The sequence below is a fragment of the Vibrio sp. 811 genome (assembly GCF_033339195.1).
Genome location: NZ_JAWOUB010000005.1, coordinates 57,672 through 173,014, shown reverse-complemented (window position 1 = coordinate 173,014; position 115,343 = coordinate 57,672). Strand labels below are relative to the sequence as shown.

At 44.6% G+C, this 115,343-nt stretch carries 99 protein-coding genes and 1 pseudogene (1 of these 100 only partly in view); 39 read left to right on the top strand and 61 right to left on the bottom strand.

The window, feature by feature from the left end; translation table 11 throughout:
- Both R7Q46_RS10785 and R7Q46_RS10780 read left to right on the top strand, forming a co-directional pair.
- Positions 1–1,823 carry the 3' portion of a T6SS effector BTH_I2691 family protein gene (locus R7Q46_RS10785; protein WP_318077497.1) on the top strand. It extends 1,687 nt beyond the left edge of the window, so 1,823 of the gene's 3,510 nt are visible here — the last part of the coding sequence; its start codon lies beyond the left edge, outside the window; the stop codon is at positions 1,821–1,823.
- A gap of 3 nt (positions 1,824–1,826) precedes the next feature.
- On the top strand, positions 1,827–2,771 hold the full coding sequence (locus R7Q46_RS10780; RefSeq protein ID WP_149192442.1) for a hypothetical protein: 945 nt from the start codon (positions 1,827–1,829) through the stop codon (positions 2,769–2,771).
- 133 nt (positions 2,772–2,904) lie between these two features.
- Here the strand turns inward: R7Q46_RS10780 and R7Q46_RS10775 are convergent, their stop codons facing one another.
- The 3 genes from R7Q46_RS10775 to R7Q46_RS10765 are packed head-to-tail and all read right to left on the bottom strand — an operon-like array spanning position 2,905 to position 5,775.
- The gene (locus tag R7Q46_RS10775; protein ID WP_017820493.1) at positions 2,905–3,321 is read right to left on the bottom strand and encodes a GtrA family protein; all 417 of its coding nucleotides are present in this window, start codon (positions 3,319–3,321) and stop codon (positions 2,905–2,907) included.
- A 4-nt stretch (positions 3,322–3,325) separates the two neighbouring features.
- Complete coding sequence (locus R7Q46_RS10770) at positions 3,326–4,732, bottom strand: ArnT family glycosyltransferase (protein ID WP_045412049.1); 1,407 nt, start codon at positions 4,730–4,732, stop codon at positions 3,326–3,328.
- Between the two features lie 2 nt (positions 4,733–4,734).
- Positions 4,735–5,775 carry a glycosyltransferase family 2 protein gene (locus R7Q46_RS10765; protein WP_167415328.1) on the bottom strand — a complete coding sequence of 347 codons (1,041 nt, stop codon included), beginning with the start codon at positions 5,773–5,775 and terminating at the stop codon, positions 4,735–4,737.
- A gap of 152 nt (positions 5,776–5,927) precedes the next feature.
- On the opposite strand from R7Q46_RS10765, the gene R7Q46_RS10760 reads away from it, so the two are divergent.
- From R7Q46_RS10760 to R7Q46_RS10750, 3 genes are all read left to right on the top strand, one after another.
- Positions 5,928–6,605 (top strand): response regulator transcription factor, encoded by a 678-nt coding sequence (locus R7Q46_RS10760; RefSeq protein WP_005389368.1) that lies wholly within the window; start codon positions 5,928–5,930, stop codon positions 6,603–6,605.
- Complete coding sequence (locus tag R7Q46_RS10755) at positions 6,602–7,888, top strand: sensor histidine kinase (protein ID WP_182016756.1); 1,287 nt, start codon at positions 6,602–6,604, stop codon at positions 7,886–7,888. The genes R7Q46_RS10760 and R7Q46_RS10755 overlap by 4 nt, the downstream gene beginning before the upstream one ends.
- A gap of 107 nt (positions 7,889–7,995) precedes the next feature.
- Entirely contained in the window at positions 7,996–8,892 is an 897-nt protein-coding gene (locus tag R7Q46_RS10750; RefSeq protein ID WP_318077496.1) for a 1-aminocyclopropane-1-carboxylate deaminase/D-cysteine desulfhydrase, read from the top strand.
- A gap of 39 nt (positions 8,893–8,931) precedes the next feature.
- On the opposite strand, the gene R7Q46_RS10745 is transcribed toward R7Q46_RS10750, so the two are convergent.
- Both R7Q46_RS10745 and R7Q46_RS10740 read right to left on the bottom strand, forming a co-directional pair.
- Positions 8,932–9,474, bottom strand: coding sequence for a hydrolase (locus R7Q46_RS10745; protein ID WP_005457944.1), 543 nt, complete (start codon positions 9,472–9,474; stop codon positions 8,932–8,934).
- Between the two features lie 150 nt (positions 9,475–9,624).
- Positions 9,625–10,485 carry a LysR family transcriptional regulator gene (locus R7Q46_RS10740; protein ID WP_017634710.1) on the bottom strand — a complete coding sequence of 287 codons (861 nt, stop codon included), beginning with the start codon at positions 10,483–10,485 and terminating at the stop codon, positions 9,625–9,627.
- Positions 10,486–10,584: 99 nt separating this feature from the next.
- Between R7Q46_RS10740 and R7Q46_RS10735 the strand changes: the two genes are divergently transcribed.
- Together R7Q46_RS10735 and R7Q46_RS10730 are read left to right on the top strand one after the other, a co-directional pair.
- Positions 10,585–11,649, top strand: coding sequence for an HlyD family secretion protein (locus tag R7Q46_RS10735; RefSeq protein ID WP_025625303.1), 1,065 nt, complete (start codon positions 10,585–10,587; stop codon positions 11,647–11,649).
- A 9-nt stretch (positions 11,650–11,658) separates the two neighbouring features.
- On the top strand, positions 11,659–12,678 hold the full coding sequence (locus R7Q46_RS10730; RefSeq protein ID WP_318077495.1) for a DUF2955 domain-containing protein: 1,020 nt from the start codon (positions 11,659–11,661) through the stop codon (positions 12,676–12,678).
- A gap of 90 nt (positions 12,679–12,768) precedes the next feature.
- Here the strand turns inward: R7Q46_RS10730 and R7Q46_RS10725 are convergent, their stop codons facing one another.
- Together R7Q46_RS10725 and R7Q46_RS10720 are read right to left on the bottom strand one after the other, a co-directional pair.
- Positions 12,769–13,797 (bottom strand): methionine synthase, encoded by a 1,029-nt coding sequence (locus tag R7Q46_RS10725; protein ID WP_258473913.1) that lies wholly within the window; start codon positions 13,795–13,797, stop codon positions 12,769–12,771.
- 30 nt (positions 13,798–13,827) lie between these two features.
- Complete coding sequence (locus tag R7Q46_RS10720; RefSeq protein ID WP_042523046.1) at positions 13,828–14,802, bottom strand: DUF1852 domain-containing protein; 975 nt, start codon at positions 14,800–14,802, stop codon at positions 13,828–13,830.
- A 1,102-nt stretch (positions 14,803–15,904) separates the two neighbouring features.
- On the opposite strand from R7Q46_RS10720, the gene R7Q46_RS10715 reads away from it, so the two are divergent.
- Both R7Q46_RS10715 and R7Q46_RS10710 read left to right on the top strand, forming a co-directional pair.
- Positions 15,905–16,822 (top strand): leukocidin family pore-forming toxin, encoded by a 918-nt coding sequence (locus R7Q46_RS10715; RefSeq protein ID WP_005376731.1) that lies wholly within the window; start codon positions 15,905–15,907, stop codon positions 16,820–16,822.
- Positions 16,823–16,897: 75 nt separating this feature from the next.
- Positions 16,898–17,581: a topoisomerase I gene (locus R7Q46_RS10710; protein ID WP_130545126.1), complete on the top strand. Its 684-nt coding sequence runs from the start codon at positions 16,898–16,900 to the stop codon at positions 17,579–17,581.
- A gap of 66 nt (positions 17,582–17,647) precedes the next feature.
- On the opposite strand, the gene R7Q46_RS10705 is transcribed toward R7Q46_RS10710, so the two are convergent.
- The 7 genes and pseudogenes from R7Q46_RS10705 to R7Q46_RS10675 all read right to left on the bottom strand — a co-directional run bounded on the left by R7Q46_RS10705 (position 17,648) and on the right by R7Q46_RS10675 (position 24,748).
- Positions 17,648–18,352: an ABC transporter ATP-binding protein gene (locus R7Q46_RS10705; protein ID WP_262597326.1), complete on the bottom strand. Its 705-nt coding sequence runs from the start codon at positions 18,350–18,352 to the stop codon at positions 17,648–17,650.
- Positions 18,353–18,374: 22 nt separating this feature from the next.
- Positions 18,375–19,658, bottom strand: a complete 1,284-nt coding sequence (locus tag R7Q46_RS10700) for an ABC transporter permease (RefSeq protein ID WP_262597324.1) — start codon at positions 19,656–19,658, stop codon at positions 18,375–18,377.
- 2 nt (positions 19,659–19,660) lie between these two features.
- On the bottom strand, positions 19,661–20,875 hold the full coding sequence (locus tag R7Q46_RS10695) for an ABC transporter permease (RefSeq protein ID WP_021822522.1): 1,215 nt from the start codon (positions 20,873–20,875) through the stop codon (positions 19,661–19,663).
- A complete protein-coding gene (locus R7Q46_RS10690; protein ID WP_151514994.1) occupies positions 20,872–22,143 on the bottom strand; it encodes a TolC family protein in 1,272 nt (423 codons plus the stop codon). The genes R7Q46_RS10695 and R7Q46_RS10690 overlap by 4 nt, the downstream gene beginning before the upstream one ends.
- Positions 22,136–23,270: pseudogene (locus R7Q46_RS10685) on the bottom strand (efflux RND transporter periplasmic adaptor subunit). Before R7Q46_RS10685 ends, R7Q46_RS10690 begins: the two are co-directional and overlap by 8 nt.
- A 228-nt stretch (positions 23,271–23,498) precedes the next feature.
- On the bottom strand, positions 23,499–23,933 hold the full coding sequence (locus tag R7Q46_RS10680) for a hypothetical protein (RefSeq protein ID WP_024703003.1): 435 nt from the start codon (positions 23,931–23,933) through the stop codon (positions 23,499–23,501).
- Positions 23,934–23,935: 2 nt separating this feature from the next.
- Positions 23,936–24,748: a TIGR02594 family protein gene (locus R7Q46_RS10675; RefSeq protein ID WP_213871721.1), complete on the bottom strand. Its 813-nt coding sequence runs from the start codon at positions 24,746–24,748 to the stop codon at positions 23,936–23,938.
- 424 nt (positions 24,749–25,172) lie between these two features.
- On the opposite strand from R7Q46_RS10675, the gene R7Q46_RS10670 reads away from it, so the two are divergent.
- Positions 25,173–25,394, top strand: a complete 222-nt coding sequence (locus R7Q46_RS10670) for a hypothetical protein (RefSeq protein ID WP_213871722.1) — start codon at positions 25,173–25,175, stop codon at positions 25,392–25,394.
- 49 nt (positions 25,395–25,443) lie between these two features.
- Here the strand turns inward: R7Q46_RS10670 and R7Q46_RS10665 are convergent, their stop codons facing one another.
- The 5 genes from R7Q46_RS10665 to R7Q46_RS10645 all read right to left on the bottom strand — a co-directional run bounded on the left by R7Q46_RS10665 (position 25,444) and on the right by R7Q46_RS10645 (position 31,093).
- Positions 25,444–25,959, bottom strand: a complete 516-nt coding sequence (locus R7Q46_RS10665; protein ID WP_213871723.1) for a protein disulfide oxidoreductase — start codon at positions 25,957–25,959, stop codon at positions 25,444–25,446.
- Entirely contained in the window at positions 25,956–28,067 is a 2,112-nt protein-coding gene (locus tag R7Q46_RS10660; RefSeq protein ID WP_318077494.1) for a protein-disulfide reductase DsbD family protein, read from the bottom strand. Before R7Q46_RS10660 ends, R7Q46_RS10665 begins: the two co-directional genes overlap by 4 nt.
- A 64-nt stretch (positions 28,068–28,131) precedes the next feature.
- Positions 28,132–28,530 (bottom strand): hypothetical protein, encoded by a 399-nt coding sequence (locus R7Q46_RS10655; RefSeq protein ID WP_318077493.1) that lies wholly within the window; start codon positions 28,528–28,530, stop codon positions 28,132–28,134.
- 102 nt (positions 28,531–28,632) lie between these two features.
- Positions 28,633–29,235: a response regulator transcription factor gene (locus tag R7Q46_RS10650; protein WP_025767241.1), complete on the bottom strand. Its 603-nt coding sequence runs from the start codon at positions 29,233–29,235 to the stop codon at positions 28,633–28,635.
- 25 nt (positions 29,236–29,260) lie between these two features.
- Positions 29,261–31,093 carry a sensor histidine kinase gene (locus R7Q46_RS10645; RefSeq protein WP_213973246.1) on the bottom strand — a complete coding sequence of 611 codons (1,833 nt, stop codon included), beginning with the start codon at positions 31,091–31,093 and terminating at the stop codon, positions 29,261–29,263.
- Between the two features lie 178 nt (positions 31,094–31,271).
- Here R7Q46_RS10645 and dsrO point away from each other — a divergent pair, with 178 nt between their 5' ends.
- From dsrO to R7Q46_RS10595, 10 genes are all read left to right on the top strand, one after another.
- Positions 31,272–32,039, top strand: coding sequence for a sulfate reduction electron transfer complex DsrMKJOP subunit DsrO (gene dsrO, locus R7Q46_RS10640; protein WP_318077492.1), 768 nt, complete (start codon positions 31,272–31,274; stop codon positions 32,037–32,039).
- On the top strand, positions 32,036–33,166 hold the full coding sequence (gene nrfD / locus R7Q46_RS10635; protein ID WP_222712520.1) for an NrfD/PsrC family molybdoenzyme membrane anchor subunit: 1,131 nt from the start codon (positions 32,036–32,038) through the stop codon (positions 33,164–33,166). The genes dsrO and nrfD overlap by 4 nt, the downstream gene beginning before the upstream one ends.
- A 17-nt stretch (positions 33,167–33,183) precedes the next feature.
- Complete coding sequence (locus R7Q46_RS10630) at positions 33,184–36,276, top strand: tetrathionate reductase subunit A (protein ID WP_262630364.1); 3,093 nt, start codon at positions 33,184–33,186, stop codon at positions 36,274–36,276.
- A gap of 277 nt (positions 36,277–36,553) precedes the next feature.
- The gene (locus R7Q46_RS10625) at positions 36,554–37,117 is read left to right on the top strand and encodes a c-type cytochrome (RefSeq protein ID WP_370687796.1); all 564 of its coding nucleotides are present in this window, start codon (positions 36,554–36,556) and stop codon (positions 37,115–37,117) included.
- 8 nt (positions 37,118–37,125) lie between these two features.
- Positions 37,126–38,178: a c-type cytochrome gene (locus tag R7Q46_RS10620; RefSeq protein WP_318077491.1), complete on the top strand. Its 1,053-nt coding sequence runs from the start codon at positions 37,126–37,128 to the stop codon at positions 38,176–38,178.
- Positions 38,179–38,478: 300 nt separating this feature from the next.
- Positions 38,479–39,810, top strand: a complete 1,332-nt coding sequence (locus tag R7Q46_RS10615; protein ID WP_054729239.1) for a paraquat-inducible protein A — start codon at positions 38,479–38,481, stop codon at positions 39,808–39,810.
- The gene (pqiB, locus tag R7Q46_RS10610) at positions 39,803–41,449 is read left to right on the top strand and encodes an intermembrane transport protein PqiB (RefSeq protein ID WP_005376682.1); all 1,647 of its coding nucleotides are present in this window, start codon (positions 39,803–39,805) and stop codon (positions 41,447–41,449) included. The genes R7Q46_RS10615 and pqiB overlap by 8 nt, the downstream gene beginning before the upstream one ends.
- A complete protein-coding gene (locus R7Q46_RS10605) occupies positions 41,449–42,027 on the top strand; it encodes a membrane integrity-associated transporter subunit PqiC (protein ID WP_318077490.1) in 579 nt (192 codons plus the stop codon). Before pqiB ends, R7Q46_RS10605 begins: the two co-directional genes overlap by 1 nt.
- A gap of 102 nt (positions 42,028–42,129) precedes the next feature.
- Complete coding sequence (locus tag R7Q46_RS10600) at positions 42,130–42,903, top strand: hypothetical protein (protein ID WP_130545143.1); 774 nt, start codon at positions 42,130–42,132, stop codon at positions 42,901–42,903.
- A gap of 206 nt (positions 42,904–43,109) precedes the next feature.
- On the top strand, positions 43,110–43,349 hold the full coding sequence (locus R7Q46_RS10595; RefSeq protein WP_158156713.1) for a hypothetical protein: 240 nt from the start codon (positions 43,110–43,112) through the stop codon (positions 43,347–43,349).
- Between the two features lie 61 nt (positions 43,350–43,410).
- On the opposite strand, the gene R7Q46_RS10590 is transcribed toward R7Q46_RS10595, so the two are convergent.
- From R7Q46_RS10590 to sohB, 8 genes are all read right to left on the bottom strand, one after another.
- A complete protein-coding gene (locus tag R7Q46_RS10590) occupies positions 43,411–45,249 on the bottom strand; it encodes an extracellular solute-binding protein (protein WP_158174060.1) in 1,839 nt (612 codons plus the stop codon).
- Between the two features lie 499 nt (positions 45,250–45,748).
- The gene (gene pyrF / locus R7Q46_RS10585) at positions 45,749–46,450 is read right to left on the bottom strand and encodes an orotidine-5'-phosphate decarboxylase (RefSeq protein WP_005376667.1); all 702 of its coding nucleotides are present in this window, start codon (positions 46,448–46,450) and stop codon (positions 45,749–45,751) included.
- An 84-nt stretch (positions 46,451–46,534) separates the two neighbouring features.
- Positions 46,535–47,710, bottom strand: a complete 1,176-nt coding sequence (lapB, locus tag R7Q46_RS10580) for a lipopolysaccharide assembly protein LapB (RefSeq protein ID WP_005376665.1) — start codon at positions 47,708–47,710, stop codon at positions 46,535–46,537.
- Between the two features lie 18 nt (positions 47,711–47,728).
- Entirely contained in the window at positions 47,729–48,025 is a 297-nt protein-coding gene (locus R7Q46_RS10575; RefSeq protein ID WP_206957918.1) for a LapA family protein, read from the bottom strand.
- 281 nt (positions 48,026–48,306) lie between these two features.
- A complete protein-coding gene (gene ihfB / locus R7Q46_RS10570; protein ID WP_005385816.1) occupies positions 48,307–48,588 on the bottom strand; it encodes an integration host factor subunit beta in 282 nt (93 codons plus the stop codon).
- Between the two features lie 213 nt (positions 48,589–48,801).
- Positions 48,802–50,472 (bottom strand): 30S ribosomal protein S1, encoded by a 1,671-nt coding sequence (gene rpsA / locus R7Q46_RS10565; protein ID WP_005385817.1) that lies wholly within the window; start codon positions 50,470–50,472, stop codon positions 48,802–48,804.
- 110 nt (positions 50,473–50,582) lie between these two features.
- Positions 50,583–51,263: a (d)CMP kinase gene (gene cmk, locus R7Q46_RS10560; RefSeq protein ID WP_021033981.1), complete on the bottom strand. Its 681-nt coding sequence runs from the start codon at positions 51,261–51,263 to the stop codon at positions 50,583–50,585.
- A gap of 208 nt (positions 51,264–51,471) precedes the next feature.
- Positions 51,472–52,533, bottom strand: a complete 1,062-nt coding sequence (gene sohB / locus R7Q46_RS10555; protein WP_318077489.1) for a protease SohB — start codon at positions 52,531–52,533, stop codon at positions 51,472–51,474.
- A 254-nt stretch (positions 52,534–52,787) separates the two neighbouring features.
- Here sohB and R7Q46_RS10550 point away from each other — a divergent pair, with 254 nt between their 5' ends.
- From R7Q46_RS10550 to R7Q46_RS10535, 4 genes are all read left to right on the top strand, one after another.
- A complete protein-coding gene (locus tag R7Q46_RS10550) occupies positions 52,788–53,534 on the top strand; it encodes a YciK family oxidoreductase (protein ID WP_005372980.1) in 747 nt (248 codons plus the stop codon).
- A gap of 129 nt (positions 53,535–53,663) precedes the next feature.
- Positions 53,664–54,356, top strand: a complete 693-nt coding sequence (gene imuA / locus R7Q46_RS10545; RefSeq protein WP_054577653.1) for a translesion DNA synthesis-associated protein ImuA — start codon at positions 53,664–53,666, stop codon at positions 54,354–54,356.
- Positions 54,357–54,360: 4 nt separating this feature from the next.
- Positions 54,361–55,764, top strand: coding sequence for a Y-family DNA polymerase (locus tag R7Q46_RS10540; RefSeq protein WP_206970736.1), 1,404 nt, complete (start codon positions 54,361–54,363; stop codon positions 55,762–55,764).
- 27 nt (positions 55,765–55,791) lie between these two features.
- Positions 55,792–58,866: an error-prone DNA polymerase gene (locus R7Q46_RS10535; protein WP_318077488.1), complete on the top strand. Its 3,075-nt coding sequence runs from the start codon at positions 55,792–55,794 to the stop codon at positions 58,864–58,866.
- A 72-nt stretch (positions 58,867–58,938) separates the two neighbouring features.
- On the opposite strand, the gene R7Q46_RS10530 is transcribed toward R7Q46_RS10535, so the two are convergent.
- Both R7Q46_RS10530 and R7Q46_RS10525 read right to left on the bottom strand, forming a co-directional pair.
- Complete coding sequence (locus tag R7Q46_RS10530; RefSeq protein ID WP_005372976.1) at positions 58,939–59,892, bottom strand: chemotaxis protein CheV; 954 nt, start codon at positions 59,890–59,892, stop codon at positions 58,939–58,941.
- A gap of 363 nt (positions 59,893–60,255) precedes the next feature.
- Positions 60,256–61,473, bottom strand: a complete 1,218-nt coding sequence (locus R7Q46_RS10525) for an ROK family protein (RefSeq protein ID WP_005372973.1) — start codon at positions 61,471–61,473, stop codon at positions 60,256–60,258.
- 410 nt (positions 61,474–61,883) lie between these two features.
- Between R7Q46_RS10525 and pyk the strand changes: the two genes are divergently transcribed.
- Positions 61,884–63,326, top strand: coding sequence for a pyruvate kinase (gene pyk / locus R7Q46_RS10520; protein WP_025767228.1), 1,443 nt, complete (start codon positions 61,884–61,886; stop codon positions 63,324–63,326).
- A 108-nt stretch (positions 63,327–63,434) separates the two neighbouring features.
- On the opposite strand, the gene R7Q46_RS10515 is transcribed toward pyk, so the two are convergent.
- Both R7Q46_RS10515 and R7Q46_RS10510 read right to left on the bottom strand, forming a co-directional pair.
- Positions 63,435–64,586, bottom strand: coding sequence for a patatin family protein (locus tag R7Q46_RS10515; protein WP_005372971.1), 1,152 nt, complete (start codon positions 64,584–64,586; stop codon positions 63,435–63,437).
- Between the two features lie 44 nt (positions 64,587–64,630).
- Entirely contained in the window at positions 64,631–64,723 is a 93-nt protein-coding gene (locus tag R7Q46_RS10510; protein WP_005372970.1) for a YnhF family membrane protein, read from the bottom strand.
- 127 nt (positions 64,724–64,850) lie between these two features.
- Between R7Q46_RS10510 and R7Q46_RS10505 the strand changes: the two genes are divergently transcribed.
- From R7Q46_RS10505 to R7Q46_RS10495, 3 genes are all read left to right on the top strand, one after another.
- The gene (locus tag R7Q46_RS10505) at positions 64,851–65,441 is read left to right on the top strand and encodes an outer membrane protein (RefSeq protein ID WP_053349626.1); all 591 of its coding nucleotides are present in this window, start codon (positions 64,851–64,853) and stop codon (positions 65,439–65,441) included.
- A 569-nt stretch (positions 65,442–66,010) separates the two neighbouring features.
- Positions 66,011–67,477, top strand: coding sequence for a sodium-dependent transporter (locus R7Q46_RS10500; protein ID WP_005372966.1), 1,467 nt, complete (start codon positions 66,011–66,013; stop codon positions 67,475–67,477).
- Positions 67,474–67,569 carry a MetS family NSS transporter small subunit gene (locus R7Q46_RS10495; protein WP_005372963.1) on the top strand — a complete coding sequence of 32 codons (96 nt, stop codon included), beginning with the start codon at positions 67,474–67,476 and terminating at the stop codon, positions 67,567–67,569. Before R7Q46_RS10500 ends, R7Q46_RS10495 begins: the two co-directional genes overlap by 4 nt.
- Before the next feature lie 63 nt (positions 67,570–67,632).
- Here the strand turns inward: R7Q46_RS10495 and R7Q46_RS10490 are convergent, their stop codons facing one another.
- From R7Q46_RS10490 to yceD, 15 genes are all read right to left on the bottom strand, one after another.
- Positions 67,633–68,034, bottom strand: coding sequence for a hypothetical protein (locus R7Q46_RS10490; RefSeq protein WP_053349624.1), 402 nt, complete (start codon positions 68,032–68,034; stop codon positions 67,633–67,635).
- A 213-nt stretch (positions 68,035–68,247) separates the two neighbouring features.
- Complete coding sequence (gene ptsG / locus R7Q46_RS10485; RefSeq protein ID WP_005372959.1) at positions 68,248–69,678, bottom strand: PTS glucose transporter subunit IIBC; 1,431 nt, start codon at positions 69,676–69,678, stop codon at positions 68,248–68,250.
- Between the two features lie 447 nt (positions 69,679–70,125).
- Positions 70,126–70,890: a TatD family hydrolase gene (locus R7Q46_RS10480; RefSeq protein WP_054577648.1), complete on the bottom strand. Its 765-nt coding sequence runs from the start codon at positions 70,888–70,890 to the stop codon at positions 70,126–70,128.
- Complete coding sequence (locus tag R7Q46_RS10475) at positions 70,881–71,843, bottom strand: DNA polymerase III subunit delta' (RefSeq protein ID WP_054729226.1); 963 nt, start codon at positions 71,841–71,843, stop codon at positions 70,881–70,883. The genes R7Q46_RS10480 and R7Q46_RS10475 overlap by 10 nt, the downstream gene beginning before the upstream one ends.
- A 24-nt stretch (positions 71,844–71,867) precedes the next feature.
- Entirely contained in the window at positions 71,868–72,500 is a 633-nt protein-coding gene (tmk, locus tag R7Q46_RS10470) for a dTMP kinase (protein WP_005387350.1), read from the bottom strand.
- Positions 72,497–73,513 (bottom strand): endolytic transglycosylase MltG, encoded by a 1,017-nt coding sequence (gene mltG, locus R7Q46_RS10465; RefSeq protein ID WP_005372950.1) that lies wholly within the window; start codon positions 73,511–73,513, stop codon positions 72,497–72,499. Before mltG ends, tmk begins: the two co-directional genes overlap by 4 nt.
- Positions 73,510–74,325, bottom strand: coding sequence for an aminodeoxychorismate lyase (pabC, locus tag R7Q46_RS10460; protein ID WP_213871737.1), 816 nt, complete (start codon positions 74,323–74,325; stop codon positions 73,510–73,512). The genes mltG and pabC overlap by 4 nt, the downstream gene beginning before the upstream one ends.
- A 107-nt stretch (positions 74,326–74,432) precedes the next feature.
- Positions 74,433–75,683 carry a beta-ketoacyl-ACP synthase II gene (gene fabF / locus R7Q46_RS10455; protein WP_005372948.1) on the bottom strand — a complete coding sequence of 417 codons (1,251 nt, stop codon included), beginning with the start codon at positions 75,681–75,683 and terminating at the stop codon, positions 74,433–74,435.
- A gap of 93 nt (positions 75,684–75,776) precedes the next feature.
- On the bottom strand, positions 75,777–76,010 hold the full coding sequence (gene acpP, locus R7Q46_RS10450; RefSeq protein WP_004406112.1) for an acyl carrier protein: 234 nt from the start codon (positions 76,008–76,010) through the stop codon (positions 75,777–75,779).
- Positions 76,011–76,256: 246 nt separating this feature from the next.
- Positions 76,257–76,991, bottom strand: coding sequence for a 3-oxoacyl-ACP reductase FabG (fabG, locus tag R7Q46_RS10445; RefSeq protein WP_031781117.1), 735 nt, complete (start codon positions 76,989–76,991; stop codon positions 76,257–76,259).
- 45 nt (positions 76,992–77,036) lie between these two features.
- Complete coding sequence (fabD, locus tag R7Q46_RS10440; protein ID WP_005387313.1) at positions 77,037–77,960, bottom strand: ACP S-malonyltransferase; 924 nt, start codon at positions 77,958–77,960, stop codon at positions 77,037–77,039.
- 75 nt (positions 77,961–78,035) lie between these two features.
- Complete coding sequence (locus R7Q46_RS10435; RefSeq protein WP_017821385.1) at positions 78,036–78,986, bottom strand: beta-ketoacyl-ACP synthase III; 951 nt, start codon at positions 78,984–78,986, stop codon at positions 78,036–78,038.
- 5 nt (positions 78,987–78,991) lie between these two features.
- A complete protein-coding gene (gene plsX / locus R7Q46_RS10430) occupies positions 78,992–80,017 on the bottom strand; it encodes a phosphate acyltransferase PlsX (RefSeq protein WP_017633846.1) in 1,026 nt (341 codons plus the stop codon).
- Positions 80,018–80,027: 10 nt separating this feature from the next.
- A complete protein-coding gene (gene rpmF / locus R7Q46_RS10425) occupies positions 80,028–80,198 on the bottom strand; it encodes a 50S ribosomal protein L32 (RefSeq protein ID WP_005396978.1) in 171 nt (56 codons plus the stop codon).
- Between the two features lie 59 nt (positions 80,199–80,257).
- Entirely contained in the window at positions 80,258–80,782 is a 525-nt protein-coding gene (gene yceD, locus R7Q46_RS10420; RefSeq protein WP_213901622.1) for a 23S rRNA accumulation protein YceD, read from the bottom strand.
- Between the two features lie 149 nt (positions 80,783–80,931).
- Between yceD and R7Q46_RS10415 the strand changes: the two genes are divergently transcribed.
- Entirely contained in the window at positions 80,932–81,513 is a 582-nt protein-coding gene (locus R7Q46_RS10415) for a Maf family protein (RefSeq protein ID WP_213889477.1), read from the top strand.
- A 58-nt stretch (positions 81,514–81,571) separates the two neighbouring features.
- On the opposite strand, the gene rluC is transcribed toward R7Q46_RS10415, so the two are convergent.
- Positions 81,572–82,516: a 23S rRNA pseudouridine(955/2504/2580) synthase RluC gene (rluC, locus tag R7Q46_RS10410; RefSeq protein ID WP_021033985.1), complete on the bottom strand. Its 945-nt coding sequence runs from the start codon at positions 82,514–82,516 to the stop codon at positions 81,572–81,574.
- 639 nt (positions 82,517–83,155) lie between these two features.
- Between rluC and rne the strand changes: the two genes are divergently transcribed.
- Together rne and R7Q46_RS10400 are read left to right on the top strand one after the other, a co-directional pair.
- Positions 83,156–86,230, top strand: coding sequence for a ribonuclease E (gene rne, locus R7Q46_RS10405; RefSeq protein ID WP_213871740.1), 3,075 nt, complete (start codon positions 83,156–83,158; stop codon positions 86,228–86,230).
- Positions 86,231–86,562: 332 nt separating this feature from the next.
- Positions 86,563–88,122, top strand: coding sequence for a SulP family inorganic anion transporter (locus R7Q46_RS10400; RefSeq protein WP_005380840.1), 1,560 nt, complete (start codon positions 86,563–86,565; stop codon positions 88,120–88,122).
- Between the two features lie 60 nt (positions 88,123–88,182).
- Here R7Q46_RS10400 and R7Q46_RS10395 read toward each other — a convergent pair whose 3' ends face one another.
- The gene (locus R7Q46_RS10395; RefSeq protein WP_064368645.1) at positions 88,183–88,632 is read right to left on the bottom strand and encodes a low molecular weight protein-tyrosine-phosphatase; all 450 of its coding nucleotides are present in this window, start codon (positions 88,630–88,632) and stop codon (positions 88,183–88,185) included.
- Positions 88,633–88,749: 117 nt separating this feature from the next.
- On the opposite strand from R7Q46_RS10395, the gene cobO reads away from it, so the two are divergent.
- Positions 88,750–89,355 carry a cob(I)yrinic acid a,c-diamide adenosyltransferase gene (gene cobO / locus R7Q46_RS10390; protein ID WP_213871741.1) on the top strand — a complete coding sequence of 202 codons (606 nt, stop codon included), beginning with the start codon at positions 88,750–88,752 and terminating at the stop codon, positions 89,353–89,355.
- Positions 89,356–89,417: 62 nt separating this feature from the next.
- Here the strand turns inward: cobO and R7Q46_RS10385 are convergent, their stop codons facing one another.
- From R7Q46_RS10385 to apbC, 3 genes are all read right to left on the bottom strand, one after another.
- On the bottom strand, positions 89,418–91,505 hold the full coding sequence (locus R7Q46_RS10385) for an AsmA family protein (protein WP_318077487.1): 2,088 nt from the start codon (positions 91,503–91,505) through the stop codon (positions 89,418–89,420).
- A gap of 188 nt (positions 91,506–91,693) precedes the next feature.
- Positions 91,694–92,335 (bottom strand): uridine kinase, encoded by a 642-nt coding sequence (gene udk, locus R7Q46_RS10380; protein ID WP_005380833.1) that lies wholly within the window; start codon positions 92,333–92,335, stop codon positions 91,694–91,696.
- A gap of 180 nt (positions 92,336–92,515) precedes the next feature.
- Complete coding sequence (gene apbC, locus R7Q46_RS10375; protein WP_005380830.1) at positions 92,516–93,592, bottom strand: iron-sulfur cluster carrier protein ApbC; 1,077 nt, start codon at positions 93,590–93,592, stop codon at positions 92,516–92,518.
- Between the two features lie 162 nt (positions 93,593–93,754).
- Here apbC and metG point away from each other — a divergent pair, with 162 nt between their 5' ends.
- Positions 93,755–95,830 carry a methionine--tRNA ligase gene (gene metG / locus R7Q46_RS10370; RefSeq protein WP_033905755.1) on the top strand — a complete coding sequence of 692 codons (2,076 nt, stop codon included), beginning with the start codon at positions 93,755–93,757 and terminating at the stop codon, positions 95,828–95,830.
- A 78-nt stretch (positions 95,831–95,908) separates the two neighbouring features.
- On the opposite strand, the gene R7Q46_RS10365 is transcribed toward metG, so the two are convergent.
- Together R7Q46_RS10365 and R7Q46_RS10360 are read right to left on the bottom strand one after the other, a co-directional pair.
- Entirely contained in the window at positions 95,909–96,154 is a 246-nt protein-coding gene (locus R7Q46_RS10365) for a hypothetical protein (protein WP_226975267.1), read from the bottom strand.
- Positions 96,155–96,263: 109 nt separating this feature from the next.
- Positions 96,264–97,337 (bottom strand): hypothetical protein, encoded by a 1,074-nt coding sequence (locus tag R7Q46_RS10360; protein ID WP_171344334.1) that lies wholly within the window; start codon positions 97,335–97,337, stop codon positions 96,264–96,266.
- Between the two features lie 310 nt (positions 97,338–97,647).
- On the opposite strand from R7Q46_RS10360, the gene R7Q46_RS10355 reads away from it, so the two are divergent.
- Positions 97,648–98,457 carry a hypothetical protein gene (locus R7Q46_RS10355; RefSeq protein ID WP_017821380.1) on the top strand — a complete coding sequence of 270 codons (810 nt, stop codon included), beginning with the start codon at positions 97,648–97,650 and terminating at the stop codon, positions 98,455–98,457.
- Positions 98,458–98,567: 110 nt separating this feature from the next.
- Here R7Q46_RS10355 and fadR read toward each other — a convergent pair whose 3' ends face one another.
- Positions 98,568–99,407 carry a fatty acid metabolism transcriptional regulator FadR gene (gene fadR, locus R7Q46_RS10350; protein ID WP_005380824.1) on the bottom strand — a complete coding sequence of 280 codons (840 nt, stop codon included), beginning with the start codon at positions 99,405–99,407 and terminating at the stop codon, positions 98,568–98,570.
- Positions 99,408–100,046: 639 nt separating this feature from the next.
- Between fadR and nhaB the strand changes: the two genes are divergently transcribed.
- A complete protein-coding gene (nhaB, locus tag R7Q46_RS10345) occupies positions 100,047–101,633 on the top strand; it encodes a Na(+)/H(+) antiporter NhaB (RefSeq protein WP_005380822.1) in 1,587 nt (528 codons plus the stop codon).
- Between the two features lie 83 nt (positions 101,634–101,716).
- Positions 101,717–102,253, top strand: a complete 537-nt coding sequence (dsbB, locus tag R7Q46_RS10340) for a disulfide bond formation protein DsbB (protein ID WP_031779052.1) — start codon at positions 101,717–101,719, stop codon at positions 102,251–102,253.
- A 79-nt stretch (positions 102,254–102,332) separates the two neighbouring features.
- Here dsbB and R7Q46_RS10335 read toward each other — a convergent pair whose 3' ends face one another.
- A complete protein-coding gene (locus tag R7Q46_RS10335) occupies positions 102,333–102,950 on the bottom strand; it encodes a YecA family protein (RefSeq protein ID WP_318077486.1) in 618 nt (205 codons plus the stop codon).
- Positions 102,951–103,120: 170 nt separating this feature from the next.
- Between R7Q46_RS10335 and dusC the strand changes: the two genes are divergently transcribed.
- The gene (gene dusC / locus R7Q46_RS10330; protein ID WP_017633856.1) at positions 103,121–104,080 is read left to right on the top strand and encodes a tRNA dihydrouridine(16) synthase DusC; all 960 of its coding nucleotides are present in this window, start codon (positions 103,121–103,123) and stop codon (positions 104,078–104,080) included.
- Between the two features lie 51 nt (positions 104,081–104,131).
- Here dusC and R7Q46_RS10325 read toward each other — a convergent pair whose 3' ends face one another.
- From R7Q46_RS10325 to yfbV, 6 genes are all read right to left on the bottom strand, one after another.
- Complete coding sequence (locus tag R7Q46_RS10325; protein WP_005380815.1) at positions 104,132–105,592, bottom strand: sensor domain-containing diguanylate cyclase; 1,461 nt, start codon at positions 105,590–105,592, stop codon at positions 104,132–104,134.
- Between the two features lie 174 nt (positions 105,593–105,766).
- Positions 105,767–107,593 carry a maltodextrin glucosidase gene (gene malZ, locus R7Q46_RS10320; RefSeq protein WP_262647542.1) on the bottom strand — a complete coding sequence of 609 codons (1,827 nt, stop codon included), beginning with the start codon at positions 107,591–107,593 and terminating at the stop codon, positions 105,767–105,769.
- 141 nt (positions 107,594–107,734) lie between these two features.
- Positions 107,735–108,529, bottom strand: a complete 795-nt coding sequence (locus R7Q46_RS10315) for an ABC transporter ATP-binding protein (protein ID WP_005387275.1) — start codon at positions 108,527–108,529, stop codon at positions 107,735–107,737.
- A complete protein-coding gene (locus R7Q46_RS10310) occupies positions 108,526–109,461 on the bottom strand; it encodes an ABC transporter permease (protein WP_213874807.1) in 936 nt (311 codons plus the stop codon). The genes R7Q46_RS10315 and R7Q46_RS10310 overlap by 4 nt, the downstream gene beginning before the upstream one ends.
- Before the next feature lie 175 nt (positions 109,462–109,636).
- Positions 109,637–110,602 (bottom strand): ABC transporter substrate-binding protein, encoded by a 966-nt coding sequence (locus R7Q46_RS10305; RefSeq protein ID WP_017633858.1) that lies wholly within the window; start codon positions 110,600–110,602, stop codon positions 109,637–109,639.
- 330 nt (positions 110,603–110,932) lie between these two features.
- A complete protein-coding gene (gene yfbV, locus R7Q46_RS10300) occupies positions 110,933–111,385 on the bottom strand; it encodes a terminus macrodomain insulation protein YfbV (protein WP_005380809.1) in 453 nt (150 codons plus the stop codon).
- Between the two features lie 346 nt (positions 111,386–111,731).
- Here yfbV and R7Q46_RS10295 point away from each other — a divergent pair, with 346 nt between their 5' ends.
- Both R7Q46_RS10295 and pta read left to right on the top strand, forming a co-directional pair.
- The gene (locus tag R7Q46_RS10295; protein WP_005380807.1) at positions 111,732–112,928 is read left to right on the top strand and encodes an acetate kinase; all 1,197 of its coding nucleotides are present in this window, start codon (positions 111,732–111,734) and stop codon (positions 112,926–112,928) included.
- Positions 112,929–113,064: 136 nt separating this feature from the next.
- Positions 113,065–115,209: a phosphate acetyltransferase gene (gene pta, locus R7Q46_RS10290; protein ID WP_005380805.1), complete on the top strand. Its 2,145-nt coding sequence runs from the start codon at positions 113,065–113,067 to the stop codon at positions 115,207–115,209.
- Positions 115,210–115,343 lie beyond the last annotated feature (134 nt).

Here is a 115,343-nt window from a genome sequence, read left to right as displayed (position 1 = left end):
ATCCTGATCCTGATAATCAGTTGATGGACCAGATATCTGATACCAGCAACCGCGTGAATATGTACTCTAAGATCATGGACTTTGTTTCCAACCCAAACACTGCGGAAACAGCCTTTCTCAAAGATATCGCCAAAGGTTTCCAAGAGCTGGATATTATTTTTAAATCTGCAATAGGTGCGCTTGCAAAAGGCGTTGTAGAGTTTGGTGTTAGCATGACCTCACAAGTATCAATTTCGCTGATGCCTGTTTTCGCTAAACCTCTGAACCGTCATAGCTATTATTTATTTGCCGTTATTGCAGAACATATGGCACACAACATGCCCGTAACAATAAAAGAAGGTTACGCTCGCGATTTTAAAAAATGGAAAACACGCGTAAATGATTATCTGATTAAGCTCGAAAAAAACGATGCAATCATTGCTGACTTCCAGAAAAATAACCGCAAAGCTGACTCTAAATACACAACAGCTTTAAAAAATAAAAAGACTATTAAGAAGGCTCTCGCTGTAGCTACATTGGAGTACCCGCAGTACATTGAGTTACCTGATGATCTACCTCAAAGAACCATCGAGCTTAGAACGCGGATCGTGATGAATAAGCTCAATGATTTGAATAAACTGTTCGAGAATGCCGGTGGTCTAGGCTTTCTGGCATTAATATTTAACTGCATCGCGCTTGGTGATGCCATGAGCAGTATTCAAGACACGGGGTTAATGTCCTCAGATGAATTTTTGGATATCCAGCAAAAGTTATTTTACACAGTCAACGCTTGGACGGGGATTCGCACGGGTAAATTATGGGATAGTGTGAAGGGTGATCCTCGGTTAAGGTCACATTCATATAAAGCATTAAAAGAGTTAGTAAATAATAATGCCCGTGGTTTTGATAACTTGATCCTTGATGACTTAAAGGTATTCAATAAATGGCTAGCTGTGACCGGAGTTATTGGAGCTCTTGCTTCGGGTATAGAGGCCTATCGTTCATGGAAGAACATAGACGGTTTACATGGGAGCGCAAGAGTTGTCGAATACTTCAACTTTGCATCTTTAGTTGGATTGACACTTGTAGGTGGGTTTCAAGCTATCGGTGGATTAACTGGGATTTGGTCTGCAAATATTCTGTTTGGAGGTCCGATCATGTTTGTCATTATGGGCCTTACTGCAGTTTACCTTCTTAGTAATCATATAATGAGTAAACTTAAACAAGATGATTATCAAAAGTGGTTAGATAAACTTCCTTGGGGCTATCACCCAGATAAAGCCCTGTGGAGTCAATCCTCAAGCTTGGTAGAGAGAGAAAAGCATAATTCCTCTTTAGTGCAAGAGGCTCTTTTTGAGTTAAAAACCATAATGGATAAACCTTTGATCTGCCAAATACCATTGATGCGTACCGTTCCGAATTCAACAACACAGTATCCGGCAGCAAAACAAGAATTGTTTGGTATTGAGCTACATATCCAAGTTCCCACCAATACAGCAAGAGATGGAATAAAACTTCGGACAAATACTTCTGTAACAGAGGGAGGACTGGGGTCGGGAGCTTGGCACACTGGAGTAGATCTAGAAACGTTGGATAGTTCAACAGATTCCTCAGATTCTCAAAGTGTCTATAAATTGACTTTACCAATGAAAGACTCGGCTAAATATTTAGCATTTGAGATAGAATACATTCTTGATGAGAAGAGCGAATTTAACCGTAAGTACTGGTTCCAAAATAATGCAAAACAGCGTGCAACTTATACAGCAATTTCAGACAATACCAAACAAGCAACGATCAGAAGTTCATTATCTTCGATTAATAGTGAACTTAGCTTACAGGAGTAACCTTTGGCTTATTTACCTTTCTATATTACCCCAGAAGAATTTTCAGCATACCAAGAAGAGCAGGAGCAAAAAATTCTTAACGGGATGAATCTGACAGTCTGGCATAAGCACGATATTGAAGAGCCTTTTCGATACTTATACCTATCAATTGCTATAGCTGCTGTCAGTCCATTATTTTTCCTTACCTATTTCCTACATGATAGTAGTGAAATGATCTTAACTTACATTTTATCGGGGCTGACGATAATCATGTCTGGTGTGTCTTATCTGACATTTGGTTTGGACAATCGGTATGATTACACCTTCTCCGATCGCGGGTTAGTCATAAAAAAACGACGTAATTTACCGAATTGGGTAAACTCCGCGGCTCAAGTCATGGGCTGGATTGGAGCAATAGTTTGTGTCGTGATGGTTGGAGTTGCTGGACCGATGGTTCTTGTCGGAGCCGGTGGCTTTATATTGGTTTCATTTGGTATGCTTAAACGCAAGCCTGATGAACCAACAGAAGTAAGAATCGGAGAACGTGAAGACTGGCTCTTTGCTGATTACAATAAGAAAAGAAAAGTAATTAAGTTCTTTTTTAAGCATGACACATGCGAATATATTAATATAGAACATACTAAGATTTCACGCTTACACAACCGATTCCACTATTACGTATTTTTCAAAACCGTGTCTGACTTAGAGTCTATGGTCAATCAGCTAGCCACGGAATATAAGCTTGACTGTACAGAAGTCGCCGACCACAAAAAGCTATTTGAAGCTAAGCCAGAGGCTAGACTGTTTGGTACGCCAGTTTGTTATAAAGAATATCAAACCGATGAGGTATTTGATTTAAGGGCGTCAAATGCCCCGCTCCCAGAGCGAGAGTACCTATATAACGGCAAGTGGCAAACCGAGTCTGAAATCGAACAATCAAAATCTGAACTAACGGCAGCCAAGGTATAAACCTTGGCTTATTTACCTTTTTACATACCCCATGAAAAGCTTTAGGTTTACTCTGATGTACAAAAAGAAAAATTGGTTCAAATAACGAATTTTTAACTCGAGGATAGGATAGTAAGCCCGAACCTTTCTATCCTCAACTAAACACCCATTTTGCACTGAGCAAATAATTACTCACCATGCCTGCCAATATGCCTAAGATCAAAGCCAAATAGACCATCACTCCTTGCGTTCCTAGCGCGAGCGTTACGCCTTTGAACACAATAAAGTTCGGCAAAGCACTGATGCAGGCACTCGCCATAAATTTTTGCCATTGAGCGAAAGGGTTGGTTTTTTCTGCTTGAGAGAAAGTCAGCCAGCGATTGCCAAGCCAAGTCGTGGTTGCTGCAAACAAAAATGCTATCCCACGAGCCAGCATCAACTCCAGACCAAACCAATGGAACAACACAGAAAAGATAAGGGTGTCGACCATAAAGCCGACACCACCTACTAGAGCAAACCTTGTTAACGAAGCAAACCTTTCCAGCGAAGCAAATTTTGGTAATTTGCGCATTCCGTTATCCAACCACACAGGTGTAGAGTGAGCGTTTCGATTTTGCTGTGAACTCGTTGGTACAACTCAACGCATTTTCATGAATCATGCTATCCACTTGCTGCGATTTACCAATCAGGTGGAATTTCTTCAGATTGTTTAAGTCATTCTTATCTTCAAGCTTTTTCGCCTGACCATGACTATAGAACTGGCCTGAGAACGGGCGCTTACCAATATAAAAGACCGGAGCGTTGTCATTAATTTGCGCGAAGATTATGCGGTCGCTGCGGCTATCTGCTTTGCCCATATTCAAAACCAACATCGCAATCATAAGCAGGGCTGGCAACACCGCTGCCGTTCCGGTCAACCATTTGAAATCGTGTTTATCCACCAGCATTGCAATCAAAATACCCAACGCAGGCACACCCGGTAATACGTAAGCAGGCAGAATATTCCCAGCCATGGTGAACAAGATCATTGGAGAAATCAGCCAACACATCAGGAAGCTAAATAAACCTTGATGATCGGTTTCAATAGCTTTGAGTACCTTACGACGTTTCCAAGCCAAGATAGGCAATACAATTGACCAAGGCGCAGCCGATTGCAGCCAGAATACCCAGATCATCCCACGTGGTTGATCATGAGCAGAGCCATACAGGTCCCCTTCCCAACCGCTGACAACAAAACGCTTGAAGTGCTCGCCAACAATGAAGTAATCAATAAATCCAGGCGTCGCCATTTCTGCCATGATGTACCAAGGCAGAGCAATCGCCAGCATAAGCGCCAAACCCGATACAATTGGAAAACGCTGCCACAAGGCTTTGAAGGCACCGAAGAAACCATGCTGAATCACAAGCCAAGGAAACACTGCGATGCCCATGATCACGATCGCCACTGGACCTTTTGCTAATAATCCACAAGCCAAACCAAAGAAACCGAGGTAACCCCACAATCGGCTGTGTTTGTCTTTGCCAAGCCAGCAGTAGTAAAAGCCGACCATCGCCATCGTCATTGCCAACGTCAGCGCCATGTCTGTCATCACCGCACCCGCAGCAATTGAAAAGATGCCACACGTCGCCAGTACCAACGCTGCGATGACTGCATTAAAGCCAGCGCGATGCGCCATGAAAGCAACAAAAACAATCGTCGCAACACCCGCTAACCAATGAGGCGCGCGCACTGCAAATTCATTCAATCCAAACAGCTCAATGCCGTAAGCACTCATCCACGTGAACAGGGGGGGCTTCCCCCAAAAAGGCACGCCGTAATCAAACTGTGGGGTAAGCCAATTGCCGGTTTCCACCATTAAGCGCGCCATTTCGCCGTAGCGGGCTTCTGTGGTGTCCATCAAAGGGTAAGCAGCAAGTGAAATAAGACGGAGTAAAAGAGCAAACGCCAACAACAACCACAAATGGGTTTTATTAATACTCATGATTACGCGGTTTCTCCAAGTTTAAACTTCATGGTTTGGATGGATTGATGTTTTGCAGGCTGCTCGTAAACGGACTGAACAAGATAAAGAGGACGTTGCTTGGTCTCGACAAAAATGCGGCCAATGTACTCGCCCAAAAGGCCAATCGACAGCAGTTGCACACCGCCCAAGGCAAGTTGGACGACCATCATGGATGGGTAACCAGTGACGGGTTCACCAAACACAACGGTTTTCATCACTATGAATACGCCATAGATAAAGGCACTGAACGCCACTAACGCACCAGCAAGTGTCGCTAAGCGCAAAGGGCGAATGGAAAACGAGGTAATGCCATCCATTGCAAGGCCAATCAGCTTGAGATAGTTCCATTTGGTCTCACCACAGAAACGAGCGTCACGCTCAAACTGAACCGTCACTTGCTTGAAACCCGGCCAAGAAAAAATGCCCTTCATGTATCGGTTACGTTCTGGCAGCGCATTGATGTGCTTAACCACTTTTGCGCTCAGTAGACGGAAATCGCCCACGTTCTCAGGCACATCCAATTTCGCCATGCTGTTAAGCACTTTGTAAAAGCAAGCGGCCGAGAAGCGTTTGAACCAAGTTTCACCGTGGCGCTCGCTGCGCTGCATGTTCACCACGTCATACCCTTCACGCCATTTTGATACCATTTGCGGGATCAACTCAGGCGGGTCTTGCAAGTCGGCATCAATCACGATCACCGCTTCACCTTGACAGTGTTCCAGACCCGCACTCATGGCGGACTCTTTGCCGAAGTTACGGCTTAGTGCAATACAACGAACGTCGCTAGAAGATTGAGAAAAGTTTTGCGCGATCATTAGGCTCTCGTCTTTGCTGCCGTCGTCCACATAAACGATTTCACAGCGTTCTGGCATTTCATCCAAAACGGCGGCTAAACGACGATGAAATTCAGGTAAGACTTCTTGCTCGTTAAAGAATGGCACCACAACAGACAAAACTGTTTTAGGCTCAGTGTGTTGGCTCACCTTTGAAAAGGTTGCAGCGTGAATGTTGAAGGTTGACATGCTACTCTTCCACTAAATCCGATGAATGAATCCAGTCTACAAACATCAACGTGAAAGAGATGTTATTGACATCTTTTTCACGTCCTTAGTGAATAATGTTCGGTTAAGACGAAGTCTTATTTTCGAACACCTGCCCACTTGGAGAGAAATACATGAAACGCGTACTTTTAGTCGAAGATAATCGAGAAATTGCAGGCATGCTGTTCGATTATTTTGAGTGTGCAGGTATGGAACTCGATTATGCAGACAACGGCGAACTCGGCCTGAAACTAGCGATGGAAAACACCTTCGACATCATCTTGCTCGATCTCATGCTGCCACGCATGGATGGCCTGACCATGTGTAATAAACTTCGCGACGCGGGCAACAACACACCGGTACTTATGCTGACGGCGCTCGATAGCCGTGACGATATGCTCAAAGGCTTCCAACACGGTGCGGATGACTATCTGACCAAACCTTTCGATCTGGATATTCTTGAAGCGCGCATGATGGCACTGATCCGCCGTTACCGTGGCACTGTCGCATCGAGCAAGTTGGAATACGGTGAAGTGTCTATCGACCAAAAAACGCGTAAAGCTTATCGCCAAGATAAACTGTTGGCGCTAAACCCTACCACTTACACCATTCTGGAAATGCTTGTGAAAAGCGCGCCAGACGTAGTGACACGCGAAGAAATTGCCTTCCAACTTTGGCAAGAGAACGAGCCGAACAACGACGTTCTGCGCAGCCACATTTACCAACTTCGCAACCAACTTGATAAGCCATTTGAACAACATGTGCTTATCACCGTGCCGAAAGTTGGCTTCCGCTTGGAGACAGGTGCATGATCAATCGCTTACTTGCTAGCACGCAAAGCACACAAAGTATGACAGGGCGACTCGCTCTGTTTTTCTCTTTTGTGTCGGTCGTGATTGGCATCTTCTGCTTTTTGTTGATTACCGGCTCCCTGCTTTGGTCTGAAGACCGCGTGGGCGAGCGTCGTATTATGGTCGACAAAAAAGAAGCAATTGAACATTTCCAGTCCCACCCAGAGCAAGGCAGTATTCAGCTTGACCTGCTCACCACTGCATACAACGACATCTCATTGGTTGCCGAGCGCTATCAAAAATACCTGATTGGTCAAAAGCACTTTCTTGATGAAGTAGAAGACGGTGAATACTCGCGCATGGTTTACATGAGCACTTACACCTACAAAGGCGTTGAACATCCCGTTATTCTGGTTTCCTTGATTGATGAAATCGAGATCACCTCAGAGGAATTCATTCTCGTCGTCGCTATGGTGCTGTCCATTGTCGCCGTGCTGGTGTTTCTGTTTGGTAGTCTGCTGCTGCGCTTATCACAGCGCTTAATTGAACCCGTCAATGCGCTTAAAACTCAACTCGATCACCACCAAGGCGATGCCACGCAGACCTTTAGTGTGCCTGAGGGCTCGGCCAAAGAGTTCCAAACCCTCGCGGATGAGTTGAATGAATATCGCCACAAAATCAACCAAGTCATCAAGCGAGAGCAAGCCTTTGCACGATACGCAAGCCATGAACTGCGTACACCGTTAACCGTAATGAAAGGCTCAAGCAGCCTACTGGCGAGAAGTGCAAACACGGATTTCCAGACTCGCCAAGTGAACCGAATTCAAGATGCAACGCAGCAGATGTCGACCATGGTAGATGCCCTACTCGGCTTAGTGCGTTACGAGCGTAATGCAGATGATTCACCAGTGCGCAGCATCACCGAAGAAGAACTCAACCAAATCATCTTCCAAAGCCAAGCTCAGGCGGATGAGAAAGCACTCAGCTTTGATGTACAGATCGACGGCAACCCTAGAACGCGCGCGACCAATGCCGTGTTGACCATTATTCTTGGCAACCTGATTCGCAACGGCATCGCTGCGACACCTTCGGGATCAATTCATATCAATATGGATGAAAACACCATCTCGGTGCGCGATGAAGGTGAAGGCTTTTCGACCATTCCACATTCTGATGGGCACGGATTAGGTTTGATGATTGTGGACGATTTGTGCCAACGCTATGGCTGGCAATTTAAGATTGGTACACATCCAGAAGGTGGTTGTGAGGCAGTAATTGATCTTGCGTCAGAGCATCAGGAATAACCGAAATGGTTGTACTGAAACACAGACTTTTTATCTGGGTTTAATGGCGTTACACTACGCGCCCTTTTTAACGGCAAGGTCGCGTGGTTGGACACGTCAGCAGTCACATGAAACTCTCTGAAAGCCCGATAACTCAACACAACTTCAACGGTCATACGTTTTTTCTTAAGCGTGATGACATGCTGCATTCTCACTTTTCTGGGAACAAAGCACGTAAGTTTATGGCGTTGATGGAAACGCAAAACAGCGACATCAAAACCCTCATCAGTTACGGCTCTGCTCAATCCAACGCGATGTATTCGCTAGCAGCTCTCGCCCAGATTAAAGGTTGGGCATTTGAGTTTTATGTTCATCACATTCCATCTTGGCTAAAAAGCTCCCCCATCGGAAACTATCGCGGCGCTCTCGATTTGGGTATGAAAATCACCGCCATGCGAGACATCGGTAGCGAACTCCACCCTAGTGAATACATCCACCAGGTACGAAGATTAGATGAATCGACATTGCTTATTCCAGAAGGTGGACGTTCCCACCTCGCTGAAGCTGGCATCAAACAGTTAGCACGAGAAATTCTTGATTGGACGCGATTGAGAGGTAAAGAGCAGTTTACGGTCGCCCTGCCATCAGGTACTGGCACGACGGCTTTATATCTTCATAAACATTTAAGCCCACACGGCATAGAAGTGCTAACTTGCCCTTGCGTAGGCGATGCAGATTACTTAACTGAGCAGTTCAACCAGCTCGGTGAAAACAGCCACCCAACCATTTTAACCGTGCGCAACAAACACCATTTTGGTCGCTTGTACGAAGAAGATTACATCACATGGAAAGCACTCTTTGAGCAAACCGACCTCGAATTTGACCTGTTATACGACCCGTATATGTGGCAATGCCTCACCCCTTGGTTGGAAGAGAACACAGATAAAACGGTGATTTATATTCACCAAGGAGGGTTACTTGGCAACGAGTCGATGTTGCCAAGATATCAACGAGAATTTGAATAGCGTGTTCAAATAAAGTTGTTGCTGATTACAGTGATTCCACTATTTGATGAGCGCCAGAATTTCTTTGAATTCAGGTGCTCGGCAATCTTCGACCATTTCATACAAACACATTTCTAACCCAGTGAGCACCACACCGTTAGCGGTTAACTTCGCAAGAGCGAGCGCTTTATTGGCAGCGGTTCGGGAAGAGACACAATCCGTGACTAATTCAACGCGATAACCGGACTGGCGCAGAGAAACCGCGGTTTGATAGACGCAAATGTGGGATTCAATACCGCAAACCAACCAGGTATCAACTTTCGCGTTCTCCACCGCGACCTTAAACGTCGCCTCTTTGCAACCATCAAACGTGTACTTGGTAATAGGTAAATGCGTGCTTTCAAGCACTTCACGAATCGGCTCCGCGGTTGGGCCCAACCTTTCTGGATTCTGTTCTAGCCACAGAATAGGCAAATCTAGTGCTTTGGCGCCCTTTACCAGTTTCGTGATATTTTCAATCAGTGCGTCGCTTTCATGCATTAATGTAGCGAGTTTGCCCTGAACATCCACCACAATCAGGCCCGTGTTTCCTTTCGATAACATTTCCATCTCCTATCTTGTGCGACCACAAACCATACTCAACAAGTTGAGCAACAGTTAATGTATCAGAACCCTTTCATGTTAGAGCAATAAAACCTAGAAAGATGACCTTCGCTCACACATTTGCCCTTAGGTAAGAGTGGTTTGAACTGACTATTTAAATTTCTCTCGAATTAGTTCAATCAAGGCTTTGACTTTATTGGGCAGAAATAAGGCCGAGGGATAAATCAGAGTAAGATGCTGCTTCGGATGCGCGAATTGAGGCAGCACCTCGACCAACAAACCGTCTCTCAGTGCAGGCTTGGAATGAATTTGAGGAATAAACGCGATGCCGTTTCCTGCTATCGCCATCGAGCGCAGCAAGTTGAGGTCATCCGAACGCAACGCCACATGCAGATCTGAATCGAGCAAATCGGCATTGTAACGATTAGTTAAAAGGCGATGCTGCTTAAGATCTTCCACCGTTTTTACTGGCGGATGCGATTCTAGATAGGCTTTTGACGCAACAAAGTGACTACGATAAGGCAAAAGACTGAACTGCACATAGCTGTCATCGGTGACTTTGACCACGCTCGGAAGAAGCTGTAAATCAAACGATTGACGCTTGAGATCGACACTCTCTTGATGGTTTTCAATCTCGACCGAAATCTCCGGATACCGCGTTGTGTACTCGGTGATGATCGCGTTAAACGCGGCAGAGCTCATCAATGCGGAAGGAATGGCTAAACGCACCTTGCCCGTCAGCTCTTGTTGATATTCGTGCATGGCATTTAAACCTTGCTGAATATGGTCAATAGGCTGCCCCACCAACTCAAACAAGCGTTTCCCGTGCTCCGTCAACTCAATGCTGCGTGTTGTGCGAATCAAAAGCTGTACCCCGAGCGATTTCTCTAATTCTTGCAGACGACGACTCACTTTTGAGCGTTGTAGTTGATTCGCCTCTGCCGCTGCACTTATACCGCCGTGAACCACCGTCTGAGTGAATAGGTAAATATCATCAAAATTAACGTTCATTGTCCTATTTTTAGGTCATTTATGTTCGTATTATCATTCTACTGAATTGTGAGTGACTTCTCTATAATCCGCTATCCAATATGTTTAACGGAGCTTGTAATGACGGCTGACCAAAAATTCAAACACTGGATGCGAACTTTGATTGTCCTGTTCATCGTACTATTTTTGTACATTATCATTGCTGACCGCCACGCCCCCTTAACGACCGAAGGACGAGTGCAAGGATACGTTGTCCAAGTCGCACCCGAGGTATCTGGTAAAGTGACCGACGTTCTCATCGAGAATAACCAGTCCGTTCAAAAAGGCGATGTGTTGTTTACGATTGATGATCGTAAATACAAGATAGCGCTTGAACAGGCGGAGCTGTCTCTGCAATCCGCCTATGAAAAAGAAGCAACACTGTATTCTCAACGCGAAGCCGCTCTTGCCAATATTGCCCGCGCACGAGCGACATTTGATAATGCACACCGCGAGTACAACCGCTTACTGACACTATCGAAGCAGAAAGTCATCTCTCAATCGACACTCGATAATGCCTTTGCCCAAAATCAGGTATCACGTGCAGCGCTTAAAGCGGAACGACAAAACTTAAAAGTCATTGAGGCGCAATTAGGCGACCAAAAAGGTCAAAGCACCGCCGTTCGAATTGCCAAAAACGGCATCGAAAAGGCGCAACTTGATTTGGCAAATACCGCGGTACTCGCTCCCAGTGATGGTGTCGTGACCAACCTGCAACTAGAAGTTGGCACGATGGCAAACACCAACATGCCATTGCTGACGTTTGTACCAACAGGATCACTCTGGGTAGCCGCTGATTTTCGTGAAAAGTCCGTCGCGAACGTAGACAAGACTTTCCACGCCTTGGTCACATTTGATGCCAACCCAGGTTCGGTGTACGACTTTGATTTAGCTAGCCGCGATTACGGTGTAGCAGCCGCACAACAAACGCCTAATGGCGCACTGACCAAAGTGGAAGTGAACAACCGCTGGGTACGTGATGCGCAGCGTACACGAGTGAACCTAACCAGCAGCGAAGAGTTACCACCAGCACTGTTTGTCGGCTCTCGCGCTACCATTGTTTTGTACCCAGACAACAGCATTTTCTGGCAGTTGATGGCGCAAGCACAGATTCACCTCGCAAGCTGGTTCCACTTCATTTACTAGGCGGCGACAATGAAAACCTTACGAATTTGGTTCGGCTGCTCTTTAGGACTCGCGCTAAGCATGATCTTCGGTTGGTCTTACGGATTTTTTGCCATCATGATGCCGCTGTTTATATTGGGCAGAATGGACAACTTTAATCTAGCGGCTTTATTGACCGTGTTTTTCTCTGCGGTGTGGACAACCATACAAGCCACATTTTTGCTGGAATACTTGCAGTTTCATCCAACATTAATGACCATTGCCGTCGGAATCATGATGCTGTTCAAGTGCATTGCAATGATGAACCAGAAAACCTATTTGTTTGGTTACATGGGGCTGTTGGTGGGTTCAATTGTGTTGAATTTTGCCAGCTATAACTTCATGGATATTGAAGAGTTCAATGTCAACATGTGGGTGATGGCGTTCAGCAATATTTTTGTTTGCGCATTCGCGTATTGGTTGTTCCCTGAGCCAAAACCCTCCGCCGAACACATTGAGATATCGACCCCCGTAAAAAGCGATATTGACTACATCAGCCAAGTTGCCATGGGTTGGGTAGTGGCGATGGCGGCATTTATCGTATTCCAAGTAGCAGACTTATATGACTCGCTATCCGCACAAGCTTCCATTTTGATCATCCTAACCCCAATGACTTTAGCGGGCTCGCTCGCCATGGCAAAAATTCGCATCATCGGCACCGCACTAGGCTGCATCGCAGGGATGGCTGTTCAGCTCATATTGGGCAGTTGGTATGGGCATGGGCTACTCTTTTGGCTCGCCTTTACCATTGCGATGGGGCCATTCTGCTTGTGGCTCACCAAGGGGCAAATTAAAGCGGCTATCGCGTTTTCTGCCATGTCTGCCCTATCGGTTCCGCTGACGACCTCATTGGTGCCAGAACAAAAAGACGCGTTCTTTTCGATCTTGTACCGTTTCAGCTCGATTTTCGTTGCGGTTCTGCTCACCGCGATGGTGATGTGGGTGGTGCATCACTGGATTCGTGTGATGTTGCTAAAACATCCTGAAGTTCGACAGCTAGAAATGAACTAGCGCGAAGTTACAACGTCTGTTTTAAGAAAAAAACCAAGAACCGAGCTCTTGGTTTTTTTGTTTATCTAAGGGGAAAATATTTTGAATAACTTAAGCAGACAGCTCTCTACGAACAATCTCCGCTCCCGCACTTAGCGCATTGAGCTTAGCGGTTGATACTTCACGAGACAAAGGCGCCATACCACAGTTGGTACATGGGTAAAGCTTGTCGGCATCAACGTATTTCAATGCCTCTCGCAGTGTATTCGCCACTTCTTCTGGCGTTTCAATCTCGCTGGTTGCTACATCAATTGCACCAACCATCACTTTCTTACCGCGAATCAACTCAAGCAACTCAATAGGCACTCGCGAGTTATGACACTCAAGCGAGATAATATCGATATTCGACTGCTGCAATTTAGGGAATACTTCTTCGTATTGTCGCCATTCAGTGCCTAGCGTTTGCTTCCAATCCGTGTTCGCTTTGATGCCGTAGCCATAGCAGATATGCACCGCCGTTTCACATTTCAGCCCTTCAATCGCACGCTCTAAACATGCAATGCCCCACTCGTTCACATCATCGAAAAACACATTGAACGCAGGTTCATCAAACTGAATGATGTCGACACCTGCAGCTTCAAGCTCTTTCGCTTCTTGATTGAGAATCTTCGCAAATTCCCAAGCCAGCTTTTCACGGCTACCGTAATGATCATCATAAAGTGTGTCGATCATCGTCATAGGGCCTGGCAGCGCCCACTTTATAGGTTGCTTAGTTTGCTGACGTAAGAACTTGGCATCTTCAACAAACACGGGCTTTGTGCGGCTTACTGGGCCAACCACCGTCGGAACACTTGCTTCATAACGGTTGCGAATGGTCACCGTTTTACGGTTTTCAAAATCTACGCCGCTTAAATGCTCAATAAAGGTCGTCACAAAATGTTGGCGAGTTTGCTCGCCATCACTGACGATATCAACGCCTGCCAGTTCTTGCTCTTGCAAAGCGACACGTAGCGCATCGCGTTTGCCATCAATCAGTTCTTCACCTTGGAGTTTCCACGGTGACCAAAGTTTTTCTGGTTCGGCCAACCAAGAAGGTTTCGGTAAACTGCCAGCCGTTGAAGTCGGTAATAGTGTTTTCATCGTCATTCCTTTCTAGATTCTCGTTGTCGATTACGCGTAGTTTGCAGACCATTGTTCAAGCACAGATTGATAAGGTTTGATGAAATGCTCCTCGGCAAATTTCCCTTGTTCAATCGCCAGTTGGCTGCGCTCTTCTCGGTCGTAAACGATTTGAGTTAGCGAGTGGTCTAGGTTTTTTAGGTTTGGCTGGTAGCAATTACCGGCAACCGCGTTGGCATTGTAAATCTCAGGTCGGTAAATCTTCTGGAATGTCTCCATCGTGCTAATCGTGCTGATAAGCTCTAGGTTTGAATAATCGTTCAACAAGTCACCGAAGAAGTAGAATGCCAATGGTGCAACAGTGTTTGGTGGCATGAAGTAGCGCACCTGTAAGCCCATCTTCTTGAAGTACTGCTCCGTCAACGAAGATTCGTTCGGCTGATATTCAAAGCCCAAAACAGGATGTTGATTTTCGGTGCGTCGGTATACCTTGTTGTCCGATACGCTCAGACAAATCACTGGCAGCTTTTTGAAATGCTGTTTATAAGACTCAGAATTAACGAAAGCTTTGAACAGTTTGCCATGCAAATCACCGAAGTTCGCTGGGATGCTGAACTGTGGCTGGTTTTTGTTGTGGTCCAACAGCAAAACGCTAAAGTCGTAATCACGCACGTATGAAGAGAAGTTGTTGCCCACAATGCCTTCGATGCGCTCGTTAGTGTTGTGATCAACAATGTTAGTTTTGAGCACTTCAATCGATGGGAATGCTTCTCCACTACCTTGGATATCCATATCAACAGAGATGATTTCAAGTTCAACTGAGTAGCGGTCACCTTGCGCGTTATCCCAATATGCCAACGCATTAAAACGATTGTCGATCATTCGGAGTGCATTGCGCAGATTCTCTCGGCGGTAGTTTCCGCGAGCCAGATTAGCAAAATTGGTAGTGATTCGCGTGTTGTCTGATGGTTGGTAATTCTCATCAAAGCGAATGCTTTTGATAGCAAATGTGAAATCGTTATTCATCGTGAGTTGGTATCCTATTTCCTTAGATAAAGCAGACTTTTCCTAACTCTGTGCATGGGGACATTTTTTGTTTTTTGGTTTTCCCAATCGTTAGGTTGCACAGCACTTACGACGAACGGTTCGTACAAAAAACGACCGTCGCAGTGCCTAACACCAGAGCAGTCCTTTTTTTATACTTGCTTCACGAGTTGAGTAATATTGGTATTGTTTCACATTGAACATGAAGGAAATTCATAGTGGCAGTTCCAACCCTGAGAGAGCTATCGTAGATACTGTTTTTCATTGACACCAATACACGTAACTTGGCGAGCATATTGCCAATATGTGTAATTAAGAAACGGATAAGAGATTAGCAGTACGTAAACCAGTTTTAAGCCGAGAAAACGCATTGTATAAACAATACGCCAACTGGAATATAGGACAGCGTAACTTAAATAGCACTTTTCACACTCCATCGTTTATTCAAGCATTCGTTTAATTAGAAGTACGTTACATTTTATATTCTCGAAACATGATTATTTAATAATCTTATTTATTTCTTTTTCTATCTTTACCATCTTAAACGTAAAGTTTAATTTCCTGCTGTAAAAGCACATATAACTTCATACACGAACATGGCAACTTCATTGACGGACTTTATCACTAAACTATTACATTAAGCTCTAAAAAAATAATAACAAAAAAAACATAAACCACTGTTTTAATTTGAATTAAGCCCATAAACCCGAGATGACCACATAACGATACTTTACTTAGTTTGGTATAACAAAAGCCCTAAAAATAACATGGCTAACATTTATAAAATTCACTTTTATCAATAAAAAAGCTCAATATAACATTAGAAAATTAAAATTAAGCAATAACTTAAAAAGGCAAGACTTAATAACCAGATTATTATTTATTATAGTTGAGAGGTGAATTTAAAAACTATGAGACATTAATCCCACGAATCTATCCTTTTTCTTTTTTTAATAAAAAACAAGATGCACTATTTCACCGCTCATTTATTGAGCTTGAATTTATAACCTGTCCATAATTATAAAGTGCCCATCAAGATAGTTTAAAACAAAAGTCTTTATGGGCTGACTAATAGGAAACAATAATGGAAAAACAGCATCTTTCCGCGAGTATTATCGCACTCGCTTTACTTGGTTCTTTAGCACCAGCACATGCTGAAGATACATTAAAATCTTACACTTCGACGTTGCTTCAGCTTGATGATGGTGATGCACGCTCGAAAAAAATCCGCTTAATTTATTCTTTAGAAAATGTCTGGAACCAATCTTTACTACCAAATGGCGCTAAAGAAGCTAAGTTGATCCTAAATGGCGGCTCTGGCTTCGACATGACTAATGTTCCAAACAAAGAACAAATCTATGGTTTTGCCACTGGGGGAGATTACCGTTACACCGTTCCAACGGCTTTTAAGCTGGCACTGAGCTATTTAAATGGCGCCCCTTTACGCCACATGAGCCATGCTCCAGAAAACACCATTGCAACGGCATCTGTCAGTGAGTCGCTAGATTTTAACCTTGGATTCAGTGCTTCTACTTCTCCAAATATTAGTGGGGGAATCTCCTGGAGCAACCGTGTAACGTACGACCAGCCAGAGTTTCAAACGGTTGCCGATTTTAACCAAGCTAACGAAAGCATTAATTGGTTAATTGAAAACAAGACTATCCGCCATAATACGCCAGCTAAAGACTGGTTATTGTATCGTTGGACCAGTTGTGACATGGGTAATTTGATTGATTACAATGAGTTACCTGTCGTTATGCGTTCAGATTTTAAACCACAAGTCGGCGTCGTATATAGAAAAAATGACATTCAAGATGGCCTAGATACATCAGAGGTCAAGCTGGTTGCTGGTTGGCGAAAAACCAATTACTACTTTGGTCGCGACTGGTGTAGCTGGTATACCACACCAGAAAATACCTGGAAGAAAAATCGTGATAGCAGTCAATGGACAGAGACTAGCCGAGCCGTAACTATCTCTTGGAATGACGATCTCTACCACTAACTTATTAGCCTGCGGCCACGGAATAAATAAGTGGCCGCCGTATTTACTAATGAAATAAACGGTAAGACATGACACATGACAAGTAACAAAAAACTCTTGACTGGATCGGCGCTAGCACTTGGTGCAGTACTCGCCATATTTCTGATTAATTCAAATAACAAGAATGCCCAGACCGAACCTGTTGCAAGCCTTGACGAGCAAATCAAGACAGAAGACGCTGCGACAATAAGTGTAACGCCTCCTGAGAGCAATGCTGCTCAAAAGGTGGTTACCACTCCAACACCACAAAGTGGCAATGATGATACTTCCGACGTCATTCCAGCTACACCTTGGATATCTGCCCCATTAAATGAACTGAGCAATGAACTGTACGATTTTATTGAAGCTGAACAGGTAAGTTACATCAGTACGACCGACTATCCATTCGACGAGCAAAAGCAAAAACAATTGCGAACATTAGCTAAGCAAGGGGTTCCTATCTTGTTTGACAATACGGAGTCATCCTATTTGGATAGCTACGGTGTCAGCGAAACCAAAGTCGTATCAGAGTATTTTGGTACGGCGTCTGAAGGTGATGTCATCATCGCTACCGGAGTACAGAATGCAGATGGCAGCATTCATTATCTAGTTTTGCCTTTGAAGAGCAAAGATCTCAACGATAACAGTAAATTGATTGAGGACACTAAGCTCGCAATCACTCTACTTAAAGAACAAAAGCATGACTTGATAAAAGAGAGACAAAACGAACATCGCGAATAAAAAGTAAAGGGAGATAGCCTCTGTATCGCTATTTCCCTTAAAACTCAGTTCTCAATTAAGAAAAGCTCATTTCTCCCTACTTACTGGCACCCTATCCGAAATTACCTTGCCGTCTTTGATGGTGATGATGCGTTTAGTGCGCTCTGCCAGAGCGTTATCGTGCGTCACGATGATCAATGTTCTACCTTCGGCGTGGAGTTGGTTGAACAAAGCTTCAATCTCTGCGCCGGATTTTGAATCCAATGCACCCGTTGGTTCATCCGCTAAGATGATTTGTGGATCGTTGACCAAGGCTCTTGCAATCGCAACTCTCTGCTTTTGACCACCAGAAAGCTGGTTTGGTTTATGGTCTAAACGATCCCCTAGCCCGACTTGCTCTAGTAATTTAGCTGCGCGCTGGCGACGTTCTTTGGCTTTGATGCCAGAGTAAACCAACGGCAGCGCCACGTTATCAAGCGCCGTCGCGTATTCCAATAAGTTAAAGCTTTGGAAGACAAACCCGATCTTTTGGTTACGAATGCTAGCCAGCTCATTCGCACTTAAACTTGCGACGCTTTGGCCGCCAAGTTGGTACTCGCCATCGGTGGGCTTATCTAAACAGCCGAGCATGTTCATCAACGTTGATTTACCCGAACCGGACGGGCCAAGAATCGAAAGAAACTCGCCTTGATTAATGGTTAAGTCAACGCCGTCTAGCGCGCGAACTTCCGCCTCCCCGCTTGAGTAGTATTTACAGATGTTGGTCAGCTCAACAAGCGGCTGGTTCGACATGTTCTCTCCAGAGTTATTGTTGTTATTCACTTTGTAGCGCCTCCAATGGGCTGACTTTTGCGGCTCGGTTTGCAGGTAACCATGCAGATGCCACACCAATGATCACTAAGGTGAGGATGACAATCACGACAACGACCCACGACAACTCAGGGACAGGTTTACCCAGTTGTTCATAAAAGGCATTGCCCTCTAAAGGAATGGAACTAATGGCAGACACCAGCGCGTATGTCACGGCTAACCCAAACGCCCCCCCCATCATCATTGTCAATAAAGACTGTACTAAATAGTGCATGCGAATAGCCGTTGGGGTTGCACCGACTGCCATGCGCACACCGATATCACGCGTAGATCGCTTTACGGTGGCATACATCACATTGGCGATGCCAACGCCAGCAACAGCTAACGTCACGAAGCCGATAATGCCAAGGAAACTCTGCAAACCTATCAGAAACTGCTGCATACTCTTTTGCTTAAGGAACATATCATCGACTTGGATGACCTGTTCATCACTGACACTTGCCCCGTGTTTACGGGCAATCACTTGCCTGATCGTCTTTGCTAAGGCTTCTCGGTCTACATCCGCTTGTGGCTGCACATTGATGCCACCAATTTCACCGTTGACATGAAATCGCTTCCACGTCGCTAACGGCACAAAGCTGGAATAGTTGATAAGATCCCCCTGTTCTATTTGGGCGCTGTTTTTCTCCAATACGCCCACAACGGTGAACTCCTCATTGCCGATTTTTACCTTTTTCCCCACAGGGTTGACTTGCAATGTGACTGTCGCAAACCAACTAAAGTCCTCATTCGGGTTGAATAAGTCGGCTGCCAGTTCATAACCCAGTACAACGACTTTGCGCGTCTCTTTTTGATCGAGTGGATTTAACCATCGTCCCCCCGCCATCGGCACCAAATTGGTCATGGATTGAAACTCGCTCGTGACCGCTAAGGGCTCTTGCCACGAGCTTCTGTCACCAACGGTGATGCGCTCTTTCCACTTCGCAGTTGGCGCAACACTTTTTACATCGGGTAACGCTCGAACGACCTCTGAATCGTCCATTTTTAATGTCAGAAATTTACCTTGGTGAAAAGCACCATGGTCGACGGTGGCCATCCCTCCGGTCAAATAAATCAAGTTGCCGTTACCATTTTGTGCGGTTTTCAATACGCCCTGACGAATACCCTCACCTACCGCCAACATAGCAGCGATACAGAGGGTCGCCCACGCTACAGCCAGAATAGTCAAACCCAATCTCAGCTTTTCTGCGGCCATTTCTTGGAAAATTTGTCTCATCGGTAACAACATGACTAGGCCCTCGCACTCAAAGCAATGACTGGCGTGAGACGCGATGCTCGCCTTGCTGGGAAATACGATGCCATCAATGCCAAGATAAGTGTCACAAGTAAAGACCAAGCAATGGAATCTGGCGTGATCACAGGCAAACCAATCCATTCCGGTAATGCCATGCTGCTTAGGACAGACACCACTGCATACGAAAACATCAGACCTAATGCCGTGCCCACAGCTACCAAAATAAGCCCTTCAAGAATAAACTGACTGAGTATGGATTTTTGAGTCGCCCCGATCGCCAAACGCACACCGATTTCACGCGTGCGCTCCGTGACAGATAAAAACATGATGTTGGCAACGCCAAGCGCACCGACCGCCATGGTCATCGCGCCGCTCGCTCCGAGAAAAATCTGAATGCCACGCAAAATTCCACTGATGACCGCCGCACCTTCACTAAAATCGGGTAATTCGACCGCATCTTTATCACTTGGGTCAAAATGAAGCTGCTTGGCGAAAAAGTTCACGATATTTTGTCGAAACGACGGTGCATCCATCCCATCTCTCGGCTTCATCAATACCATCCAAGGTTTCGCATCCCACAAATCGCGGTACGTTGTTTGAGGAATGAAAACCGTGCGGCTATCGCCGAATGAAATGCCAGTGTCCTCACCAACGGTTATCCCAATCACCAAAAACGGAATGCCGTTGACTTTGAGCCTATCCCCGATTTGGATTCCGCCCATTTGCGCAATTTGATCGCCTAACACTGCCACGCGAGTGTGGTTGTCCATATCACTTGGTGACAGGTTTCTCGAACCGGATTGCAGCTTGCGTTGCATTAAAGGAAAGTAAGACGTATCAATACCGCTGACCGTACTCGATAAATTCTGTCCTTTGAGATTGGTGATATTCGCATCCCATTTGGCGTAAACGCTCGACGCCTGTTGCACGAAGCCCGACTGTTTGATCATGTCGACTTTTTCTTGTGGAATATCAATTTGTCGTCGTGAAGGTAACCCTTGCCACGGTTTACTGGTACTCGACGGAAACACCACTTGCACATTGTTGATCATAAAGGAAAACGACTGGGTCTGATGGCGATAAAAGCCTTCGCCAAGTGCGATTAACACCACCACAGAGATCACGCCCCAAGCAATCGCGATAATGGCCAGCACGCTCTTCATGCGGTGCGCCATCAACGTTTGCCAAGTTTGTTGCAATAGACTGCTCATGAATGAAAAGCTCGAGAGATCAACGCCATGGTATCGTCATCGAGTTTCCCTGCGGTTTGCAGTAAGCCGATTCTCTTACGCCAGTAGCTGTACAAGTTGGTTTGCAGACTGTTTTTCGCCTCAAACAAGCTGTTGTGTGCACTGATAACTTCCGACACTTCAAGCAGGCCAGCGTCGTAAAGTTTCTCTTTGCTTTGCAACACTCTGGCGCGCGACTCAACCAGCTCGTTCGCTATCAAAACTTGATTCCAGTTGATATCGACCTGAGTAAACTGCTGAATAACTCGTTTATGAATATCAATTTCCACTCTACGCATATCTTGTTTGGCGCTTAAAATGTTCAACGATGCTTCGTCCACTTTCGCTCGCACTGCACCATTGAGGTCAATCGGCAAACTCAAACTAATCCCAGCGTTAAACTCGCCGTTTGAACGATTGTCACCATCGCTGTAGCCCACACTGCCTTTGACGGTCGGGTAGTATCCACCTTTAGCTGAATCTTTCGCGAACTCGCTCGCTTTCACCATCTGCGCCGCCACCAACAGCTCTGGACTGCTGTCTTTCGCCAGTTTTAGCCATTGCTCCTGAGAGTCCACCAGCATCGGCGGCTGAATCAAAGAATCCGTTCGAATTTGGTCGACACTCTCCGGCATTTGATTGATTAACGCCGCAAGCTCTGCTTTTTTCACTTCGAGATCGGCTTTTGCATTGAGGATACTTGCTTGCTCAGAGACTTGATTCGCTCGCATCTCTTCAACATCAACCGACTTCACTTTGCCTGCTCGATAGCGTTTCTCAATGATGTTGAGAAGTTCCTTCCCCTCCTCCAGCTTGGACTGCGCCAATTTGAGGTCGCCCTGTGCGCTTGCCACATCTAGGTAAGCGGTGAGCAACTTCTGCGCAAGCTCGTTATGCGATTGAGATAGCTCTAACTGTGCTTTGAGATAATTGGCATTCGCTTGATCCAGTTCCGACCACAAACTGCTATCCCAAATAGTTTGAGATAAGGTCGCGCCGTAACTGTTGGAATGGCTTGAGGACTCATTCCAATCCGCTGACGCACTGGCACTTAAACCCGGCAATAACGCACTGCGGCTACTCTGTACGCCAACCTCGCCAAGCTGGACACCGATTTTCGCTTTTTCGTAATTAGGATCGTTCTGCTTTGCTTGTTGCCAAGCTTGTTCAATAGAAATTGCGTAGGTCGGCAAACTGAGCGTGGCAGCCAACAATGCAAAGGCGATTGTTGATCGTTGCAGCTTAACCATGCGCCGCTCCCATCATGCTGTTGTCGATAACCTCTTCATCAAGCTCCACGCCGTCAAGCACTTCGACATTGATGCCATCTGACAGACCGAGTTTCACAGGTTGTTTATGAAACCCTTGTTCTGAGCTGTCGGGGATCAGAACATTCGGTGCGTCACCATCAAATTGCAGAGCGCGCTCCGGTAGAGTGAGCACGTTTTCAGACTTCTTCAGAATGATTTGAGCCGTCGATGAAAAACCAGAACGAAGCAACACATCTTGTGGGATCTTGAGTTCTCCCACTTCAACCTCAAAACCGTTATCAAAACTTTTTGCCGAAGCATTGCCCTCTGGTGAGTTAAGGTTCTCAGATTGAATCGCCACTTTGGTTAGCACACCAGAAATCGCCACATCAGGATAAGGCGCAACCGTCAACATAACGGGCATTCCCGGAGACAACTGCGCAGCATCATGCTCACTGACGCTACCTTTAAAAATCAGACTGTTCATGTCGGCCAATGACATCATTTCAGTCGCGGCTTGGCTTGATTGAGTCGAGATGATCGGCTCTCCGACCTCAACTTTCTGGTTGAGTACCGTGCCATCAATTGGCGCGTAGATCGTCGACGTTAAACGTGCATCGCCGATAGACGCCTCACCACTGCGGATGAGTTCGAGATTCTGGCGCTTTTGCAATACGTCCGCTTGCGCAGATTTGACTGCCGAGCGCGCACTTACGTATTCGTCGTAGTTACTTGGAATAATGTCCTGCTTGACCAAGCTTTCTAAGTTGGACAGTTTTTGTTTGGCGGATTCCAGATCGGCTTCGCTACGCATGAGTTCTGCCGATGCATCCGTTAATGCTTGGGGGGGTTGGGTTTGGACGCACTTTGATCAGCGGCTGGCCTTGCTTCACCTTTTCACCAACTTTCGCGTAAATTTCACCGACGATACCGTCGATTTGTGACTTTATAGACACGGAGTGTGCAGGGACAATTTTACCAACAGCCACCGCTTGTTTTTCAATCGTGCCTTTTTCCACAATCAATGTAGGCAGCAATTCTGGTTGAGCAGCAGATTGGAGATAGAAATACGTACCACCGCCGAGCAGCGCGATGCTCACAGCGGAGACAAGCCAACGTTTCGTCATTATTTATTCCAACAATTATTGGGTAGTCTAATGACTACTCCTAAAACACAAAGTTGAAGGAATAATATCCTGCTTTAATAGCGGTTTGGTTGTCACAGTTGGTATGGTTTTGTCAGTCACCTCTGACAATCAAAGACTAAAAAAATCTCGAGGAATCATTCAGCAAAGACGCTGTCTACGATGGCGACTAACATGCTCTGTAACCGCTCGTTTCAACCGCTATCAATTTCATTCTGAACAATGTGCAAAATGGTGCTGTTCTATATCTAAGTGAGCAGCTGTTTCTTGAGCGTATAATATATTCTCTTGATTAGCCTCAAACTCAGCCCCCGTCCCAGGCCAATAATATGTATCTTTATCATGACATAGAGTGAGAATGACAGGATCATGGTGTATATTGGGCTCATCTCCTAGCTCGCCATACATACTGAAAGTAATCTCAGACCCAACGTCTCCACGAAGTTTCTGAATCACTTCTGCTTGAACTTTAAAGAGCACATCTTCCTCATGTTCAGAAAATTTTTCAAAACCTGTAACTTTCACCACTGCAGAATAGGGCGTTTGGAATATCGCATCTTTGAGTGCCTCATTCTGAGAGTACACTCCCTCTGAAGCACAAGCTGATAAGCTCACACAACCTAACAAACTTATAAATTTCTTCATATTTAACTTTCCGTTCCTGCTAAAGCAGAGCCTTTTGTATATACAGGTAAAGTGCCTTTTGTTTCATCGTAGTTACTCGGCACTACGAATTTGTCCCAAACATCAATAGAGTACTTTGCTATATTGACTTGGTTGTTTTGGTTTCCTCCTAACATGTACAAATGCCTCCCATCTGGGCTCTTTCCCACTACAAAAGCAACATGCCCACCACCTTTTCTCGATTTAATCCCTAGAGCTCCATGTATAGGTTCTGAGATGTTTTTACCAAAACCCTTCCACTCCTTTGCTCGATAAGCTTCTTTTACTGGAGTGATTCCGTGTTGTTTAAAAACCCAAGCGGCAAACGAACCACACCAAGCATTTTGACCTCCAGAGTCATCAGTGCCCCAGAACTTAGATGCTGTAAAATACTCTAAAATCCTTGGACTGGCCTTAGTGCCTGAAACTTCTTTTTGTCCAATTTCTCCCAACGCTGTTTTCATCCAAGGTACTTTGGTTACTAGTTTTTGAGCATCATGAGGATCATTTTTCACTGAGCTATAGGATGGTAATCCATTGAGCTTACGATGAGTTCTACCATTTACATCGATCCGACCATCTGGCTTTACCATATAAAGTAGCTTACGCTGACACACTTTTATTGCCTCTACTGTTTTCGACAAATGAGGACTCCGCCCTAACGAGCCATCAACAACCAACAGTCGGGTAAAACCTATTCTCTTTTGGTTATCATTTAAAAATTGTTGAACTGCTTTAACATCATTTTTCGAATTAGTGCCATTTATACCAACAGAGCCACGGATTTTTAATCCCATTCTCGTTACCTTTATAACTAATCATATAATTAAGAAAGTACGCTTTAGCGTGACAACAATAAAGATAAAATGTTGTTTTATACGATTAGCCATACGAGGGAAATTAGGTGTTGAAAATATAGATTACAAATAAACTCAGCTCATATCACTAAAAACACCTATTTATCATCTTTTGGTCACGCTTCAAAGCAGGACTGCCAGATGTTTTAAACCATGCGTATTAATAGACGAAAAAATGTTTATAAATGAACACTTAAATTAACATAGTAAAACTATCAATTACTATTTTAAATTTAAATAACACTTCCTTTTTAAGGTCACTCTATAATTAAATTTATCAAACTTTAATTTTTATTAAATTGAGCTTTAATTTATTAATCTGACTATTTAACTAATTTCATTTCAGTTAATTGTGCTTTTTGGCATGTTAGCGGGTGATGGCGGCGCCAATAACACCGACCCATTTTCAGAAGGAATAACGGACGATAACCAATGGATTGTGGAAGAACCACACATGATGATTATTACCCTAGACCAAGTGTTGCTCGACTCTCTACCAACCGGTTCAAGTTATGATGGCCCATACGTGATGTGGTATGGTATGCCATACGCACACATTATTATTCCCGTTAGAGCGAGAAAATAAAAAGAAAAAATCCGATATTCAATATTTTGAATATCGGATTTTTATTACGTTATCGAGCTAACCAAATTCTCGCTAGTATTCCTATCGGAGTGGTAACGCCAGTTGTGACAGAGGAAATTTCACCATTTCTTAAAACATAAATGGTTGGGGTCACGCTAATTTTCCATTCGCGCATAATATCGCTTGAAGAATCGTTTATGTTTTCGAAACGATATTCTTTTGCCCTCATAAACTGCGCCACACGCTCATTCGGTCCCGACGATCCAGAAACGCCAACTACGGTGTAGTCATCACTCAGCCAACTCACGCTTGGGCTTACAAATTTACAAGCGGGACACCAAGTCGCCCAAAAATAAACAACGACAGGTTGTTCATAACTTTGCGCGATTGCATCGAAGTATTCACCATCGCTCAATACGGAGCTCAATGGTGGTGACTCCTGTTTAGGAATATCTTTAGTGCGATACCAATCCATCGCGATAGAAATCGCGGTGACAATGAGCACCATCTGTACGATTTGAATGAGCCAATATCGGAATGTTCTACGCTGCTTTGTCGAACTCATTGAATAGCTCCCCCACTCGCTTGCTTCACCGCACTTAAAACAACATCATCAGTCAGAATCACAGGTAACGGGATACCTTGTGGCGCTGCCGGGCCATAGACGATGTTAAACGGCACACCGTAACGCCCATGAGCTCGTAAAAAGTCAGTTACCGAGCCGTCCGGATGTGTCCAATCCCCTTTTAACGTCGCTACATTAGGGCTTTGCAGCAATGAGTAGACAGGATCTTGCCAGATCACACCGATCTTGTTCGCTTTACACGTGACACACCAATCCGCAGTGACATCAACAAACACCACTCGCCCATTATTGACGTGATCTTCAATCGCCGAGTTAGAAAGCTTCTGCCACGCTAAGTCCTCAGGAAGCGGTGTCGCCCATTGGTCGGCAGTGACACTACCAAGTAACAGGCCACCAGCTATCAACACTAATGACGCAGTTCCGGATACAGCAAGCGCTTTCTCACCATACACTTTCTTAACTCTTGCCATCATTACAACAAAAGCAACCACAGCGATAAGTGCAATCCATAACATCGGTACATGATTTGCCATTAATGAAAGTAGCCAAATGCTAGTCGCCAGCATCATTATGCCAAACACGATTTTAACGACATTCATCCACGAGCCAGGCTTTGGTAGTTTCAGCGCGATATTTGGAAACACAGCGACTAAGAGCCAAGGCAGTGTCATACCCAATGCTAATGCTGTAAAGGTTGCAAATAACGTTAATACGTCGGCACCCAAGGCAAACGCCACGGCCGTTCCTAGAAAAGGCGCGGAGCAAGGCGTCGCAAGCAATGTAGCAAACATACCTTGAACATAGTGACCAACTAGGGAGTTATCACCTTTCGAGGCCAGCCATGTATTGGTACCCGATGATAGACGGACTTCAAACAGCCCCAGCATATTGGCCCCAAACAAAGTGGTGACCAACACCATCAAACCTAAGAACCAAGGGCTTTGAAATTGCACGCCCCAGCCAATGGCATTACCTGTTAGCTTAAGCACCAAAATAAAACCAGCGAGAATCCAGAACGACGTTAATATACCAAGTGACGAGGCAACAAACTGAGCGCGAATTTGACGACGCTCGATACCTTGAGCGGCAACAATACTACTTAGCTTCATCCCCAAAACCGGAAGAACGCAAGGCATAATGTTAAGAATTAAACCGCCGAGCAACGCGAATAGAAAAACACTCGTTAGAGACGTGCTCGGCAACGGTTCAACTATTGCCTCAGCAGTTGCTTGAGTGGTTTCTTCTGCTAGTAAATTGGTGTCTTTGATGGTCACAAACAGCGACTGACCATCTAACTCCACATCGCCCAGCCAAGTATCAACGATATAGCTCGCGGTGACGATGTTTCCTTCTTGATACATTCCTTCAAGCTTGAAGCTATAGTCTCGCGTTGCTTCATCGACACCATCCACCAGCACTTGTGGTTGTTGCCAACCCTGACTGTTCTGTAGCTTGATTTGTAGTTTCGATTGGTTCGCATCCCAACTCGCCTGAGTAACATCAATAAACGGCGATGGCTGCGGCACGTTACTCACTGCTTGAGCGTAACTGAACATCACGCCTTCATCGACTGTTAGATCAGAAGGCAAGAACGTCAATTGAATTTGATAGTCGGTCAGCACACAAATCGTCGTACAAGAAGAAAGTGTCAGTACCGCATCAATCGTGACAGGTCTGGACATGTCTTCGACGTGCAGCGTCATGGGGAACAAAGTATCGCCTTTATACCCAAGAGTCTCGATACCTAACAGTTCGAATTTTTGTGGGTGCGGCCATTGCCAATCCACTTTGGATAAATTTTGTGAATTTTGCCAATCAATAGATGGTGCTACGCCGCCCTCACCAGGTGAACGCCAGTAAGTTTTCCAGTCTCCGGTTAACTTGACATCCAAATAACCTGTAAGTGTTTTGGCTTGCGGATCTTGTTGACCAGTGAGCACAAAGCGCGTTTGCACTGGAGGATGTTGTGGGTTGGTTAGCCAACCTGTATCAGTAGTTTGAGCTGAAATACTCAGAGAGAGCAAACTCAAAGCAAGCGTCATAAAAAACATGAACGCAAACTGAGTCAGTTTAGTAATTTGATTCATAGTGATTCCTAGTTAAAAGACAAAGGTGCTAAATAACTGACGCTAGTGGTCAGAAAGCACGCTTTTATTCTCGGAACACACAGAAAGTCAGATGGACTCGAAACTTACGGCCTATCGGTTCCGTCCAATGTTGCGCACCAATATAGGCACTGCACAACCAAATTGCCGAAGCAAAAAGACCGACAAACAGAACAACAATAAATACATCGAGTTGATGTTGAGAAAACTGAATTAACTTTTCAGACAATTCGCACTTGCTAGTTTCTTTAGTATCAATCGACTTGACGCTCGAACGCTCATCAGCAAGTGAAACCGCGGGCGATTCCGCCTCATATTTCATAGAGCATGACGATGCAAAGCCTGAATTTTGCATCAGACACACAACGACCACCCAGCCAATAATCGCCAGTAGCCATTTTGCCCGCTTATGTGGCGTGTGATGTCGTTTAGTCAACAAACTCATAAGAATTCAGATAAAGTAAGAACGAAGAAGATAATACGCGAGTCGTCATAAAGCTCAAGTTGTATCCTCTAAATAGCCTTAAGAGGCTTCACTCGGTAAGCTTTAATCTAGCTTGCCATAAATATATGCCAACTCTGCGACGGTTTTTGCCGAGAACTTCTTCAATAGATTAGCTCGGTGTACTTCAACCGTTCGCATTGCTATGCAAAGTTCGTCAGCAATACGAATGTTGCGCTTTCCTTCAATAATCAAACGTAAAATGTCTTTTTCTCTAGGTGTGAGCGATTCATAAGCCGATTTAGCTGCTGCCATATCGAGGTTTGTGGCAGACTGCGCCTGTCCCTGCAAAATGGCTCGTGCCAGTTCATCGCCTTTGACTGGTTTTTGGAAGAAATTGACCGCCCCAGCTTGCAATGCATCGACCGCCATCGGAACATCACCATGCCCTGTCAGATAAATAACGGCTAGCGGGCTGTTGGCTTGATTTAAAATTTGGTGCACTTGCTGGCCACGAAGGTTGGGCATTCGGCTATCAAGGATCACGCATCCGGCCTGATGAATGTTCACTTTATCGAGAAAAGATTGCCCATCAGCAAAAGTCGTCACGTTGAAGTCATGCTCTTCCAACATAAAAGCGAGCGAGTCACGCACCGATTCATCATCATCGACTACAAAAACAGGTAGCTGCTTTTCACCGCTGCTCATTGAGTGCTCCTATGCCTAGTTCAGATTAGTTTTGATATGGAAACACAAGCTCAACCAAACAACCATGTGGTGCTATCGAGCTGATGACAAACTCGCCACCATGCATTTCCATCACATCGCGACAAATGGCTAACCCCAGCCCAAGCCCTTCTTCTTTGCTACTCACAAACGCTTGAGTCGGATTCTCTTGCTGCAACCCTGTACCATTGTCTAACACTCGAATAGAGAGTTGACTGATTTGGTAATCGCAATGCAGGGCAATTTTACCTTGATAACCTGATGAGTGATATTTCTCTTGGAACAAAGTACACGCATCAATCGCGTTGCTGATCACATTAACTAAAACCTGTTGTACGCCAACTGCATCGACAAGTAATGGACGAATGTTCCCTTCTGTACTGGCCACAATAGAAATGTTTTGCTTCTGCATTCGAAAATGGAGTAACTCAATCGTGTCATCAATGAGTACTTGAAGATCGCACGACGTTTTGTCGACACTGCGCTTACGAATCAACGTTCTTAATCGCTGAATAATTGCATCGGCTCTTTCAACTTGGCCCTGTATTTTCTCAAGTACAGGGACAATATCTTCATGAGGGCGCTTTTTGGCCAAGCGAAGTAAACCGCCTTCACTATAGTTGCGAATGGCTGCCAGTGGCTGATTGAGTTCATGAGCAAGACTAGTGCCGATTTCTCCGACAATCGCGACCCTTTGTGAATGTTCTAACTGTTCACTTTTCTCTTTTAATCGTAACGATGTCTGCTCCAACGCTTGCTTACTCTTGCTAAATCGATACTCAAGCCAAAAGTGGTACGCGTTCAACACAATCACAAACATGAACAGCGCCCATGCCCACTCTTGATGACTACGCAGCCAGCGTAGAGCCTCACTCCACCAAGGTTGTTGCAACGGATGGAGATCCAACGCCTGATAAAGTTTGTCGATGCTCAGCAAGCTGACGGGGGACGTCCAACCTGACGCGCCTGCCGCAATAACCGCAGGGTGTTCAGGTGGCATCGCTAACAATACTTGCGCAATCTGTTTGGCAATCTGAGCTGAGCCGCGCTCTGTTTTGGCAAATGACCAGTTAGGATAAAGCGGTGTGGAAACAGCGCATAACGAGCGCTCGTTCGGCTGTTGATTTAAAACTCGATAATTACTCGGTTGTAAAAGCCCTTCACTTAGCATCTGTTCCAATAAACAAGCAGGGACAACGGCCGCTTCCACATTGCCATCACGTAATTGATACAGGTTGGCATCAATAGGAAAACCAAGATAGCGGACATCAGAAAAGAAATCGTTTGGATTAAGCCCCATTTTGACTATTTGATAGCGCATCGTTAGATAACCACCAAACGCTTTTTCTGATACCGCCGCAACGGGACGTCCTGAGACATCTTGCACCGTTTGATAACTTGAATTGGCTCGAACCACCAGCGCCGAACCAATGCCGTAATTCGAGTTTTGTGGTGCTCTGCTGGTTAGCGTTGCCATCCACGACAGCGCGTATTGCCTGCCCAACCGCACTGCCTGACCTGGGTTGGTTAAGATGAAATCCATGGTCTGAAACTTCACCGCTTCGCCCATTTCATCCAAGTTAAGGGGATGAAGGACAAAATGCACATCGGAAATTTGCTGATTGAGCCAATCAATGGTCGGTTGCCATCTCTGCTCAGCATAAAGATGGCCGCGTATCGCTAACACGCCCACTTCGACTTTTTGCTTGACCTGTGGCTGCTCTGCTTTTTGCTCTTGCATTCCTTGCAGATCTGCTTGTTCAGAAACTGAGCCCTGAACCAAAGATGCAAAGGCAACTAAGCAAAGAATCCAAAGCTGAAGCCACAGTGCTTTTTTCATGATGAGTCGAATCGTTCCGTCAAGAGAGTGCGACAAGAATAACAGCTACCTTCCCTAAACCACATTTGTTTTAGATCAAGTTTGATCTGGGTATGTGGAAATCCACAATATAAGCCTCGCAGTGCATTTCTCACAATGGAATCAGTCAATTCAAATACAACAAAAAAGCAGGTGAGTTATGGATTCCACCAAACGTCGCTTTCTCAGCGCGGTCACAGCCGGAGCCGCGTTAATTCCAGTCGCAGGCATTGGCACGGCAACTGCGGGAAACATTATTCGAAATAACCAGTCCGCTGACCGAAAAGGACAAGTCGGGAAGCGTTATGCCATGGTGATAGATTTGCGTAAATGTGTCGGATGCCAGGCTTGCACTGTGGGTTGCAGCATCGAGAACCAAGCGCCAATCGGTCAGTTCCGAACCACCGTAAAGCAATACGAAGTTACGTTAGATGATGGCTCTACAGCCACGCAAGAAGCAAAAGCCTTTATGCTACCGCGCCTTTGTAACCACTGTGACAACCCACCTTGCGTGGCAGTGTGCCCGGTTCAAGCAACCTTTCAGCGCGAAGATGGTATTGTCATGGTGGATAACAGTCGCTGCGTCGCCTGCGCGTACTGTGTACAAGCTTGCCCTTACGATGCTCGTTTTATCAATGAGGACACCCTCACCGCAGATAAATGTACCTTCTGTGCTCACCGTCTAGAAAAAGGTCTATTGCCTGCCTGCGTGGAAACCTGTGTTGGCGGAGCACGTGTAATTGGTGATTTGAATGATCCATCAAGTGAAGTCCGCCGCTTAATTGCGAAGCACCAAGACGATATCAAAGTGCTAAAACCCAATGAAGGCACCAAGCCTCACGTGTTTTACATCGGCATGGATGAACGCTTCACCAGCCACATCGACGGACAACCTGCTATTTACGACCCACAAGGAGAGCGCGCATGAACATCACCGAAGTGTTAGTCCAACCTCAAGCGATGGCTTGGCTCCCGTGGGCGGTGCAGTATTTCTTCTACATCGGTTCGGCTTATGCGGCTGCTGTTTTATTCCTAATCGCCCTATTATTTGAAAAACACACCAGTCACAGACTGCGCGCTGCGCTTGTTCTGACGCTGGCCATCGGCGCCATCGTGGGGCCATTAGCGTTAACTGGCGACCTTCACCAGCCGGGACGCGCATGGCATTTTTACGTACACATCACTCCGTGGTCATGGATGTCTTTGGGGTCGCTTTTCTTGCCTGTTTTCTCAGGTTTAGCGGTAGTGACTGCATGGCTATATCTCCGCGAGGATCTTATCGCACTGCGAAATCAACCGGGAAAAGTACTACCTCTGTTATCTAAGTTGTCGCTTGGTGAATGGGCTATTTCTCACAAAGTGATGCTCACAATATCTGCAATCACCGTGTTATCAGGCTTAACCATCGCCCTTTATACTGGAGCTGAAATTGCAGTCGTTCAATCGCGCCCTTTATGGCACCAACCCGCGTCACCAATTCTTTGGTTTGTCACTGCATTTATGGGCGCGGTCGGATTTTCTCTGTTGATTTGGCTCTTGCTGCCTAGTCAGTCAAAGACGCTGACATCTGGCGATACTAATTTACTTAAAAAATCAGTGGTTACCAGCGGTGTATTAACGCTGATACTGCTACCGATTTGGGCATCCAACAATTCCGCATTTTCGCTCTATTCTAGCGAACAATGGATGCACAACATTGCCCTGCTCACTTTTGTCGTTTTAGGTTGTGTTTTGCTCGCTTTCATCTTCTTTCGCGATACCAAAAAGTCCACATCAGCCAGATTTCGTCACGTCATAGGGCTCGGTTTTGTGTCTGCTGCCGCACTGGCAAGTGCATGGCTGATTCGCTGGTTTACCATCATGGAAGTGCAAACCATCGCCAAGTTCGATGCAGGGCTGTATCCATACCAACTCACTATGGATGGAAATGGCTGGATAGGCATTATCGGCATGCTCGGATTATGGCTTGCACTGGCACTGCTCAGTTCGGAGCTGGTTCAGCCAAAACAAAAGATCGAAGTAAAAGCCTCATCACTCACCTTAACTGAACGCTAATCAAAGAGGATTTCATCATGGATAACAAACGCCGTCAGTTTTTGAAATCAGGCATTGCAGTGGGTGGGCTTGGCGCATTCGCTGCGGGTTACGCCACCACCACCAAACACATGGTCGAAGGTGCGCTCGAAGGCACTGCGGGAGAAAAAACGCGTGATATTCACCACGGTAACTCGCTTGAACCAGAGTACACGGTCAACAGCAAAGGCAACCTAATCCCTAATCCAAATCAGCGCGTTGCGCCATCGATGTGCTTTGGTTGTTGGTCACTGTGCGGATTGCGTGTACGCATTGATAACCGCAGCGACGATATTTTGCGTATTACTGGCAACCCATATCACCCACTCTCTCATCAGCAACACATTCCGTTCGAAACGCCAGTCAAAGATGCTTACTTAAGTTTGGCAGGAGAAGCGGGCCTTGACGGTCGTTCAACAGCATGCGCACGTGGCAATGGGATGTTAGAAATTCGCAACAGCCCGTACCGCATTACTCAGCCACTGAAACGAGTTGGAAAACGCGGCGAAGGAAAATGGATTCCGATCAGTTACGAACAACTGATAGAAGAAGTCGTCGAGGGCGGTGATTTATTTGGTGAAGGTCATGTTGATGGCTTACGCGACATTCGCGATTTAACAACGCCCGTTGATCCTGAAAACCCAGAATATGGACCGAAAGCCAACCAACTGTTAATGACCAACGCCGGTAACGAAGGCCGAGACGACATATTCAAACGCTTCGCGTTCAACAGCTATGGTACGCGTAACTTTGGGCATCATGGCTCTTACTGCGGCTACGCATTTCGTGCTGGCAGCGGCGCATTTATGAACGATTTAGATAAGAACGCGCACTTGAAGCCAGACTTTGATAACGCGGAATACATCATCTTCATCGGTATGTCACCAGCTCAAGCGGGTAACCCTTTTAAGCGTCAGGCGCGCCAACTCGCCAATGCGCGAACAGAAGGTAGCTTGGAATACACCATCATCACACCAAGTTTGCCTGCTGGTTCATCGAGCTTGGCTGCCGGTGACAACAACCGCTGGGTACCAATCAAACCAGGCACCGACTCTGCCCTCGTGCTTGGCATGATCCAGTGGATCATCGAAAACCAACGCTACAACAAAACCTTCTTAACCCAACCGGGGGTGAACGCAATGAAACGAGCTAGCACCGCGCACTGGTGTAATGCTACGCATCTCGTGATAAGCGATAATCAGCACCCGAGAAACGGCACGTTTTTACGCGCGTCGGACTTGAATCTGCCATTCGAGGGCGAAGCGTTGTCTGACTCCGATCCGTACGTCATCGTGGATGATCAAAGCGGCGAATTTGGTGTTCATACCCAGACAGGAGAAGCGGCACTGTTTGTCGATAAAACGGTTTCGCTTGCATCAGGCGAAGTGCGAGTAAAATCTTCCCTGCAAAGACTCAAAGAAGAGGCGTTCAAATACAGTCTTGAGTTCTACAGCCAACAATGTGAGATTCCTGTCGAACAAATTGTTGAACTAGCAAAACGCTTCACCAGTCACGGAACAAAAGCGGTGGTCGATACCCACGGTGGCAACATGCACACCAACGGGTTCTATAACTCGTTTACCATCATGATGCTCAATGCGTTGATTGGTAATATCAATATGAAAGGCGGCGCGATGGCCAAAGCGGGTGGCTACCCAACTTCCGCTGCGGGTCCTCGTTACGACTTCACCAAATTTGCTGGCAAAGTCGGCCCGAAAGGCGTCTTTTTGTCGCGCAGTAAATTCCCCTACCACAAAACCAGCGAATACAAACGTCGCGTTGAGGCAGGTGAATCACCTTACCCAACTCGCGCCCCTTGGTATCCGTTTGCCGCGCCACTGCTGACAGAGCACCTATCTGCGGCTATTGATGGGTATCCATACCGCGTTAAAGCGTGGATCAACCACATGGCGAACCCAATGTATGGTGTACCCGGTTTGAAAACGCTGCTGGAAGACAAGCTTAAAGATCCAAAACAACTCGGTTTGATTGTGTCTGTTGATGCGTTCATTAACGAAACCACCGCGTTGTCGGACTATATTGTGCCGGACACGGTCACCTACGAAAGCTGGGGTATGGCAACGCCTTGGCACGACGTTCCGGTGAAAACCGTCACCGCTCGTTGGCCGATTGTGGGAGCGCGAACAGAGAAAACCGCCGATGGTCGTTCAATTTGCTTAGAAAACTTTTTGATTGATGTCGCCAAGAAAATGCAACTGGGCGGCTTTGGTGACAACGCGATTCAAGATGCGCAAGGGAATTGGCACGCTCTCCACAGCGCTGAAGATTTCTACTTACGTTCCGCGGCAAACTTGGCTTATGTGAAAGGCGGGGTGCCTGAAGTTTCGGCAGAAGACATTGCGTGGTCCGGCCTAGAGCGTTTAATGCCAGCCATGCAGAAGACGCTGACAGCGGATGAGATGAAACGTGTGGCGTTTATTTTTGCTCGCGGTGGACGTTTTGAAAATGCAACCGAAGCGTATCAAGGTGAGCAAATGAAGCACAAATGGACACGACCTGTCGCGATATGGAATGAACGTGTCGGCAGCGCAAGAAACACCATGACCGGTGATTTCTACACGGGTTGCCCAACATGGCATCCACAAAAACTGGCCGATGGCACATCAATGGAAGACCAGTTCCCAAGCTCAGAATGGCCTTTCAGCCTGACGAACTTTAAATCCAACATTCACAGTGCGGTATCCAATCTATCGCCAAGGTTGAACTCGATTAAAGGCGTAAACCCAGTGTACATCCATCCAATCGATGCCGAGTGCGCAGGCATTAAAACGGGTGATGAGTTTGTTATCGAGACACCATCTGCAAGCACCAAAGCACTTGCGATGATAGTCAGCGGGATTCGCCCTGGCACACTCGGATTTGAACATGGGTTTGGCCATACCGAGCTAGGACAACGCTCGCACTGGATCGGCGATAAGCAACAACCCGTAAAAACGCGCAGCCAAGATGGCGTCAATATTAACGACATTGGCTTAATTGACCCTACTCGAGAAGGCAAAGGCGTGTTGTTGGATTGGGTCGTGGGCGCGGCGGCACGTCAGTCCCTGCCGGCCAAAATCCGCAAAGCGTAACGCCGCACGTTAAGACGTCTCTACCGCTTAGAGCTGCCGATTTGTGCAGCTCTTCACCACTTTGTTTTTATCGCTTATAGAACAACCAATAAAAACAAATACGGCCATTTACACTTATTAAATATGTGGAAATCCACAATACCTTTCATTATTGACAAGGCCGACAATATTGTCCAAGTGACTACCAAGTAGCACTTAGACATATTAATAAAAATTAAAGTGAGTCAGCATGTCAAAAATTCTTCCAGTGGTGGTGGCCTGTTTGTTAGCAACCACTATGGGCGCAAGCGCCTCGTCTATTCCGGAAAAAGCCAGCGTATGTAGCGGTTGTCACGGCCAAGATGGCATGGGACAGCCAAATATCGCGCCGATGATCGCTGGTTTAAACGCGAATTATCTCAACACTCAAATCGAACTATTCCTTAGTGGCGAACGCCAAAATGTGGTCATGCAAGGCATGGCGAAGGAACTCAGCGACCCCGCAGACCGTAAGGAAGTTATGGAGTACTTTGCTAACCTCCCGAGCTATGAGTTCACGAATCCAGAACAACGCGGCGACCAAGCTGATATTCGTAACCCGTATCGTAAATTAATTTTCCAAGGCGATTGGGATAGAAATATTCCAGCTTGCGCAACTTGTCATGGAGCCAGCGGTATGGGCGTCGACAAGTTCCCTCGCCTCGCAAGCCAACATGCTGATTACTTAAAAACGCAATTGATGGCATGGAAAAACGGCACTCGCAGTGGCGACCCGCTCAATATGATGGGGACCATCGCAAAAAATCTCACTGACAAAGAGATCGAAAATCTTGCTTACTACTTTGCCTCATTACGTTACTAGGAGCAGTCATGAAACGTTTCTATTCTTTGTTCGCACTGCCTTTCATTTCTACGCTCGTACTAGCTAACGATCCATTACCGGACCGCCAGAAAGAGCTACCTGCGATAGAAAAAGATAAGCACGGTGAATACTTAAAACCGCGTGATCTCAGCACAATCCCAAACACCGCATTTGGTGAGCAAGTAAAACGCGGTTACTCGCTCTTTGTTAACTCACAACAAATGCGCGGAAAATACGTTGGCAACGAACAAAACTGTGTGAACTGCCATATGGAGGCAGGACGAAAAGCAAACGCTGCGCCACTGTGGGCAGCTTACATGGCATACCCTGCATATCGTAAGAAAAACGATCGCGTAAACAGCTATGCTGACCGTATCCAAGGTTGTTTCGAGTATTCCATGAACGGTAAAGCGCCCGCTTACGATTCGACAGAAATTGTTGCCCTTAGTGCTTACGCCTACTGGTTAGCGATGGGCGGCTTGCTTGACAAACATGGTATGGCGGATAAACCCATTCCAGAACTAGACGCAAAAACGTTGCAAATTGGTGGAAAAGCAAAAGACTTCCCGTTGCCCGAAGCCATCGCACAAGCATTACCAATTGAAAAGCGGGGTAATCTCTCTGGGCGTGGCTACCCAAAAATCGCCGCCCCTGAGCAAGAACCATCAATAGAGCGAGGCGCATTGGTCTACGAAAAGAACTGTGAAACTTGCCATCGCGCCGACGGTTCAGGCATCAAAGACACCAACGACCATTCATACATTCCACCACTTTGGGGCGAATATGCGTATAACTGGGGCGCAGGTATGCACCGGATTAACACTGCAGCCTATTTTATTTACGAAAACATGCCGCTTGGGAAAAGTGTGCAGCTGACAGAGCAAGAAGCTTGGGATGTCGCAGCATACGTCAACAGCCATGAGCGTCCACAAGATCCTCGATTCAAAGGCAATGTCACCGCAAAAGCGGAGAAATATCACCAGCACCAAGGCTATTACGGCAAAACGCTCAACGGTACGCAAGTCGGGGCCAATGCCTTTAATAGCGGAACGGTCAAATAAAGTACAACTAACCACTTTAAATAAAATACTCTTTTCCCTGCTCAGATTATCTGGGCAGGATTACTTACCCTTAAAAACAAGTAATTACCCCTCCACAGACAAGCAATATCACATTATTTTCGACTTCCAACATACTCATCTTCGCCGTAAAATCTTGTACCAAACGCGACTTCGTTTATGTCTTAGATCTCCCATATGCTCTAATGCCAAAAGTAAGAAACTCGTAAACTCCTGAATCAAAACAAGCGTGCCTAGTGAAAAAAGAGTATTCTTAAAGCAAATGAATCTAAAACCTACCCGATGAGTATTCAACCTAATTCCCGTCAGTTAATTTCATGCGAAGAGTGCGGCCTTGTTGTTCGCATTCCCGATATCGAACAGGGGCAAAAAGCACAATGTCCTCGATGTTCGCATTCGCTGACTAAAGTGAATGCCAAGCCTTACCAAAGCGTGATCGCCATATCATCGGCATGTTTGATCATGTTAGTGCTAAGCATTTCTTTCCCTTTTATGTCGTTCAGCGTGCAAGGGTTGTCGCAAGAAATCACCTTGTTGCACGCTGCAAAAATGCTGGCTGAGTTTCAAAATGTGCTTTTGGGTGTGCTGTTACTCGCAACAGTTATCGTTTTACCTGCAATCTATGTTGGCCTCATTCTCTTTCTTCACCTTGAAGCATTAAAAGCACGTAAACATACCCCCTCTAAAAAGCAGCAACGAATGGCAAAAGTTTTATGCCGTCTTCTGTTTCGAGTCGAACCCTGGTTAATGGTGGATGTCTTTTTGATTGGCGTGTTGGTCAGCTTAATTAAAATCGCTTCTCTGGCAGACATTGGAATGGGGACTTCATTCTGGGCGTTCTGCGTTTATACCGTACTGGTAGTCAAATGCATATCAATGGTCGACAAAAGCTGGCTCTGGGGGCACTTTATTCCAGCTATCGAGCTATCTAATGTAAAAGAGGGTGATACGCACCATAACCACAACCATATTGGTTGTCATACGTGTCACCAGCTCAACCCTATTGAAGCTAAAAAACACCAACACTGCATTCGTTGTAAAAGCCCTATTCACAAATACAACCCCGCAGACAACTTACAAAAAGCTTGGGCGCTTTTGTTTGCTTCAGTCATTTTCTATATCCCTGCGAACCTCTACCCTATGATGTACACCGTAAGTCTTGGACATGCAGAAGGTTCAACTATCATGGAGGGGGTAATATTGCTTTGGCATTTAGGTTCTTACCCTATTGCGATGGTAATTTTCTTTGCTAGCGTATTTATTCCAATGGCGAAAATGCTGGCACTCGCGTGGCTGTATTACAATGCGCAAAAAGCGCGATATCTTCCGCACGAAGAGAGTATTTCACGCTTAAAGATCTACCGTATAACTGAGTTTATTGGCCGTTGGTCCATGATCGATATCTTCGTCGTCGCGATCTTAGTTGCACTGGTTCAACTGCAAAACTTAATGGCGATTTATCCAGGTCCTGCTGCGCTCTCTTTCGCGGCAGTGGTCATTTTTACTATGCTTTCTGCAATGATATTTGACTCACGTTTGTTGTGGCAATTGCCACAAAACGAAGTGCAGGAGCCGATTTCTGACAACTTAAACGAGAAAGCCAAATATGAGTGATGAGAACAACGTAACCGCTCAAATAAAACCGCAAAAGCAGATTTCTGCGATATGGATTGTCCCGATCCTTGCGCTAGCCATGGGAGCGTGGATGCTGTTCCAATATATCAACAGTACAGGCCCACAAATTACTCTCCAACTGCCAACCGCAGATGGGATTGAGGTTGGCAAAACCGAAATCCGAGCATTGAATGTAAAAGTCGGACTGATTACTGAAGTCACTCTCAGTGAAAATTACGATCACATCATCGCTAAGGCACAAATGAACAAGGATGCAGAGCGCATGCTGCGAGATGACACCATGTTTTGGGTGGTGAAGCCTCGTATTGGCCGTGATGGCGTTTCTGGTTTAGAGACCTTGCTCTCTGGCGCTTATATCCAACTTCAACCGGGTAAATCTAAGATAGAGAAAGAGCGCTTTACGGTCTTAGATGTTCCCCCAGTGGCCTCTCCTGATGCAGAGGGGTTACGCCTTGTGTTAACACACCGCGAGGCTGGTAAGCTAGGCGTTGGTGACCCCGTCATTTATAAAGGCTTTACGGTTGGTCGTGTAGAGAAAACCAGCTTTGATGTTGACACTCGCAAAGCGTTATACCAACTCTTTATTTTCAAGCCTTATGACAGCTTAGTGCGCACTCGTACCAAGTTCTGGCTGAATTCTGGCGTAGATTTACAGCTCAACGCTGAAGGGTTCGAAGTCAAGTTTGGCTCATTAGAGAGCATGCTAACGGGTGGTGTTACCTTCGATACCGTTCCAGGTCTTGAATCCGGTGAACAGCTCACTGAAAATATGGTCAACTTCCGCTTGTACGATGATATTAAACAACTTCGAGAAGGTATGTACGATGATTATATTGAATTCGTTATGCTTTTTGATGAATCGGTACGAGGACTTAAACGTAAGGCACCTGTCGAATATCGAGGCTTGAGAATTGGTACTGTGATGCGTGTACCAATGCGACTTCCAACCCCAGAAGAGAACTTTTCTGCGAAAAAAATCCCTGTATTGGTACGTATCGAGCTCGGCCGTGTTTATGGCGATTTCCAATCCCAATCTTTACCAATGTTAAAAGATAAATTGAAGAGTGAGTTTGCTAAAGGCCTACGTGGTACTTTAAAAACAGGTAACTTATTAACAGGCGCACTGTATGTTGACGCCGACTTCTATCCAAATGACGAGCCTTACGTACCGAGTAAGTTTGCTGATTTAGATGTTTTCCCAACCATGCGTGGTGGTTTTGCGCAGGTTCAGCGCCAAGTGAACGACTTCCTAAATAAGATTAATAACTTACCGATGGAAGAAACGCTAGATTCTCTCAATTCAACGTTAAAAACGTCTGAAAAAACGTTAGCTTCAGCAGAACGCGTGGCGGACAGTATTGATAAACTTTTGAATCAAAAAGAGACGCAAGAGATCCCAACAGATATTCGCCAAAGCTTACAGCAATTACAAAAAACACTCGATGGTTATGGACCCAACTCAACCATGTACAGCGAAATGGAAGCCACGCTAAAAGAATTAGAAAGCGTGATGACAGAGTTTAAACCCGTACTTAAACAGCTAAACGAAAAGCCAAACTCTCTCGTGTTTGGAGAAGATGAAATCAGTGACCCAATACCAGTTAAAGGCCAAAACTAATGAAACGAGTATTCTTTCTGTCTATCGCGCTATTTGTCGGTCTAACGGGTTGCAGTAGCGCTCCGCAAACTAAAGGAGCTATGTACCTTCTACCTAAGGCGGAACCAGTGACGCTGAGCTCTTCTGATATCGCTCAGCGCCCAACTTTAGTTGTTCGTCCAGTGACATTGGCGAGTTATTTGAATGATAATGGCATTGTTTATCGAACCTCTGAGACCCAAGTTATTCAGGCAAAACACAATCAATGGGCGCACAGTATTTCTGAGCAAATCACTCAGAGAGTTGTCGCGGAACTACGTCAAAAGCAAAGTCATTACTGGCCGACTGAAATGAATAATCTGTTGGATCAAAGCGGTGAAGCCAAACTCCAGCTTACGTTAAATAAATTTAATGGCAGCTACAAAGGTCATATCGAAATTGAGGGGGAATGGTTACTCATTAATTCCGAAGGTAAGGTAGAAAACAGCGCGCCAATACAAATCTCTCAGCCGCTTCAAGATGAGGGCTATGAAGCGCTCGTCAACGCTTTATCCATAGGCTTAGAAAGCCTAACCTCAGACATTGCCAAACAACTCTAAGTCAATGTTAATTACAGGGAAGCAAGTTGCTTCCCTTTTTTATGCAGAGTGTAGCGACTTCTACTAAGCTGAAAGCTGACGAAAAGCCGAAAAGGAAATTGGATGAAACCATGTAACCTGCTATCACTCTCCTCACTCATTCTTGTATTACCTACATCAGTAGCGCTCTCAGCCGAGACACAAGAATCTCGTTGGCGAAATAGCATAGAAGTGTACATGCTAGGACTGAATATCCACGGGGATACCAGTATTGGTCGCTTTTCATCAGAGGTGGATGTCGATCCTAAGTTCATCGTAGACCACCTCGATATTGGGGCGATGTTGCGATTCGAGAGTATTTACCAAAGTAAGTGGGGCTACTACATAGATTATAGTTTCATGAACTTAAGTGGTGATGTTAATAATATCAAGGGCGCTCTGCCTAACGCTCGTTATCGTGCGGACATCGAAATACGGCAAGGTGTTCTAGAAGCAAAGGCATTCCAACGCGAACAATATTCATTTGGTAAACTGGATTATATGTTTGGATTACGTTGGTGGGACAATGACATCACCGGCAAGCTGTATCGTAATGATAACCGGGTACTAGAAGATAGACTGTCATTACAAGAAGATTGGGTCGATTTTTTAGTTGGCTTGCGACTCATTGATGAATTGAGCGAAAACTGGCGACTTCATGCCAGCATCGACGCCGGACTTGGCAACGATACTCACTTCACTTATGCCATTCAAACTGGTGTTCGTTATCGCTTTAACGAATGGTCTGATCTCAACTTAGCTTACAAGTCGACCTGGGTCGATTACAAAAATGAAGAGGTATTTGAATATGATACGGCTTCTCAAGGGCTTTTAGTCGGACTTGGCTTTTACTTTTGATCAGGTGAAACCCTAGCCTATATTCAAGCGTTGTAACGTGTACTAGCTCTAGGTACACGTCTAGTGCCGCGTTACAGATGCTTAAATAAGGCAAATTGATCTTCATCAGACTATAAATTGCTCTTCGGTGTTACTCTCTGTCGCAAAATATAAAACCCCACTCTATGACCTCATATAGGTCTTGTTGATAAGGTTCCCGAGTAGCAATGTCGATTAACATTTCCGATTTAACCACCGCCCTAAATAAGGTGGAGCATATTCATAAAGTGCAGCTTGAAAACATACATCAGTTCTTCAAAGCAAACGAAGCTTTCTCGTTGCAAACATTCAGCCAGCTGATATCCAGCGACTCGCTTGATGATCGATTTAAAACCATCGATAAAGCGTTCTCTTTGCTTGGTGATGCAAAAACCTACCTTTTAGAAGTGTCTTACCTTATTAAGTAAAAAAAGAAAGCCCCGATAAAATTCATTACCGGGGCTATCATTTTCTATCTAAACTAATGACTTACAATTTGTAACGATCATCAATTACCGTTAATTCTGGGAAGGTTTTACCCTCGGCCATCGCTTCTTCTGTCTCTTCTTTTACTTGGTTATCAATCCAGAAATTACCGATATCCATTGGATGAAGCACCCATTCTGTCGCTTTTGTCATGCCGTTTTTAGGAATTTTAACCCAGCGCCAATGAGCAACTCGAGAATAAGGCACCATGTAGCCAGGAACGATGATATTCGCTTTGCTGACATAGTTTTGGATTTGATGCGACAAGTCATAACGCTTCTCCTGATCAAACTCAGAATCATACGCTTCAATTAACTTGTCTAGCTCAGGGCTGCTGTAGTTGGTGTGAGCATTCGTTTGTGGTCGATTTGCATTATCCGAGTGTAGGTATTCCCAATAGGCAGGGATCTCACCAGAGCCCATATTCAAAAACGCTAACTGATGCTTTTTCTCAAGAATGTATTTAAACGCAGATGAGCCATCCACCAAGTTTAACGTGAACTCAAGACCAGCAAGTTTCGCTTGCTCTTTCAGGTATGCAATACGCGGTGTCCAAGAGTTGTATCCGTAGGTGATAGCAAAGCTCAAGCGTTGGCCCTTGTCGTTAACACGAATACCATCTGCGCCCACTTTGTCAAAGCCCGCTTTTTCGAAGTGTTTAACCGCCGCATCAGCATCAAACTTTGGCGGTGTATTGTTAGGATCATCGTATTCGCCATGACCAAAGCCGAGTCCATGCGGTTTACGTGAATAATCTCCACGCATGATGTTTTCAATCATGCCGTCATAGTCAGTGGCTGCCATAACACCTTTACGCACTTCTAGGTTATCCAACATCGGCATCGCTGTGTTCATCCAAAGACCACCAGCTCCTTGCGGTGCTTCGTTAAAGCCCCAGTACTTTTGGATATAGCCTTTTTTGTACACATCACTATTGGTTTTGTCATGCCAAAAGCTTGGTAGCACCATCTCAAAGTAGTCTAAGTTACCTTTCTCAAAGTGCTTCATGGCAATATCAGGATCGCGAATTACCTTAATGCGAACCTTTTCAACGTTATAACGGTTTTTATAGTAGCGGTTGTTGTATCCCCACCAATCTTCACCGACATGTTTGAATGTCACGCTCTTACCTTTCTTCACTTGATCAATGTAGTAAGGCGCTGCGGTTGGCTCAGATTTAAAGTTAAACTTTCTGACGAAGTTATCAGGCATGCCATCGTTATTTGCGTCCTTTTCTCCTTCAAAGAAGTGTTCAGGACGAGGCTGAAAACCATTACTTGGCATGTTAATCATAACCATAAGTGAGTCATGACTTTGAGCTACAGCAAGATTGACTTTGATCGTGTAGTCATCAATTTTTTCAACACTCACAATACTGTTTGTGAAGAAGTCGTTATACCACGGGTCGATAATGTCTTTTGACGTGTAGTACTTCATCATAAAGACGTAATCATCTGCTGTAATTTTTTCACCATCTGACCACTCGGCCGTTTCGTCGAGTTTAAAGAATACGGTTTTGTTGTCCTCTCCAAATGCCCATGACTTAGCAAGTTGAGGGATCCATTTGCCAGTATTTGGATGACGCTGAGCCAGTTTTGGTGAACCATCCATTAAGTATTGGCGCAAACCTGAGTTCGCATCTGGACCAACACTTCGTAATGTTTGCGGAAAGCTCTGAATGTAAGTGCGATAGGTGCCACCTCGTACCGCTTCTTCAGAGGCAAATAGAGGTTCGTTGTTGTTTGAAATCCATTCGATATCAGCTGGCAATTCTGCCGCACTCAGTTGAAAACTGGCAGCGGTCAGTGTTGCTAGTACTGAAAATGGCAGTTTTTTAGTCATGTTTCTTCCTTGTTGTGTTTGCGCACTAAGGTCGTAACAAGGAAGACAGCGTGTGAAAGCTCACAGAAAGCTGCGATTTAAAATACGCAGATAGGAAATAATAGGAACGTAATATGAAGTGACGTCCTGCCAGCTTCTATATTAATTTCAAAGAGTTTCACTAGGTCATCCTAGACCTTACAACGCAGTAAATGCATCTTCGCCATAGTATTCTTTAGACATTTGTAACGCAAGCCATCAATAACACATGATTGCATTTTCGAGGCATCACAGTGAGTTATGTTACAAAAGTGTGATCGGCATAGTACCAAGCCCTACTTTACTCAGAATAAACCGCAGAACCTTTATCTCAATTGGCCCCGATATACCAGTTAAAGCAAGTAAATGATCAGACATAGCTGGTTAAAAGGAATGGTTGTTTACCGCGATTAGTATTTTCATTCGATATAAAAAGTGAGGCATCTTAGCCTCACTTTTCTCCATACAATCGAGACAGTGCTTACATGTTAGATAAGCTCTCATTGATCGACTTCAGCACTTCTGCAGGATTTGACGCTTGAGTGATAGGGCGACCAATCACAAGATAATCTGAACCTGATTGGATAGCGTCTACTGGCGTCATGATACGGCGTTGGTCACCTTGTTCTGAACCAGCAGGTCGAATACCAGGGGTCACTAATTTAAATTCTTGGCCTAGTTCGCTCTTCAGTAGTGAGGACTCTTGCGCTGAACATACCACGCCATCTAAACCTGCGTTTTTGGTCAAGGTTGCTAGACGAATAACTTGCTCCTGAGGCGCAACATTCAAACCAATACCAGCTAAATCACTTTGTTCCATACTGGTTAGTACCGTTACACCGATAAGAAGTGGACGATCTTTACCATATGGTTCAAGAATTTCACGTGATGCCGTCATCATACGCTCACCACCGCTCGCGTGTACGTTCACCATCCATACACCCATTTCAGCCGCAGCGCGAACTGCTTTCGAACAGGTGTTTGGAATATCGTGAAATTTTAAATCTAGGAATACAGAGAAACCACGTTTATGGAGTTCACGTACAAAATCAGGACCAAATAGCGTAAACATCTCCTTGCCAACTTTTAGTCGGCATGACGCAGGATCAATTCTATCTACAAACGCAAGTGCATCTGCTTGGTTATCATAATCCAGTGCGACAATAACTTTTTGGTCGATCATTTCATCTCCTAACTGTTTTGGTTCTTATTAAATAAAAAGTTAAAAAAATGCAGCGGACAGAAACTCTGCCAGCTGCATTAAGAATTATTCACCATCCAATCCGCGGATTGGCTTGATCGTCCCCCATCCTTTACAGGACGGACAATGCCAATAAAGGGAATGGGTAGAAAATCCACACTTCCGGCATCGGTAATGCGGTTTCACTTTTAACTGTTCACCCACCATCGCTTGTAGTGTTGATAGGCTGTCTTTCGCTCGACCATCTTCTGCTTCTGCAATGTGGTAGTCAATTAAACGGTAGAAGCCCTTCATGGTTGGGTTTTTCAGCAATTGTTTCGTCAGTAACTCTTGAGCAGCCCCAACGTTCTCGTGATGAGCAACTAATTGAGCCAACATCAACTCGGCTGATACGCCTGCTTTCTTATCAATGCAAGCTCGCAGAAATTCGACAAGTTCATCTTCCTGACCCAGATGATGATAGCATTCTGCAATAGTTGGCAAGACATCACTGATAAAGTCTTTATCTTGCTCAAGTACCCCCGTCAGATATTTGATGGTGTGCTTATAGTCTTCAGACTCTAGGTAAATTCGTCCCAAAGCTATACTTGCTCGAACACACTTCGGGTCTTCCGCTAACGCTTTTTTAAAATGCTGTATTGCCTTATTAGTATTCCCATCAGCTTGGTCGAGCATGGCTATTTCACACCAAAAATGGGCAATATTTGCACGCATCCTTGAGCGTTTATTACCTAACTTAGCCAATTGGTTCGCGTAATAAATCGCCTTTTCCCATTCTCGTGTTTGCTGATAAATGGTCACTAATTGTTGAAGAGCCGCCTCTTTGTAATCTGGCTCTTCGACTAACTGTTCAAAGATTTTCTCTGCACGATCAAGAAAACCTGAGACCATGTAGTCTTTCGCTAACTGTTGAAGGGCGAGGTTCTTTTGGTCCAGTGTTAAGCCTGAACGAGAAATAAGATTTTGGTGAATTCTGATTGCGCGGTCGACTTCACCACGAGACCGGAACAGGTTACCCAACGCAAGGTGAGTATCGATGGTCTCGTTATCAACTTGGAGCAATTCAATAAAGTGATCGACAGCCTTATCTGATTGGTCAGAGAGCAGCAGATTAAGACCCGTCATATACTGACGAGAGATTTGATGAGATTGCTTCTGCTTGTCTTGCTGAGCGCTGCGATGCCCCATATACCAGCCATACGCAGCAGCTATAGGCAACAACAAGAAGAGTAGTTCAAGCATTAAAGTTAAGCCTTATCCTTATGCCTGTTTTTCAATGGCTGGCTTATCAGCAGCGTTGCTTGATTCAGTTGGTTCGTACTTTTTCAGTTTTTTCTTTAAACGACGGACCTGTAGCTGAGTTTTCAGTTGGATGCTACCAAAGATAACCCACGCTAAAGCAAAGCCAACCACAAATACTACACCTAATAGCGTAGATAAGTGGAACTCTCCTTTTGCTAGAAGATAGTTAAAAGTCACGAGCTCTTGGTTTTGGGAACCTAACGCCAATGCAATTAAAAAGAGAGCTAAAACAGCAACGATTTTTATAATTTTCATGTTACATCACCCTTCTAGGAGTAAGTCGGTAAGATTATGCAGGAAAATGCTTCTTCAGACTACGTATATTAGCAATAATCTATACCCAAGTAACCTCAAGATGCTTAGTTTGTAGACATGCTTAGAAGTTAAAGTTATTTGGGTATAGAAAGCAGCAAGGAAAACGGCTGAATCCACAATTAGATTAGTAAACGATCTTGGATGTATGACTAACTTGGATACATTACAAAAAAGCGGCATACACAAACGTATGCCGCTTTTTTCAAACTAATAAGAGTGCATTAACCAATATTTACACGCTCACGAAGTTCTTTACCTGGTTTGAAATGTGGAACGTATTTACCTTCCAATTCCACTTTATCGCCCGTTTTAGGGTTACGACCTACGCGAGGCTCGCGGTAATGAAGAGAAAAACTACCAAAGCCACGGATCTCGATACGGTCACCGCTCTCTAGTGTAGAGGCCATGTGCTCTAAAATATCTTTTACAGCATCCTCTACCTCTTTCGCTGATAAGTGTGTTTGCTCAGCGCAGAGTCTTTCAATCAGTTCAGACTTAGTCATAGTTGCCCTCTTTGAGTATCTTTATCACTTATTATAGTAAGTAATACTAATTCCAACAAACACTTGCTGACAATTCTAGACAAATTTTATGCAAAATGCGCAATGAAGAAATGCCTTTTATTAAGATAGTTTACTGTCATTAGTATTACTACTTAAATATGACCAAATATAAAAAAGGAGCCTTGCGGCTCCTTTTTTGCTTAAGCGAGTATATTATTCGCCTTTAGCAGCTTTGAAAGCGTCAGCCATTGCGTTACCGAATGCATTGTCATCTTGCTTGTTGATAGATGCCATTGCTTCTTGCTCGTCAGCTTCGTCTTTAGCTTTGATAGATAGGTTGATTACGCGGTTCTTACGGTCTACACCTGTGAACTTCGCTTCAACAACATCACCAGCGCTTAGGATTAGAGAAGCATCTTCTACGCGATCGCGTGATACTTCAGAAGCACGGATGTAACCTTCAACGCCTTCTGCGATTTCAACAGTAGCGCCTTTAGCGTCAACAGCAGTTACAGTAGCGTTAACTAGAACACCTTTCTTGTTGTCAGCAACGTAAGCATTGAATGGGTCATTTTCCATTTGCTTGATGCCTAGAGAGATGCGCTCACGCTCAGCGTCTACTGCTAGAACAACTGCAGAGATCTCGTCGCCTTTCTTGTACTCACGTACAGCTTCTTCGCCAGCAACATTCCAAGAAATGTCAGATAGGTGAACTAGACCGTCGATGCCGCCTTCTAGACCGATGAAGATACCGAAGTCAGTGATAGACTTGATCTTACCAGTAACTTTGTCGCCTTTAGCTTGTGCTTCAGCGAATGACTGCCATGGGTTAGCTTTACACTGTTTCAGACCTAGAGAGATACGACGACGTTCTTCGTCGATTTCAAGAACCATAACCTCAACTTCGTCGCCAACATTAACAACTTTAGAAGGGTGGATGTTCTTGTTAGTCCAATCCATTTCTGAAACGTGAACTAGACCTTCAACGCCTTCTTCGATTTCAACGAAGCAGCCGTAGTCAGTTAGGTTAGTTACGCGACCAGTTAGTTTGTGACCTTCTGGGTAACGCTTAGCGATTGCTACCCATGGATCTTCGCCTAGTTGCTTAAGACCTAGTGATACGCGAGTACGCTCACGGTCGAACTTAAGAACTTTAACTTGGATCTCGTCACCAACGTTAACGATTTCAGATGGGTGCTTAACGCGCTTCCAAGCCATATCAGTGATATGTAGAAGACCGTCAACGCCACCTAGGTCAACGAACGCACCGTAGTCAGTAAGGTTCTTAACGATACCTTTAACTTCAGAACCTTCTTGTAGAGTTTCTAGAAGCTCGTCACGCTCAACGCTGTTCTCTGATTCGATAACTGCACGACGTGAAACAACTACGTTGTTACGTTTTTGGTCAAGTTTGATAACTTTGAACTCTAGCTCTTTGTTTTCTAGGTGAGCAGTGTCGCGGATTGGACGTACGTCTACTAGAGAGCCAGGAAGGAAAGCACGGATACCGTTTAGTTCAACAGTGAAACCGCCTTTAACTTTACCGTTGATGATACCAACAACAGTTTCAGCTTCTTCGTAAGCTTTCTCAAGTACGATCCAAGCTTCGTGACGCTTAGCTTTCTCACGAGAAAGTTGAGTTTCACCGAAACCATCTTCAACAGCGTCTAGAGCTACGTCTACTTCAGCGCCAACTTCAACTTCAAGTTCGCCAGCAGCGTTCTTGAACTGTTCAGCAGGGATAGCAGATTCAGACTTAAGACCAGCGTCAACAAGAACGAAACCGTTCTCGATAGCTACTACAGTACCTTTAACGATGCTGCCTTGTTGGAATTCTGTTTCGTTTAGAAACTCTTCAAAGAGTTGAGCAAAAGATTCAGTCATTTAATTAATCTTCAATAAATTAAACTTCCACGGGTATCCTACCGCATGGGGTTATTAAATTCGCCAGTCATCATCCTTGCGACCAACGCTCTTAGCCTAGTCGAGTATTATTACTCAGCTAGCTTCGATTCGATATATTGTAGTGCCTTTTCTACTACTTCGTCGATAGTCATCGACGTAGAATCTAGCACAAGCGCATCCTCAGCAGGGCGTAATGGCGCCACTGGGCGGTTACGATCTCGGTCGTCACGCTCTTGGATCTCGCTTAAAAGGTCAGCAAATCTAACATCTAACCCTTTCTCTTGCAACTGTTTAAGGCGTCGATTTGCACGCTCTTCAGCACTCGCATCAAGGAAGATTTTTGCTTGCGCACTCGGGAATACAATTGTGCCCATATCACGACCATCAGCAACCAGACCCGGAGCGGTCTCAAATGCACGCTGACGACGTAGTAATGCTTCACGAACACGTGGCAAAGCCGCAACTTTAGATGCTGCCATACCCGTTTCTTCTTTACGAAGCTCCCCTGACACATCTTCGCCTTCTAGAATGACCTTAACTAAGTCACCTTCCGCGATAAATTGAACGTCTAGGTGTGTTGCTAGTGGGACAAGAGCATCTTCTGACTCGGTGTCGACACCGTGGTGAATCGCAGCGAGTGCAAGTACACGATAAATTGCGCCAGAATCTAAGAGTTGGAAACCCAACTTTTTCGCCAGCAACATACATAAAGTGCCTTTACCTGCACCACTAGGTCCATCTACGGTTACAACCGGAGTTTGAGAGGACATGTTCTTCTCCACCAATAGTTTCTTTTCAGCAATTTGCTCGGTTTTCGAGGCGCACATTATACGGGTAATCAGTCTTTGGAGCGAGGAAAAATGTCGTGTAAAGCATTACACCTAATGCGTAATTGGATTCATCAATAAACATAAAGTTCAACAAAAACGGCGAGAGCTTCTGCCCTCGCCGTTTTAAATGCCATGAACTTAAGCTCGATTAAACAATCGGCTTTTGACCACGCTCAGCTAACTTGAAAATCACACTATCAGCGACTTTACCCGCCACACCTGCTAGCTTGTCGGCCAGTTTTTTCTTTTGTACATAATGCACAGAAAGTACAGTTTTATCTTTGCATGCTGCAACAACGATATCATCAGATGTACTAATGTCATCCACCAAACCAAGCTCTTTCGCTTGTGTACCGAACCAGTGCTCACCAGTGGCTACTTTGTCTAGGTCCAAACTAGGGCGACGCTCACGAATGAAGTCTTTAAACAAGACATGTGTTTCTTCAAGTTCTTGCTTAAACTTATCGCGCGCTTTATCGGTATTCTCACCGAACATCGTTAGCGTGCGCTTATATTCACCCGCTGTTAGTTGTTCGTACTCAATGTCATGTTTCTTCAACAGTTTGTTGAAGTTAGGAATTTGTGCGATAACGCCAATAGACCCCACAATTGCAAATGGTGCAGAAACAATCTTATCTGCTACACATGCCATCATGTAACCACCACTTGCCGCAACTTTGTCAACAGAGATGGTCAGAGGAAGACCCGCAGCTTTGATTCGGTCCAGTTGAGAAGAGGCAAGGCCGTAACCATGAACCATACCACCGCCAGACTCTAAGCGAAGTAACACTTCATCACCTTCACGTGCGACAGCCAAAATAGCGGTGATTTCTTCACGTAGAGACGCGACTTCTTTTGCGTCTATGCTACCGTTGAAATCAAGAACAAATAGGTGTGGTTCACGCTTGCTATCTAATGAACCGTCTTTGCTCGCTTGTTTGATTTCTTTCTCGCGAGATTTGTTCTTCTCTTTTTCTTCTTTCTTGACGGCTTTATCTCGAGCCTTGATGAAAGCATCGTCATGCAAATGATGCTCTAACTGCTCAACAGATTGTTTGTGTTGCTCTGAAAGGTTGGTAATCTCTAACTCCCCTTTCGCCGCACCCGATTTGCCACCAGCCGATTTTGCAATAATGAGCAGAACAATTATCGCAGCAACCACCGTGATAATTTTGGCCAGAAACAGACCATAATCTAATAAAAATTCCAACGAGAGCTCCTTTATCTCATTTCAGATGACGTTAGTATGTTACGCAGAAACATCAGCGAGAAGGCAGCGCGGTTTGTAACCACTTGTTCTGATTGATAGCATACCTAACGAAAGTTCTGGAATTGGTATAACACATGAATTGGTGTATTGTAACCATCTTGTCACGATTACCAAGATTTTCCATTGAGAAACAGGCGTTTTTTAGCGTCAATTAACTATCATGGACCCTCTTACAATAATAAGGATTTATCGCCGTGAACTACTCCGTTTCAGCTGATGCTCTAAAAGGTAAAGTCATTCTTGTTACTGGCGCTGGTAATGGCATCGGCCGTCAAGCCGCGCTTTCTTATGCCGAGCACGGTGCAACTGTTATTCTCTTGGGTAGAAATGTGCAAAACCTTGAATCTATCTATGATGAGATTGAAGCTGCTGGCTATCCACAAGCAGCTATCATTCCATTGGATCTCAAGGGCGCAACTCAGCAGAATTACATTGATATGGCAGAGACAATCGAAGGACAGTTTGGTCGCTTGGATGGTCTATTACACAACGCAGGTGTCTTGAGTTCGCTGTGTCCATTTGATCAAATCAAAGAGGAAGACTTCGACGATATCATGCAGATCAACGTGAAAGCCGAAGTGCTAATGACTCAAGCACTACTGCCTGTGATGCGTAAATCAGAAGCTGGGCGTATTATCTTTACCTCTTCAACCGTCGGCCACTCTGGCCGCGCATTCTGGGGGCCATACGCTATCTCTAAATTTGCCGTAGAAGGCATGATGCAAGTTTTGGCTGACGAGCTGAGTGATACACCGATCCGCGTTAACGCAATTAACCCTGGTGCCACTCGTACTCGCATGCGTGAAAAAGCATATCCGGGTGAAGATGCGAATACTCTCAAAACGCCACTGGATATCATGCCGCTATATTTGCACTTAATGGATCCTGCGGTTACCGATGTGAACGGTCAGTGCATCGACGCTCAACCGAAGCGTAAATAACTCATTCAGGTTACCTCACATAATCGATTGAAAAGGCAGCAAACGCTGCCTTTTTTCATTTCTCTCTTCATAAAAATCTTGCGACTTTCTCCCACAGAAATATACTGTACATATATACAGGCGTTTATTATGCAAGATATTATTCAGAACTTAAAAAGCCAACACCTTGTTTGGCAAGCAAATTTAACGAAAGCAGATCCTCAGCAGTTGCAGACTAGTTCCGGTTTTTCTGAATTAGATGATTTGCTCGGCGGAGGCTTTCCACCTCATGGCGTAGTGGAGATGGAATCTATTGGTAGTATTGGTGAATTGCGTTTGCTCGCTCCCTATTTAAAAGCCACTCAGACCAATGGTATAACCGCATTTATTCAACCACCTGCGCTAGTGAATTCTCTGTTTTTACACTACATCGGGTTGGATATAAACCAAGTGTGGGTTGTTAATCCAGCTCATCCCAAAGATGCTCTTTGGGCTGCAGAGCAATGTCTGAAAAGTGGGGTATGCAGTAATGTTTTGTTATGGCAAGAAGAGCTTGAAATACATCAAGTGAAACGCTTACAGGTAGCAAGTGAACAAGGGAGTTGCCCGCTCTTTATGCTTAAAACAGATACTATCAACCGCTTGTCTTTGCCTGTGTCACTCAGTTTAAAACTGAAAGGCGACGAGCAAGGGATTAATGTTGAAGTGCTGAAAAGGAAAGGAGGCTGGAATAGAGGTAGCGTTAGTATCGGCTTCCAACACCATTACCCGCAACTGGTGAAACCATCATCTGAAACTGTGCACTCGACTGTGGTCAATTTCCCACTGGCGAACCAAGGTTAGTGATATGGCTCTGTGGATTTACTTGCACTTCCCTCGCCTACAGCTAGACGCACTCTTTGGTGATAACCAAGAACAACCCGTGGTGATTGTCGAAAGCCAACGTTGCCAGATTATTCAATACAACGAGATTGCCGAACAACAAGGCATTAAGCCAGGTATGGGCCTAGGCAGTGCTGCGTCCTTGTGTCGAGATTTACAAGTGCATCCTTATCATCCACAAACCGAATTAAATAAATTACAAGAGGTAGCTCAGTGGTTGTATTTGATCACATCTGACGTTGTGTTGATGCCAAACCAAGGTATTTTACTGCGTGCTACTCCAATGCTCGCTCTGTATGAAGGGCTTGAAAACTATTGGAATAAAGTCAGAGCTCACTTATCGGAGCTGAAACTGAGTTTTCAATTCGGATGTGGTTTTTCTCCTTTTGCTGCCAAATTGATGGCAATATCAGGAGCGAACGTCATCAGTGAAGACAAATCTGCCATACAAAAAGCTTTATCACCACTACCGTTAAAACTGACAGATTTATCAAACGCTACCGTAGAGAAGTTACAACGTGTAGGTGTCACCACATTGCAAAACCTGCTTGAACTGCCATTGCAAGACATCGCACGACGCTTTGATATCGATTTGGTGAACTACGTTGGTCGACTGACTGGGCAGTTTAAACACCCTGTCGACTTTTATCACCCTACCGAATCCTTCCAAGTTTATTTAGAGCTGTTGTTTGAGATCGAAAACGTTCAGTGGATTGAAAAGCCGTTGGCCAAATTACTTCGTCAACTCGAAATCTTTCTTAAATTAAGAGATAAGGTCGCTTTTGAACTGTGTTTAACACTCCACCAGCGTGAGAAACAAGAGCAACACCTTCAACTCACTTCTGCGCAAGGTGATTACCTATGTCAGCGTTGGCAACAGTTAGCGAGTTTGAGCTTAGAGTCACTCTCGCTTAATGGCCCAGTCACAGGGCTAACGTTAAAAGTCATCCGTCAAGGTGAGCCTCTTAGTGCATCACGCGATCTCTTTGCTGGGCAGAAAGGAAACATGAATGCTTTAGAGTTGCTTTCTTTACTGCAAGCTAAATTGGGGAAAAGTGCCGTTTTAAAACCCAATATTGCTTGCGATCCTAGACCAGAAAAGGCCAGTCAGTATCGCCCTGCTGATGCTACGGATGAAAAGGGGCACGCCATACCATCCATACTACGCCCAGCAATGCAATTACCGACTCCCATTGTATTGCAAGAGCAAGTTTCTTTGGTCCACGGACCTGAGCGAATAGTTTCTGGGTGGTGGGATGGTGATGAGATCATGCGTGATTACTACATTGCACACACCAAGCAAGGCCGCTGGTTATGGATATTTCGTGATCAGCACAAGCACTGGTTTCTTCATGGCTATTTTTGTTAAATCGACAGTTATTTTTGTTGGGTCATTATGAGTTACGCGGAACTATTTTGTCAGTCTAACTTCTCTTTTTTGACTGGGGCTTCTCATGCAGAAGAGCTGGTACTCCAAGCTGCTTTCTATCGCTATCAAGCTCTAGCTATAACGGATGAATGTTCAGTCGCGGGCGTTGTCAAAGCCCATGCGACCATCGAACAACATAAACTCGATATCAAACAAATCGTTGGAAGTATGTTTTGGTTAAATGATGAATGCCAAATCGTACTGCTTTGCCCTTGTCGCAAGGCTTATGCCGAGTTGTGTCGTATCATCACAAACGCAAGGAGACGCAGTGAAAAAGGCAACTATCAACTGTTCGAATGGGATTTGATGTCGGTTCGACATTGTTTGGTATTGTGGCTGCCCACACATCAAGAGAGTGATCACTATTGGGGGCGCTGGCTCAATCAACACCACGCTAATCGTTTGTGGGTAGCGATTCAGCGCCATTTGAGTAACAACGATACTGAGTACATTGCGCACTGCGAGCAGTTAGCACATGAATTTCAATTACCTATAACTGCCTGCGGAGGCGTTCTCATGCATGACGTTGAACGCTTGCCATTACAGCATGTACTTACTGCTATAAAACATGGGTGTAGCGTCGATAAACTCGGTTTTGACCGTATTTCGAATACTGAGCGAGCGCTTCGTCCTTTTAAAAAGTTGATTCGGATTTACAAACCAGAATGGCTGGAAGAAAGTACTTACATCGCCGATTTATGCGAGTTTAAGCTCTCCGATTTAAAATACGAATATCCTACCGAGCTGATCCCAGATGGTTATACACCCGACTCTTACTTACGTATGTTGGTCGAACGTGGTAAAAAGCTGCGTTTTCCTGAAGGCGTGCCCGCAGAAGTCAATCAAACCATCGAGAATGAACTGGCGCTTATTCAAGAGCTTAAATACCACTACTACTTCCTTACTATTCACGACATCGTAATGTTTGCGAAACAGCAAGGTATTCTTTACCAAGGGCGAGGTTCCGCTGCAAACTCTGTAGTGTGTTATTGCCTGGAAATTACCGCCGTCGATCCTCGACAAATCGCTGTCTTATTCGAACGATTTATCAGTAAAGAACGTAAGGAACCGCCGGATATTGATGTGGACTTTGAACACGAGCGCCGTGAAGAAGTTATCCAGTATATTTACAAAAAATATGGTCGTGAGCGTGCAGCACTTGCTGCAACAGTGATCAGCTATCGCTTTAAAAGTGCCGTGCGTGAAGTCGGTAAAGCACTAGGGATTGAAGAGACCCAATTAGATTTTTTCATTAAGAACGTTAATCGCCGAGATCGCAGCCAAGGCTGGCAAGCTCAAATTATTGAACTTGGCTTACAACCAGAATCTCTCAAAGGGCAGCAGTTTATCCAATTGGTCAACGAGATCATTGGCTTCCCACGCCATTTATCTCAGCACGTAGGTGGCTTTGTAATTTCATCTGGCCCTTTATATGAGTTGGTACCTGTTGAAAATGCCTCGATGGAAGATCGCACTATCATTCAATGGGATAAAGACGATTTAGAAAGCTTGAAGCTACTAAAAGTCGATGTACTCGCACTCGGCATGTTAAACGCCATCAAAAAGTGCTTTCAACTGGTCGAGAAACATCACCAGCGATCCCTCTCGATTTCCGAGATCACTCGCCGACAAGATGATCCACACGTGTATCGCATGATCCAAAAAGCCGACACGATAGGCGTATTCCAAATAGAATCTCGTGCACAAATGAGCATGCTTCCTCACCTAAAGCCTGCTTGTTATTACGACTTAGTGATTCAAATTGCAATTGTTCGTCCAGGCCCTATTCAGGGTGATATGGTGCATCCTTTTTTAAAACGACGAGATCACAAAGAGCCTGTCAGTTATCCATCGGAAGAAGTAAAAAGCGTTCTTGAGCGGACTATGGGCGTCCCTATTTTCCAAGAGCAAGTCATCAAGCTAGCCATGGTAGCCGCAGGGTTTAGCGGCGGCGAGGCCGATCAACTCCGTCGAGCGATGGCATCATGGAAAAAGAATGGCGATCTCGCTAAATTCAGACCAAAACTGATCAATGGTATGCAAGAGAGAGGCTATGACTTAGCGTTTGCTGAGCGCATTTTCGATCAGATTTGCGGCTTTGGTGAGTACGGCTTCCCTGAAAGTCATTCAGCGTCTTTCGCAGTGCTGGCATATTGTTCTGCATGGTTAAAATATTATTACCCAGCCGAATTTTACACTGCATTGTTGAACAGCCAACCAATGGGATTTTATAGCCCATCGCAATTAGTACAAGATGCTCGCCGACATGGCGTCGAAGTATTGCCGGTGTGCGTCAATCATTCAAAATATCAACATCATCTCGTCTCACGTCCGAATGGCAGGCTCGGCGTGCAACTTGGTTTTCGCTTGGTGAAAGGCTTTAACGCAGAAAGCGCACAAAGACTTATTGAGCGCAAACCACTTAATGGTTACCGATCGATTCAAGAAGTAAAGCAGATATTAAGAAGCCGAAGTGACATTGAATTATTGGCTTCAGCCAATGCATTTCAGGCCTTATCGGGGAATCGTTATAACGCTCGCTGGGCAGCAATGGATTCCTTATCTGACCTACCATTGTTTCACAAGGTCGAAGAACCCAATGTTAGCTACCAGACTCAACCTTCTGAATATGAAAATTTAATTGAGGATTACGCAAGCACGGGACTATCTCTTAGCCGCCATCCAATTAAATTATTAGAAGAAACGGGCAAACTCCCTCACTTTACCCGCATGAGGCAACTGACAGAGAAACCGCATAAGTCACTGGTCACAGTGGTAGGTGTGGTAACAGGAAGACAATCTCCAGGCACCGCCGCTGGCGTGACATTTTTTACGTTAGAAGATGACACGGGCAACATTAATGTGGTCGTTTGGCAAGCGACAGCACGAGCCCAAAAGCAAGCGTATTTAGGCGCTAAAGTATTAATGGTGAAAGGCATTCTTGAAAGAGAGGGAGAAGTCACGCACGTCATTGCTGGTAAGTTGATTGATTGCACGCACTACTTGAACAATCTACAAAGTAAATCTCGGGATTTCCATTAGTACAGAGGAATTAAGGAGAGAGATGTTAAAAATCAGAGAGAGGTGCGCTCCCTCTGATTTCACTAGATCTAATCATGCACTTTTAGAAAGCATCTGGCGTAATCGGTCTTGAGCAACTTCAACCAGCAGATCCGGTTGGAATTTAGATATAAAGCGATCACAGCCTACTTTTTGCACCATGGCTTCATTAAAACTACCGCTCAGAGAAGTGTTCAATGTGATAAACAACTTAGACATACGTGGATCTTGGCGCACTTCATGGGTCAGTTTATAACCGTCCATTTCAGGCATTTCAGCATCCGTAATCATCATCAACAGCTCTTTTTCTACATCTTTACCTTCATCACACCAACGTTTTAAAACCGTTAACGCTTCTAGCCCGTCACGGCACTCGATGATATTCATACCCAATTGAGAAAGCGTATCGCGAACTTGATTACGAGCTGTAGAGGAATCATCCACAATCAGAACATTACGCCCGACCATTGCTTGGGCCAATTCTTGATCGAGAATGTCCTCCGAGATAGTCACGTCGTAATGTACGATCTCTGCTAAAACTTTTTCAACGTCAATAATTTCGACAATTTGAGAGGCATCCCCCTCTTTGATTTGCGTGATAGCCGTGAGGTAATTCGAGCGACCAGACGTGGAAGGAGGCGGCTGAATTTCAGTCCATGCCGTATTAATAATGTTTTTAACCGGGCCGACTAAGAAGCCCTGCACCGTGCGGTTGTACTCTGTCACGATCAAATTTTCTTCTTCCGCTTCACCACGTAAAGCAGGAAAACCAATTGCGCCTCGTAAATCAATCACTGGTACCGCTTCACCTCGTAGAGAAGCAACCCCACGAATATTGTAGTGCGATCCAGGGAGCTTGGTTAACGGTGGAAGCTTGATGACCTCTTTCACTTTGAATACATTAATCGCAAATAACTGGCGACTATTTAAAGTGAACAGCAGAAGCTCTAGTCGATTTTCACCAACCAAGTTTGTACGCTGGTCAACCGTATTTAACACTCCGGACATACTACTACCTAAATTATGGATAATTCTTATTTTACTCGAAATCAGTACAGACACAGCAAGGTTATATAACCAAATAACCTTAAAATATTTGGCTTTTCGAGCACAGCTTTAAAGTACAACAGTTTTAGCGTATTACTTCTCTTTGCATCAGACGCAAAGTCACGCAGCACATTGAAAGCCATTTTGTTTATTTACTTGAGCTTTTTAGGAAATTACATGAATGGCGCAGATATAGCAATGCAACATAACTCAAATTCCCTTTCTAGTAATAGGCGATCAAAAAGGGTGAGCCGTTAAGTCTCACCCTAAATCACCTACAAATGCAGTCTCAACAGCCAGGCACATCATCATGTTAAAAAGTACTTAACCTTCCACAACCTTCATCAATAGTTGACCATCGTACAACGCTTGCTTAATCAACGCGGCACCAGGCATTGTGGCTTGCTTATAGAAACGAGACTCCACCAGCTCAAGATCTTGGTGATAAACAGGTAAACTCTGCTCTTCGATACAGCGACGAACCGCAGGATAAAGCACATCTTTTGCTTGGTTAATCACACCACCGATCAAGATTTTCTCAGGGTTAAATAAGTTGATCACAATAGCAATTGCAGAGCCTAAGTAGCCTCCAAGTTTTTCAATCACATCGACGGCCAAAGGATCACCGTTTGCAGCGGCTTCACAAATGCTCTCAATACTCATTTCTTCTTGTTTAGCAAGAATAGAGTCTTCGCCATCAGCGATTCGTCTTACGACTTCTTCACGAATTGCTTGAGAACTGGCAACGGTTTCCAAACAGCCAATATTGCCGCAATGACAACGTTTTCCATTTGGGTCAATTTGAATATGCCCGAGTTCACCAATGTTACCGTGACGGCCTTGCAAAACGCGCCCATCCAGAATGATGCCCGCACCTAAACCGTGGTGGATAGAGATAAGAACGGAGTTGTCATTATCTTGAGAATGACCAAAAAGCTTTTCTGCTAATGCCCAAGCTCGCGTGTCATTGGCAATGAAAACTGGCAAGCCTGTTGCTTTGTATATCTCTGGTCCAAGAGCAAGATTTTCGACATTGTAATGAGGCATCTGCAAAACGACACCTTGCTCTGAGTTCACGAGACCAGGCAGTGTAAGGGCAATACTGGTAACCCGATCCAGTTGATCCGCGTAAGTCTGAAAAAATTCATCAATTTCGTAAAGCAGGCGCTCAAGCACATCGTCTTGGTCAAGCTCGTGTATCTCGATTTTAGTATCGATCAGTACATCACCGCCTAACTCATGCAAAGCAATGGTTAAATAACCCCGCCCCAAACGCATTGACAAAAATTGCCAGCCTTCATTATTGACCTGCAAACCGACAGCAGGTCGACCACGACTCGTCGCTTCTTGTACTGTCGTTTCATGAATCAAGTGCGCTTCAATTAATTCTCGAGTGATTTTGGTGATACTAGCAGGAGCAAGCTCACTCTGCTTGGACAAATCAATTCGAGAAATAGGACCTTTTAGGTCAATTAGTTTATATACACGACCAGCATTGACCTGTTTGATATGATCAATATGGCCCGGTTGAGCCATGTACATCTTGCACTCCGAAATTCTATAACGGGACAATTTTTTTACTTTGCGAACTAATTGTGAAGTGAATTAATAAATCCCCGTGACAAGCATCACGTATAAACCTGTTTGTTTGTGTATTCAATCAAATAACGAAGAATCTACTCCTGTTAAATTGTTTGAAAAATAACTTATTTTTATTCACTAAATTATGAAGTAGTGCCTTTAAAGCAGCGCATTTTTATCAATAAGGCCATTGCCTGTCGAATATCTGTCTGTTTTACCGGGGTTACTCTTAATGTAAACATTCTGTGCATATACTTATATTCAAGTAGCTTTAAGGTGTGGGCTCAGCAACGAGGCTAACCTTGAGAGCGATTGCGTAAAGTAAGGATAGAGTTCAAGTTACCTTTACACACACATTCATCGGAGAATCTATGACTTCCAAATTAAGACGAACAAAAATTGTCACTACGCTGGGTCCTTCAACGGATAAGGACAATATACTTGAGGAGATCATCAAAGCCGGTGCAAACGTTGTCCGTATGAATTTTTCACATGGAACCAGTGAAGACCACATTCAACGTGCGAACAAAGTCCGTACCATTGCAGCAAGACTTGGGCGTCAGGTTGCAATTCTTGGTGACTTACAAGGCCCTAAAATCCGTGTATCAACGTTTAAAGACGGCCAAGTCATTTTGAATGTGGGCGATAAATTCACATTAGATAGTGATTTACCAAAAGGTGAAGGCAATCAAGAATCTGTAGGGTTAGATTATAAAGAACTACCGCAAGATGTTTCACCAAATGACATTTTATTACTCGATGATGGACGCGTTCAGCTGCAAGTTACTACAGTAGAGGGTAATAAAGTTCATACCCGTGTGATTGTCGGTGGCCCACTGTCCAACAATAAAGGGATCAACAAAAAAGGCGGCGGATTGTCAGCGGATGCGCTCACAGAGAAAGATAAAGCCGACATTCTTACCGCCGCAGCAATTCAAGTAGACTACCTTGCTATTTCATTCCCGCGTAACGGCGAAGACATGCATTACGCTCGACGCTTAGCCAGAGATGCAGGCCTTGAAGCCATGTTAGTGGCTAAAGTCGAACGAGCAGAAACCGTCGCGACCAATGAGTCTATTGACGACATTATTCTCGCATCCGATGTAGTGATGGTTGCACGTGGTGACCTTGGTGTAGAAATCGGTGACCCTGAGCTCATTGGTGTCCAGAAAAAACTGATTCGCCGCGCACGCAGTTTAAACCGTATCGTGATTACTGCGACACAAATGATGGAATCCATGATTACTAGCCCAATGCCAACGCGTGCTGAAGTGATGGATGTAGCCAATGCGGTTCTAGACGGCACTGACGCGGTGATGCTGTCTGGAGAGACTGCTGCAGGTAAATATCCTGTAGAAACGGTCAAATCCATGGCCGAAGTATGTGTGGGGGCAGAAAAAATGTCGGAGGCAAGTCTATCAACCTATCGCTTAGATAGAACCTTCGAAACCGCTGAAGAAACCATCGCAATGGCAACCATGTACTCTGCGAATCACATGGAAGGAATTAAAGCGATGATCTCGTTAACTGAGTCCGGCAGGACTGCGTTGATGATGTCTCGCTTAAGCTCTGGCTTGCCAATATTTGCCTTATCACGGAATGAATCGACACTAAATCGAGCAGCATTATACCGAGGCGTGACACCTGTATATTTCGAGTCAAAAAGTGATGCGGGTTTACCAACGGCTCAAGCAGCTATTACTAGCCTTAAAGAGCAAGGGTTCTTGCACAAAGGTGATTTAGTCATTATTACTCAAGGCGATGTAATGGATGTTGTTGGCTCAACCAACTGCATGCGCATTCTACAAGCGTAGTAGTTATACCTAACCGGAGTTAACCACAAGAACCCGCAAATAAGGCTCCGAAAATGGAGCCTTATTTATATGCTTTGTATATTGCGCACATCGTGAACGTAAGAAGGTTTATGCACTCTCTCTACCATCAATTTCAACATCCAGCTGGTCATAGAGTTGAACTAGGTTAAACCCAGCTTGAAGCCCAAGTTGATAGTCATGCTCTAGTGACTCTTGGTCACTTAACAAAGAAGAAGAACGAAGTCCCTCTTTAGGCGCAACTTGTAAAATAAAAGTGTCGTCAGGTGGAGCAGATATAAAGGCCTGAGTGAGCTCAAATGTTTGATAATGAATCATCAGCATGTCGGCTAAACCTGAATCAAAATTCTCACCAATCAAATGACTTAAACGATACAAGTTATCGGCACCGAACAACCAACGGCCTCCATTTAACAGCATTTTCCCTGCAAGCTTCGATTGATGTGCTGCATTAATTTTTTGTTGGAAGAACGACGCCCAATCCAGCTTCCACTGATTCACTTTTTGCTGCCATGATTGCTGTACTGAGTTGATAGACTCTCGATACCATTCGACAGGCACATCCCCCACTTCACTTTGGGCTCTCGCTTCAATCTCTGAAAACGGCTCTGTGCGAATGACAATAATGTTGCGAGCATTCTGACGCCACGCTTCTTGTACAGGGATAGAGGCAGACACGCCGCCATCAACAAATTTATTGCCATTTACGTCGACAGGTCCGTGGTACAACTTGGGAATCGCACATGTCGCTAGCATAGTGTTAAACCACGAGTCATCCAAGATTGGTAGATATTGATCTGATAGCGTCTCTATATTCGTTACCGCAGCAAACGCTCCTCGTTTTCCCAATGCGCTGCGACCTAAATCAAGGTCAAGCTTGTATGGGAAATCTTGAATCCGTTCTAATGCCCACTCTAAACCTAAGTACTGCTGCTTTCGGATATAGCGAAACAGATTAAAAAATTCAGGAGACGTTGTCAGCTCGGTAATAAAAGCTTTGCCCATGCCATGTTGACGACACAAGTAAGAACATAAGTTAAGTGCTCCGGCAGAGGTGCCATAGAATTCATCGAAAGGATCGAAGTTGGAAAGTAAAAAGGCGTCTAAAACGCCAGCGGTAAAAATCCCTCTCTGCCCTCCACCTTGCGTGACTAAAGCAGTTTTACCATGCCTAAAGTGCTCATAAACTTTTACATCAAGCTCTGCATGGCTTTCTGTGATTATACCGCTGTTACGTATCATAGGCTCACGCCGTTTTGTTAAAACGTTTGGTAAAAGTGGTTATCTTAAGCTGTTGTAATAGCAATGATGCCAAATGACAAAAGCACTGCAAAAACAGTCACCACAATGATTAATGCGGATTTTAGATCGTGTTCCATAAACACCTCCTTAATATGTAACAAATTAATAACACCGGTGTGAAATATGTTCAAGATTTGCTTAATTTAGTCGCGCAATTTTGACTAACCCATCACAATTAGCTTAGTCATAATAAGGAGATAGGGCATGAACCAAAAACTCAGCTGGCTAGTAGGAATCATGATGATGAGTACTGCTATCAATGCACAAGCGAATATCATCGTTACGCCATACATAGGCTATACAGGAGGCGGCCAAGTAGAGGATGAAAGTGGTAATACATACGCTCTCGACCCCGCAGTGAATTACGCTCTTTCAGTCGAGACTCCCTTAGAAAAAGGAAGGATCGGATTGTTTTACTCCAATCAATCGACGGAACTTGAAAAGCTGTCCAACTCGGCAGATATACATTATCTGCACTTCCAAAGCAGCATGTACTATCCTGTCGCAGAAAATTGGCAAACCTATATCGGTGTAGGTTTGGGCGCTTCTTATGCCGATGTGGATTGGGTAGACAAAAAATACGGATTTTCGGCTAGCGCTTTTGCAGGGCTGGAATATGAATTTTCAAAGAACTTTGCATTAACGGCCCAACTGAGATGGTTAGGAACGGTCGTTGATAACGATACATCTGGCGCCTGTACTCTACCTAATGACGGCTCAAACTGTATCATTAAGTTCGATACTGATTGGATGAACCAATTCCAATCAAATGTCGGTTTTAGTTTCCGCTTCTAATTTTTATGCATGTTCCTTTGTAGGACTCGTCACAAAGAACGCTGAACGAGTCCTGCACAGAGCCGATAAAGGATATCGTCTAAACACCATTGTTTGGCAAAGTAACGAAGCATCATCTAGATAGGTGCACAAAAGATAGCCGTACGCCCTAATTCATCAAAATAGTCTTAAACACCAAAGCAATTATTAGATCCCAGTTATTTATTCCAGACAAACAACCAACCACCCACACAAAACCACAATCAAACTCAAATTTAACAAGATTAAAACCAGACAACGCATCTGAATTAACATTTAGATTCTATTGCGCTAAGTATTATTAGAAGTTAGTCTGATCAGTGAAAACAGATAAATATTTCAGTTTTATCAAACACACATCAAAATTTTAAGATTAATAATCTACTTTCTCTTACAGTAGCCAGAATATAGCTCTATAAAATTATAAAAAGTTAGAATTAAGGATAGAAAAGCTGATGGATAACAGCGGTCCTTTCTTCCAACTGTTTGCGCAATTATTACTGTGTTACGTAGAGAGCTTCATTCCTCAGGGAGTCTTATAGGAGTCAAATATGAAGCGAGAACAATGGGGATCCCGGGCGGGATTCATCTTAGCAGCAGTTGGGTCTGCTATCGGTTTGGGAAACATTTGGCGTTTCCCATACATGGCCTATGAAAACGGTGGCGGCGCATTTTTTATTCCTTACATTTTTGCCATGATCACTGCCGGTATTCCATTTATGATCCTTGAGTTCAGTATGGGACAAAAATACCGAGGCTCGGCACCAAAAACACTAGCGAAAATTCATTCTAAATTTGAATGGCTTGGCTGGTTCCAAGTTGGTGTGGCTGCAGTTATTGCCGTTTACTATGTGGCTGTTATCGGTTGGTCGATTTCTTACTTTGGGTTGTCGTTCACTCAAGGTTGGGGAACCGATACCAACGCATTTTTCTTTAGTGAATACCTAAAGCTAGGTGACAACTCACCAACAGACTTAGGCAGTATTCAATGGAAGATTGCTTTATCCATGGTAATTGCTTGGGCAATTACTTACACCGCTATTGCCAAAGGCGTGAAATCAGGAATTGAACGAGCATCTAAAATTATGATGCCAATCCTATTCTTGATGGTGATTTTCTTAATCGGACGTATGATTTTCTTGCCAGGAGCTCTAGATGGCGTGAACTACATGTTCGAACCCGATTTCAGCAAAATTTGGGATGTGAAAGTATGGGCAGCGGCATATGGTCAGATCTTCTTTACGTTAAGTATCGGCTTCGCCATCATGCTAGCTTACTCTAGCTACCTACCAGAAAAGTCGGACATAACGAATAACGCGTTTATGACCGTGTTGATCAACTGTGGCTTCTCGATCCTAGCCGGCATCATGATCTTCTCAGTATTGGGTTACATGGCTCAAGAGCAAGGTAAGCCGTTAACAGAGGTGGTATCTGCAGGCGTTGGCTTGGCTTTTGTTACTTTACCTGCGGCAATTAACCTACTACCTGCCCCATATATTCTTGGTCCACTGTTCTTCTTTGCACTGGTGGTTGCTGGTCTAAGTTCGCATATTTCAATTATGGAAGCCGTAACTTCAGCCATTATCGACAAGCTGAAGTGGAGCCGTAAAAAAGCTGCAAATGTTGTGATTGGTATTGGCTTCGTTGTCTCTATGGCGTTTGCTACCAATGGCGGTCTGCTGCTACTCGATCTAGTAGACCACTTTGCAAACAACGTTGGCATCATGGTTGGTGGTCTGGTTGAGATTGTCTTGATGGCGTGGCTATTGAAGCGCGTGCCAGAAGTACGTAATTACGTTAACGAGCGCTCTGATTTCTCTGTTGGTCAATGGTTCGAGATCTGCTTACGCTTCGTTACACCAATCATGCTCGCCATTATCTTAGCGACCAAGCTATACGCCCTAATTACTGAAGGCTACGGTGGCTATGATCTAACTTTAGGCTGGGCACTTATCGCCGCACTCTTTATCTTTGGTCTAGTGATCAACGCAGTGAACCGCAAGGAGACAGCAAAATGACAATCAGCGCAATTATTATGATGGTTATTGGTTTAGGTATCACTTGGGGCGGCGCTGCCGTTTGCATCAAGCGAGCCATGGATAAACAATAACAGTATTGCATTCCAAACAAAAAACGCCGGTATTTACCGGCGTTTTTTTATGTTTCTTTTATTCTAGAAACTGTACTTGATGCCAACGGCGCCGCCAAGTTGCAAGTCAGCACCTTTGTAAAGATCTAGCTCTGGGTGTATTTGACCATAAAGGTCCCAGCCGCGTGATAAATCCCAGTTCACGCCAAGTGGTACTCTCACACCAAACTCGTCATCCCATTCATACCAGCCACCAACGCCGACATACCAAGTCACAGGCATGTTTTGATCGAATGTTCCACGCTTAGCGATGTAATCAAACGCCATACCATCGTTTCCGATAATGCCACGATATTTGTTATCTAACTCTACAACAACACTTAATTGTTGATCGACAGCCATACCAACTGATAGATCCGTTGGTTCGCTTGCCGCCATTGCCGTACTAGAAACTAGTCCCAAAAATAAAATGAATTTGTTCTTCATACACGTTATCAATTATTCAAAAAAACATTATTCGCTATTCAAACATAATGGCGTATCAATATGTCAACGATGGGTAAGCTCGATGTATGAAAAAGCTGACAAAAGTAAAGATGAGTTTAGGATCACACTAAAAAAGGAACTGTCAGTTAATAAAATAGGAACTAAAAAAGGAGGCCGAAGCCTCCTTTTATGCATTACTATGAATGACTGCGATTAACCGTGGTTACGAATCCACTCATCCATTTCAGTTTTTAGGTTATCAGACTTAGTACCGAAGATAGCCTGTACACCACCAGCTACAACTACAACACCAGCAGCGCCTAGTTGTTTTAGCTTGTCTTGGTCAACAGCAGCTGTATCTGCAACTGCTACACGTAGACGTGTGATACATGCATCTAGACCAGTAATGTTAGCTTTACCGCCAAACGCTGCAACCAGTTCACCGCCCATATCAGAGCCAGAAGTTACAGCTGCACTTTCCGTTTCATCTTCACGGCCAGGTGTTTTTAGGTCAAGCGCTGTGATTACACCACGGAACACTACGTAGTAAATTACTGCGTAAACTAGACCAACGGCAATCATTAGCACCATCTTCTGAGCGTTACCAGATAGAACTAGGAAGTCGATCAGACCGTGAGAGAAAGAAGTACCGTGTACAAAGCCTAGAGTGTTCGAAACGATGTATGCAGAACCAGCTAGTAGAGCGTGGATACCGTATAGTAGTGGAGCAACGAATAGGAATGAGAATTCGATTGGCTCAGTAATACCAGTTAGGAATGAAGTCAGTGCAGCTGACGCCATGATACCCATTACTTTTGCACGGTTTTCTGGTTTAGCACAATGAGCAATTGCGATTGCTGCAGCTGGTAGACCGAACATCTTGAACATGTAACCACCCGCTAGCTGACCGAAGCCATTACCAGCAGCACGAGATGCTTCATCAGCAACTAGGTAACAAGTTAGTACACCATTTTGAGCTTCACCGGCAGCGTTAACACAAGAACCTGCTTCGAAGAAGAACGGTACGTTCCATACGTGGTGTAGACCGAATGGGATTAGAGAACGCTCAACAACACCGTAGATACCGAATGCTAGCTGTGGGTTTTGGTGTGCAGCCCAATCAGAGAATGCAGAAATTGCACCGCCAATTGGTGGCCAGATAACAGAAAGGATAACACCTAGGATGATCGCAGCAAAACCAGTGATGATTGGCACTGCGCGCTTACCAGCGAAGAAGCCAAGGTACTCTGGAAGTTGGATTTTGAAGAAACGGTTGAATGCCCAAGCAGCCACACCACCGACAAGGATACCACCTAGTACACCTGTATCGATTTTCTCAACACCCATAACGCCCGCCATTACACCTAGCGTTGCCGTCATGATGCCGTAACCAACGATAGCTGCAAGACCTGCAACACCGTCGTTGTTAGTGAAGCCTAGAGCTACACCTACTGCAAATAGAAGTGCCATTTGGCCGAATACTGAACCACCAGCTTGTTCCATAAGATTAGAAACGATCTCTGGAATAAAGCTTAGATGGGCAGCACCCACACCTAATAAAATACCTGCAACTGGCAAAACTGATACTGGAAGCATCAGAGCCTTACCAACTTTTTGCAGGTTAGCAAAAAGGTTCTTAAACATGTTTATGCTCCTGATAAATTTATAAGTATTATTTGGGCACTAACGGCACACCCCCGTAGCCTAAAGGTTAGCACCCAATGAAAATGTAACCACAACTGCATTATATTTTCCGGCTCTAAATATATATTGATGACCCTCAAACTTTCCACACAGTTACGAAATTTAGTTTCAAAACAAGTCTTGGATCACACCCAAAAACAGCCGATGAAAAGGTTTGCATTGCACTTATATTACTGTTTTATAAAGAATTAATTATTTATATAATTAATTTTAAGGCGTAAATAAAATACGCCTCAATGTTATTTTTAGTAACAAAATTACATTTGTGATTTTTGAATGTTATTAAATCAACATTTTTAGTAAACATTAAACTCGTGAGCGTATCTGTTGTTTTTATCAACAAAAAAGGAGCCTAAGCTCCTTTTTTATGCTCTTGCTATTTTTTCATCACAAAAAAAGATTTCGGAAGTTTTCGGTGGTTTTTTGTGCCACTTCAGAAAGAGAGCACGATTTGAGTTGCGCAATATAAGAAGCGACTTCGACAACGTAAGCGGGTTGATTCTCTTTGCCACGATGAGGGACAGGAGCCAAGTAAGGAGAATCTGTCTCAATAAGAAGCTTCTCTAAAGGTAGAGTCTTCACCACTTCTTTTAACTCTGTAGCTTGACGGAAAGTAACAATCCCCGAGATAGAAATATAAAACCCCAGCTCCAGTGCAGCTTCAGCAAATGGAAGATCTTCTGTAAAACAGTGGATAACACCACCACATTTCTCTGCCCCACCCTTACGCAAAATATCTAGAGTATCCGCACGTGCGTTTCTGGTATGGATAATTAAAGGTTTGTTGAGCTCCACTGCAAGATCAACGTGTTGCTCAAAGCGCTCTTTCTGTAACGCGGCCGTTTCGGGCTTGTAATGATAATCTAAACCCGTTTCGCCAATAGCGACGACTTTTGCATTCGACGCATGGTGGCGCAATACGTCCATCGAAAAGTCGCTTTCAACATCAAGTGGGTGCACACCGCACGAAGCATAAACATTGTCATAAGGCTCGATCATTTCCATCATTTTCGGGAAAGAATCCAGCGTTACTCCAACAGAAAGTAGTTCAGTTACGTTTGCTTGTTTAGCTTTGTTAATAACGTCTTCCACATTGATGTGGAGATCGTCGTAATTCAATTTGTCTAAATGACAATGAGAATCTACGAACATAATGCCTCTCGTGATTCAATTAACCAATTCATTGATAGTAGCTCAAGGTTCAGGCCAGGAAAGGCTTGCACCTGAGCTTTCAGGTTCATCAGCGCCTTCGCTGATGAGTACAAACCGTTATAGTTGTCCGGTTGAAACTTTGTCGCGCCCGGAAGCATTTGAGCTTCTGATACACCAAACTGCGCTTTCTGAGCATCTGTCAGTAAATACCATGCCCAGTCTAGTGATTGCTCTGAGTGTTTAGCGATTAAAGAAGCACACTCAGAAACGTCTGAAACAGGCGAAGACATTGCCTTAATAAAACTGCGTTCAAAAGCCAAGTAAGCTTCGAGCTCACCATTATTTAACGCATCCAATGTTTTTATTGGAGAGCCCATATTCAGTTTTAAGGCATAAGCAGGAACTTGCTTCGCCCCTTGTTCGTGCATCCATTGCATCGCTTGTTCCGCTGACGGAGGCGCAACAACCCAGTGTTGGCAACGGCTACGAATCGTTGGGAGCAGACGCTCCTGATTGTGGGTAACGAGCAAAAACAAGCACTTTGCCCCAGGCTCTTCTAGCGTCTTTAACAGCGCATTCGATGCCGACTCGTTCATAGAGTCCGCCGGTTCTATTACAAATAGGCGGTAACCATTAAGCTGAGATGATTCCTGAGCAAGACGGTTACAAGCGCGAATTTGGTCCACCGTTATCGCCTTTCCTTCTTTCTCTGGCTTGATCCAGTGTAAATCAGGGTGGTTTTGAGATTGATTTAGCTGGCAGCTATGACAAAAACCGCATGCTTCACTCGCGTAATTTTGGCAAAGAAGTGCTTGGCTAAAAAACTCGATAAGTTTTTCGATGCCCAAGCCCTGCTCGCTTTGTAATAAAAGCGCACCTGGTATTCTGTCCGACTCTAACCCTACTTTGAGGTTATCCCATATTGGCTGTAGCCATGGATAATCATTTAACATGAGTCACCTAAATTTACGTTTCACTTATTGACGAGCTAGCCACTCGTTTAGAGCGTCCCGAATATCACGCGACACGCCTTCAATCGTCTGTTCTGCGTTAATGATAACGATGGAAGGATCGGCATGAGCAATCTCCAAATAACGCTCACGTGTACGCTCGAAGAAACTAATATCCATCTTCTCTATACGATCTAACTCACCACGCCCACGCGCACGCTCAAGCCCAACACGAGGGTCAATATCCATATAGAGAGTGAGAGCAGGTTTAAAATCACCAAGCGTTGTATCCCGGAGATTTTTCATTAACGATGCGTCAATCTGACGGCCACCACCTTGATAAGCTTGCGACGACATATCGTGTCGGTCACCAACCACCCACTGACCGTTTTCCAAAGCTGGTTTGATCACGTTCTCAACCAACTGAACACGTGCAGCGTACAGAAGAAGCAACTCCGTCATGTCCTTAAGTTCTTCGCCTTCGTGCTCTTCTTTCACCAGAGCGCGCATTTTTTCTGCTAGCGGTGTGCCTCCTGGCTCACGGGTATTTACGATATCCTCAATACCGGCCGCTTTTAGCGTATCTAAAACGGTTTTAATCGCAGTGCTTTTACCCGCGCCTTCTAGGCCTTCAACGACAATAAAGTTTGCTTTCATCATTTGTTCTTTCTTAGTTCTCTTAAATAGGCACGAACAGCACGGTTGTGCTCAGCAAGGGATTTCGAAAATACATGTCCGCCCTTTCCACTTGCTACAAAATATAAATAGTTGCTGCTTTCTGGATTCAAAGCCGCTTCAATGGAAGCTTCACCAGCCATCGCAATCGGTGTTGGTGGCAAACCATTGATGGTATAGGTGTTATATGGTGTCGGCGTACGCAAATCTTTCTTACGAATGTTGCCATCGTAGGCGTCACCCATACCATAAATAACTGTCGGATCAGTTTGTAACCGCATGCGTTTGTTCAATCGGTTGATAAACACAGAAGCGACGCGCTCACGCTCAGAATCAATAGCCGTCTCTTTCTCGATGATAGACGCGAGAATCAAGGCTTCATATTTATCCTGTAATGGCAGCTTTTCTTGACGAGCTTCCCAGCTAGCGTCCAGTATTTTATTGAGTTTTCGATGCGCTCGTTTTAATAACTGGCTTTCACTCGCACCCGCTGTGTAATGGTAGGTTTCTGCTAAAAACAACCCTTCTAGCTTTTCTCTCTCAATTCCGAGCTTCGCAGCCATTTCTTTTTCTGAAAGATCGGTTAAATCATGCTTTAAATAAGGAGCACTTTTTAGTTGATCTACCCATTCAGAAAAGCGGCTGCCTTCAACAAAAGTGATCGCAAACTGGTATTCTTTTCCAGTATTCAGATGCTCCAATGTTTGCGAAAGTGACATACCAGGCTCAAGTTGGTAAGTACCCGCTCGCACTTGCAACAATTCTGGATATAAGTGAGGAATTAAACGGATGTACTCCGATGTTTCAATCACCTCATCTTCAACTAAGGCGCGCATGACATGATGAAAGCTTGTACCACTTTCTACAGTAAACAGCTGAGGTTGTTCCAATAGAATAGGCTTTTCAACGTATTGTTTAGCCTGTGAAATTATATAAAAAACAGCTGCTGCGCCTATCACTGCGATCAGCACAACAAAAGCCAACAGTTTTTTAATCACGTAGTTAAATTCCCTTGCAGTCGTTGAGTCAATTTTCCTATCGGAAATATAGTCTTAGAGTTCGATGTCACTATGCTGCGAATAGGTGCGACACCTAATATTGAGTTACACATGAAAGCCTCGTCAGCACTCAGCAAATCTGGAAGTATAAAACGCCCCTCGATGACTTCAATATGACTTACTTTTAGTAACTCAAGCACCTTACGACGCATTACGCCCGCAACGCCAGATAAGGTCAGCTCCGGTGTAAATACTTTATTACCTTTAACCCAAAAAAGGTTGGCCATTGTAGTTTCAATGACATGGTTTTGCACATTTAACGTTATTGCATCTGCAAACTCGGTATCGTCGATTTCAGCCTTGGCGAGAATCTGCTCTAAACGGTTGTTGTGCTTGTGTCCCGCAAGTAAAGGTTGAATCCCGAGACGAGTATTACAAACGCCCAAGTCCACACCTTGTTCTTGCCAAGATGAATAATGAGAAGGAAACGCAAAATTGGAAATCGTCACGATAGGGCCTTTAATCCCATTAGGGCTATACCCTCGCCCGCCAATACCGCGGCTAACGTGAATCTTCACCCCCGCTCGTGCGTCAGATAAAACCGCTTTGCTTGCCCAATCATGCACAACTTTCCAGTCAGGTGAAGAGATCTTCAAAGCGTCAAGGCAAGCACTCATGCGCTCAGTATGTTCTTGCCAGTAAACCAACTCTCCATTTTGGGTCAGGATGGTGGTAAAGCCTCCATCACCGTATTGGAATGAGCGATCACCTAGCTCTACATGCGTTTGCGGAACTCCATTTACCCAAAACATTCACGTACCTTCAAATTAGCAGACAACAAATAAAACAAAACGGCTCAATGCTAAGCATCGAGCCGTTAGAATACAAGTTTCGCTTATCTAAATAAGGTTAGATAGTGTTACTCAGCGAACTTTTTGAAGATCAAAGAACCGTTTGTACCACCAAAGCCAAACGAGTTACAGATAGCGTATTCCATACCTTCAACTTTGCGCGCAGTGTGCGGCACAAGGTCGATGTCTAGACCTTCTTCTGGATCATCAAGGTTAATCGTTGGTGGAACGATTTGGTCAACCAAAGACATAACCGTGATAATTGCTTCAACAGAGCCTGCTGCACCTAATAGGTGACCAGTCATAGACTTAGTTGATGATACAAGTACTTGCTTCGCACCTTCTTCACCAAGAGCACGTTTCACGCCCTTGATTTCTGCAACATCACCAGCTGGAGTAGAAGTACCGTGAGCATTCACATAACCTACTTGAGTACCTGTGATGTTAGCGTCACGCATCGCCGCTTCCATCGCAAGTGCACCACCAGAGCCGTCTTCGCTTGGAGATGTCATGTGGTAAGCATCACCAGACATACCAAAACCAACCAGTTCTGCGTAAATCTTCGCGCCACGTGCTTTTGCGTGTTCGTACTCTTCAAGCACCATCATGCCAGCACCATCACCTAGAACAAAACCATCACGGCCTTTATCCCATGGGCGAGACGCTTTTTGAGGCTCTTCATTACGAGTAGATAGCGCTTTAGCTGCACCGAAGCCAGCCATGCCAAGAGGCGTAGAAGCTTTTTCTGCACCACCAGCAACCATCGCATCTGCATCGCCGTAGGCAATCATACGTGCTGCATGGCCGATATTATGCAGGCCAGTAGTACATGCGGTAGAAATCGCGATATTTGGACCACGAAGACCACGCATGATAGATAGGTTACCTGCAACCATATTTACAATGGTCGAAGGAACAAAAAATGGGCTAACTTTGCGAGGGCCTTTGTCTACTAATGCAGTATGGCCAGTTTCGATAAGGTCAAGACCGCCAATGCCTGAGCCGATAGCAACACCAACTCGAGCCGCATTTTCTTCGGTAATTTGTAAGCCAGAGTTATCAAGAGCTTGAATACCCGCTGCAATGCCGTACTGGATGAAAAGGTCCATCTTACGAGCATCTTTTTTAGACATGTACTCTGTGCAATCGAAATCTTTAACAAGACCTGCAAAACGAGTTGAGAAGTTCGTAGTATCAAAGTGCTCGATATTTACGATACCACTTTGACCTTCTAGCAGGGCTTTCCAAGATGATTCTACTGTGTTGCCTACCGGTGACAACATACCCATGCCAGTGACAACTACACGACGCTTGGACACGATATAATTCTCCGGGAATTGAATATTTCTATGAGAGGATAGAAGAAGTTAGAAAGAACACAGGCGGTCTAGGAGACCGCCTGGGAGAGCTAATTACTGAGCGCTGTTTACGTAGTCGATTGCAGCTTGAACAGTAGTGATCTTCTCAGCTTCTTCGTCAGGAATCTCAGTGTCGAATTCCTCTTCTAGAGCCATAACTAGTTCTACAGTGTCTAGAGAATCAGCACCTAGATCGTCAACGAAAGAAGCTTCGTTTTTAACTTCTGCTTCGTCTACACCTAGCTGTTCAACAATGATTTTCTTTACGCGTTCTTCGATGTTGCTCATTTTTCTTTTCCTTTACAGATTTCGCCTAATGCGATGATTCCGTAGTTTATTCGAACTATTGAAAGTTGCAAGGGGGTCCTTGCTGGTCAAACCACAAAATTAGCGAATTTAACCGAATTTCAATACATTTTTGACTTAAATCATGCACAAATCTTGCGCATAAGCATGACAAGTTCATGACAGTTAACTGCAACTATAGGCTATTTTTCACAATGTAAAATAGCTTATTTTGCATAAACTGTCGCATTAAACCATGTACATGCCACCATTTACATGCAAAGTTTCACCAGTAATGTACGCTGCTTCAGGAGAAGCAAGGAAAACTACTGCTGATGCAATTTCACGTGGGTCACCTAAACGACCTGCTGGCACGTTCGACAAAGTTGCCGCACGTTGGTCATCATTTAGCGCCTTAGTCATGTCAGTTTCGATGAAACCAGGAGCAACAGTGTTCACTGTTACACCACGAGACGCAACTTCACGAGCCATTGATTTAGTAAAACCAATCACGCCCGCTTTCGCTGCTGCGTAGTTAGTTTGACCAGCATTACCCATGGTACCAACAACAGAGCCTACGTTGATGATACGACCCGCACGTTTTTTCATCATACCGCGTAAAACCGCTTTAGACATGCGGTAGATAGGCGTTAGGTTGGTATCGATGATGTCGTTCCACTCATCATCTTTCATGCGCATCAATAGGTTGTCACGAGTAATACCAGCGTTATTCACCAGAATATCGATCACACCAAATTCTTCGTTGATCGTTTTTAATGTCGCTTCGATAGACTCGACATCAGTCACGTTAAGCGCTAAGCCTTTACCGTTATCACCAAGATACTCGCTGATAGCAGCCGCACCACTTTCAGAAGTAGCAGTACCGATAACCGTAGCACCTCGCTCGACAAGAAGTTCCGCGATCGCGCGGCCAATACCACGGCTTGCGCCGGTAACTAGCGCGATCTTACCTTCTAGATTCATCATGTTGTGTTTCCTTTTCTTATCGCAAATTTATCGCTTGATGGATTACTTCGCAGCGTCTAGCGATGCGATATCATTCACTGCTGCTGCAGTTAGCGTTTTCACGATACGTTTTGTTAGACCTGTTAAAACTTTACCAGGGCCAAGCTCAAGAAGATTTTCTACGCCTTGTTCGTGCATCAGTTCAACTGTTTCAGTCCAACGAACTGGGCTATGTAGCTGACGAACAAGCGCATCTTTGATTTTTGCAGGATCTGTCTCAGCAACCACATCAACGTTGTTGATAACTGGCAGCTGTGGTGAGTTAAATTCGATAGACTCAAGAGCTACAGCAAGTTTTTCCGCTGCTGGCTTCATAAGTGCACAGTGTGAAGGTACTGAAACAGGAAGAGGAAGCGCACGCTTCGCACCAGCTTCTTTACATAGCGCACCAGCTCGCTCTACTGCGTCTTTGCTACCAGCGATAACGACTTGGCCAGGCGAGTTAAAGTTTACTGGAGAGACCACTTCGCCTTGCGCTGCGTCTTCACACGCTTTTGCAATCGCATCATCAGCCAAACCGATAATCGCGTACATTGCGCCAGTACCAGCTGGTACTGCTTCTTGCATAAGTTGACCACGTAATTCAACCAGCTTGATGGCTTCTTTAAAGTCAATAACACCCGCACATACAAGTGCTGAGTACTCACCTAGGCTGTGACCAGCTAGGTTGGCTGGTTGCTCTAAGCCAAGTTCCTGCCATACACGCCAGATTGCAACAGATGAAGCTAGCAAAGCTGGTTGAGTACGGAAAGTCTCGTTTAAATCTTCTGCAGGTCCATTTTGAACAAGCGCCCATAGATCGTAACCTAGTGCGTCAGATGCTTCTGCAAATGTTTGTTTTACTACGTCATATTGTTCGCCTAGTTCTGCAAGCATACCTACAGCTTGAGAACCTTGACCTGGAAATACGATAGCAAACTTGCTCATGTTGTTTTCCTTTAAGCAAAGTAAAAAGAAATAAGATGCACCAAGTGCACCTTAAATTTTGAATTCTTGTGAAACTTAGAACTTCACAAGGGCCGAGCCCCAAGTGAATCCGCCGCCAAACGCTTCAAGAAGCAGAGTTTGACCGCGTTTAATACGACCATCACGTACCGCTTCATCTAGTGCTGTTGGCACAGTAGCAGCTGATGTGTTGCCGTGTTTATCAAGTGTAATCACGACTTGGTCTAGTGACATCGAAAGTTTCTTCGCTGTCGCTGAAATAATGCGGTAGTTCGCTTGGTGCGGCACTAGCCAGTCTAGTTCAGACTTATGCATGTTGTTGGCTTCAAGCGTATCTTTTACTAGTTTCGATAGCTGAGTGACAGCGACTTTGAATACTTCGTTCCCAGCCATATGAAGCCATTTATCCGCATCTTGCCCCCGCACAGGTACAGGTAGGCTTAGAAGCTCTCCGAATTGACCATCCGAGTATATGTGGGTAGAGATAATGCCAGGCTCTTGGCTAGCGCCTACGACAACGGCTCCGGCACCATCACCAAATAGGATGATGGTTGAACGGTCTGTCGGATCACACGTTTTAGACAAAGCATCTGAACCAATCACAAGTACGTTTTTGCACATACCAGATTTGATATGTTGGTCTGCAACAGATAATGCGTACACAAAACCAGAACAAGCAGCGGCTAAGTCAAAAGCTGGACAACCTTTAATGCCAAGCTTTGCCTGCACCTGACACGCAGATGAAGGGAAAGTATGGCTACTGCTCGTTGTGGCTACGATAATCAGGTCGATATCGTTTTTATCAATACCCGCCATATCGATAGCGTTTTCAGCTGCGTAGAATGCCATGTCTGCTACAGTTTCGTTTTCTGCAGCAATTCGACGCTCTTTAATACCCGTGCGAGCAACGATCCACTCATCACTTGTATCTACCATTTTCTCTAGATCTGCGTTTGTACGCACCTGAGATGGCAGGTAGCTGCCAGTACCTAAAATTTTGCTATACATGAAGACTAATAATGCCTCTCGAGTAAAACCGCTTCCAAACGATCGCTAATACGGCTTGGTACTTGTCGTTTGACCTCGTGTACTGCCTCGCCAAGTGCATTGACAATCGCAGATACATCCGCACTTCCATGGCTTTTTATGACAATGCCGCGCAATCCTAGCAAACTTGCGCCGTTATACTGGTCGGGGTTCAGTGTTTTTAGTTCATTAAACAGCCTAGAAAACAACTTTCTAGCTATCCAACCCTTTATCGTTGATGCCATTATGCTGGTTTTAATTTTTTCGATAAAAAGTTGAGCTGTTCCCTCACTGGCTTTTAAGCATACGTTGCCGACAAATCCATCACAAACAATGACGTCCGCAACATCATGCAAAATTTGATTACCTTCAATATAACCGACAAAGTTAATCGCATCGGTCTGAGAAAGCATTTCTGCGCAACGTTTGACTAAATCGTTACCTTTAATCTCTTCTGCGCCAATATTGAGTACAGCAACGCGAGGAGGACGACCCAAGTGTTCTTCAGCTAATGCACTGCCCATTACAGCAAATTGGAACAAGCTATCAGCATCGCACGATACATTCGCCCCCAGATCTAGCATCCAAGTACGCTTTCCGGTAATCGTCGGTAAAGCGGAAACTAAAGCAGGACGTTCAATGCCAGGAAGTAACTTAAGAATGAAACGCGATAGTGCCATTAATGCACCGGTGTTGCCACCACTAACACAAGCATCCGCTTTCTGCTCAGAAACCAAATCGATAGCCATACGCATAGAACTATTTTGGCTATTACGTAACGCCAATGAAGGTTTTTCTGAGTTCGAGATAACTTTCTCGCTGTGAAGAATAGTCAAGCGGGAACTGGTCGAGGTACCGAGTTGAGATAATTGAGACGTGATCAGAGATTGATCACCAATAAGAATCACTTTTAGCTCTGGGAAATGAGACAGTGCCTGCACGGCGGCAGGCACTGTTACGCGTGGACCGAAATCCCCGCCCATTGCATCAAGTGCAACGGTAATACTTTGCAAAGGTTCAACCTTACTTGTTGATAACCTTTTGACCACGGTAGTAACCTTCAGCAGTTACGTTGTGGCGTAGGTGAGTTTCACCAGAAGTCGCGTCTACAGATAGAGCAGCTGTAGTTAGCGCATCGTGTGAACGACGCATACCGCGCTTAGAACGAGTTTTACGGTTTTTCTGTACGGCCATTGACCCTACTCCTATACTATTGGGTTAAAAACCTGAAGAAGAATCGGCTACCACACCTATTACTTTTTCAGACTTTTCAAAACGTCGAATGGATTCGGTTTTTCTTCCTCAATTTCTTCAGGAATCTCACCAAAAACCATGTTATTTGAATCAACGCTACAATCCGCTTCATCGTGCATCGCAATTTGAGGTAATGCTAAGATGAACTCGTCTTCAACAAGTTGTATGAGGTCTAATTCACCATATTCATTTAGATCTACCAAATCATAAATTTCTGGTGCTTCCTGTTCTGTTTTCTCACCGTAGTAAGGAGTAGAAAGGAATTCAACTTCGCACTCATGTGCGAATACCTCATTACAACGCTGACACTCTAAATCGACTTCGATGTTAGCTTTACCAGAGACAACAACGAGTCGCTGTTCATCCATCCCAAATGACAATGAGACTTCTGCGTCGCGTTTTACGCCTTCAGTTGTTTCCACTAAGCGCTTGAAAAGACTAGCTTGGATGATGCCATCGTAATCCAATCGTTTCTGTGCAGCTTTAGCTGGGTCAACCGTTCGCGGTATTTTTACCTTTTGCATAGGGCGCGAATATTATCTTCCAAATCAAAATTAGTCAAAGAAAAAGGCAAAAAAGTTGTACTTTTTTACGCTTAACATACAGAGCATTAGCCAGAATCATTTTTGATCGATTATCCTATTGGAAATGCTCCCACGAATTGTAATTCAAAATGAAAAATTACCAACTGGTTTTAGCCTCAACCTCCCCTTTTCGTAAACAACTGCTTGAAAAGCTCTCACTACCATTCGTTTGTTTATCACCTGATTGCGATGAAACACCTTTTGACCAAGAAACGCCAACTGAACTTGTGCAGAGACTGGCCCAAGAGAAAGCAATATCTTGCCAGACGGATACAGCAAGTTTAGTTATCGGCAGTGACCAAGTTTGTGTCATTAATGGTGAAATCGTTGGCAAGCCTTTAAATAGAGATAACGCGATAAATCAACTTTTGGCTCAAAGTGGAAAAGTCATCACTTTCTATACTGGTCTTGCAGTACATAACACCGTCACAAACCATACAGAAGTCGGCTTTGATTCTTTCGAGGTGCACTTTAGAGATTTAACGCTTGAACAAATCGAACGCTACGTCGACAGGGAAGAACCTTTTTACTGCGCAGGCAGCTTTAAAGCCGAAGGCATGGGAATTTGTTTGTTTACGAAATTAGTTGGTAAAGACCCGAACACACTTGTCGGACTACCATTGATTGATTTGATTGATATATTGCATGTTCAAGGACTCGATGTCCTTTAACCCAAATACGATAAAAGGGAGCCTGTGGCTCCCTTTTGCATCCGCGAGGAAAACATGGTTACGCGTTTCTTAAACCCGCCAACACTTTTTCTAGTTTCGGTTCCATCGGTGCGTTGATTTCCATCCACTCATCATTTGATGGGTGTTGGAACTTAATGTTTGCCGCGTGTAGGAACAAACGATCTAAACCAACTTGACCTGTATAAGCATCAAAGCGGCGATCACCGTAGCGATCATCCCAAGCGATTGGGTGACCAGTGTATTGCGTATGAACTCGGATTTGGTGAGTTCGACCAGTAATCGGACTCGCCTGAATCAATGTAGCTTGTTCGAACTTTTCCAAAATCTTAAAACGCGTTTCTGACGGCTTACCATTAGGGTTAACACGAACAATACTGTTCACTTCGTTTTTGAGCAGTGGCGCGTTCACAACCTTACAACTGCTTTTCCATTGCCCCATGACAAGAGCTAAGTAAAACTTCTTTACTGTCTTTTCACGAAACTGGGCTTGCAAGTGACGAAGTGCAGAACGCTTCTTAGCAACCAGCAAAATCCCTGAAGTATCACGGTCAATACGATGCACAAGTTCAAGAAAGCGAGCTTGAGGTCGCAGAGCCCTAAGCGCTTCAATCGCACCAAACTTTAAACCACTGCCACCATGCACAGCGGTGCCAGATGGTTTGTTTAGAATCAACATATGGTCATCTTCGAAGATAATCATATTTTCCAACTCAGCGACTTTGTTAAGTTTCGTACTTGGTGCGACATCGTCATCTTTTTTCTCGACGGTCACCGGTGGAATACGAACGAGATCGCCTGCTTTTAACTTGTACTCTGCTTTTATACGCTTTTTATTTACGCGCACTTCGCCCTTACGCACAATTCGGTAAATCATGCTTTTAGGAATGTCTTTTAATTGGTTGCGCAAAAAATTATCAATGCGCTGACCCGCCATATCTTCGTCGATGTCGACGAACTGGACTTTTGTTCTTATTTCGTTCATGGGCGGTATTGTAAACTCAATTTCGTGCGACTTCACATTATTCTTGTCGTAAAAGAAACACTCGGTGGCACATACTGGTCTAAATTTCGCCAAGCTTTTGTTTAAATTATTAAAACTCTCAATCAAGTTCTCAATTTGTTTTCTGTCTTGAACAGTTTGCACATCTCAATTGCTTATGAAACAGCCAGTTATAAAATAGAAATTTTGAGTTTAGCGGCAAATTTTCTATCGTTTGCGTGAAAGCAGATTGCTGATAGCCACGCGCACTGCTATAGTTCACAGCTGCTAAGGAAGGTTTGGTTACATTTTATTCATTACCAATCATTTATCCTCAAGCAATGTGAGTAGATCGTTGAAGGTCGAGTGCAGCATTGGCGTGAGACACATCGAATTCAACACTCTTGCCACCCTACTCCTCGCATATTCACGTTGAGTACCTACCGCCCAAATAGCGGGTCACAAGTCTACGTTTCCAACAGAAACCACAAGAGGCTTGTGATGACTGAAGTGCCCGAGAGCATCCCCTTCCAGCCGGGAGGCTGCAAAATACAAGCCATGGGATCAGGCACCGTGAAAGAGCGAAAAAACAGTGGCAAGTCGACAAGAAAGATATAAAAGAAAAGACAACGAGAATTTTCAATGAAAAGAATGTTAATTAACGCAACTCAAAAAGAAGAGTTGCGTGTCGCTCTGGTTGATGGCCAGCGACTTTTCGATCTTGATATCGAGAGTCCAGGTCATGAATCTAAAAAAGCGAATATCTACAAAGGACGTATCACACGTATCGAACCAAGCTTAGAAGCCGCATTTGTTGATTACGGCGCCGAGCGTCACGGTTTCCTCCCTCTCAAAGAAATTGCCCGCGAATATTTCCCTGAAGGTTACACCTACCAAGGTCGTCCAAGCATCAAAGAAGTGCTAACGGAAGGCCAAGAAGTTATCGTTCAAGTGGAAAAAGAAGAACGTGGAAGCAAGGGCGCAGCTCTTACTACTTTCATTTCTCTTGCTGGTAGTTACCTTGTTCTGATGCCTAACAACCCTCGTGCTGGCGGTATTTCTCGTCGAATCGAAGGTGACGAGCGTACTCAACTAAAAGCCGCATTAAGTACTTTGGAACTGCCTCAGGGCATGGGCCTAATCGTACGTACTGCTGGCGTTGGCAAGAGTGCTGAAGAGCTTGAGTGGGATTTGAATGTACTACTTAACCACTGGGGTGCAATCAAAGGTGCAGCGGACTCTAACCCTGCTCCATTCTTAATCCACCAAGAAAGTAACGTTATCGTTCGTGCAATCCGTGACTATTTGCGTCGTGATATTGGCGAAATCTTAATTGATAGCAACACCATCTACGAACGTGCAAAAGAGCACATTCAATTGGTGCGCCCTGATTTCCTTAACCGCGTTAAGAAATATGAAGGCGAAGTTCCACTATTCAGCCACTACCAAATCGAAAGCCAAATTGAATCGGCTTTCCAACGTGAAGTGCGTCTGCCATCTGGTGGTTCTATTGTTATTGACCCGACTGAAGCACTAACGTCTATCGATATCAACTCTGCTCGTGCAACCAAGGGCGGCGATATTGAAGAAACAGCTCTAAACACGAACCTAGAAGCAGCCGACGAAATTGCTCGCCAATTACGTCTACGTGACTTGGGTGGCTTAGTGGTTATCGACTTTATCGATATGACCCCGGTTCGTCACCAACGAGAAGTAGAAAACCGTCTACGTGAAGCCGTTCGTCTTGATCGCGCTCGTGTACAAATCGGTCGTATTTCTCGCTTTGGTTTGTTGGAGATGTCACGCCAGCGCTTGAGCCCTTCTCTTGCAGAAGCAAGCCACCACATCTGTCCTCGCTGTAGCGGAACTGGTGTCGTTCGCGACAACGAATCTCTAGCACTTTCTGTACTTCGTTTAATTGAAGAGGAAGCGCTAAAAGACAACACAGCACAAGTACTTGCAGTCGTACCTGTGCCAATCGCCTCTTACTTATTGAACGAAAAACGTCGTTCAGTAAACCATATCGAACGCATTCAAGAAGTGAAAATTACGGTTGTTCCTAACTCTGATATGGAAACGCCGCACTTTGAAGTTATCCGTGTTCGTGAAGGCGAAGAGTTCGATCTGATTTCTTACTTACTTCCTAAGAAACTGGAAGCGATGAAAGAAGCAGAAGGTAAAGAGCCAGCGGAAGTTGACGTAAAACCAAAACGAATTGAAGAGCCAGTTCTTAAAGGCTTTGCTGCTCCGTCTCAAACCGCACCTGCACCAGCAGCTAAACCAGCTCCTGAGGCGAAGAAGAAAGAACAGAAAGTTGAACAAGAAGAGAAACCTGGATTGTTCAGCCGTCTGTTTAAAGCACTTGGTAGCTTCCTATTCGGTGGTTCTGAAGAAACAAAAGAAGAACAGAAGCCTCAGGAAGAGAAAAAACCAAATCGCGATAATCGACGTAACAAACGTGATCGCAACGATCGTCGTCGCAATAACAACCAGCGCGATAATCGTGATAACCGCGACAATCGCGATAACCGACGTCGTCGTAAGCCTCGTGATGAGCAGGCTAATGAGCAAAACGAAGCTCAACAACAAACAAATAAACCGCAAAACCGTAACCAAAAGCGTAAACCTAAAGCTCAACAGGCAGATAAAGCCCAAGAGCAGAAAGCAAACGCAAAAGTAGCGGAAAAAGGTCTGCAGCTAGCAGCGGAAGCTCGTACTGAAACAAAACCAGAAGAGAGCAAACCGAAGCAGCAAAATGCGAAAGCAGAAAAAGTGAAAGAGCGCCGCCAACGTCGCAAATTGAACAAGTCTGTACGCGTTAAGGACCAAGAAGCTATTGAGAAGAAAGCCGAAGAAACAGCGGTTAAGACTCAAGAAACGGTTGAAGCTAAAGTTGAAAAGCCAACAGAAGCAGCGGTAGAGGCACAGCAAGACAACAAGCAAGCAGAGTCTAAGCAACGTCGTAATCGTCGTTCGCCACGTCACCTGCGTGCAAGCGGCCAGCGTCGTCGCCGTGGCCGTGATCGCCGCCCTAACCCGTTCCGCCTACGTAAGGGAGGTGTCGCTTCTCCTGAAATGGCTATGGGTAAAGTAATGCCACGTTACATTCCGAAACCAGCACCTAAGAAGGAAGAGCGAGTTAAGGAAGAAGCTGTAGCAGCAGTACCTACAATCCAAGGTGGCTTTGCGTGTCCAGAAATGGCAATGGGTAAAGTGATTATTCGTCGCGAGCAACCTGTCGTAACAGATGCGCCAGTTGTTGAACACAAGGTTCAAGAAACCGTTGAAGCGAAAGTGGAAGCTCCAGTAGTAGAAGCACCTGTTGTTGAAACAGTAATCGCAGAAAAAGCTGAATCGGCAGTAGTAGAAACAGCATCGGTAGAGCCTATCGTTGAAACTCCTGTAACTGAACATGCTGAGCCGGTTGATGCCATTGTAGAAACGGCACCTACTGAAGAGCCTATCGTTGAAGCAGCAAAAGAGATTGCAGCCGAAGCGCCAGTAGATAAACCAGAGCCTAAAGTCGAAGCCATTAAAGTTGCTGCTAAGCTAAACGCTGGCGCACCGATGACGAAAGCACCTGGCCCTCAAGAGCTACGCGAAATCACGGTTGCAGCAGCACCGTTCAAAACCGAACGTTACCAAGCTAAAGGTGCTGGTAGCCAAGTGGCTAAAAACCGTGCATCGGCAGAGATGACAAAGCCTAACTTTAACTAGGCTAAATCATTACGTTCAACTGCTTAACGGCATAAATAAATTAAAGGCTACCATCTGGTAGCCTTTTTTATCTTCATATTTGCCCAATAAATTGTTCATATAAATACCAATTCGTGATCACATTTGTACGCCATTATTCGTATCATTCTTGAACTTAATCACACTTTTCGGTAGCATGCGCCGACTCAAGTTTTCGACACCATTCTGATGCTGCTCTTTTAATACTACGGTTTACACTGCAATGTTTGATTAAAAATCAACCTTCCAGTGGCTTGTGCAAATACGAATATGTGTCGGGTTTAACTCATTGCAAAGAGAACTTAAAAACAAACATGTTCGAATTTCCCCAATTTTCTAAGCACTCCGTAAAAAATGATGTGCTATCAGGCTTAACCGTTGCGCTAGCATTGGTTCCTGAAGCTGTCGCATTTGCGTTCGTCGCAGGCGTAGATCCGATGGTCGGTCTTTACGCTGCATTCATCGTTGGTCTTATTACTTCCATTTTCGGTGGTCGTCCTGGCATGATTTCTGGTGCAACAGGTGCCATGGCAGTCGTAATGGTTTCGCTTGTCGCGACTCACGGTGTCCAGTACCTATTCGCAGCCATCATGCTCGCTGGTATTCTTCAAATTGCCGCTGGTATGTTTAAATTGGGTAAGTTCATCCGTATCGTACCTCACCCTGTGATGATCGGTTTTGTGAACGGTCTGGCTATTGTTATCTTCCTAGCTCAGTTGGGTCAGTTTAAAGCGCCAGACATCAACGGCATGCTTACTTGGCTACCACAAGACCAGATGCTGCTAATGCTTGGTTTGGTTGCGCTGACTATGGCAATCATTCACTTTCTACCAAAAATCACAACAGCTGTACCCTCTTCACTTGTTGCGATCGTAACGGTGACGGCTTTAGTGGTTGGCTTGGATCTGGAAACTCGCACTGTTGTTGACTTCCTGCGTACAATGTCTGGTGATGAAGCTGCAACACTCGCAGGTTCACTACCAACCTTCTCTATTCCTGCGGTACCATTTACACTAGAGACACTACAAATCATTCTTCCATACGCGATCATTCTCGCGGCCATTGGTCTAATTGAATCTCTACTAACACTGACAGTTTTAGATGAGATGACGAATACTCGTGGTCAATCTAACCGCGAATGTATCGGTCAAGGTATGGCAAACATGACGTGTTCTGTGTTTGGCGCGATGGGTGGTTGTGCGATGATTGGTCAGTCGATGATCAACGTAAACTCAGGTGGTCGTGGTCGTCTATCTGGTATCGTTGCGGCTATCGCTCTATTGATGTTTATCTTATTCGCTTCTTCGCTAATTGAAATGATCCCACTCGCTGCTCTGGTTGGTGTGATGTTCATGGTTGTCATTGGTACATTCGAATGGGCAACATTTAAGCTAGCACGCCGCGTACCGAAGCAAGACTTCTTCGTTATTGTTCTTGTGACCGTTGTTACTGTTCTTACTGACCTTGCTGTTGCCGTAGCGGTTGGTGTTATCGTTTCTGCATTAATGTTTGCATGGCAACACGCTAAGCACATCTATGCCGACACGTGCTTAAACGAGGAAGGTTCAAAAGAGTACAAGATTCACGGCCCTATTTTCTTTGGCTCTGCGGCTAACTTCCTGGAGTTGTTTAACGCGCCTGAAGATCCAAAAGATGTGATTGTCGATTTTGCAGACTCTCGCGTGACTGATCACTCTGCAATTGAAGCCATTGAAACACTGGCTGAGCGTTACAATGCTCAAGGTAAAACGCTACACCTTCGTCACCTAAGCCCAGATTGTCGTAAACTTTTGGACAAAGCTGGCAGCTTGGTTGAAATTAACGTGAAGGAAGACCCAAGCTACAAAGTCGCAACCGACATACTAGCGGGTTAACACGAATAAAAAGGGATGAGCTGAGCTCATCCCTTTTTCTATTGTCTTCAAGCACGGCGATTATAGCTTCTTCAAAATTGCGTCTGATGCCTCTTCGATTAAATCAAGCACCAGTTCAAAGCCATCTTCCCCACCATAATATGGGTCAGGGACTTCGTCGTAACCTGACCCAGAATGACTTAAAAATAACGATACTTTGTGTCGATACTTCAACGGACAGATATCCAATAAATCGGCCAAATTTGCTTTATCTGCGGCTAATATAAGGTCAAACTTTTCAAAGTCATCAATGGTGACTTGGCGCGCTTGCATTCCTTTAAAAGAATAACCTCGCTGCTTTCCTGCTGCCATCGCTCTTGAATCCGGTCGGTTTCCTGCGTGGTAGCCAATTGTACCTGCCGAATCAACCTCTACTTCAACGCCTAGCTTTTGAGCTTTCGCTCTTAACACTGCCTCTCCAGTTGGTGACCGACAAATGTTTCCCATACAAACAACAAGTATTTTCTTCATTTTATTCCCTGAATTATCGGTGGTTTTTCTTCACGATATGTTGGTCTATCATAGCGAGATAAATCAATGAACCCAAATTAGCTTGGACACAGCACGAAAAGGAATTGAGGAAGTATTATGTCTATCGAAGAAAATAAAGAAGCACGCCATAAAGCTCGCCAACAAAAAGTCAAAGAACAGGTAGACGCAAAAATCGCTGCTGCTCAAGAGGAAAAAGGTCTGCTACTGATCATTACCGGAAATGGTAAAGGTAAATCGACATCAGGATTCGGTACGATCGCACGCGCAGTGGGTCATGGTTTGAATTGTGCTGTCGCGCAGTTTATTAAAGGTACTTGGGACAACGGTGAGCGCAACCTACTTGAGAAACTCGGCGTTGAATTCCAAGTAATGGCAACCGGCTTTACGTGGGAAACTCAAAACAAAGCCGCTGATACCGAAGCTGCGCAAGGCGTATGGCAAGAATGTAAGCGCATGCTGCAAGACGACTCTATCGATGTCATCTTGTTTGACGAGCTAACTTATATGCTGAGCTACGGCTACATCGACTTAGACGAAGTGGTCGAAGCGCTGAGCAACCGACCTAAAATGCAGTCGGTTATTATTACTGGGCGTGGCGCACATCGAACCCTGATTGAAATGGCCGATACCGTTTCTGAAGTGAAAAATGTAAAGCACGCATTTGAATCTGGCGTAAAAGCCCTCAAAGGCGTCGATTGGTAACACTCACAGAGTAATTTAAAAAGGGTTGGCAAAATGCCAACCCTTTTGGTTTTCACGCACGGTTAATTGAAAAGATTCTTCAATAAACCATCGACCGCATCTTTGGTTTTCTCGTCTTTGATTTTGTCCGTTAGCTTCTCTACGCCACGATCGATTTCTTTCTGAGCTTTCTGCTTCAGAACATCATCGAATACGAGCTTGAATTTAGGTTCTGCCCACTTACCAGACACATTGATTGGAATCGTGATGTCTTTCAGCTCATCTATATCTTTACCGCCCTGGCCTTCTAGGCTGCCTACAACTGACGTGCTGATAGTAAAGTCGACTGTTTCATTAATGTAGTTTGCGGTACCTTTACCACGAACACGCAACAATGGAGACTGAGCTTGCATATTATCCGTTGATACAACACCTTTGTTGAGTTTCAATGTCGCCGTCATCGCACTGAAGTCTGTTTTCTTAGCTACATTGGTGCCTTCAACTTTTTGCCCTTTAAATTTCGCATAGTTTTCACGAATCAACTGAGCAACGTTGATGCCATTCACCGCACCGTCAGCAAAATTGATAACAACCGTACCAGATAGATTCTTCTTGATACCGGTAGGCGTGAGACTCTTACCTGTAACATTCACATCAATGTTACCTGTCCCTTCAAGTTTGTCGTTTTCAGCAACGTCTATAAGTAGCGGTTGAACTTTCACGCCTTTGATTGACTTTTTAACACTGTAAGTCGCTGGTGATTGGCATGCATCTAACTTCGCTGTCGCTGAGATTGAGCCTTGGTACAACTTCGAACTAAATGATGTAAGCTCAAACACGCCACGATTCACAGTGAAGCTCGTTTTTACCGCTTCCATCTTCGCATTTGCCGCTTTGAATTTGTCGATGGTAATGTCACCCTTTACATCTAACGTTTTCAACGCAGACAAATCAGGCTCAACCTCAGGTCCGGCAGGAGCACTCTCGCCACCAGAAGCAGGCTTATTACCTTCGGCAGCTTGCTTATCTAACCCTAACAACTCATCAAGATCGATATTGGGGCTATGGAGAGCAAAGCGTACTTTAGGAATATCACCGAGTGTCACATCTGCCTTACCATCTAGGGCGATAGCATTCGCTGTTAACTTCTCTAGAACAAAACTCAGGTGGTTTTTCGTTAGGTCGAAAGACAGATCAGACACCATGTCGACTTTCATCGGGGACTGAGGTAAGGCATCACCCTCAAAAGTCGATTTAAGAGTTAACTTATCCAACTGTACTTTGCTGATAGCCTTGTCCACGCTAAGTTGACCAGCACCCTGCATATCTAACTTCATACCACCAGCGTCACCCTTAATGGCATAAGTCAGGTTATTTACTGTATCGAATTCAAACGTGTCTAAACCGATCGTTGCCGATTCAATTTTATTGGCAGGGTCAGAGTATGTCGCATCAAAGTTGATGTTCTTTAGCGCGTAGTTTGCCAAACCTTTTTCTAGCTTAAAGTCTGCCTGACCTTTCGCGGTGAACTTTTGGTCGTTCATTTCGCCCTTCACGCCAAAATCAGCCGTTGTCCAGTTGTCAAAAGCGAATTCGGAAAGGTTTAATGAAATATCATAAAGTTTGGTGTAACTACCGGCTTGCTTATCCTGCATTTCTAATGAACCGTTAGAAACCGTAACGCCAGCAAGATTAATACTCCACTCAGAACCAGAAGTTTGCGTTTCACCATTTTGCGTAGGCGCAGCATTGCTCTCTTGTTCTGCTTGTTGTGTTTGGGCTTTCGTCAATGCATCAATATTCTTGCTGCCATCTTTCTTGGTTTCAATGTAGAACTCAGCACCATCAAGCGTGACGTTTCCAATTTCAAGCTGTTGACTAAAAAGTGGCATAACAGAGATGTCTACACCAACGGTATCAACTTTGAATAAATTGGGTTTACTAAAGCCATGTGGGTTTCGCAATTCTGTATGTCCCAACTCAAAGCCAATCGATGGGAAAAATTGCCAACTGATATCCCCTTCAATCACCAACTCTAATCCCGTTTGCTTTTGCGCTTGCTCAACAATAAGGGGTTTAAACTGATTCGGGTTGACGAAGATGGTTAACGCTAAAATTGCGACCAAAATGACCACAATCGGTATTGCTAGAATTAAGAGCAGTTTCTTCATTTGTTTTTCCTTGCTCGAGTGTTTTTACAATTATAAGCGCAGACTCCATTTACCGCTGACAGTTCCACAAAAGCGTGAAAAGTGTCTGGTTTTAACCTGCAACTGACTAATTTAAAAACAAAAAAAGAAGTGGCACTTAAGGTGCCACTTCTTCTCTTAAAAATAAAGCGATATAGCCGTCTATAGGCTTAAGCTTTCAAAAGTCTTGCAATGTGAGCTTTTAATACATCAATTGCGATACGGTTTTTACCACCGCGAGGAACAATAATGTCCGCATATTGCTTAGAAGGTTCGATAAACTGCATGAACATCGGACGTACTGTTTGTTGGTATTGCTTAAGAACAGACTCCATAGTTCGGCCTCGTTCTTCCACATCACGCTTAACACGGCGAAGTAAGCAAATATCTAACGGTGTGTCCATAAATACTGTCGCATGCATCAAATCACGAAGACGAGGGTCTGTAAGAAGAAGGATACCTTCTAGAATGATCACCTTTTTAGGTGTCATTGTGGTGGTGTTAATTGTTCTTGTGTGCTCAGTGTAGCTGTACTCAGGCACTTCTACTGCTTCACCACGTACCAATTTTTCTAGGTGCTCACACAGTAGGTCGTGGTCCAACGCACTCGGGTGATCGTAGTTCGTCTTTACTCGCTCTTCCATGCTTAGGTGGCTTTGGTCGTTGTAGTAGCAATCTTCCGTGATGACACCGATTTGATGATCGCCTACTTTCGCGCGAAGCTCATTATAAATAGTGCTCGCGATCAGACTTTTTCCAGAAGCAGAAGCGCCAGCAATACCTACGATGACGCATTGATTATTATCAGACATTAGTTTGCACCCGATGATGATTTCTAGTCACATAAAAAGATAAACTGCCTGATTATAGGGAGTTCACCCCATAGTTACTAGTTGGAATTAGGGTTTAGTCATAAGTTTCTGCCTGCTCAGAGGATTAACCTCCGAGCAAACGTTAAAATGTGCAATTATCAACCAACAGGCATAGTAAACTTAGTTCACCATTGTAAAGCTAATCGCATCTGGTTTTGCTTTGCCTTGCCAAAACATCGTGCTACATACGCGATCGGCAAGTTGCTTATAATACCCTGCATGCTCACTTTCTGGGCGTCTTGCTACCGTTGGCACGCCAGCGTCAATATCTTCTCTCATAGAGATATGAAGCGGAATTTGTCCTAACAATGCTAAGCCAAATTCTTGCGACATTTTTTCAGCTCCGCCCATACCAAAAATATGCTCTTTCGCGCCACATTGACTACAAATGTGATAACTCATGTTTTCCACAACACCAATAACCGGGACATGGACTTTGTTAAACATTGCCGCTCCCTTCCTTGCATCGGCAAGGGCTAAATCTTGCGGCGTTGTGACTAGCACGCTACCTGTTACCGGAATTTGTTGTGACAGAGTCAATTGAATATCCCCCGTTCCTGGCGGCATATCAATCACCAAATAATCCAAATCTGGCCAATCTGTTTCAGTTAATAACTGCGACAATGCTTTTGAAGCCATTGGACCGCGCCATATCGCCGCTTCTGATTTATCCACCAAATAACCGATAGAGTGAGTATAGATGCCGTGAGCAAAAATGGGTTCCATCCACTTGCCATCACGAACTTCTGGTTTAGCATCTTCTTGCCCCAACATCATAGGTACAGACGGACCATAGATATCTGCATCCAACAATCCCACTTTCGCCCCAGATTGAGCAATCGCCAACGCTAAGTTAACTGCGGTAGTAGATTTACCAACGCCACCTTTCGCAGAACTGACGGCAATGATGTTCTTAACACCCTTAACCGAGTTAGCCACTTGAGTTTCTAAAGCTTTAACTCCAAGGCGAATATTAAATGGGAATTCAGCCACTTTACCCGAGGCTTGCTGCTGTTTGATCCAGTCATGCAGTACGGTTTGAAGCTCATTACTTGCGAATGGCAACGTTATATCAATAGAACCCTGTGTCGTAATCGAAATTGCGCCATGAATATCTGCCCAGTTTTCCACCAACTGTGGATGTTGGAATTGGTTAAACCAGTGACAAAAATCTTGTTTTGAAGTGAACTGATGCATAAGCCCTCCTTTTAGATGTCATGCTACCACCGTCCAGGCTCAACCAGAACCCCAAAAAAACTAAGGCATTCCGCAGTTTGACACCTTGGAGTTAGTCAGTTCATGGGGTAGTATTATCCATCAAAATTTATTTATACCTATCAAGAAAAGCGAATATTAAGTATGGCAAACGATCCAAAAAACTTTCCGTCAAGGAAAATGCTGGTAACTTGTGCCCTTCCGTACGCTAACGGTTCGATCCACCTTGGTCATATGCTTGAGCATATCCAAGCGGACATTTGGGTTCGTTACCAACGCCTACGCGGCAACACTGTAAACTTCATCTGTGCTGACGATGCTCACGGCACGCCAATCATGCTTAAAGCGCAACAGATGGGTATTACTCCTGAAGAAATGATTGCCGCAGTTAGCGAAGAGCACCAAAAAGACTTCGCTGGATTTGATATCAGCTTTGATAACTACCACAGCACACACTCAGATGAGAACCGTGAGCTAGCGTCACACATTTATCTTGAGTTGAAGAAAAATGGCTTTATCTCTAGCCGCACTATCTCTCAGCTGTTCGATCCAGAAAAAGAGATGTTCTTACCGGACCGTTTCGTAAAAGGTACCTGTCCAAAATGTAAGTCTGAAGACCAGTACGGTGACAACTGTGACAACTGTGGTGAGACTTACAGCCCAACAGAACTGATCAATCCTAAATCTGCGGTTTCTGGTGCGACGCCAGTAATGAAAGATTCAGAGCACTTCTTCTTCGACCTGCCTCAGTTTGAAAGCATGCTAAAAGAGTGGACTCGCTCTGGCTCGCTACAAGCTGAAACAGCGAACAAAATGCAAGAATGGTTCGAGTCTGGTTTGCAGCAATGGGATATCTCACGTGATGCACCATACTTTGGCTTCGAGATCCCTGGTGAGAAGAACAAATTCTTCTACGTATGGCTAGACGCGCCTATCGGCTACATGGGCTCTTTCAAAAATCTATGTGACAAGCGCGACGACCTAGATTTCGACGAGTATTGGAAAAAAGACAGCTCAGCAGAGCTGTACCACTTCATCGGTAAAGACATCGTTTACTTCCACAGCCTATTTTGGCCAGCAATGCTAGAAGGTTCTGGCTTCCGCAAGCCTAACAACGTATTCGTACACGGTTACGTAACCGTAAACGGCGCGAAAATGTCGAAGTCTAAAGGTACGTTCGTAAAAGCAAGCACTTACCTAGAGCACCTAGACCCTGAGTGTCTACGTTACTACTACGCTGCGAAGCTAAACAGCCGTATCGACGATCTAGATCTTAACCTTGAAGACTTCACTCAGCGCGTAAACGCTGACGTTGTTAACAAGATCGTTAACCTGGCATCTCGTAACGCAGGTTTCATCGCGAAACGTTTTGAAGGCAAACTGTCTGACAACTTTGCAGAGCCTGAACTTTACAACGAATTTGTTGCTGCTGCTGACCGTATCGCTGAGCTTTACGAAACGCGTGAGTTTGGTCGTGCAATCCGTGAAATCACGGCATTGGCAGACAAAGCTAACCAATACGTTGATGAAAAAGCACCGTGGGTTGTAGCAAAAGAAGAAGGCAAAGATCAGGAACTACAAGACATCTGTTCTGTCGGTATCAACCTGTTCCGCGTACTGATGACTTACCTGAAACCAGTAATGCCATCGCTAGCTGCGCGTACTGAAGCGTTTCTAAACCAAGAGCTAACTTGGGAAAACATCGCTGCTCCACTAACAGGCCACGAGATCACTAAGTTCAAAGCACTGTTCAACCGTATCGATCCGAAGAATGTTGAAGCGATGATCGAAGCATCTAAAGAAGATGCGGCGGCAGAAATGGCGGCGAAAGAGAAAGCAGAAGCGGAAAAGAACAAGGCTAGCGAAACTGAGCTAGACAAAGAGCCAATCGCTGAAGAGATTGAGTTCGACGCTTTTGCAGCAGTAGATATGCGTATCGCTCGTATCATCTCTTGTGAAGAAGTGCCAAAAGCAAACAAACTGCTTAAGTTCCAACTGGACATCGGTGGTGAAACTCGTCAAGTGTTCTCTGGCATCAAGTCAGCGTACAAACCTGAAGAGCTAGAAGGCAAACTAACTGTAATGGTTGCAAACCTAAAACCTCGTAAGATGAAGTTTGGTATGTCTGAAGGTATGATCCTAGCGGCAGGCCCTGGTGGTAGCGACCTGTGGATCCTTGAGCCACACGAAGGCGCTCAACCTGGCATGCGCGTAATGTAAGTATCTTTATTGAAAAGGCTTAACTAAATCAGTTAAGCCTTTTCTCGCAGTTAAGCTTATCGATTAAGCTTGATTGTACTACAAAGAGAATTCTTCTGGACCCCAAGTAATAATCGCGCCACATGCAAGGAAAAGTACAAAGCTGATCGTGACTACAAAAGCGAGAACTCGATCAAATGTCGTTGCGTATTTTAGTATTAACTGATCATCTACAAGTGATACTTTCGCAGGCTTGCCTCGCATTAAAACTGTAGTATACATTGGGAATCTAACCCCCCAGGTATCTCTATCCCAACCGACAGGGCCATGACCATCCTTCGACATCTTTTTCTCGATCCGCTTTACCGAAACACGAATGAAAAGCAAAGTACTAACTAACCAAGTACATCCGATAATCATATTTGTCATATCAAAATAAGACACGTTGATCCCTTTAATTCCAATGAATGTTAGAACTAACTTCATAAGCACCTTTGGCTAAATTTTGCCCTGCACTATCAGCCATCTTAGCTGCTGCATAGCCGACACCTAAGCCTACACCAATTAAGACTACGACTCCAAATGGGCCAGCAGCCAAAGCGATTCCCATTCCAGATGCAATCACTTTGGATGTGGTCCAAATGCCAGCAGCGTTGCTCGCACCAAACCCAGCAACTTCCATTGCCGCTCTTTTTTGCCAATTTTCTCCGTTATTCTTGGCATTTCGAACATTGTTAAAGCGAACACCAGCATCAATCATGATGATCTTTTTACCTACAATACTAGAGCTTTGTTCAAGAACTCGAATTGAGCGGATGTTAGCTATAGATGTTAAATGTAACTTAGTTATATCCCTACCGCTTCGCGCGATATTGACAGCCCTATTCGGGTTGCTCCAAATGTTACCGCGGCTACTTTTAATTCGCCCTGCATAATGGGCAAGTTCTTTTGTAAATTTTGCATTCAAAGAACTATGAGCTTCTTTAACTCTATATCCAAGCTTCACAAGCTCCTTTTTCTGCGCACCATTTCGTGAGGCTGTACGTACATCTAGTAAGGCATTTTGATATTTGAGCAAAGCTTTCCCGAAATTACTCAATCTGACTTGCTTTTCATTAACAGCAGTAGCGGCAGCACCTACTGCAGTATACTCATCGATTTTCCCTCCCATAGTATGATTAGTAGCATCTAAAAAAGGCTTAATCTCTTTTTCATAGAGGAGGGCTACCGCTTGTAAGTTTTCATCGCCAAACTCACTTGTTAGATTGGCTACATTTCTTTTGGTTTCTTGTGACCAACTTTTTACAGTATCAAGAGCACAAGCTATATCAGGTCTCTCGCTACGCAACTTAGCTATGTTGATCACAGAGCCTTCGTTCAGTATGAAAGGAGTACCTGCGGGAATAAAACTACCAAATATATGTGGGTTGTCCTTACGAAACTGAAGGTACCTATCCTCATCATTTGTATCGATAGGGAGCGTTATCTTTGAGTGAGTACTGAAGCATAGGTCGAATTTATTAGACAAATTAATTACCTCGAACAATCAACAAAATAGACAACTTATATCATATGAAGTGTTCGAATATTTTAATTTCTAAACATTGTGACTTGAATCAGACTAAAAAGTAATCAATATGTAACTCACAAAGAATAACGCGTACACCAAGCATCGACACCGAATAATCAAACATATTCACAAATTTGGTGAATCCATGCACCAACAACGACCATTCAAAAAGAACATTCAATATAACCAATTGTTTAAATTGAGTTTTTGTTTGGCATCAAAACTGCAATCTTCCTTGTTAGGTCCAAACACTAACAAGGAGTTGGTTATGTTTGTTTTGATTTCCACACTATTGTCCATCGCTATTTTAGCCGGAATATATCACTTATCTTCTAAACGAGAGCAGCAACATGCGCGCAAATATCAGCTGTTAACATTGTTGCGAGATGTTGTTCACCTTCTGAGACACCACCGAGCTGCTACTCACTACTCGCTTCAATTCCAACAAAACGATCAACAAAAATTGGACGCTCTTCATGATGCTCTGACTAACAAGCTGCATCTTTTAGTCGAAACATCACGGTTTGAAAACAAACCCATGTATCGCGTATTACAGATTAAAGTAGGGAAACTACTTGAACAATGGAATGACCATAGTGTTGCAAGAAACCAGATGGAGCATGGTAAGTTAATTCGTCATTGCTTGTTTTTGATGGATGAAGTAACCATCGCATGGCTAGCGGTTGAACAAAGAGATGACTTACATAATGAGTATCACATGAACTGGCAAAACATTATGGATAGCTTGGAGACCCTGACTCAGTTACGAATCAGCATTCAAGATTTAGGAGAACAAGGCGGAAATGAGCGTTTCAAAAACTATGCATCGGTCATGATGCGTAAGCTAAACCAACTAGCGGTTATCGCTCCACTTAGCATTACCTCTCCTGCTTCCACGCGCTCAATACAGACGCTAAATGAATACGTGACAGGGAGTCATGTCGACTTAACAGAAGCAGAGCTTTATGGCGTCACATCGGACTTGTCATTGACCATCTTCAATACTTACGACCATGTCCTTTCAGATGTCGTAGAGTCATTATATCTACCGTTACCCAGACTCTCGCTAGCAGGATAAACGTTCCATGCCTTATTATTGGTGCTAGGTCCGTCGCCGACTTATAAATAAAAACAAAAAAACCGCAGGCCTAAGGCACTGCGGTTTTCGTTTATTCAACTTGTCAGCGCTTAGCTGTCGTCTTCCGTGAAGTTCGTTGGTAATTGCTTTTTCATTTCGTTCCAGATCAACGCACTTTCCATACCATAATGACGAATCACCACTGGTAGTTGTTCACGCTGGCCACTTTCACAAGTTTCGAGCAATTGATGGTAAAACTTCAGAGCTAGCTCACGAGAAGCTGGATTTGAGAAGTAGTAGCTACCGACACGATCGTAGAGCTTCTTCAAACCATTAAAGATCAAACCGTAAATTTGATTTCCTGAATGGAATGCTAGGCGCTGGAAAAGCATATAATCGTAAAAGTTGAACGTTTTAGCAATCAAGATTTCTTGACGCTTCGCTTCATCTTTCTCGTTATCTTCTTTCACATTCTGCAGAACTTTTTCAGCATACGGCGAAGAAGCGATGAATTCGTCCCAGGAAGCCGCATTCATTAAAGCTTCACAAGATTCGATTACGTTCTTAATTGTACGCTCAGAGCTCTCTTTGTTCGCTTTAAATGCATAGCGCATAAAGATAGGACTGATGTTGGTACGTGCCGCAAGCAGATCTTCTACAATGTTTGTCGCATTATCAACGTCTAGCGTCATTAAAGTATCCAAAATATGCAGACCAGAGGTCTCCATAAATTGGTTAACTTTCGTAGGTTTGCCGTGCTGGATAGTCAGCCATCCATCACGGGCTAGTCGTTGAAGAACCTCTCTTAAAGTCGTTCGAGTAACACCAATCAGTTCGGACAGCTCGCGCTCAGCAGGTAAAATTGAGCCTGGAGGAAAACGGCCGTTCCAAATGCTCTCGATAATATATTTTTCTGCGAATCCCGCAGGGCTTTTCGCCTTTATGACCATTCTACTTTTTATCCAATATTGATTTCTGAGGGTCGATACTACTCATCATACCACTACTTAGCGGTTTGAGAAAATTTACGATCAATAGTGGAAACGACTCCATAACATAGAGTTAATACTCTATATGTTGTGTCAATTTAAGAGGCTCTAACATGCGAGCGAAAGCAGTAAAATATGAATTTTCATTTAATTAAACAGCTCACAAATCTCGGAGAAATAAAGACAACCGTGTCACATTTTTATATTCAAAATATGAAAAATTACTTTGTATATCACAGTTAATATTCTTTCTTAATTTGCCTTTTCTCGTCACTGACCGTCATTTAAAATCCAAGAGGATTTTTTTAAGACTTTCATGGTATAGTAACGCCGTTTTGATCGCGTTATTACATTTAAAAAGTCATTTTAGTCGGTAGCATCACGTTTTGTTATTGACTAATAAATGCCTGAGTGTAGAGTTTGCGGTCGAAAGTGAGCTGTGCTTGAGTTCAGGGGAAGTAACTTGGCAAGACTACAATAAACAAAGGATTGTTGTTTTACTAAGTTATTGTTTTTAAAGACTAGTTAATAAGTCTAACAAACAGATACTTAAGCACTATTGTAGTGTCTATTCATAATTTTGTTATAAAGAGAATTATCATGCCGATATCGCTCGGAAACGCTTTTATCAAGAACTTCCTTGGTAAAGCGCCTGATTGGTACAAAGTTGCCATTATAGCCTTCTTAATAATTAACCCGATTGTATTCTTCCTAATAAACCCATTTGTAGCTGGATGGTTGTTGGTCGCTGAATTTATTTTCACGCTAGCAATGGCATTAAAATGCTACCCATTACAACCTGGCGGTTTACTTGCTATTGAAGCCATTGCTATCGGCATGACTAGCCCTGCGCAAGTTAAGCACGAATTAGTAGCAAATATCGAAGTACTGCTACTTCTGGTATTTATGGTTGCGGGCATCTACTTCATGAAGCAGCTATTGCTGTTCATTTTTACCAAAATTTTACTTGGCATTCGCTCTAAAACCCTACTATCACTCGCGTTCTGCTTTGCTGCTGCATTTTTGTCTGCATTTTTGGATGCCTTGACGGTTATCGCCGTTGTTATCAGCGTGGCGATCGGCTTTTACTCTATCTATCACAAAGTGGCGTCTGGTAACCCTATCGGTGACCATGACCATACACAAGATGACACGATCACTGAACTAACGCGTGATGACCTAGAAAACTATCGTGCCTTTTTGCGCTCTTTGTTGATGCATGCTGGTGTAGGTACTGCCTTAGGTGGCGTAACCACGATGGTTGGTGAACCTCAAAACTTAATTATTGCAGACCAAGCGGGTTGGTTGTTTGGTGAATTCCTAATCCGTATGTCTCCAGTGACACTCCCTGTATTTTTCTGTGGTCTCATCACTTGTGCTTTAGTTGAAAAGCTTAAAGTGTTTGGCTACGGCGCGAAGCTTCCTAACAACGTTCGTCAGATCCTCGTCGATTTTGACCGTGAAGAGCGTAAAACGCGAACAAATCAAGATGTCGCAAAACTCTGGGTTCAAGGTCTTATTGCGGTTTGGTTGATCGTTGCACTCGCTTTGCACTTAGCGGCTGTCGGCTTAATTGGCCTTTCTGTGATCATTTTAGCGACCGCATTTACTGGTGTCATTGAAGAGCACTCCATGGGGAAAGCGTTTGAAGAAGCCCTGCCCTTCACTGCACTGCTTGCAGTATTTTTCTCGATCGTTGCTGTAATCATTGACCAAGAGCTGTTTAAACCAGTCATCGATGCGGTGCTTGCCGTTGAAGATAAAGGTACTCAGCTAGCTCTGTTCTATGTGGCGAATGGCTTATTATCTATGGTGTCGGATAACGTGTTCGTTGGTACGGTTTACATCAATGAAGTAAAAACTGCACTCATTGAGGGTCTCATTACTCGTGATCAGTTCGACTTACTGGCGGTGGCAATCAATACTGGTACTAACCTGCCTTCTGTTGCAACGCCAAACGGTCAAGCGGCATTCCTATTCTTACTCACATCAGCTCTCGCTCCATTAATTCGTCTGTCTTACGGTCGAATGGTTATCATGGCGCTGCCTTACACCGTCGTTCTTGCGATTGTCGGTCTGATGGGAATCATGTTCTTCCTAGAGCCTGCAACAGCTTCTTTCTACGAAGCTGGTTGGATTTTACCTCATAGTGGTGATCTGACTCCCGTAGTATCCGGTGGTCACTAAAATTTGAGTTGATTAGGAAACTTATCCACGATAAAAAGCTCTGAGTATTCAGAGCTTTTTCTATTTCAGACAGGAACAAAAACGTGACTATTTTAAATTCACTTAACCAGTTTTCAAAGGGACGTTTATCGTGGCTACTGCTTCTGCTATTCGTCGTTTTCTTTGAAGCATGTGCCCTCTATTTTCAGCACGTCATGATGCTTGCACCATGTGTCATGTGTATTTATGAAAGAGTCGCGATGATGGGAGTGGGCGTCGCTGCAATGGTTGGTATATTGGCACCCAAGAACCCAATTTTCCGCTGGCTAGGTTTGATAGGCTGGGGATTAAGTGCTTACAAGGGTTTGTTACTTGCAATGCAGCACGTTGACTACCAGTTTAATCCATCACCATTCGCGACTTGTGATTTATTCGTCACATTCCCTAGCTGGGCTCCGCTCAATCAGTGGGTTCCTTGGATGTTTGAAGCATATGGTGATTGCTCTAAGGTTGTGTGGCAGCTCCTTGATTTATCAATGCCACAATGGTTAGTCGTAATTTTTGCAGGCAATTTAATCGCTTTGGCATTAATTGTAATTGCACAATTCTTCCCTGCAAAACGCGTTAATCCAATTCGTTAATCCTACTGACGCGTAAAAATTAACAAAAAGCCGACCATCTGATCGGCTTTTTGTTAAGTGGATAGCGCGGCGATTCGCTTTAGCCGCGTGATTGACCACAGCACTGCTTGAATTTTTTTCCGCTCTCACAAGGACAGGGATCATTGCGCCCGATACCTTTGAATGGGTTTAGGCTTTGAGCTTTATTTCCTACCATCAACTCATCCGCGCCCAGCGCGACTTCACCGACCATTAAATCAAGCTGGTCGACTAAATCTGTCAGGGCCGGTGGCGTTTCAATACCTGCGTCGCGCATCTGTTGCTGCGTTGCTGGCTCATCGATAGCCAGCATCAAAGTGGTCAGTAATGCTTGCAGCATACGCTGTAATCCATCATTGAGCTCAACGTCTTGCCACTGTTCTTCAATCATTGGCCAAACAGACATAAAGCCTTCGGCAAAATCAGTAAGTTGTTCAGGTTCTTTGCCTGTTAGCTCTAGCACGGAATATTCGTTTCGTTGAATTCGGTTATGCTGCTTGTGAATTTGCTCTTCCACAGCTGGTTGAATCGCTTTGAATCCCTCACCTAATAGCGGCTCTAACCACTTTTCAGGAGCGAGTGGTTTTGTCGTCAGATTCGCAGCTAACACTGCGCCTTCGATAAATAGGCAAGATTCATCGACCTGAACTTCACCTTTTTCAATCAATGTGTATTGCATGACATCTGGTTTCCCATAAATTTGGCGGCATTATACCTCAGAGCTCAAAAGCAAGTAACCTAACGTTGTGTGTTTGACGGCATTGGGCGCTTCGAGTCTTTTAATGACAAACTTAACTTACATCGCTACAATCGCCCTCCTTTTTACCACCAAACTGTATTAGGCAAGCTATGCGAGTTGTACTAGGCCCAATGGAAGGCGTTTTAGATCATTTGATGCGCCAAATCCTGACCGAGATAAACGACTATGACCTGTGTGTTACGGAGTTTGTTCGCGTAATCGACCAGCTATTACCCGATCATGTGTTTCACCGTTTATGCCCAGAGCTGTTGCAAGGTTCTCAGACTGCATCTGGTGTGCCAGTACATGTGCAATTGTTGGGACAGGAACCGAACTGGATGGCTGAGAACGCAATTAAAGCGGCAAATCTTGGTGCCAGAGGCATTGATATAAACTTTGGTTGCCCAGCCAAAATGGTCAACAAAAGTAAAGGTGGAGCAGCGCTACTCCAGCATCCAGAGCTCATTCACCGTGTTGTGAAAGCTTGTCGAGAAGCCGTTCCAGAAGCCATTCCCGTAACTGCAAAAATTCGTCTTGGCTGGGAGAACCCTGAAGATTGCTTTGAAATTGTCGATGCCATTCAGTCTGCTGGCGCAAATGAATTGACCGTACACGCACGTACTAAACAAGGTGGTTATAAAGCTTCTGAGATAAAATGGGATTACATCAACCAAATTCGCGAACGTTTCGATATCCCACTGATAGCGAATGGTGAAATTTGGAATTATGAAGACGGTCAACGTTGCATTGAAACGACTGGCGTTAACTCTTTGATGGTGTGCCGAGGCGCTTTCAATATCCCTAACTTAGGCAATATGGTGAAACATAACCACCAGCCAATGTCATGGCCCGAGGTGGTTGAGTTGCTCATCTATTACTCCAAGTTTGAGATGAAAGGCGATAAAGGCTTGTATTACCCAAACCGCGTAAAACAATGGTTCTCTTACTTACGTCAGGCTTATCCTGAAGCAAAAGACCTATTTAGAGAAATCAGAACGTTCAACAAAGCCGCACCAATTGTTGAGCATATTCAACGCTACCGCGATGACTTAAACTCTCAGGTTGCATAACTCACGAACACAAAAAAGGACGAATATCTCGTCCTTTTTTGTACCTAAATCCTAGTAACAGATCTTATTTTTGCCGGTACTTTTGGCTTGATATAACTTTTCATCCGCCGCTTTAAACAATTCATCAAAGTTTTCTACTCGGCTCTCTTTACTAAACACCACACCGCCAGAGATCGTAAAGCCTTCTTTCGTTACGCGTGTCGAGCGCTCATCTATGGCTTTTTTTACTCTGTCTAAAATGAGTTTAATGCCTTCTGAATCTTCGTCATAAATAGCTAAAACGAACTCTTCGCCACCAAACCTTGAGGCAACATCGGTATGGCGAATATTTTCACGTATACATTTTGCAACAAGCTGAATTGCAGAATCACCGACATCATGACCATAGGTGTCGTTGATCTTCTTGAAGTTATCAATATCGAACACTGCCAAAGCAACCTGTTTTTTTGTCATCTTATTACGCCACACGGTTTGCATACCTCGACGATTCAATAAGCTGGTCATTGGGTCTCTTGCTGCCAGTTCTTTAAAGTAACGTCGCTCGCTGTGCATATTCACATAGAACAAGACGACGGTACTCAGCACGTAAATAAATAGTGCGACAATAAGGCTGTATTTTTCAAAAACCGCTAGGTTCTTAGCTTCATCCCAAAGGTTGTACTCGTAGTACATACTGTGATTCGCACTCAATCGCTCTAATTCGACTGGTTTGATTCGTGTACTGTTTGAAGGAATGGATTGTAAATTGGAAACCAAATGAAACTGACCAACAAGACCTAGCGACGAAGCCATGAGCGTATTGATGTCGAAATCAATAGACAAAACACCTTGATGTTCTCCTTTCTCATAGACGGGTACCGTCATACTAATGACTTGACCTTCCATCGAGTCCAACACAGGCCCTGGTCCAGCCAAGGTAATGTTCACTTTATCTTGCGCGGTTTTTTGCCAAAAAGGTCGGGCTTTTAGCGTTGACAAAAGCTCTCTTGTGAAATTTTTTGCGTAGGTATCGGGTGAGGAGATAACGTAACCGCGCTTGTCAATGTAATGGATTCCAACAATGTGCGATTCAATATCGTGCAGAAATGACAATGACGGCGCAAAACCCGCCTTTTGTTCAGCTAACTGGTTAATCGTTGAACCTTGCTGACATAAGCTTTCGTCCCCTACGATCATATAATCAAGGTCAACCGCAGGTAACCCTTCACTATAAACACTTTCGAGTAATAACACATCTATAGGCCAAAGATAACAAAGCCCTTCTTTGACTAAAGAATTATGTTCTTCAAACAGTGGGTTAGCGTAATTGGTATAGTTGGTGAAGCTGTAATCTAAAGCCGTGAGTACTTTAATACCGCGAGACATTGCACGCTCGATACGCGAATACTCAGAATCGATATAGCGGTTAACCGCATCATAGTAATTTTTCGTTGTCACGAGTAAAACCACTACAAATAACGCCAGAGGAAAAAAGATGACAAATGAGAGGCTAAATCGCCTTTGGTTTACCATTGAGTACCATGCATATGAAAGGTCAATAGTCTCTTATGACTGCTATTAAATTGATACTCGTTATCTGGTGACGCATGCAATGCAGCACCAGATAACAAGAGACCAAACAAATGTGTGCGCGCTGTTTGAGACCGTTTATATATTAAAGGAGTTTAATCAATATAGAGTGTGGTGTCACTTTAGTCGCCATAATTTGCAGCTCTGTGCCGACATATTGACAGAGATATGACCTTTATAATCAAGCTGTTCTGTGTCATCTAACAACGATATAACTTGGCTAACCTCCAAGCCCAGTTGCCACATAGGTAAATCGATTGAACATTCATTACCACTGAGATTAATCATAACAACGACTGCTTCACGACCTAGTACACGTGCGTACGCCAACTGGTTGTTAGTGCAATGCAGCCATTGAATACAGCCCGACTGTAAAGGCTTACATTGTTTACGTATCTTGATCCATTGTTGGTAAAGCGATAGCCATTGTGAACTTTCGATTTCATTCCAAGGAAAACAACGACGATTATCCGGGTCTAGACCTCCTTCTAGACCGACTTCACTCCCGTAGTAAATACAAGGCGTGCCAACGTAAGTCATAAGCATTGCTAGCGCGATGTTCATTTTACGCTTATCACCATCAACCAATGTGATAAACCGAGCAGTATCGTGACTATCGAGTTGATTTAGCTGCGATAGCTGATTAGAAAATGGGATTTTTGCTCTGGCTTCGTCCAACCATGCTTTAAACTCCAAACCATCAATGTTGATTGGATCGTACATAATGTCTTGTCGTGCGATAAAAGCTCGGACTGGATGAGCAAAACCGTAGTAGTTCATCGCCCCATCCTCTTGATCACCTTGCAACCACTGCGTTGCTTCAAAAAAGTGCTCACCTAACACATAAGCATTCGGTTTTACTGACTTAGTCGCATTACGAAACGCTGCCACATAATGAGCATTGTTTTTCGCGCCGTCCCCTTCGCCAAGCATATGAATTACATCAAACCGCCAGCCATCAACCAAGTACGGTGGCTTCAGCCAGTACTTGATGACAGACTCTTCACTTTGGTAGATGTAGTCGCGCACCTGTTCATTTTCGAAGTTCAGAACCGGTAAGTTACCAATGCCTTTCCAACCAATGTAGTGATTGGTTTCGCCTTCGAAAAAGTAGTAATCACGGAACTTTGACTGCGGATTGCCATATGCTCCTTCTCCTTTTTGTTGGATATCAAACCAAGGATGATGCACTGACGTGTGGTTAAACACCGCGTCTAAGACAATCTTCATATTCTTACCACGGATTTTCTCACACAGTTCAGCAAACTGATCGTTGGTGCCGAACATAGGGTCAACAGTGAAGTAATCAGTGGTGTCGTATTTATGATTACTTGGTGAAGAAAAGATCGGATTGAAATAAAGCGCAGTAACGCCGAGCTGTTCAAGATAGTCCAACTTTTGTTCTACACCTTTGAGGTCGCCGCCAAAGAATTCACGTGCCCCGGTATTTTGGTGAGAGCCTACCGCGTCTCCCCACGCCTTGACGACCGATGCAGAATCATACTGAACATAAGCGTGGCGAATATCAGACTCACTTTTACTAGCAGAAAAACGGTCAGGAAAGATTTGATAGAAAACTTGCTCTTGGACCCAGCTTGGTGGTTGATGGTTTACATTCAACTTAAAGTGGAACTCTTTGGGTGGAATACGCTTTTGCACACCCCGTGCATCGAGCCAGTATTGTTGTCCGTCTTTGAGGATCTTAAACACATAATGTGTGACATCTCGATCTCGATTTGGTCGAAACGATGCCTCCCATAGTAACAATTCCCCAGCTGTTCCAATTTGAGCCATGTCGACCAGATATTCTTCATTGTCCGGCTCAATACGCACATAGACGGAATCAAAATCCAATGTCTCGGTTTTCAGTCTGACTGTAATTTGCTCGTCATTAAAAGCTAAACCATCAATAGTTTGACTATGAAAAATAAATGGCAGGTTCATTATGGGCACTCCTCGTCATCGGATATGCCACTATGTTATTGAAGAATTAGAGACAAGAAATCCTCCTTGCGAGTTGACATATCAGCCAATTTTCTCAAGGAGGATCACACTTAGTAGGCGTAGTGACTTGTCGGATACCGCTTAGTTCAACAAGAGACTGTCATCTGCCAGCTCTTCACCACGCACTTTGGAGAACATATCCAACAAGTCTGGTACTTGCATGTTAGCGCGCTGCTCTCCAGCCACATCAAGCACAATTTCACCTTGGTGAAGCATTACGGTCCTATCGCCACATGCTAATGCGTCTTTCATCGAATGCGTCACCATCATCACTGTTAAATCGAACTCATCGACAATACGTTTAGTTAAGTCGATAACAAACGCCGCCATACGAGGATCAAGCGCAGCCGTGTGTTCATCAAGCAATAACAGCTTACTCTCCGATAACGTCGCCATCACAAGGCTAACGGCTTGTCGTTGTCCACCAGACAGCAACCCAATGCTATCACCCAAGCGGTCTTCTAAACCAAGACCGAGGATGCTAATTCGCTCTTGGAACAGCTTGCGACGTTTAGTAGAGAGCGCCAATCCCCAGCTGCGTTTTTTACCACGCATGTGCGCTAGAGCCATGTTCTCTTCTATCGTCAGTTCACCACAAGTCCCGGCCAATGGATCTTGAAACACTCGGGCACATTGCGTCGCACGTTGGGCTACCGTCTGCTTGGTGACGTCTTTGCCATCAATGATCACCTGACCACCTATCATCGGCGTCTCACCTGTCACCGCACCAAGCAACGTGGATTTTCCTGCCCCATTAGAACCAATCACGGTAAGAAATTGATGCTCTGGAACCTCTAAAGAGACGCCTTTCAATGCACGATTTTCCAAAATCGTCCCAGGGTTGAACGTGACCTGAATATTATTTAGTTCGATCATAATGCCTCCCCAGAACCATTTTTTGATGCCGCTTGTTTAGCATCAGTAACGCGTTGTTTCGCTCTCATGCTCTGTTTTAGCTTTGGAGCAATAAGCGCCACAGCCACCAATACTGCGGTAACAAGGTTGAGGTCTGAAGCTTGTAAACCAAACATGCCAGAGCTCAAAGCGAAAGCCACTGCAAGGCGATAAAGTACCGAACCGATGATGACCGCAAATACCGCAACCCAAATCTTGCGCCCGGGAATAAGGGTCTGCCCCAAAATCACAGCTGCCAAACCAACGACAATGGTGCCCACGCCAGAGGTCACATCCGCAAAGCTGTTCGTTTGTGCAAACAACGCGCCTGCGAATCCCACAAACCCGTTGGATAAAGCCAAGCCAAAGTAGGTATAAAAGCCAGTGCTCGCCCCTTGCGCAGAAACCATACGCGCATTCACACCCGTGGCTCGTAAACCAAGACCAAAGTCGCTGTTCAGCAGGCGAATGACAAAGAAAGCGGAAAGAAGAACTAAGACCCCAACAACCAGAGGGCGAATAAACATCGCATCGCCCAATGCTTCAAACGGAGTGAGAATAGTATCCTCTCCAAGCAACGCCATATTAGGTTTGCCCATAATACGAATATTAATTGAAAATGCAGCGATCATGGTAAGAATGGAAGCTAACAGGTGTAAAATACCACACCGAATAGCCAGAAAAGCGGTTACCCACCCCGTCATACTACCAGCTATCATCGCCATTATTGTCGCAAGCCAAGGATTAATACCTGCGACAATCGCCGTTGCAGCCACCGCAGCTCCCATTGGAAAGCTGCCATCCACACTCAAATCGGGGAAATCGAGAACACGGAACGTAAGATACACACCCAGAGCGACTAGGCCATAAATCAAGCCAATTTCGAGTGCGCCAAAAAAAGCAAATGCAGACATAACTGCTCCTTTCTGCATGCTCAGGCTGGCTAATACCAACCTGAACGTAAGACTTCTAACGTATACTCCCCCTTCTTCTCTAGCAGAATGCTCTACACGAGAAATCCGGCGAGTATCAATTTTGGGGCAAGCCTCTACCAACCAACGTGACAGGCTTAACCCCAAAAAGCGTTACTTATTGCATGCTTGTCGCACGTTCAACCACAGAACTTGGCAGCTTGATACCGAGCTTAGATGCTGCGCTTTCATTAATTACAAGGTCAGAGCCCGTCGCGACTTTTACATCCAGCTTGCCTGGTTCTTGACCATCAAGAATCGCCGCCACGTAATCCGCGGTTTGTACACCAACCTGGTAGTAGTCAAAACCTAAGCCTGCAATAGCACCCTTTTCGACATACGACGTCGCGCCACCAAATACAGGTTTCTTCGCTTGATTCGCTGCCACAATCATCCCTTCAATCGCACTTGCAACTGTATTGTCTGTTGGGGCGTAAAGAATGTCTGATTTCGCTGCAATCGCTTGAGTCGCAGACTGAACATCAGCACTTTTTAGTGCGGTCGCTTCAACCACTTGTATGCCTTTTGCTTTTGCGCTTTCTTTTAGTAATTCAACTAAAGTCACGGCATTAGCTTCACCGGGATTAAATACAACCCCGATGCTTTTCACCTGAGGAAGAATTTCTTGGATGAGATCGACATGCTGAGCAACGGGGGAAAGATCAGACAGGCCAGTTACGTTTTTACCTGGTTGTTCCATCGACTTAACCAATTTCGCACCAACCGGATCTGTTACCGCAGTAAAGACAACAGGAATAGAGCGAGTAGCCGACACCAAAGCTTGTGCCGAAGGTGTCGCGATGCCAACTAACACATCAGGATTTTCGCCGACGTACTGACGGGCAATTTGCACCGCAATCGCTGGATTACCCTGTGCGGTCTTATAATCAAATTCTAGATTTTTGCCTTCTTCGTAGCCTTTCGCTTTCAAACCATCAAGTAACCCTTGGCGCGTCGCGTCTAACGCCGGGTGTTCGACAATCTGTGAAACTGCGACAGTTGCAGTGGCGGCCAGTACATTGGTAGAAGAGAAAATAGCAGTAGCTGATAGAACGGCAGTGGCTAATAAACGTTTCGTTTTCATCATAACTCCTTGATGTGACTTCGTCCTTGTTTCACGAGCTTTCAATATGTGTATCGACTCGTGAATTCAAATGTTTGAAGGCGGTATTGTTGTGTTCATATAACTGTGCACTTCTTGCGCATCTTGTTTTTATTATTACTACTAAGTCTTAGTAAAGAAAAGAAAGATTTAACACTAAAGCAACATTTGTGATCGGGGGGACTTCTTCATCCGGAAAGAATCTTTGGTAAACAAAGCTTCGCTCGCTTCATCAACGACCGTCAAAGTAGGTAATAGAGGCAGGATCAAAAATGGAGCGGCCAGTGCACACTCCATTTCAAACAATTTAAATTAGAACCAACGCTCTAATGACGATTTATCGAGCTGGCGAAACGCTCGGTTCAATATTATCGCAAGCTCTTTGTAACGAGGGCGAGCTTTTACAGGCTCTAAGGCAAAGCCTGTTTCCACAATTTTTTGATGCAACTCCCGATACCAAGAGGCCAAAGAAGGCGGCAATTTCGTGTTGGATCGAGCACCAAGCCACCAAATGCCTTGAAGTGGCAAGCTAATCGCAAACAAGGCGACAACAATGGATTGAGGTAACGCGTGGTAATTGTTGAATGCCATTTGAGTGAGTACGCTGATCGCAGCAACGGCTGGCATGACTTTAATGCCAAAGCGAGTCGCCTTAATGATACGCTGTTCCGGAAATATGGCGCTTAGCTCTTTACGAACCGGCCAGATCTCCATGTAATTCTGGCCATCTTTCAGGCTATGGATCAATCCGACTTTATTACTCATACCGCTCTCTCACTAAAAAATAGTTGAACATTTCAACTGAAGGTACAAAAAATTGATGAAAGTTAATATTCTTTCAAATTTTTTTTGTTATCATTGCTTATTATCGCTATCCTTTGCAGACCCTCAATCTCATTGTTGCTGTTATTTACAATTTAAGCAACTCCGAGATATCTATCTGCACGGATCGCATCATAGTGATGGAAGGGTTCATCACTATTTCTTTATATGGAATTAGAACAATTTTTGACCAGGATTAGTACGCAGCCTTCTGGGTATCGGCTATTCTTGTGATTAATTTTTCATTCTTTAACTGATTTTTTATCAGACGAATAACAGGTAGTCATACATGTCTAAGCTAGTTTTAGTTTTAAACTGCGGTAGTTCTTCTCTTAAATTTGCCGTTGTTGATGCCGAGAACGGCGACGAGCACTTGTCAGGTCTTGCTGAGTGTCTTCACCTTCCTGAAGCTCGCATCAAGTGGAAACTTGATGGCAAGCACGAAGCTCAACTAGGCAATGGTGCAGCTCACGAAGAAGCACTAGCGTTTATGGTAGAAACTATTCTTGCTTCTAAGCCAGAGCTTAAAGCTAACCTAGGCGCAATCGGTCACCGTATCGTTCACGGCGGCGAGCAGTTCACTCAATCTGCACTAATTACTGATGAAGTTCTAAAAGGTATTCAAGACGCTGCAACATTTGCACCTCTTCATAACCCTGCTCACATCATCGGTATCGAAGCGGCTAAGAAAAACTTCCCAGAGCTGAAAAACGTTGCTGTATTTGACACTGCGTTCCACCAAACTATGCCTGAAGAGTCTTACCTATACGCTCTTCCATACAACCTATACAAAGAACACGGTATCCGTCGTTACGGCATGCACGGTACTTCTCACTTGTTCATCACTCGTGAAGTTGCAGGCCTACTAAACAAACCAGTTGAAGAAGTAAACATCATCAACTGTCACCTAGGTAACGGCGCATCTGTATGTGCGATCAAGAACGGTCAATCTGTAGACACTTCTATGGGTCTTACTCCACTTGAAGGTCTGGTAATGGGTACTCGCTGTGGCGACATCGACCCTGCTATCGTCTTCCACCTACACGACGCTCTAGGTTACTCTGTTGATCAAATCAACACGATGCTAACTAAAGAGTCTGGTCTTCAAGGTCTAACTGAAGTGACTTCTGACTGTCGTTTCGTTGAAGACAACTACGGTCAAAAAGAAGAAGCAACACGCGCAATGGACGTGTTCTGCCACCGTCTAGCTAAATACGTTGCTGGCTACACTGCTTCAATGGAAGGCCGTCTAGACGCAATCACTTTCACTGGCGGTATCGGCGAGAACTCTGGCCCTATCCGTGAAATGGTTCTAAACCGTCTTGGCATCTTCGGTATCGAAGTAGATAGCGAAGCTAACCTTAAAGCTCGCTTCGGCGGCGAAGGCGTTATCACGACTGAAAACAGCCGTATCCCTGCAATGGTTATCTCTACTAACGAAGAGCTAGTCATCGCTGAAGACACTGCTCGCCTGACAGGTCTTTAATTGAATTCCTGGCTAGCCACTCGGCTAGCCAGATTTTCATTCAAACGAATTTCTTAGGGGCTCAACTCCTATTCTTCGAGCTTCATGGAATAAGAGTTGAGCTTTTATCCCCCAAATAGCTAAAGGTACTCTACGAATGTCTCGTACTATTATGCTTATCCCTACTAGCGCAGGCGTTGGCCTAACAAGCGTTAGCATGGGTGTTCTTCGCGCTATGGAGCGTAAAGGCGTTAAAGTTTCTTTCTACAAGCCAATCTGTCAGCCACGTTCAGGTGGTGATCAGCCAGATCTGACTTCAACTATCGTTGGTCGTAACAGCGATATGAAGATCGGTGAACCAATGGCGATGTCTGTTGCTGAAAGCCTAATCGGTAACGACAACATGGACGAGCTGCTAGAAACCGTTGTTGAACGTTACAACCAAATCAACAAAGACGCAGACGTTACGCTAATCGAAGGTCTTGTACCTACTCGTAAGCACCCATTTGCAAACCAAGTAAACGCGGAAATCGCGGCAACACTTGGTGCAGAAATCGTGCTAGTTGCGACTCCAGGTACTGATAACCCTGCGCAACTGAAAGAGCGTATCGAAGTAGCATGTTCTAACTTCGGCGGCACTAAAAACAAAAACATCTCAGGTGTTATCATCAACAAGCTAAACGCTCCTGTTGACGAAGCTGGCCGTACTCGCCCTGACCTATCTGAAATCTTTGACGATGCAGACAGCGCGAAACAAAACGAATTGAAAGTGATGGAAATTTTTAACACTTCTCCAATTCGTGTACTAGGCTGTGTGCCATGGAGCATTGATCTGATTGCGACTCGTGCAATCGACATGGCTAAGCACCTGAAAGCAGATATCATCAACGAAGGTGACATCAACACTCGTCGCATCAAGAGCATCACTTTCTGTGCACGTTCTCTGCCAAACATGATTGAGCACTTCAAACCGGGCTCTCTACTTGTTACTTCTGCAGACCGTCCTGATGTTATCGTTGCTGCTTCTCTTGCTGCAATGAACGGTGTGGATATTGGTGCAGTACTGCTAACTGGCGGTTACGATATCCCTAGCGAAATCGAAGGCCTATGTAAACCAGCATTCGACACTGGTCTACCTATCTTCAAAGCACAAGGTAACACTTGGCAAACGTCTCTAAACCTACAGAGCTTCAGCATCGAAGTACCTGCAGACGATAAAGAGCGTATCGAGTTCATCAACGAACACGTTGCTGGCCACATCGACGGTAACTGGATCGAGTCTATGACTGAAGGCACTCAGAAGTCTCGTCGTCTAAGCCCACCAGCGTTCCGTTACCAGCTAACTGAACTTGCTCGTAAAGCAGGTAAGCGTATCGTTCTTCCAGAAGGTGACGAACCACGCACAGTTAAAGCAGCGGCAATCTGTGCTGAACGCGGCATTGCAGACTGTGTACTTCTAGGTAACCCAGATGAAATCCGTCGCGTAGCGGCTCAACAAGGCGTTGAGCTAGGTACTGGTGTAACCATCATTGATGCAGATGCTGTTCGTGAAAACTACGTTGCTCGCCTAGTTGAGTTGCGCGGTGCTAAAGGCATGACTGAAGTTGTGGCTCGTGAGAAGCTACAAGATTCAGTATTCCTAGGCACAATGATGCTTGAGAACGACGAAGTTGACGGCCTAGTTTCTGGTGCTGTTCACACTACGGCGAACACTATCGTTCCTCCGTTCCAAATCATCAAGACGGCACCAAATGCGTCTATCGTATCTTCAGTATTCTTCATGCTTCTGCCTGATCAAGTACTGGTTTACGGTGACTGTGCAATCAACCCAGATCCAACTGCTGAACAGCTTGCTGAAATCGCTATCCAATCTGCTGACTCTGCAGCAGCATTTGGTATCGAACCACGCGTTGCAATGATCTCTTACTCTACAGGTGAATCTGGTAAGGGTGCAGACGTTGATAAAGTACGTGAAGCAACAAAACTGGCTCAAGAGAAACGTCCTGATCTTATCATTGACGGCCCTCTACAGTACGACGCTGCTATTATGGAAAACGTTGCTGCTTCTAAAGCACCAAACTCTCCAGTTGCAGGTAAAGCGACAGTATTTGTATTCCCAGACCTAAACACGGGTAACACAACTTACAAAGCGGTACAACGTTCAGCTGACCTAGTATCTATCGGTCCAATGCTGCAAGGTATGCGTAAGCCTGTAAACGACTTGTCTCGTGGCGCGCTAGTAGACGACATCGTGTACACCATCGCTCTAACAGCTATCCAAGCAGACCAAGAAGCTAAATAATCGCTTCTGACATCTAGTTGGATATAGATACAAAGCCCTCGATTCGTCGAGGGCTTTTTCTATTGCTGGCCAGAACACTTATTTGTTTTTTATACCAATCACTGCACAACCTATAATTACTGGTGCACAAAGCT

Coding starts and splice junctions, on each gene's coding strand:
- dusC (WP_017633856.1), top strand. CDS start 103,121: ATGCGAGTTGTACTAGGCCCAATGGAAGGCGTTTTAGATCATTTGATG.
- R7Q46_RS10730 (WP_318077495.1), top strand. CDS start 11,659: ATGAAAACCTTACGAATTTGGTTCGGCTGCTCTTTAGGACTCGCGCTA.
- acpP (WP_004406112.1), bottom strand. CDS start 76,010: ATGAGCAACATCGAAGAACGCGTAAAGAAAATCATTGTTGAACAGCTA.
- R7Q46_RS10310 (WP_213874807.1), bottom strand. CDS start 109,461: ATGTCTGCATTTGCTTTTTTTGGCGCACTCGAAATTGGCTTGATTTAT.
- R7Q46_RS10305 (WP_017633858.1), bottom strand. CDS start 110,602: ATGAAAACGAAACGTTTATTAGCCACTGCCGTTCTATCAGCTACTGCT.
- R7Q46_RS10355 (WP_017821380.1), top strand. CDS start 97,648: ATGTTTGTTTTGATTTCCACACTATTGTCCATCGCTATTTTAGCCGGA.
- R7Q46_RS10605 (WP_318077490.1), top strand. CDS start 41,449: ATGAAACGAGTATTCTTTCTGTCTATCGCGCTATTTGTCGGTCTAACG.
- pabC (WP_213871737.1), bottom strand. CDS start 74,325: ATGTTTTGGGTAAATGGAGTTCCGCAAACGCATGTAGAGCTAGGTGAT.
- R7Q46_RS10395 (WP_064368645.1), bottom strand. CDS start 88,632: ATGAAGAAAATACTTGTTGTTTGTATGGGAAACATTTGTCGGTCACCA.
- R7Q46_RS10575 (WP_206957918.1), bottom strand. CDS start 48,025: ATGAAAATTATAAAAATCGTTGCTGTTTTAGCTCTCTTTTTAATTGCA.
- nhaB (WP_005380822.1), top strand. CDS start 100,047: ATGCCGATATCGCTCGGAAACGCTTTTATCAAGAACTTCCTTGGTAAA.
- R7Q46_RS10595 (WP_158156713.1), top strand. CDS start 43,110: ATGTCGATTAACATTTCCGATTTAACCACCGCCCTAAATAAGGTGGAG.
- R7Q46_RS10630 (WP_262630364.1), top strand. CDS start 33,184: ATGGATAACAAACGCCGTCAGTTTTTGAAATCAGGCATTGCAGTGGGT.
- R7Q46_RS10325 (WP_005380815.1), bottom strand. CDS start 105,592: ATGGTAAACCAAAGGCGATTTAGCCTCTCATTTGTCATCTTTTTTCCT.
- R7Q46_RS10385 (WP_318077487.1), bottom strand. CDS start 91,505: ATGAAGAAACTGCTCTTAATTCTAGCAATACCGATTGTGGTCATTTTG.
- rne (WP_213871740.1), top strand. CDS start 83,156: ATGAAAAGAATGTTAATTAACGCAACTCAAAAAGAAGAGTTGCGTGTC.
- R7Q46_RS10775 (WP_017820493.1), bottom strand. CDS start 3,321: ATGCGCAAATTACCAAAATTTGCTTCGCTGGAAAGGTTTGCTTCGTTA.
- fabD (WP_005387313.1), bottom strand. CDS start 77,960: ATGAGCAAGTTTGCTATCGTATTTCCAGGTCAAGGTTCTCAAGCTGTA.
- R7Q46_RS10715 (WP_005376731.1), top strand. CDS start 15,905: ATGGAAAAACAGCATCTTTCCGCGAGTATTATCGCACTCGCTTTACTT.
- R7Q46_RS10710 (WP_130545126.1), top strand. CDS start 16,898: ATGACAAGTAACAAAAAACTCTTGACTGGATCGGCGCTAGCACTTGGT.
- R7Q46_RS10740 (WP_017634710.1), bottom strand. CDS start 10,485: ATGAACGTTAATTTTGATGATATTTACCTATTCACTCAGACGGTGGTT.
- R7Q46_RS10365 (WP_226975267.1), bottom strand. CDS start 96,154: ATGTCGAAGGATGGTCATGGCCCTGTCGGTTGGGATAGAGATACCTGG.
- R7Q46_RS10690 (WP_151514994.1), bottom strand. CDS start 22,143: ATGGTTAAGCTGCAACGATCAACAATCGCCTTTGCATTGTTGGCTGCC.
- imuA (WP_054577653.1), top strand. CDS start 53,664: ATGCAAGATATTATTCAGAACTTAAAAAGCCAACACCTTGTTTGGCAA.
- R7Q46_RS10660 (WP_318077494.1), bottom strand. CDS start 28,067: ATGAATCAAATTACTAAACTGACTCAGTTTGCGTTCATGTTTTTTATG.
- R7Q46_RS10510 (WP_005372970.1), bottom strand. CDS start 64,723: ATGGAACACGATCTAAAATCCGCATTAATCATTGTGGTGACTGTTTTT.
- R7Q46_RS10530 (WP_005372976.1), bottom strand. CDS start 59,892: ATGTCCGGAGTGTTAAATACGGTTGACCAGCGTACAAACTTGGTTGGT.
- R7Q46_RS10700 (WP_262597324.1), bottom strand. CDS start 19,658: ATGTTGTTACCGATGAGACAAATTTTCCAAGAAATGGCCGCAGAAAAG.
- R7Q46_RS10725 (WP_258473913.1), bottom strand. CDS start 13,797: ATGAAAACACTATTACCGACTTCAACGGCTGGCAGTTTACCGAAACCT.
- dsrO (WP_318077492.1), top strand. CDS start 31,272: ATGGATTCCACCAAACGTCGCTTTCTCAGCGCGGTCACAGCCGGAGCC.
- R7Q46_RS10475 (WP_054729226.1), bottom strand. CDS start 71,843: ATGTTAAATGATTATCCATGGCTACAGCCAATATGGGATAACCTCAAA.
- R7Q46_RS10315 (WP_005387275.1), bottom strand. CDS start 108,529: ATGATCGAACTAAATAATATTCAGGTCACGTTCAACCCTGGGACGATT.
- tmk (WP_005387350.1), bottom strand. CDS start 72,500: ATGATGAAAGCAAACTTTATTGTCGTTGAAGGCCTAGAAGGCGCGGGT.
- rluC (WP_021033985.1), bottom strand. CDS start 82,516: ATGAACGAAATAAGAACAAAAGTCCAGTTCGTCGACATCGACGAAGAT.
- R7Q46_RS10680 (WP_024703003.1), bottom strand. CDS start 23,933: ATGAAGAAATTTATAAGTTTGTTAGGTTGTGTGAGCTTATCAGCTTGT.
- pyrF (WP_005376667.1), bottom strand. CDS start 46,450: ATGATCGACCAAAAAGTTATTGTCGCACTGGATTATGATAACCAAGCA.
- R7Q46_RS10600 (WP_130545143.1), top strand. CDS start 42,130: ATGAAACCATGTAACCTGCTATCACTCTCCTCACTCATTCTTGTATTA.
- malZ (WP_262647542.1), bottom strand. CDS start 107,593: ATGAACCTGCCATTTATTTTTCATAGTCAAACTATTGATGGTTTAGCT.
- ptsG (WP_005372959.1), bottom strand. CDS start 69,678: ATGTTTAAGAACCTTTTTGCTAACCTGCAAAAAGTTGGTAAGGCTCTG.
- R7Q46_RS10515 (WP_005372971.1), bottom strand. CDS start 64,586: ATGATACGTAACAGCGGTATAATCACAGAAAGCCATGCAGAGCTTGAT.
- R7Q46_RS10490 (WP_053349624.1), bottom strand. CDS start 68,034: ATGAAGAACAAATTCATTTTATTTTTGGGACTAGTTTCTAGTACGGCA.
- R7Q46_RS10675 (WP_213871721.1), bottom strand. CDS start 24,748: ATGGGATTAAAAATCCGTGGCTCTGTTGGTATAAATGGCACTAATTCG.
- R7Q46_RS10615 (WP_054729239.1), top strand. CDS start 38,479: ATGAGTATTCAACCTAATTCCCGTCAGTTAATTTCATGCGAAGAGTGC.
- R7Q46_RS10505 (WP_053349626.1), top strand. CDS start 64,851: ATGAACCAAAAACTCAGCTGGCTAGTAGGAATCATGATGATGAGTACT.
- R7Q46_RS10495 (WP_005372963.1), top strand. CDS start 67,474: ATGACAATCAGCGCAATTATTATGATGGTTATTGGTTTAGGTATCACT.
- cmk (WP_021033981.1), bottom strand. CDS start 51,263: ATGTCCTCTCAAACTCCGGTTGTAACCGTAGATGGACCTAGTGGTGCA.
- R7Q46_RS10760 (WP_005389368.1), top strand. CDS start 5,928: ATGAAACGCGTACTTTTAGTCGAAGATAATCGAGAAATTGCAGGCATG.
- R7Q46_RS10480 (WP_054577648.1), bottom strand. CDS start 70,890: ATGTTCGTAGATTCTCATTGTCATTTAGACAAATTGAATTACGACGAT.
- yfbV (WP_005380809.1), bottom strand. CDS start 111,385: ATGAGTAATAAAGTCGGATTGATCCATAGCCTGAAAGATGGCCAGAAT.
- R7Q46_RS10765 (WP_167415328.1), bottom strand. CDS start 5,775: ATGTCAACCTTCAACATTCACGCTGCAACCTTTTCAAAGGTGAGCCAA.
- R7Q46_RS10650 (WP_025767241.1), bottom strand. CDS start 29,235: ATGAGCAGCGGTGAAAAGCAGCTACCTGTTTTTGTAGTCGATGATGAT.
- R7Q46_RS10335 (WP_318077486.1), bottom strand. CDS start 102,950: ATGCAATACACATTGATTGAAAAAGGTGAAGTTCAGGTCGATGAATCT.
- R7Q46_RS10295 (WP_005380807.1), top strand. CDS start 111,732: ATGTCTAAGCTAGTTTTAGTTTTAAACTGCGGTAGTTCTTCTCTTAAA.
- R7Q46_RS10705 (WP_262597326.1), bottom strand. CDS start 18,352: ATGTCGAACCAGCCGCTTGTTGAGCTGACCAACATCTGTAAATACTAC.
- pqiB (WP_005376682.1), top strand. CDS start 39,803: ATGAGTGATGAGAACAACGTAACCGCTCAAATAAAACCGCAAAAGCAG.
- R7Q46_RS10645 (WP_213973246.1), bottom strand. CDS start 31,093: ATGAAAAAAGCACTGTGGCTTCAGCTTTGGATTCTTTGCTTAGTTGCC.
- R7Q46_RS10665 (WP_213871723.1), bottom strand. CDS start 25,959: ATGAGTTCGACAAAGCAGCGTAGAACATTCCGATATTGGCTCATTCAA.
- pta (WP_005380805.1), top strand. CDS start 113,065: ATGTCTCGTACTATTATGCTTATCCCTACTAGCGCAGGCGTTGGCCTA.
- apbC (WP_005380830.1), bottom strand. CDS start 93,592: ATGCATCAGTTCACTTCAAAACAAGATTTTTGTCACTGGTTTAACCAA.
- R7Q46_RS10590 (WP_158174060.1), bottom strand. CDS start 45,249: ATGACTAAAAAACTGCCATTTTCAGTACTAGCAACACTGACCGCTGCC.
- R7Q46_RS10400 (WP_005380840.1), top strand. CDS start 86,563: ATGTTCGAATTTCCCCAATTTTCTAAGCACTCCGTAAAAAATGATGTG.
- R7Q46_RS10695 (WP_021822522.1), bottom strand. CDS start 20,875: ATGAGCAGTCTATTGCAACAAACTTGGCAAACGTTGATGGCGCACCGC.
- lapB (WP_005376665.1), bottom strand. CDS start 47,710: ATGCTTGAACTACTCTTCTTGTTGTTGCCTATAGCTGCTGCGTATGGC.
- R7Q46_RS10540 (WP_206970736.1), top strand. CDS start 54,361: ATGGCTCTGTGGATTTACTTGCACTTCCCTCGCCTACAGCTAGACGCA.
- rpmF (WP_005396978.1), bottom strand. CDS start 80,198: ATGGCCGTACAGAAAAACCGTAAAACTCGTTCTAAGCGCGGTATGCGT.
- cobO (WP_213871741.1), top strand. CDS start 88,750: ATGTCTATCGAAGAAAATAAAGAAGCACGCCATAAAGCTCGCCAACAA.
- pyk (WP_025767228.1), top strand. CDS start 61,884: ATGACTTCCAAATTAAGACGAACAAAAATTGTCACTACGCTGGGTCCT.
- ihfB (WP_005385816.1), bottom strand. CDS start 48,588: ATGACTAAGTCTGAACTGATTGAAAGACTCTGCGCTGAGCAAACACAC.
- R7Q46_RS10620 (WP_318077491.1), top strand. CDS start 37,126: ATGAAACGTTTCTATTCTTTGTTCGCACTGCCTTTCATTTCTACGCTC.
- nrfD (WP_222712520.1), top strand. CDS start 32,036: ATGAACATCACCGAAGTGTTAGTCCAACCTCAAGCGATGGCTTGGCTC.
- fadR (WP_005380824.1), bottom strand. CDS start 99,407: ATGGTCATAAAGGCGAAAAGCCCTGCGGGATTCGCAGAAAAATATATT.
- R7Q46_RS10655 (WP_318077493.1), bottom strand. CDS start 28,530: ATGAGTTTGTTGACTAAACGACATCACACGCCACATAAGCGGGCAAAA.
- udk (WP_005380833.1), bottom strand. CDS start 92,335: ATGTCTGATAATAATCAATGCGTCATCGTAGGTATTGCTGGCGCTTCT.
- yceD (WP_213901622.1), bottom strand. CDS start 80,782: ATGCAAAAGGTAAAAATACCGCGAACGGTTGACCCAGCTAAAGCTGCA.
- R7Q46_RS10770 (WP_045412049.1), bottom strand. CDS start 4,732: ATGAGTATTAATAAAACCCATTTGTGGTTGTTGTTGGCGTTTGCTCTT.
- R7Q46_RS10750 (WP_318077496.1), top strand. CDS start 7,996: ATGAAACTCTCTGAAAGCCCGATAACTCAACACAACTTCAACGGTCAT.
- metG (WP_033905755.1), top strand. CDS start 93,755: ATGGCAAACGATCCAAAAAACTTTCCGTCAAGGAAAATGCTGGTAACT.
- R7Q46_RS10625 (WP_370687796.1), top strand. CDS start 36,554: ATGGGCGCAAGCGCCTCGTCTATTCCGGAAAAAGCCAGCGTATGTAGC.
- R7Q46_RS10755 (WP_182016756.1), top strand. CDS start 6,602: ATGATCAATCGCTTACTTGCTAGCACGCAAAGCACACAAAGTATGACA.
- R7Q46_RS10670 (WP_213871722.1), top strand. CDS start 25,173: ATGTTAGCGGGTGATGGCGGCGCCAATAACACCGACCCATTTTCAGAA.
- R7Q46_RS10525 (WP_005372973.1), bottom strand. CDS start 61,473: ATGTACATGGCTCAACCGGGCCATATTGATCATATCAAACAGGTCAAT.
- fabG (WP_031781117.1), bottom strand. CDS start 76,991: ATGAATCTAGAAGGTAAGATCGCGCTAGTTACCGGCGCAAGCCGTGGT.
- R7Q46_RS10745 (WP_005457944.1), bottom strand. CDS start 9,474: ATGTTATCGAAAGGAAACACGGGCCTGATTGTGGTGGATGTTCAGGGC.
- rpsA (WP_005385817.1), bottom strand. CDS start 50,472: ATGACTGAATCTTTTGCTCAACTCTTTGAAGAGTTTCTAAACGAAACA.
- R7Q46_RS10720 (WP_042523046.1), bottom strand. CDS start 14,802: ATGAATAACGATTTCACATTTGCTATCAAAAGCATTCGCTTTGATGAG.
- R7Q46_RS10735 (WP_025625303.1), top strand. CDS start 10,585: ATGACGGCTGACCAAAAATTCAAACACTGGATGCGAACTTTGATTGTC.
- R7Q46_RS10435 (WP_017821385.1), bottom strand. CDS start 78,986: ATGTATAGCAAAATTTTAGGTACTGGCAGCTACCTGCCATCTCAGGTG.
- R7Q46_RS10415 (WP_213889477.1), top strand. CDS start 80,932: ATGAAAAATTACCAACTGGTTTTAGCCTCAACCTCCCCTTTTCGTAAA.
- R7Q46_RS10535 (WP_318077488.1), top strand. CDS start 55,792: ATGAGTTACGCGGAACTATTTTGTCAGTCTAACTTCTCTTTTTTGACT.
- R7Q46_RS10500 (WP_005372966.1), top strand. CDS start 66,011: ATGAAGCGAGAACAATGGGGATCCCGGGCGGGATTCATCTTAGCAGCA.